The organism is Micromonospora sp. NPDC023737 (assembly GCF_040639715.1).
In the GTDB taxonomy this organism is placed as follows: domain Bacteria; phylum Actinomycetota; class Actinomycetes; order Mycobacteriales; family Micromonosporaceae; genus Micromonospora.
In genome coordinates, this window is sequence record NZ_JBFAAL010000001.1 from 1 (window position 1) to 113,442 (window position 113,442).

Below are 113,442 nucleotides of genomic sequence, written 5' to 3' on the forward strand. Positions count from 1 at the left end.
CTCGCGCAGTTCCCGGACCAGCGCCTCGTTCCACTCCTCGCCGTACTCGATGAAACCCCCGGGCATACGCCGGCCGTCGTCCTCGCGCCGCCGACCGGCGGCGGTTTCGCCGCTGATCAGCTCGGGTACCTCCGGCCCTCGATGAAACTCACCCGGCACTCGACGACGTTGCGCCGCGCGGCGCGCAGCCTGTTCGGCTGGACCGCGCTGCGGCCCAACCAGCTGGCCGCCATGCGCGCGGTGATGAAGCGACGTGACGCCCTGGTGGTGCTCCCCACCGGCGCCGGCAAGTCGGCGATCTACCAGATCCCGGCCAGCCTGATTCCCGGACCGACAGTGGTGGTCTCGCCGCTGCTCGCGCTCCAGCAGGACCAGATCGCGGCGCTCAACGAACGGCAACGACCCGAGCTGCGGGCGGTACGGATCAGCTCGCACGAGAGCCCCGCCCAGCGGGCCGAGGCGATCGAGGAGCTGCGGGCCGGCCGCGCGGAGTTCCTGTTCATCACCCCCGAGCAGCTCAGCGACCCGGACCGGATGGCCGAGGTCCGCTCGCTGCGGCCGGGTCTGGTGGCGGTCGACGAGGCGCACTGCATCTCCGCGTGGGGGCACGACTTCCGCCCCGACTACCTGGCGCTCGGCCACCTGGTCGAGGGGATCGGGCGACCGCCGGTCGTGGCGCTGACCGCCACCGCCTCGCCGCCGGTCCGCGACGACATCGTCGCCCGGCTGCGGCTGCGCGACCCGGAGATCGTGGTCTCCGGGCTGGACCGGCCGAACCTCTTCCTCGAGGTGGCACACTGCCCGACCGAGGACTACCGGTGGCGGCGCCTGCTCGCGCTGCTCGGGTCCGACGAACGGCCGGGCATCATCTACGTCCCGACCCGCCGCGCCGCCGAGCAACTGGCCGCGCGGCTCAGCGAAGCGGGCTTCCCGGCCCGGTACTACCACGGCGGGATGCCGGCCGGGGCGCGCGGCGAGCTGCACGAGGCGTTCCTGGCCGACCAGGTGCCGATCATGGTGGCCACGTCCGCCTTCGGCATGGGCATCGACAAGCCCGACATCGCCTGGGTGGCGCACATGGCCCTGCCCGACTCGCCGGACAGCTACTTCCAGGAGATCGGCCGCGCCGGCCGCGACGGCGCACCGGCCCGGGTACTGCTGCTCTGGCAGGCCGAGGACGTCGGGCTGCGCCGATTCTTCAGCGGCGGCCTGCCGGACGGCACCGAGCTGCGCGACCTGGCCGCGCTGCTGCGCGAGAAGCCCCGTACCCGGAAGGAACTCCGTGAAGCGACCGGGCTCGGCCCCCGCAAGCTCGGCCACCAGCTGTCGCTGCTGGAGCAGGTCGGCGCCGCCGAGCCACGGGCGAAGGGGCGGATCGGCGCGCCCCGCTACGCACCGAAGCCGGTGGACGCCGCCGCGGCGGCGCTGGCCGAGGCCGAGCGGCAGCAGACGGTGACGCGGTCCCGGACCGACATGATGCGGGCCTTCGCGGAGACCACCGGCTGTCGCGGGCAGGCGCTGCTGGCGTACTTCGGCGAGCAGATGACCGAAGTCTGCGGGCACTGCGACAACTGCCACGCCGGCACCAGCACCGCCGACGACGGCGCGGTCGGGCCGTTCCCGGTGCACAGCCAGGTCCGCCACCCGGAGTGGGGGCCGGGGCTCGTGCTCGGCTACGAGGAGGACCGGATGACGGTTCTCTTCGACGAGGTGGGGTACAAGACGCTGTCCGTGCGTGTGGTGTCCGAACAGGAGCTGCTGACGCTGGACTAGCCTGAGCCGGGCGTCGCGCCGCCGGCGCGACGCCCGAGGACGGGCACGAACAGACAGGCGGAAAGGGGCGTTGCCGTGATCGAACAACCGGCGTACACCGGGTTCGGGTTCTCCGACGGGGAGTGGGGGCTGCTGGTCGGGCTGCCGCAGTCGGTGCTGACCGCGGCGAGTGCCGCCGAGTCCGACGGCACGCGCCGCACCATGGCCGAGAACGCGGCCGGCCTGGAGACGATCGCCGCCGGCCGCGAGTCGGCCAGCCCGCTGGTCGCCGCCGTCGCCGGCGAGATCGTGGCGCGGGTGGGCGATCCGGAGGCCGGCGAGGAGCTGCCCGCCATCTCCCCCAGCGACCCGCAGGCGCTGATCGACGACGTGCTCGGCCGGGCCGGCGAGGCCGCGGCCCTGCTCGCCGCCCGGACGGACGAGGGCGAGGCCGGGGCGTACAAGCACTGGCTGGTGGAGATCGCCGAGCAGGTGGTCGGCGCGGCGTCCACCGGCGGTGTGCTGGGGCTCGGCGGCGAGGCGGTCAGCGCCTCCGAGCGGCGGTTCCGCGACCGGCTGGCCCGCGTACTCAACGACTGAACCTCGGCCGGCGGCGGGCGGACCCGCTCAGCGGCGCGCGGCCGGAGCCGGCTCGACCGGGGCCGGGCCGGCGTCCTGGTCGGGACCGGTCGCGTCCTGCCGCACCGGGACGGTCACGCCGCGCAACGTCACCACGGTGAGCGCCGCGGCGAGCAGCATCAGCGCTCCGGCGCCGGCGGCAGCCAGGTGCAGGCCGTCGGTGAACGCGCCCACGGCGGCGTCCCGCACAGCGACGGCCGCCTGACCGGGCAGCCCCTCGGCGACCGCCAGCCCACCGGCCAGGGTCTCCCTTGCCGAGGTCACCACGTCGGCGGGCAGTGCGTCGGGCAGCCCGTCCACCAGCTCGCGCCGGTAGACGGCGCTGCCCATGCTGCCGAGCACCGCCATGCCGAGCGCGCCGCCGAGTTCGCTGCTCGACTCGGTCAGCGCCGACGCCATCCCGGCGCGCTCCGGCGGGGCGGCACCGAGCACCAGTTCGGTGACCAGTGACATCACCACCACCAGCCCGGCCGCGTAGATGCTGGCACCGAGCAGCAGGGTGAGCAGCCCGTCGTCGGCCGGTACCCGGGTGAGCACCACGAAACCGCCGGCCGCGATGACGAATCCGCCGCCGATCAGCCAGGCCCGGTCGATCCGCCGGGCCAACGCGGCCGCGGCCGGAGCGATCCCGCCGACCACCACCGACGGCAGCAGGCTCCACAGGGCCGCACGCAGCGGGCTGAGCCCGAGCACCGACTGGAGGTGCTGGGTGGTGAAGATGGCGAAGCCGACCATGGCGAACATGGCCACCAGGTTGACCCCGATGGCGCCGCCGACCGCTCGGCGGCGCAGCAGCGCCAGGTCGACCATCGGGTACGCGAGGCGGCGCTGGCGGTGGACGAAGAGCAGGGCGACCAGCAGCCCGGCGGCGATGGCCAGCGCCGGGCCGGCCGCCCAACCTGCCCGGGCCAGTTCCTTGACGCCGTAGATCACCGGAAGCAGCGCGGCGAGGGAGAGCACCGAGCTGAGCACGTCGAAACGCCCGGCGTGCGGGTTGCGGAACTCCGGCACCAGCGCCGGGGCGAGCAGAAGCAGCAGGGCCATCGCAGGCAGGTTGATCAGGAAGATCGATCCCCACCAGAAGTGTTCGAGCATGATGCCGCTGAGGACGGGACCGATGGCGATGCCGCTGGTGAGCGCGGCGGTCCAGATGGCGATGGCGGTGCCGCGCTGCTTCTCGTCGTGGAACATGTTGCGGATCAGCGCCAGCGTCGACGGCATCAGCGTCGCGCCGCCGACGCCGAGCAGCGCTCGGGCCGCGATCAGCGTGCCGGGGCTGTCGGCGTACGCGGCCAGTGCCGACGCCGCGCCGAACGCCACCGCGCCGCAGAGCAGCAGCCGCCGCCGGCCGATCCGGTCGCCCAGCGCACCCATGGTGATGAGCAACCCGGCCAGGACGAAGCCGTAGATGTCGAAGATCCAGAGCTGCTGGGTGCTGGTCGGACTCAGCTCCGCACTGATGAAGGGAACAGCGAAGTAGAGCACCGACACGTCCATCGAGACCAGGAGCAGGGGCAGCATCAGCACGGTGAAGCCGATCCACTCGCGACGTCCGGCGCGGGGGGTGGAAGTCATGGGAGAACTCCTTCTGCGTATGTCATACGCTTAACTGCGTAGACCATACGCAGAACTAGGATGGGCCGGCAAGGAGGAATCGTGGAGCCGACAGATGACGAGACCGGCCCGGCGCTGCCGCCGGTCGTGGCGGCGGCGTGGGGGCTACGCGAACGCGCGCCCAAGGGGCCGCGCCCCGGGCTGACCCTGCCCTCGATCGTGGCCGCCGCCGTCGCCCTCGCCGACGCCGAAGGGCTGGCCGCCGTCTCGATGAGCCGAGTCGCCAAGGAGCTGGGCGCGGCGACCATGGCCCTCTACCGGTACGTCAACGCCAAGGACGAGCTGCTCACCCTGATGGTCGACGAGGCATACGCCGAGCCGCCCGGCCCGGGCGGGACCGGCCCACACTGGCGAGCCGGGCTGGCCCGGTGGGCATGGGCCGAACGTGCCGCGCTGCAACGGCACCCGTGGGTGGTCCGGGTCCCGATCAGCGGCCCGCCGCTCACCCCCGGCCAGCTCTCCTGGCTGGAGGACGGACTCCGCTGCCTCGCCGGCACCGGGCTCGGCGAGTCCGAGAAGATGTCGGTGATGCTGCTGCTCACCGGCTACGTGCGAAACGACGCGCTGCTCACCGCGCAGATTCAGGAGGCGAGCGCCGCGTCGGGCCGGAGGATGGACGAGATCATGCCGGAGTACCGGCAACTGGTCGCCCGAGTGGCCGACCCGGCCCGCTTCCCGGCGCTGCGCGAGGTGATCGACGCCGGCGTGCTGGACCAGGAGGACGGCCCGGACGACGAATTCGTCTTCGGCCTGGACCGGCTGCTGGACGGCGTCGAGGCCCTGATCCGCGGCCGGACGACCGCCTGACCGGACGACCGCCTGACCCGGACGGCGGTGAGCGCCGTCGGCGGGTCGAGGATGATCGCGGGCCTGGCGAGAAAGGGGCACGGCCGATGACGGCACTGCGGGTCGAGACGTTGGACACCACTGTGGAGGCACCCGGTGACCGCTTCGCACTCTGGGTGGAGATGGCCGGCCGGGTCTCCGCGCCGGTCGCCTTCACCAGCGACCACGCCGCCGACTTCCAGGGCCACGCCCGGATGATCGATCTCGGCGGGATCGGGCTCACCCGGTTCCGCTACCAGTCCCTCGTCGGGCGCCGGACACCGCGGTTGATCCGACAGGCGGACCCCGAGGTCTACCAGATCGCGCTGGCGATGAGCGGCAACTGCGCGATCAGCGCGAGCCGGCGGGACACCGCGATTCCGGTCGGCGACTTCACGCTCGTCGACTGGGGCCGGCCACATGACCTGGCGCACGCCGGCGGGCGTGACGGGCAGACCCCGGCGGCCTCGGTGACCGCCGTCGTTCCCCGGGCGCTGCTGCCGCTCGACGCCGACAAGGTGGACCGCCTCACCGCCGCCCGGCTCTGCGGGTCGGAGGGCCCCGGCGCGCTGCTGGCGCAGCACCTGCACCGCATCACCCGCCATCCCGAGCAGTTCCGGGCCGGCGACGTGCCGTACCTGGCCGACGTCACCCTCAGCCTGGTCTCCGCCCTGCTCGCCCGTCACCTCGACGCCGAGGACGAACTGCCGGCCGATGTACGCCAACAGGCGCTGCTCGCCCAGGTGCGGGATTTCCTCGACCGGCACCTCGACGATCCACAGCTGAGCCCGCAGGTGGTCGCGGACGCGCACCACATCTCCCTCCGGACGCTGCACCGGATCTTCGAGACCGAGGACGAGACCGTCGCGGGGGCGATCCGCCGACGGCGGCTGGAACGCTGCCGTCGCGATCTTGCCGATCCGCTGCTGCGGCACCGGCCGGTCCACCTCATCGGTAGGCGTTGGGGGCTCACCGACCCGGCGCACTTCAGCCGGTCGTTCCGGGCCGCCTACGGCATGGGCCCGCAGGCGTACCGCGCCTCGACCACCCCGTCCCACTGACCCTCCGGTCAGACCTGGCGCGGGACGTCAAGCCCGTCGGCGTCCACGGTCAACGTGGAGACGGCAGACTGACCCCGAAGCGGCCGGCGACGGGGGATCCGGTCCGCCAACGGGGGCCGTGGCGCGGCGCCCGCCGCCGACAGTGGCGGCGGGTCGCCGCCTCGGTGGCCCCACCGGAGCACGCCGGCTCCGGTGCCGGCCGGGCCGGCGAGACGACGACCTGCACTCCGGCCCCGCCGCGTCGCCCCGGGACCCGCGACGCGGCAGATCAGGCCTCTGCCAGCAGCTCCAGCACCGCCCGCTCGGCCTCTTCGCGTGGCGCGCCCGGGTCCACCGTCACCACGACCCCGTCGTGGTAGAGGTCGACCACGCGGGGATCCACGTAGGACGTGCGGGCGACGGTCGGCGTGTTGCCCAGCAGCTCCGCCACCTCCCGCATCACCGCGGCGACCGCCCGCTTCCGGGCGGTCCCGGACCGCGCCGGCTCCGCCGTGGCCAGTTCGATCGCGGCCAGCACGGTGGCGTGCCAGGTGCGGAAGTCCTTCGCGGTCATCTCCCCGCCGCTGGCGTCGCGCAGGTACTCGTTGATCTCGTCGGCGCGTACGTCCCGCCAGTCGCGCCCATCCCAGTAGCCGAAGAGACGCTCGGCGAGGCGTCGACGCCGGCGCAGATTCGTCAGCACCCGGCACAGCTCCGGGTCCTCGATGAGGCGTACCTGCTCGATCCCGCCCTTGGCGGGAAACTCGAAGAGCACGCAGCCACGCCGCGAGCGGGCGTGCTCGGGACGCAGCGTCGACACCCCGAACGTCGGGTCGTCGCCCGCCGCGTACTGGTCGTTGCCGACCCGGAACGCCCCCATGTCCAGCAGCCGTGCCACCGTGGCGAGCACCCGGTCCCGGTTCAGCCCCCGTCCACCGAGGTCCCGGTCGACCCGCGCCCGCAACGCCGGAAGCCGCTGCGCCACCTCCAGCACATGGTCGAACTTCGCCTCGTCGCGCTTCTCCCGCCAGCTCGGGTGGTAGACGTACTGCTTGCGGCCGGCCGCGTCGACGCCGATGGCCTGGATGTGCCCGTTCGGCCACGGACAGATCCACACGTCGCGCCACGCCGGCGGGACGACCAGGGAACGCAGCCGGGCCAGCTCGTCCTGGTCCCGCACCGGCTCACCGGCCGGGTCCAGGAAGAGCCAGCCCTTGCCGCACCGGCGACGCCTGTACCCCGGCCGGCCCGGATCGCTACGTCGCAACCGCACCGGACTCCCGCACCACCCGTTCCACCTCGTCCACCACGGCCGACACCTCGTCGACCCCGAGGACCGTCAATGACGGATGGCTTCCTACCCCGTCCCAGCTGGGCCAATCCCTCTCTCCGGCCCAGATCGCACGGTGCCGCGGCCGGTCCGGCGGCGGCCCCCAACGGGCAGGTGGCACGGGACCGAAGAGCACCACCGACGGGGTTCCGAACGCGGTCGCCAGGTGGGCCACCCCGGTGTCGCCGCTCACCACGACCCGGGCGTACGCCACCAGCGTGGCCAGCTCACGCAGCCCCGTACGACCGGCCAGTACGGCGCCGGCGGGCAGCCCGGCGGCGGCGGCCACCCGGGCGGCCAGGTCCCGTTCGTCCGGCGAGCCGGTCAGCACCACCCGGTGGCCCCGAGCGGCGAGCCGGCGCGCGAGGGCGGCGAACCGGTCGGACGGCCAACGCTTCGCCACAATCTTCGAGCCGGGGTGCAGCACGCTCACCCCGACCGGCACGCCGGCCGCCGAGGGCCGACGCAGCGCCAGGTCCGACCGGTCGGCGGGAATGCCGTACCAGGCCAGCAACCGGCACCACCGCTGCACCTCGTGCTCGGACTCGCTCCACGCCGGCCCGTCGGCGAACCCGGCCTCCGAGTTGGCGAAGCCGAGCAGCCGCCCGGGCCGGGCGGCGGCGAGCGTGCGGTGCGACTGCGGTCCCCGCCCGTGCAGGTTCACCGCCAGCCACGGCGGCGGCCCGGTCCAGCGGGTCCGCCCCAGCCCCGGGGTGTCGACCAGCCGGTCGACGGCACCGACCAGCTCGACCAGGGGCGCCAGCCAGGCCGGCGCGGCGAGCACCAGTTCCCGGTCGGGGTGGGCGGCCCGCAGCGCGCGCAGCGCCGGAACGGCGGTGGCCAGGTCGCCGACACCGAGCGCGCGCAGCACGAGGATCACGGGTACGACGACTCCTGCTCGGCGCAGACCACCATCTCCCGTACCGCACAGCCGGGCGGCTGGGCCAGCGCGAACATGACCGCGGCGGCGGTGTCGGCCGGATCGTTGAGCACCGCGTCCGGACCGGGGCGGTACTGGTCGTCGCGCTCGTCGAAGAAGGCGGTCCGCATGCCACCGGGAATGAGCAGGGTAACGCCGACCGTGCCGGCGAGTTCGGTGGCGAGGGCGCGGGTGAAGCCGACCACGCCGAACTTCGCCGCACAGTACGCGGTGGCGTCGCTGACCGCCTTGACGCCGAGGGTCGACGCGACGGTCACGATGGTGCCGCGGGACGCCTCCAGATAGGGCAGCGCCGCCCGGATCACCGCGACGGTGGCGAGCAGGTCCACGGCGACGATCCGCTCCCAGGTCTCGGCCGGCACGTCGGCCAGCCGCCCCGGCACGTCCATTCCGGCCGCGGTCACCACCGCGTCCAGGCCGCCGGAACGCTCGGCGAGCTGCCGGGTGGCCGCCTCGGCGGCCCGGGTGTCGGCCAGGTCGCACTCGACCCACGGCACGCCGTCACCGGGTGCCTGCCGGTCGATCACCAGCGGCCGGCCGCCGGAGCGCGCGACCGCCGCCACGACGGCCGCACCCAGGCCGCTCGATCCGCCGGTGACCAGGACGGTGGTTCCGGTTCCGGCCGGGGCGCCCGTCATCGCGCACGCTCCACGGCCGACACCGGCGCGGCGGCCCACTCGCCCTCGGACGACCGGGCGGCGGCACAACACGCGCCGGCGAGCTGGCCGCCGGCCCGGGCCGCGGCGATCATGTCGGTGGTGGAGCGACCGTCCAGGTACGGCACGACCACCGTGTGGCCGCCCCAGCGGCGCAGGATCTCCGCCTCCGGCAGGGCGGGCGCGCCCCCGGCGCCGGTGGCGTAGTCGCCGCCCTTGACCCAGATGTCGGGGCGCAGCCAGGACAGCGCCGCGTGCGGCGTCGGCTCGTCGAAGATCATGACAGCGTCCACACAGCTCAGCGCCGCCAGCAACCGGCCGCGGTCGGTCTGCGGGACGACCGGCCGGTCCGGCCCCTTCAAGCCGGCCACACTGGAGTCGGAGTTCAGGCAGACCACGAGGCAGTCGCCGAGCTTGCGGGCCGCCTGCAACGTCGCGACGTGCCCCGCGTGGAGCAGGTCGAAACAGCCCCCGGTGGCGACCACCGTGCCACCGGCCGCGCGTACCTCGGCGAGCACCGCGGCCACCTCGGCGATGCCGATCCGCTCCCCGGCCGGACCGGACACCGCGCCCGGCTCTCTCCTCGCCGGCGGCGGCAGCGCGGTCGCCACTCCCCCGGCCGCCACGTACGCGGACGCCTCCGCGACCGCCTCCTGCACGGCCTCGGACACCAGCGCGCCCCGGGCCAGGGCGAGACCGGCGGCGACCGCGAACCGGTCGCCGGCCCCGCAGGTGTCCCCCTCGGCGGTGGCCGGAGCGGGCACCACCAGCGGAGTCGAGTCGGTGTGGCAGAGCAACGCCCCGTCCCCGCCGAGAGTCACCGCGACCGCGCCGGCCCGCCACCGCCGACGCAGACCCTGCGCGGCCCGCGAGGCGGTGGCCAGCCGGGTCGCCCCGGGCAGCGCCGGAATCAGCTCACGTGCCTCGGACTCGTTCGGCGTGGCCAGTTGCACGCCGGGCACCGCCGCCGGCCCGCGCGGGTGCGGGTCCCACACCACCGGCGCCCGCGTCGCGGCGAGCGCGGCACGCAGCGCCGGCTGCCGAGCCACGCCGCGGCCGTAGTCGCTGACCACGACGGCGGAGGCGCTCGCGATGACCCGCCGCACCGCCTCGGTGGGCTCACCGGGCTCACCCGGAACACCACCGCGGTCGTGCCGCAGCAGCACCCGACCGCCGGCCCGCAGCCGGACCTTCTCCGGGGTGGCGCCGGTGAGCGGCAGCGCGTACACCTGGACGCCGGCCGCGGTCAGCAGCGAGCTCAGCCGGGCCCCGCCGGCGTCGTCGGCGAGCGCGGTCACCAGCACCACCTCGGCGCCCTGCGCGGCGGCGAAGACCGCGGCCAGGCCGGCGCCGCCGGGCCGGTCGACGTACCCGGTCTCGTCGAGCACCGGCACCGGCGAGTCCGGACAGAGCCGGCTGACCATTCCCTCGACATCCCGGTCGAGCAGGGTGTCACCGACAACCACGACGGGTCCCGTCACGCTTCCCTCCTCATCCTCGCGCCTGTACCTGTTGCCCGGCTCCGCCGTCGAGCACCACCTCCACCCCGGCGTGCACGCCGCCCGGTCGGGACGGCTCGTCGGCGGGTGCGGCGGCCACGGCGGCGAGCGCGGCGGGCAACTCCTGGTCGACGTACTCGCAGAGCACGTGACAGGAGACCAGGTGCAACTCCTGCACCACCTGGCTGTCCGGCGAGGCGACGGCGAGCGCCTCGTGACAGGCCTCGGCGAGGGGGTTCGGGGCGGGACCGGTGAACGCCCAGCAGAGCAGGCCGGCCTCGCGGCCGGCCCGGGCGGCGGTGAGCAGGTTGCGGCTGGCGCCGCTGGTGGACAGCAGCAGGAGGATGTCCCCGTCGCGGCCGTGAGCGCGTACCTGGCGGGCGAAGACCTCGTCGTAGCCGTAGTCGTTGGCGATGGCGGTGACCGCCGAGGTCTCGGCGTGCAGGGCGATCGCGGACAGGGGTTGGCGATCGTCGCGGAGCTTGCCCACGAGCTCGGCGGTGAGGTGTTGCGCCTCGGCGGCGCTGCCACCGTTGCCGGCCACCAGCAGCCGCCCACCACCGGCCAGCCGGCGGGCCAGCGTCTCACCCCACCGGGAGAGCAGCCGCTCGCACTCCCGGTACGGCAGCAGGGCCGCGGCCAGGTTCGCCAGGTGGGCGTCGAGCAGCGAGGCAGCCATCAGGCCACCACCCCGGTCGGCCGGTGCACCGCGGCCACCTCGTTGTAGACCTCCGCCAGCCGCTCGGCGGTCGCCGCCCACGAGTAGCGCAGGCGGGCTCGTTCCTGTGCGGCGGTGGCGTACGCGAACCGGCGGATCCGGTCGTCGAGCAACCGCTGGATCGCGGTGCCCAGGGCGCGGGGGTCCCGGGCCGGGACCAGGTCACCGGTGACCCCTTCGACCACGGTGTCCTTTAGCCCGCCCACCGCCGTGCCGATCACCGGTACGCCGCAGGCCATCGCCTCCAACGGGGTGAGCCCGAACGGCTCGTACCAGGGCGCGGCGACCAGGATGTCCGCCGAGCGGTACCAACGCCCCATCTCCTCCCGGGGCACCGCGCCGACCAGGCGCACCCGGTCGGCCACCCGGCAGGTACGCGCGAGGGCCCGCAGCCGCCGGGCGTACGGGTCACTCTCGAGCAGCCCGGCCGGCGGCCCGCCGACCACCACGCACTCGGCGTCGGGGACCAGCGCCATCGCCCGGACGACCGTCTGGAACCCCTTGCGTTCCACCAGCCGGCCGACGGTCAGGATCCGGGACCGCCCCGGTTGCCGCTCGGCGGCCGGACCGAGCGGGGCGAAGGTGCTCAGGTTCACCCCGGACGGGATCACCGTCATCCGGGACCGGGGCACGCCCATCCGGACCAGCTCACCGACCTCGTCCTGGCACTGGGCGATCACCCGGTCCACCGACCGGCCCAGCTCCCGCTCGTACGCCACCCGCCGGGCCGGGCTGGTGTCCTGAACCCCCTGGTAGCGGCGCTTCACGACGCCGAGCGCGTGGTACGTCTGCACCACCGGCACCCCGGTCTGCCGACCGGCGGCGAGCGCGGCGAGCCCGCTCATCCAGAAGTGCGCGTGGATCACCTCGGGCACCCAGTCGCCGCCCCGCCACCGCTCGACCAGCCAGCGGCTGAACTCCTTCATGTGCGGCAGCAGCGCGTCCTTGGCCAGTGGCTCGGCCGGTCCGGCCGGTACGTGCACGACGTCGTACCCGTCGGGGCCGCGTACCGTCACCGGCAGGTCCACGGCGTCGCGTCGGGTGTAGACCCGCACGTCGTGTCCAGCGGCCGCGAGCGCGGCGGAGAGCTCCGCGACATGCGTGTTCTGGCCGCCGGCGTCCTCCCCGCCGAGGATGGCGAGCGGGCTGGCGTGCTCCGAGATCATCGCGATGCGCATACTTCCTCCTCCAGCAGCCGGTCCCAGTCGGCGAGGAAACGGTCGAGGCCGTACCGGTCGCGGGCCGTGGCCCGGGCCACCGAGCCCGCCTGCCGCGCGAGCGCCGGCTCGGCCATGAACCGGCGGGTGGCGTCCAGCAGGGTGTCGACGCGGGTGTCGAGAGCGCCCGCTCCCGGCGGTACGGCCATCACCGCCTCGGTGGTGGCGAGCGCGACGACCGGCATGCCGATCGTCATCGCCTCGATGAGGCTCAGCCCGAGCGAGGTCCACCGGCACAGATGCAGGTACGCCCGCCGCCGGGCCAGTTCCTCGTGCATGCGGGACTGCGGCACGTCGTCGTGGCTGGTCACCCGGTCGGGAGGCAGCCCGAGGTGCTCGGCCAGCCCGGTCACCTTCATGCCGAAGACGTCCAGTGGGGCGATCTCGGCGAACCGGGGAAGCAGGTCCGTGCCGGTCACCCGCCAGCGGCGTACCGGCTCGTTGATCACGACGGCGAGTCGGTCGAGTTCGCCGGTGTACTCCACCGTCGGCGGCACGATGCCGTGGTCGATCACGGCCGTGCGGGTTCCGCCGGTGTCCCAGAAGAGCTGGTTGAACGCCGTGACGTGCGCGATGAGCAGGTCGTCGCGGTCGGCCATGGGGTGACGGCTGTGCGGGATGTCGCCGTCCTTGGGGGTGTTGTGCTCGACGTAGACGACGGGCACGTCGCGGCCGGGACGGCGGCCCAGCCACTGTTCGGCGAGATCGAACTCCTCGGGGCGTTGCAGGATGACCACGTCCACGTCGGCGTCGGGGAGGTCGTCGGGGCTGACCTCGACCGCGGTGTCCGGCCAGGGATAGGTGCGGGCACGGCCGAGACCGTAGGGGCCACGGTCGGGCGTGGCCGGGACGAGGTAGCGGTGCCGGCCGTGCACGAACGCGGTGGTCCAGGAGCCGTGCACGTGCCAGAGCAGGATGTTCATCAGCTGCTCCCGCCCCTGGCCGTCACCGCCGCGCCGGCCGTGTACGAGCCGGCCGTCACGGTCGGGCCGGCCGTCGTGGTCCGGGCGCCGTCCGCGGGTACGTCGAGCAGGCGCAACGCCGTGAGCACCTCGGTCGGTTCGACCGTGGACAGGCAGGGGTGCCCGGCGACGGGACAGGTGGCGGCGCGGGTGTCCCGGCAGGCGGCCGCCGCGTCGCCGAGCCGGACGGTCGGCACCCGGTACGGCCCCCACTGTCCGAACGGGACGGTAGGGGCGAAGAGACTGACCACCGGCACCCCGCACGCCGCCGCCACGTGCGCCGGACCGGTGTTGCCGACGACCACCGCCGCCGCGTTCGCGATCACCCCGGCCAGCTCCGCGAGGCCGGTACGACCGCCGAGGTCGAGGCCGCCCGGACCGGCCACCGCCGCGGTCAGCTCCCGTTCCTGCGGAGTGCCGGTCACCACCAGCCGGTACCCGGCGTCGGTCAGCGCCCGTCCGATCCGGACGGCCACGTCCGGCGGGCAGGCCCGGCTGGGCACCGACGAGCCGGGGTGCAGCACGACGTAGCCCGGCGGGCCGAGCCACGCCGGGGGCGGCGGCACCGCCCCGGTACGCAACCGGAGCACCGGTTGATCGCCCTCCGACAGGCCGTAGCCGGCCACAGCGGCGAGGGAGAGGGCACGTTCGGCCTCGGGTACGCCGGCCGGAACGCGATGCCGCAGGTCGAGCAGGCTTCCGGGATAGTCCTCGCTGATCGCGGCGACTCGCGGCACACCGGCCATGCGCAGCAGCAGCGCCAGCGGCAGCGGCGACTGGTGGAACGAGGTGAAGATGACCGCCTCGTCCGCGTCCACGGCCGCCAGACGTGCGGTCAGGGTGTGCATGTCGTACGGGTCGATGGCCCCGGGGGCGGGGTCGATCCAGGGCAGCCGGTGCTCCACGACCTCGTCGACGCCGGGCAGCAGGTCGGCGGCCGCCCGCCCGCGCGGGCCGCACAGCATCACCACCCGGTCGGCGCCGGCCGCGACGGCTCGGATCGCCGGCCCGGTGACCAGAACGTCGCCGGCCGAGTCGGCCCGCACCACCAGGACGGTCCCCCGCCGGCCCGGCGGCGCGGTACGCGCGACGGCAGCCGCCCGCCCAACCACCTCCGGCCGCTCCGGTCGGACACCGTTCGCGCCGCCGGATGCGCGCTCCGGCCGGCTGCCGCTCCCGCTGACGGGTGTGGGCCAGGGCGCGGTGCCCGGCGTCACGGCGGCCTGCCGGCGCAAGATCTCGTCGACGGCCGCGGGCAGGTCGGTCGCCACCCACGGTGCGGCGGCGATCTCCTCCGGTCGGGTCACCGGCGTCGGCACCAGCACCCCGGCGGCACCCGCCGCCAGCGCCGCTGTCACGTCGCGGCCGATGTCCCCCACCATGACGCACCGGCCCGGCACCGTCCCGAGGTCCCGAGCCGCGGCCCGCACCAACCCCGGCGCGGGCTTACGGCATCCGCACGCGTCCTCGTCGTCGTGCGGGCACACCCGCCAGGTGTCGAAGGGTCCCAGCAGCATCTCGACCCGGGCGTGCACCGCCGCCATCTGCGCAGGGGTGAACAGACCCCGCGCGAGGCCCGACTGGTTGGTCACCACCCCCAGCCGCAGGCCGGCGGCGCGTAGTCGGTCCAACGCCGCCCGGGCCCCGGCGACCGGCCGCACCTTCTCCGGATCACCGTTGTACGGCACGTCCTCCACCAGCGTGCCGTCCCGGTCGAGCAGCACGGCGTCGAACAGGACCGGCCCGGACGCGCCCCGGTCAGCACCGGCAAAAACCTCGGCTGACCTGCGCTGATCCGGCTCCACCTGGTCCTGTCGCACGGGCGGCGGGTTCCCTGCGCCCCGGGGAGTAAACGTCAGCCTCGACGCGGCGGCAACACACGCGTCCCACGAGCCACCCTGCGGCGCCCGCGCTCGCCTTACCCGTCGCCCCGGAGAAGCTAACCCGTGGCGACCGTTAGCCGCGGCCGGAGCGGGGGTATGAGGGACCAGTGGCGATTGTGGAGAAAGTGATCGACGCACCCCCGGAGCGGGTCTTCGACGTGCTCGCCGACGGGTGGACGTACAGCGACTGGGTCGTCGGCACCACGCACGTGCGTGACGTGGACGACGACTGGCCGCAGGTGGGCAGCAACCTGCACCACCGGGCCGGGCCGTGGCCCTTCTCCCTGGAGGACTCCTCCACCGTGCTGCTCAGCGAACCGCCGCGCAAACTGGTCCTGCGGGCCGGGCTCTGGCCGGCCGGCGAGGCCATCGTCACCTTCACTCTCGATCCCGTCGGTGCCGGCGCCACCCGGGTGCGGATCGGGGAGGACTTCGCGGCCGGCCCGCTGCGCTGGGTCCGGAACAAGCTCAACGACCTGGTGCTGCACCTGCGCAACCAGGAGACGCTGAAGCGGCTCTCCGACATCGCCACCCGGCACATGGAGCATCGATGACCCAGGTGGTGGTCGTCACCGGGGCGAGCGCGGGGGTGGGCCAGGCGCCGGAGTTCCGGCGGGTCACCGAGGTCAACTACCTGGGCACCGTGCACGGCACCCTCGCGGCGCTGCGTCACATGCGGGCGCACGGCCGGGGCGCGATCACGCAGGTCGGCTCGGCGCTGGCCTACCGGGGCATCTCCCTGCAGTCGGCGTACTGCGCATCGAAACACGCCATCCAGGGCTTCAACGACTCACTCCGGGCGGAACTGCTGCACGACTGCCCCGCGGTGTCACTGTCGATGGTTCAACTACCCGCGGTGAGCACACCCCAGTTCTCCTGGGTACGCACCCGTCTCCCCCGCCATCCGCAGCCGGACCATCGACCGGACCGCCTGGCGGGACAACCTCGACCGGCCCGGGCGACGACGAGCGGGACCACGGCGCCGACGGGGTCTTCGCCGACCAGGCCCGGCACCGCTCCCCGGCGCTCTGGGCGAGCACCCACAAGCGGACCCTGTCCGGGCTCGCTCTGGCCGGCCTGAGCCTCACCGTCGCCGGACTGGCCCGGAACCGGCGCTGAGCGGCCCCGGACGATCACCGTGGTGGATCGCTCATGAGAGCGGAACACCCGGCGCGCGCAACCCCCGATCGGGGAGCCTTTACGACACCGATACGGCAAGTAGCTACCCTCTCAAGGAATCCCTGTCGGCAAACCGAGGATGTCCGTCATGATCGAACCCGTGCAGCTGCCCGCTCCGTGGCGCGACGCACGATTGACCGTCGTGGTACCCACCTACAACGAGGCGGGGAACCTCCCGGTGCTGGTCGAGCGGCTCCTCGCGCTGCCACTGCCGGGCCTGCGCATCCTCATCGCGGACGACAACTCCCCGGACGGCACCGGCGAGGTGGCGGACAAGCTCGCCATCGAGCACCCCGACCGCATCGAGGTGGTGCACCGGCCGGGCAAGGAGGGCCTCGGCCGGGCGTACGTGGACGGGATCGGTCGCGCCCTCGACGGGGGCGCGGAGTACGTGGCCCAGATGGACGCGGACCTGTCGCATCCGCCGGAGGCGCTGCCCGGCATGCTCGGCGCGCTCCTGTCTACGCAGGCCGGCGTGGTGATCGGCTCCCGGTACGTGCCCGGCGGCGAGTTGGACGAGAACTGGCCGCTGTACCGCCGCGCGCTCAGCGGCTGGGCGAACCTGTACGTACACACCCTGCTGCGGGTGCGGATCCGTGACCTCACGGCCGGCTTCAAGATCTGGCGCGCCGACGCGCTGCACGACATCGGTCTCGAGCGGGTGCAGTCCAACGGCTACAGCTTCCAGGTGGAGATGCACTATCTCGCCACCAAGCTCGGCCACACGATCCTCGAGGTGCCGATCCGCTTCGAGGAGCGCCGGGAGGGCGCCTCGAAGATGACCACCGCCACCAAGATCGAAAGTGCGCTGATGCCCTTCAAGCTGCGCAGCAAGCACCGCAACGTCGTGCGCTGACGCCGCTTCGCGGCATCGACCGTGGCCGGCGTGGCTCTCCCCCACGCCGGCAACGAGGGCCGTCGTGACTCTCCCCCGATGTCGACGACGCGGGCTGTCCTGACTGCCGGGCGGAGGCGTCGGCGAGCAACCACCTGTCGGCAGCATCGTCACCGAGCGTGACATAACTCTCCGTGACGGTCGCTCCGACCCGGACCGCGCACCGTCTCTCCCTTTGCTCTGCACCCACCGACGCACCACGTCACTGACCTGCGGCTCTTTCGCCCGGCAATGTCAACGGCCGAGCCTGGCCGGTGACCAACGGTGACTGGCGCGTATCGGGGTGCAGAGCAAAGGCAGCAAGGTGGTGTGCCATCGGGCATCGATGCGGTCACGTTCCGTGAGTGTTGGGCAAGCACGGTCTCCACGCTGGCCGGCGCGCCGCATCCTCGTCCCGATCGGCGCCGCCGCACCCACCCACCGCACGCACCGCCGCCCCGCCATCGCCCCGGGCCATCGTCGGGGGCGGGCGGTCAGCTGTAGATCACGCGTTGGGCCGTGCCGATGGCGGACGCGTACAGGGCGCCGGTGAGCGCGCGGTCGCGGGCCAGGGCGGCCCGGGCGGCGTTCGCCCCGGGAGCACCGTGCACCCCACCGCCGGGGTGCGCCGAGGCGCTGGCCAGGAACAACCGGTCGACCGGGGTGTCCGCGCGGCCGAGGCCGGGGATCGGGCGCAGGAACAGCTGCTGGTACGCGGCCGACGTGCCGCCGCCCACCGCCCCGCCGACCAGGTTCGCGTCGCCCTTCTCCAGCTCGACCGGGCCGGCCACGTGCCGGCCGACGATCAAGCTCCGGAAACCGGGCGCGGCCTCCTCCAGCACCTGCTCCATCCGCTCGACGTGCCCGCTGATCTCCTCCGCCCGCCAGTTCCGGCGGAACGGCAGATGGGTGTACGACCACACCGACTCGGTGCCCGGCGGCGAGTGACTGGGATCAGCCACGCTCATCTGACCGACCAGCAGGAACGGCCGCCGCGGCAACTCCCTGCGGGCCAGCTCCGCCGAGTAGCTGGTCAAGCCGTCCAGGTCCGCTCCCAGGTGCACGGTGCCGGCGGTGGCCACCGCCGGGTTGCTCCACGGCAACGGCGCGGAGAGCGCCCAGTCCACCTTCAGGGTGGAGCCGTCCCAGCGGAAGTGCGACAGGTCCTCCACCAGCCGGGGCGGCAGCGCCGCCGCGCCGACCAGGTCGAGGTAGAGCGCCGGGGCGGGCACGTCGGCGAGCACCGCACGCCGGGCCCGCCACAGCGCACCGCCGGCCGTACGCACCCCCATCGCCCGGCCACGCGCGGTCAGCACCCGGTCCACCCGTGCGCCGTAGAGGATCCGCCCGCCACGTTCGGTCAACCGGGCCACCAGCGCATCGGTGATCTTCTGCGAGCCCCCCTCGGGCACCGGCCAGCCGACCTGCTGGCCGAGCATGGCGAGCAGCCAGCCGTAGACCCCCGAGCCGGCCTCCTCCGGTGACAGGTCGGTGTGCAGGGAACAGCCCGCCAGCAGCGCCCGCCCACCCGATCCGTCGAACAACTCGTCGGTGAGCTTGCGGATCGGCACGACCAGACGTCGAGCGAGCCGCAGCGCGCCGGAGACCCGCATCTGGCGGAGCAGAGCGAGCCCCCCGCGCACCGGAGGGAACGGGGTCGTGATCGTCTCCATCATCGGCTCGGCGACGTCGATCCAGTCGCCGTACGCGGTCAACCACCTCGCGCCGTCGCCGGACGCGAACGCGTCCAGCGAGGCGGCGGTGACGTCGGGGTCCCGGTTGAGCACCGCGGCCCGGCCGTCGGGCAGCAGATGCGCCAGCACGTCCGGGGCGTGCCGCCAGGTGAGGCCGTACCGGTCCAGGTCCAGGCGGCGCATCACCGGCGACGCGTAACCGAGGGGATAGAACGAGCTGTAGAGGTCGCTGAGGTAGCCGGGCGCCGTCACCTCGCCCGAACGAACCGCCCCACCGGGCGTGCCGTTCGCCTCCAGCACCACCACTTCCCAGCCGGCGTCCGCCAGCATGTTGGCGGCCACGAGGCCGTTGTGGCCGGCCCCGACGACGACGGCGTCCGCGCTCTCGGCCCCGGTGGGAGTCATCGGACCCGCCTACCCCGCCCGCAACCGGGCGAAACGCGTTTGCCTCGGCGGGGCCGGGGCATCCAGCGCCGCATGTACACGGTTGCGCAGCTGATAGGTGGGGTCTGGGGCGCCGGCGGCGAGGAGGGCGAACTGGTCGTGAACGACCCGGCCGACGGCTCGCCGGTCAGCTCGGCGCCGGTCGCGACGGCGGACGTGGTCGGCAAGGCGGTGGACGCGGCCCGTGAGATCGAGTCGGAGTGGGCGTCGACCCCACCGGCGGAACGGGCGGCGGCGCTGCACCGGGCCGCGGACGCGGTCGAGGCGATCACCGACGATCTCGCGGCGGCGGTCACCGCCGAGATGGGCAAGCCGTTGGCGGACGCGCGCGGCGGCGTCGAGGCGGGAATCGGCACGCTGCGACAGTACGCGGAGCTCGCCCCGGTACGTGGCGGACGTACCCTCCACGGCGGCCACCACGCGATCGACTTCATGATGCCGCAGCCGCACGGTGTGGTCGCCGCGATCACCCCGTGGAACGATCCGGTGGCGGTCTCCTGCGGCCTGCTCGGCGCGGCGCTGGTCACCGGCAACGTGGTGCTCTACAAGCCGAGCGAGCGTACGCCGGCCACCGGCTGGTTGCTGGCGAAGGCCCTGGACGAAGCCCTGCCGGCGGGGGTCCTCTCACTGCTCACCGGCGGCGCGGAGACCGGGGCGGCGCTCGCCGCGCAGCCGGTGGACGTGGTGGCGCACGTCGGCTCCACCGCGACCGGTCGGGCGATCGCCGCGGCCGCCGCCCGCACCGGCGCCAAGGTGCTGCTGGAGAACGGCGGCAGTGATCCGTTGATCGTGGACGCCGGGGTCGATCCGGTGTGGGCGGCCCGGGAGGCCGCTCTCGGCTCGTTCGCCAACGCCGGCCAGATCTGCGTCGCGGTAGAGCGGATCTACGCCCATCGGGACGTGGCCGAGGACTTCGTGGCCGCGCTCGTCGACCGCGCCGCCGGGTTGCGGATGGGACCGGGGCGGGATCCGGCCACCGAACTCGGCCCACTGGTGGACCGGCGGCACCGCGACCACGTGCACGGGCAGGTCACCGCGGCGGTGGCCCAGGGCGCGCGGGTCCTCACCGGCGGCACGCTGCCCGACGGGCCGGGAGCGTTCTACCCGGCCACCGTGGTGACCGACTGCCGCCACGACATGCCGCTGGTGCGGGACGAGACGTTCGGGCCGGTCGCCCCGGTCGTGGTGGTCGATTCGTTCACCGAGGCGCTGCGTTGCGCGGCCGACTCGCCGTACGGGCTGGCCGCGACGGTGCTCACCGGATCGATGAGTCACGCCCACCGGGCCTGGCGCGAGCTGCCCGTCGGGACCGTGAAGGTCAACTCGGTCTTCGGCGGCGCACCCGGCGGCGCCGCGCATCCGCGCCGGGCCAGCGGCCAGGGGTTCGGGTACGGGCCGGAACTCCTCGACGAGCTCAGCGTCATGAAGGCCGTACACATCGAGGCGCCGGGCGGCGGCCACTGGTGACGTACGCGGGGGTGGCCGTCCCGATCGGACGGCCACCCCGCACACCTGCCTATCAGCGGCCTCGAGCCCTGGTCGTCTTCTGGTTGTTGGCCTTCTGGATCGCCTTGACCAGCTCCGGCTTGTTCATCCGCGACCGGCCCGGCACGTCCAGCTTGCGGGCGACCGTCATCAGGTGGTCCTTGGTCGCGTTCGCGTCCACGCCGCCCGCGGTGGGCGCGCGGCGCTCGGGGCCGCCGCCGGCCGCCTGCCGGTCGCTCGGACCCTTGCGGCCCTTGGACTCCCAGTGATCGCCTACCTTCTCGTACTCGTTCTTCACCGCGGCGAAGGCGGTGCGGTGCGCCCGCTCCCCTTCGCCGTACGTCTCCACCGCCGAGTCGTGCGTCTTCTCCCAGGTGCGCTGGGCCTTCGCCGGGGAGCGTCGCAGTGTGCTGGGCAGTACCTCGCGCCCGGGCATCTCGTCCTCCTCCGCGTCGATGGGTCGACTTGTTCTGCATTTGACCGTTCCCCCCGAGCCGGTCGCGCAAACCGCCGCCCACCACCGGGAGCCGTGCCGTTTGCCGACATTCGGACCCGGGTACCGGAGCGCGTGTGGAAAGGCGGAATGGCCCCACTCCGTACCGGATACATCGACAAGGGGTCGTCCCTGACGCCGCGGGCAGGGAGCGGGACATGACGACGACGGAGCACGGCTCCCCGACCACGGCGGGATCCGGCCTGCGCCTACCCCGGCGGGTACGGCAGCTGAGCTGGCGGACCTGGTACGGCGTGCTGGTCCGCAGCGGGCGGAACTTCGTACGGGACAACTGCTCCGACTGGGCCGCCGCCCTCACCTACTACGGCGTGCTGGCGCTGTTCCCGTCCGCCATCGTGGTGGTCGCCCTCGTCGGTCTGGTGTCCGACGGCGAACGGACCGTGGACACCGTGCTGGAGTTGGCCCGCCAGGTGGGTGCCGGCTCGGTGGTGGCGAACGAGGGCTTCGTCGGTGTGGTCCGGAAGGTGGTCGAGCAGGAGAGTTCGGCGAAGGCGCTGCTGAGCTTCGGTCTGCTCGGCGCGCTGTGGTCCGCGTCCGGGTTCATCGGCGCCTTCACCCGCGCCTCGAACGCGATCTACGGGGTGCCGGAGGGACGGCCGTTCTGGAAGCTGCGCCCGTTGCAGATCGGGCTGGCGGGGATCTCGCTGGTGCTGCTCGCGACCGTGGCCACGGGTCTCATCGTCAGCGGCCCGGTCGCCGACGGCGTCGGTGACCTGATCGGCGCGGGCGGACTGGCCCGGACGGTGTGGAGCGTGGGCCGGTGGCCCGTGCTCGCCCTCATCATGATGGCGCTGCTGTCGCTGCTGTTCTGGATCGCCCCGAACGTGCGCCAGCCCCGGTTCCGCTGGCTCACTCCCGGCGGTGCGGTGGCGTTGGCGGCGTGGGCCGTGGCCTCCTTCGGCTTCGGCCTGTACGTGGCGAACTTCGGCTCGTACGACGCCACGTACGGCAGTCTGGGCGCCGTCATCGCCTTCCTGGTCTGGCTCTACCTGTCGAACTCGGCGCTGATGCTCGGTGTGCAGATCAACGCCGAGTTGCAGCGTGGCCGGCGGATGCAGGCGGGCGAGGAGACACCCGAGGAACCGGTGCTGCCGCCGAAGGCACCGGTCGCTTCGTGACCGCTTGCCGGTTTGACGCCGGTGCCGTCGGGTAGCGCAGAAGGCATGGAGCGTGGCAACAGCAAGCACGGACCGAGGGTCGACGAACAGATGAGCCAGGAGGTCAGCGGCCTCGTACAGGGGCCGGGGACCGGCGGCTCCCGGGTCGACGAGTCCCGGGTGCCGGAGCCCGCGGGCGAGGACCAGCCGGAGGCGACGACGGCGCCCGCCGGCGAGCTGCGGACCGGAGCCCCGAAGGGGATGAGTTCGCAGGACGTCGAGCGGCGCAGCCGGCTCGGACGGTTCATCACGATGAGCGCGCTGCCCGGCGACCGGGAGGCGCTGGTCGCGAACGCCCGCGACAACGGGGCGCCGGACGACATCGTCGCCGCGTTGCAGACGCTGCCCGACGGCACCCGGTACCAGACGATCTCCGAGGTCTGGGCCGCGCTCGGCAACAAGAACGAGACGACGCGCTGGTGACCGGTGCGGGACACCATCCCGACCGGCTCCGGCGACCTGAGGAGGATGCCTGATGAGTGGCGTTACCGAGCATGTGGACGTTTCCGTCCCGGTGCGAACCGCGTACGACCAGTGGACCCAGTTCGAGGAGTTCCCGCACTTCATGGAGGGGGTGGAGGAGGTTCGGCAACTGTCGGACACGATGACCCACTGGACCGTCGAGATCGCCGGAGTGAAGCGCGAGTTCGACGCCGAGATCACCGAGCAGCTCCCCGACGAGCGGGTCGCCTGGCGTTCCACGAACGGCGCGCAGCAGGCCGGTGTGGTGACCTTCCACCGGCTGGACGCGGACAACACGCGAGTGACCCTCCAGCTCGAGTTCGAGCCGCACGGCATGGTGGAGCAGGCCGGCGACAAGATGGGGGTCGTCGATCGGCGCGCGAAGGGCGATCTGGAGCGGTTCAAGCAGTACATCGAGCGGCGTGGCCAGCAGACCGGCGCCTGGCGCGGCAAGGTGGACCGCCCCCAGCCGTGACCCCCACCCCCGGATGACGAACGCCCGACGGCCGCCGGTCTCACCGGCGGCCGTCGCTCGTCCGCGCGGCCTGCGCCGTTTGCGACCACCGCGCCGGGGTACCGCGAGAACATGGCGAACAAGAACAAGGTGTGGCGGGACGAGGAACGGACTCCCCTGGAGGAACTGGAGCGGGCCGTCGCGAGTTCCACGATCGATGGGCAGGCCGACGACGTCACCGGCAACGACGCAGGCGAGGAGGCGGCGTTCGGTCACGGGCCGGAGGCGGCGGACCGGGACGGCCAGGCCGCCGGGGCCGGTCGGGAACCGACCGACCCGGAGCGGGCTTACCGCCCGTCGGCGACCGGACGTACCGGCCCGGACACTCTCTGACCTTCCGACGGGCCGGGCCGCGGTGGTGCTGGCCGGGCCCGGGGTCGGGTGCCCGGCGGGGAGGGCGCGGCCCGGTCGGCTGACCCGGTCACCCTCCGGCGGCCGGCTCAGCCGGTGAGGCGGGCGGGCCGGCGGGACGCGGCCGCGTGCAGGACGATCAGCGCCACGGCGAGCGCGAGCAGCGCCGACCCGAGCGCCTGGATCGAGGTGTGCGACATGAGCACACCGATCCCGGCCGGGACCAGGGAGGCGCCCAGCGCGGACGTGCCGATCTGCAATCCGATGGTGCGGTCCGCGTGGGCCGCGCCGACCCGCTCGGCGGTGGTGAGGGTGAGCAGCGGGAAGACCGGAGCGGCGGAGAAGCCGACCACCACCAGCCCGGCCACCGCCAGCCAGGCAGGCGCGGGCACGGCGATCAGCACGGCGCCGCCGGCCATGCCGACCAGGCTGGTACGCAGCACCCGGCCCGCGCCGAGCCGCTCGGCCACCACGCCCTGCACCACCCGGCCCACGAAGAGGCTCCCCCAGTAGGCCGACACGCAGAGCCCCGCGGCCGCGTCGGTCAGTCCCCGCCCCTCGGTGAGCAGCAGGAACGCCCAGAGTCCGGTAGCCACCTCGATCGCCACGTACACGGCGAAGGCGAGCGCGCCGAGCCAGACCGCGGGCAGGCGCAGCGTCTCCCGTACCGGGACGGGCCGGACGGCGGTCGGCGCGGCCGCCTCCGCCACCACCCCGACCGATCCGACCGGCCCGGACACCGCGTCGCCCACCGCCGCGACCGGCTCGGCCGGCGGGTCCGGTACGGGCGCGGGGGTCCGCTGCCGCCAGGCCCGGACGCTCAACGCGAACGCGGTGGCCAGGGCGAGCTGCGCGGCGGCCACGATCCCGTACCCCCAGCGCCAGCTGAGCCCGGCGCCGAGCGCGCCCGTCATGATCAGCGGACCGATGGCCACGCCGAGTCCGAAGAACGCGTGCATCCAGTTCATGTGCCGGGGTCCGAACGCGCCGGCGGCGTACGCGTTGAGTCCGGAGTCGATCGCGCCGGAGCCGAGCCCGAGCACCACCGCGGCCCCGATCACCACGGCCAGGACGGGGCTCACCGTGTAGCCCGTCAACGCCAGGGCCGCCAGCATCGTGCTGCCCGCCAGCAACCAGCCCACGCCGAGCCGGGCCAGGGTGAATCCGGCCAGCACGCTGGAGATCAGGTAGCCGGCCGTGCTGGCGGTGAGCACCAGGCCGACCGCTTCGGTGGGCACGCCGAAGTCGTTCGAGATCGACGGCCACCCGACGCCGATCAGGCCGTCCGGTAGGCCGAGGCTGACGAAGGCGAGGTACGCCAACAGGAGCAGGGCGGCTCGGGGGCGCGCGTTGGGGGCGGACACGGAGGCACATCCTCCGCCCCGGCCGGCCGGCGGTTCGGCCCGGGTCCCCCGTACGACAGGACGGGACGCCCGGACGGTCCGAAAAACGGACAGCTCATACAGAATCGGCCGAACGGGGGACGGCGATCCCGACTTACCGCGTAAGACTTTCGGGATGCGACAAGGCTCCGGCATCCTCACCACGCGTCAACGCCGCCTGGCCTGGCTCGGCTTCCTGCTGGCCGCGCTCCAGGCACCCGTCTCCGCTTGGCTCGTCTCCGACGATTCGTGGCTGTTCAGCCTCTGCGTCGCACTGATGGTGGCCACGGTGCTCATCGCCGACGACGCCCGCCGGCGCCCGGCCGACGCCAGCACGGGCGACTAGCCGCCGTCGCTCGGGCGCGCCTCGTGCCCGGGTAGGCCACGGGTACGCCGCCGCTCCTTCATCTCCGCCTCGTAGAGGTGGCGCCGACCGCCGACCAGCTGCTCGCGGGCGTACCGGTCCAGCTCGCGGAAGAGCGCGTAGTAGCCGTCGTCGAAGTCCTCGACGATCTGGAACGTCCAGCGTCCGGCTATCACGTTGCGCCCCAGCAGCCGGGTGCGGATCCGTTCGGCGATCTCCGGGTGCCCGGCGTCGCGGAACATCTCCACCGCGTCGTCGAGCATCAGGTCGGCGTGCCCGATCAGCTGGTGCAGCGAGTAGAGGTGACCGCGGGCCCGTTCCACGCACTCCAACGCCTCGCTCAGCTTGCCCAGTGCCGCCACGGTGTCGTCGCTGACGTCCGCCGGCCGTCGGTGCCGCTCGTCGGGCCCGTCCTGCTGCGCCATCGCGCCTCCGTACTCCTGCCGTGCCCGCCGGGGCGGTTCCGCTCGCTCGCCGACGGGGTGCTCGGGCGCCGACCGGTGGCTGACCACACACCGTGCGGGAGGTGGAGGCCGACCGGGAAGCGAGTTCGGTTAACGTCGTTCCCCATGCGTGTGCCGTTCAACCGGGTCGCTGCCAGTGAGGTCGACTCGGCACGGTCCACCCTCGCCGCTCTCGCCGTCTCGGTCGGCGACGGGCTCGCCGCCGGGGCCCAGCGCCCCGGCCTGCAGGCTCTGCTCGATCAGCACGCCGCCGCCGTACGCGACAGTCTCGACACCGCACTCCGTCCGCTGACCCTGGCCGCGCTCGCCGGGTACGCGGAGGGCGTCCTCGCGGCCGCGTCGCAGCACGGCGGGCAGCCGACGGGCGGCCCGATCGACTGGTCCGATCCGGACTGGCTGCCGATCCGGCTGCTCGCGGTCCACGCGCTGGCCCGCGCCCTCGACGTGGCCTGAGCCGACCCCGACGTCCTCCCGGGATGGCCCCGGACCCGCCCGGGCGCGACTGCTGGTCCCGGCGCGCGTCGGGCGCCGATCGGCGCTGAGCAGCCCGAACTGTCGTTCCACGGCGCGTCGCGGCCGACGCCGGCCGTCGTCGGCGCGAGGACTGCCGGTGGCACGCGCCGCGACGCACCGAACATGATCGGAAACAGCGAGCCGCTCCTCGGGCTAGGCTGCGGGCATGCCAGGAACGGTCGGGCGAATCCCCACGCCGCCGGCGCCGCTCTCCGGGTCATCCGCCCGGACCGAGGCGGCGGCCGCCGTCTTGGGCCACGACTGGGCCGGCACGTCACTGGGCCCACGCCACTCCTGGGACCCGGCGGTACGGGCGGTCGTCGACCTCATCCTCGCTTCGCCGGTGCCGATGGCTCTCGCCTGCGGCGAGGACCTCCTCCTGATCTACAACGACGGCTACGCCGAGCTCATCGGTGCGAACCACCCGACGGCTGTGGGGCGCCCCGCCGGCGAGGTGTTCAACGAGCTGTGGCATCTGCCGGGTGTCGGGAACGTGCTGGAGCGCATCTACCGCGACGGCGGGACGTTCCTGGAGCAGGAGAGCACTCTCCCGCTGGTCCGCAACGGCGGCGGCGTGGTCGAGCAGGCGGTCTTCACCTGTGGCTACTCCCCGGTGCGGGACAACAGCGGACGCATCGTCGGAGTGCTCGCCGTGGCGGCCGAGACCACTCACGTCACCCGACAGTTGCAGAGCCTCGGTGAGGTCGCCGCCGCGCTGGCCGGCACCCTCACCCTGGACGACGTCGCCCGGGTCAGCCTGCGCTACGCGCTCACGACGTTCGACGCCGATCGCGTCGCCTTCGCCGTTGACGAGGGGGGCGGCGGCTGGCGGATGGTCCGCCGGATCCGGGGCGAGCTGATCGACGAGGCCGACGAACGGCTCCCGCCGCTGTGGCGCCGCACCGCCGCCGACTGGCCGGATCCGCTGGTGCAGGCGGCCCGGTCGGGTAACCCGCTCATCATCGGCACGGGCCAGCCGCTGCGGGAGTCCGCGGCCGACCGTCACGACCAGAAGATCGTCTCACTCGCCGCGATGCCGCTGCGCGCGTCGGTCGTACGCGGTGGGCTCTCCGTGGGCCACCAGGCCGCGCGCGTCTGGTCCGCCGCGGAACGCGCGCTGCTGGCCGCGTCGGCGGAGCTCATCGGGCAGGCGGCCGAACGGGCCCGGCGGTTCGAGACCCAACACGGCACCGCCCAGCTGCTGCAACGCAGCATGCTGCCGGAGCACCTGCCGGACCTCCCCCGGCTGCGCATCGCTGCCCGCTACGACCCCGGGGTGGACGGCAACGCCGCCGGTGGGGACTTCTACGACGCCTTCCTGCTGCCCACCGGCCGGCTCGGGGTCGTTCTCGGCGACGTGGCCGGACACGACGTGCGGGCCGCCGCCCGGATGGGGCAGGTACGCGCGGCGCTGCGCGCGTTGGCGCTGAGCGATCCGCGTCCGGACGCCGTCCTCGCCGGGCTGGACCGGCTCGTAGCCAGCCTGGCCGCCGAGGCCGGCACGCCCGAACTCTTCGTCACCGTGGTCTTCGGGGTGATCGACGCCGACCGGCAGGAGTTGGCCCTGGCCAGCGCCGGGCACCCGGCCCCGCTGATCCGGCGGTGCGCCCCGGACGACCAGCCGCAGGCCGAGTACGTCGACCTGCCCGCCGGCGCGCCGCTCGGGCTCGGCGCCCGGCCGGCCGTGGCCACCGTCCGGTTCGCCCCCGGCGACACGCTGCTGCTGTTCAGCGACGGTGTGGTGGAGCGGCGGCGGCAGAGTCTGAGCGCCGGTCTTTCCGCGCTCGCCGAGGCGGTGGCCGGGGCGGGCAGCGGCGACCCGCGGGCGCTCTGCGCGGTCGCCAGCGCGGCGGTTGCCGGGGCCACCGAGGACGACGTCGCCGTCCTCGCGGTGGAGCACGCGTTGAAGCCCAGCCGGTCGGCGAGCATCGAGGTGCCCGCGGAGCCGACCGCCCCGGGCCGGGTCCGGCGCTGGCTCACCGCGCAGCTGGGCGAGTGGCGGGTGCCGGAGTCGGTGATCGGCGCGGCGGTGCTCTGCACCAGCGAGCTGACCACGAACGCGCTGCTGCACGCCGGCACAGCCGCCCGGGTGGAGATCGACCTCAGCGCTGAGCGGCTGCTGGTCTCGGTCGCCGACTCGGGCACCCGCGGGGCGGTCACCCGAACGCGGACCGACACGTTGAGCAGTCGGGGGCGGGGGCTCGGGCTGATCGAGGAGCTGAGTGACGCCTGGGGCACCGACCCGACGGTGCGCGGCTCGACGGTCTGGTTCGAGCTCCTGCTTCCCGCCGAGTGAACCGCACGCGCCCGCGCGTCAGCCCCGCCCGTGGCGGGTAGGAGGACGGCCATGCCTACCGACAACCCCGCCGGCGTCCTCTTCGACGTCGACGGCACCCTGGTCGACACCACCTACCTGCACACGGTGAGCTGGTGGGAGGCGCTACGCCAGCACGACCAGCCGGTGCCGATGGCCACCGTGCACCGCGCGATCGGAATGGGCTCGGACAAGCTGCTCGACCACCTGCTCGGCCCCGAGCGGGACCGCGACGCCGACGGGCGGCTGCGCGACGCGCACGACACCCTCTACGCCGAGTACTGGGAGCGGCTCACGCCGCTGCCGAAGGCGGCGGACCTGCTGCGGGCGTGCGCCGAACGAGGGTTGCGGGTGGTGCTCGCCACGTCGGCCGCCGAGCACGAGGTCGCCGCGTTGCGCCGGGCGCTGGACGCGGACGACGTCGTCGCGGCGGTCACCTCGTCGGCGGACGCGAAGCAGAGCAAGCCGGCCCCGGACATCCTGGTCGCCGCGCTGGACCAGTCCGGCCTGCCCGCCGAGCGGGTGGTCTTCGTCGGCGACTCGGTGTGGGACGTCGCCGCCGCCGGCAAGCTGGACATCCCGTGCGTCGGTCTAACCTGCGGTGGGACCAGCCGGGGCGAGCTGGCCGGCGCCGGCGCGGTGGCGGTCTACGACGATCCGGCCGCCCTGTTGGCAACGCTCGACGACTCACCGCTGACCCGGTGGAAGTGAACCGCGCCCGGTTCTGCGCCGGCACGGAGGCATAGCCGGAGCGCCGTCGGGGCAAGGTCTGTCACCACCTGCCCGCGCCTCGCGGGCGCGGTCGGAGGTGGTGCGGTGGAACCGGTGGACGTGGCCTTCGCCGTCGTGGGGCTCGGCGCCCTGCTCGCCGGCATCCTCCCTCGGTTGCTGGAGCGCCGCCCACTGTCCATGCCGATCGCCTTCCTCGGCCTCGGCATGGCGGTGTTCCTGCTGCCCACCGGGCTGCCGGTGCCGGACCCGCTGGCGCATCCCGAGGTCGCCACGCACCTCACCGAGATCGGGGTGATCGTCGCCCTGATGGGCGCCGGGCTCAAGATCGACAGGCCGTTGAGCTGGTCGGGGTGGTCGTCCACCTGGCGGCTGCTGGCGGTCGCGATGCCGTTCTGCATCGCGGCGGTGGCCCTGCTCGGCTGGTGGTGGGCCGGCCTGGTGCCGGCGACCGCACTGCTGCTGGGCAGCGCGCTCGCGCCCACCGACCCGGTTCTCGCCTCGGACGTCCAGGTCGGCGAGCCCACCGACGCGGAGGACTCGGAGGACGAGGTCCGGTTCGCCCTCACCTCGGAGGCCGGGCTGAACGACGGGTTGGCCTTCCCGTTCGTGTACGCGGCGATAGCCGTCGCGGGCACCGGCCTCGCCCCCGGGGACTGGCTGGCCCGGTGGTTCACGGTCGACGTGCTGTGGAAGGTCGGCATCGGTGTCGGCGGTGGACTGCTCGTCGGCTGGCTGCTGGGCAAGCTCTTCTTCCACGCCCCGCGGCAGTTGCGGCTGGCCCGGCACGCCGAGGGCTTCCTCGCCCTGGCCGCCACGTTCCTCGCGTACGGGCTCGTGGAGGTGGTCGGGGGGTACGGCTTCCTGGCCGTCTTCGTGGCCGCCCGGGCGATCCGGGCCGCCGAACGGACCCACGAGTACCACGCCGTGCTGCACGACTTCGCCGAGCAGGTCGAACGGCTGCTGACCGTGCTGTTGCTGCTGCTCTTCGGCGGCGCGGTCGTGGGTGGACTGCTCGCCCCGCTCACCGTCCCGGCCGCCGTGGTCGGCTTGGCGCTGGTCTTCGTACTCCGGCCGCTGGCCGGCTGGCTGTCGTTGCGCGGAGCACCGGGACGGCCCGCCGAGCACTGGGTGATCGCGTCCTTCGGCATCCGCGGGGTCGGCTCGTTCTACTACGTCGCGTACGCGACCACGAAGGCCGACTTCGCGGGCGCCGACCTGGTCTGGGCCACCGTCGGGCTGGTGGTGGTCGTCTCGGTGCTGGTGCACGGCATCGCCGCCACCCCGGTCATGCGACTGCTGGACCGGGCCGGTGAGCGTACCGACGGGTCGGCGCCGGACCGCGCCGCCGAGCCCTCGGTCAGTGGCGCGACCGGCTGAGCGCGGCCGAGCGGTGCTGCCGGCGCATGAACGGGCGGCAGCCGGGGTATTGGTACACCTGTTCGACGAAAGGTGGGGATCATGACAGACCGCAGGGGTGACGAGGCCAACCCGCAGGGTGCGATCAAGGACCCGGACGAGTGGGTGACCGGAGCGGAGCCGCCCACCGCGGCCCAGGAGTCCTACCTGGCCACGCTCGCCCGTGAGGCGGACGCCGAGGTGCCCGACGGGCTGACCAAGGCGGAGGCGTCCAAGCGGATCGACGAACTCCAGGAGGAGACCGGCCGCGGCCAGTGAGCCCGGCGAGCCCGCCGGCGGCGTTGGACCCGAGGCGAGCCGGCGCCGTGGCCCACCGGGCCGGGTCGACTCAGCGCGGCGGGAGGCGGTGCAGTTCGACCCGGTCCAGCCGCCCCGCCGCCACCCGGGCGGACAGGTAGGTGGCGTAGGGCTGGGCCCGCCGGTCGGTCGGCGAACCGGGGTTGAGCAGCCGCAGCCCGCCCGGGGCGACGGTGTCCCACGGAATGTGGGAATGCCCGAAGACCAGCAGGTCCGTGTCGGGGAAGCGGGCAGCGCAGCGCTCCTCGCGGCGGGTACGCGGCCCGGTCTCGTGCACGACGGCGACCCGCAATCCGTCGAGTTCCACCCGGGCGATCTCGGGCAGCCGGGCCCGAAGTGCCGGCCCGTCGTTGTTGCCGTGGACGCCGATCAGCCGGCGGGACCGGGCCTGCACCGCGTCCAGCAGCGATTCGTCGACCCAGTCACCCGCGTGCAGCACCACGTCGGCCGCCTCGATGGCGGTCCAGAGCGGCTCGGGCAGGTCCCGGGCCCGCTTCGGCACGTGGGTGTCCGCGGTGATGACCAGACGCATCCGCCCATTCTCATCGAGTGGAGCCGGCAGCGCGCCGCCGTCGCCCGCCGGGCGCGCCGTCACCGCTCGGCGACGCTTGCCGGATGTTGCCGCTCCGTGCTCCCGGACGGGGCCGGCGCGACCGGACGGACTGCGGCTCGGCGCTCCCGGGACGGGGCCGATGCGACCGGACGGGCCGCGGCTCGGCGCTCCCGGACGGGTGCGGCGTTACCGGGCGACCGGGGCGGGAAATGGGGAGTCCTACGAGGGAGGAACTCATGACCAGTGCTTCGGGACCGACCTCCGGCTGGCGGTCCGCCCTGCCCGGCGGTGGCCTGCTTCCGTCCGGGCCGGCGGGCCGGACGACGACGCCCGGCGACGGGCAGGGTCCGGAGACCGGACCGCCGACCGTGACGGTCGGTTCGTATCCGGACTACCCGTCCGCACAGCGGGTGGTGGACTACCTGGCGGACAACCGGTTCCCGGTGGAGCACACGGCCATCGTCGGTACGAATCTCACCCTGGTGGAGACGGTTCTCGGCCGGATGGACACCGGACGCGCCGCCCTGATCGGCGCCGGTACCGGCGCCTGGTTCGGGCTCTTCATCGGTCTGCTCTTCGGCATCTTCACGGTCGGCAACTGGCTCGGCGTGATCGTGGTCGGGCTCGTGGTCGGCGCGATCTGGGGCGCCATCTTCGGCGCGGTGGCGCACGCGATGACCGGCGGGCAGCGCGATTTCACCTCGGCCAGCTCCCTACGGGCAGGCCAGTACGCCGTCATCGTCGACGCGAACCTGGCCGACCAGGCACGGCAGTTGCTCGGCCGGCTCGATCTCTCCGCGGCGGAGCCGAAGCCGAAGTTGCGCTGACAAGGCGGGAAAAACGCCGGACCCTGGTACGAAAGCGCACACTCGCTCTCGTACCAGGGTCCGCGCGGTTCGGTCAGAGCCGCCAGGGTCCGCAGCGGGCACCCTGACTATCGGTCCGCCAGGTCCGGCCGGTGCTCGCGTATCCACGCCTCGACGTCGGACTTCCGCCACACCTTGCCCATGGCTAGCACGGCTACCGGCTCGGGGAAGTTCCGTTGATTGGCGATCACGGAGGCACGCTGCCGGGAGACGTTCCCCAACATCTCCCGAATCTCCGCCACGCCAACCAGGTCCATAGGTTGACGATGACAGCGGGCAGCGGTCACGACAGCGACAACTACGCAGGCCGTTGACACTGACAATAGTCAACGGCACCATGGAGAGATGGAACTCACCGACGGAAGCTCCCTGTACGCCGGGCCCTACGTGATGCCACCCCGGCCGGAATCACAACGCCACCCGGCGCAACTCGACCCCCACCGGCCGCACCTGCCGCGGCGGCCGCTGTGGGTGTGCCGCGTGTGCCCGGCCATGGATTGGCCGTGCCCTCCCGCCCGGCTGCTCCTGGCCGTCGAGTACCGGCGCAACCTCGCCGGGTTGGCGGTCTACATGGGGCAACAGCTGGCGGCAGCCATGGAGGATCTCGGGCGGCTGGACACCGGCGGCCCGCCGGACGGGAACGCGCTGTACGAGCGGTTCATCACGTGGATCGAACGCAAGCGGGAGGTACCCGTCAGCCGGCCACGAGGGGCCGGGCAAACCGGCCCTGAACCGCCCGAACCCTAGCCACCGTGTGAACCGTCGTGACCGGAGTAGGCAAGCTCTCCGGCCCGGATGGGCACGTCGACGCGGTTCTCCGGCGGGGCGAGTGGACAGGCCCAGCGGTCGTCGTAGGCACAAGACGGGTTGTAGAGATAGTTGGCGTCCAGCCGGACCCGGTCGCCGGGCAGCATGGTCAGTCCCCGACCGAAGGTGCCCTTCACCGTGTCGGTCAGGTAACGACCGCCGCCGTAGCTCTCCCGGCCGCAGGTGGCGTCGCGTACCGGCACGAAGAGGCCCCCGCCGTACGCCATGATCCACCAGAGCGTGAGCGGGCCCCACGGCGTCTCCGCGACCGCGACCCGCCGGTAACGGATCACTCCGTCCGGACCGCCGGTGTCGATTTCGATCTCACCCTCGGCTGGCCGCAGCGGCGCCTCCACGATGGCCGAGGGGTTCGGCGGGTGGTAGCGCACTCCGGTGAAGCTGGGCCGGTCCTGTGGCGGAATGGGGCTCTGCGGATGGTCGGCGAAAAGACGGTCACGTTCCGCGCGGAAGCCGGCCAGGTCGAGATCGGAGAGGTAGAGCCGGGCGATCCGTTCCCGCCAGTCGGCCAGGTCGAGGTCGTTCACCCGATGAGCCTAGTCCGCGCGAGCGGCCCACGGGCCGACCGGCGCCGGTCGCCCCGGTCACTCCCCCGACGATCCGGCCGGCCACGGGTCGGTGGCCAGGCGGGCGTGCAGGTGCTCGTCGTGGCGACGGCCGTCGCCGTACCGGAAGGACTCCCGCAGCGTGCCCTCGAGGCGGTAACCGGCCCGCTCGGCGACCCGGCAGGAGGCCGCGTTGGCAGTGGCGTGGCAGAGCTCGATCCGGTGCAGCCCGAGTTGTTCGAAACCCCAGCGGGTGAGCAGGGTGACGGCCCGCGACGCGACACCGCGACCGCGCGCCGACGGGACGACCCAGTACCCGATCTCGGCTTCGTCGTCGTGGATGTCGTACAGCGACACCGAGCCGAGCAGCGTGCCGTCGGTGGCGTCGGCCACCGCGAGCGACGCGTGGTCTCCGGCCGACCAGTCCGCGCGGCGGCGCAGCCAGTTCAGCGTCCGTTCCTCGTCCACCGGCCAGCCCTGCGGATTCCACCGGGCGATGTCCGGATCGCTCAGCGCCGCCTGAACCGCCGGTGCGTCGGCCTCGACCCAGGGGCGAAGCACCAGGCCGGGGACGGTCAGCTGCATGTGGGCCACGCCGGAAGTCTGCCATGCCACGACGACGCCCGGCGTGGACAGTTCCTTCAAACCTGCAAGACCTAGCCGAGGGCCGCCTTCCTCCACCGAGTGGTACAGCCAACTGCAAGATTGTTTAATTTTTAAATAGTGCTACTGTGGTGACGTGACCGAGAGCCTGGACAGCAGCCGACTCGCCGCCTGGCGCGCCTACATCGAGTCCAGCCAGCGCCTGTTCACGCAGCTGGAGGAGGACCTGCGCACCGACAGCGACCTGAGCTTCGCCGACTACCACGTGCTGGTGCTGCTCTCCGAGGCGCCCGGCCAGCGACTGCGGATGGGCGAACTGGCCAGCAGGCTCGTCTTCTCACCCAGCCGGCTGACGTACCAGATCTCCTCCATGCAGCGACGGGGGCTGGTCAGCCGGGAGCCGTGCCCGGGGGACCGCCGGGGCAGCCAGGCGGTGCTCACCGCCACCGGGCTGCTCACCGTGCGCGAGGCCGCCCCCCATCACCTGGTCTCGGTGCGCACCCACCTGATGGACGACCTCGACGACGACGAGGTCGCCTGCCTCACCCGGATCTTCGAGCGCCTCGGTGACCGCCTGCGGGCGGCCCGGGACGCCTCGACCACCCACGCCAAGAACTAGGAGAGCCCGATGCCCGCGATCACCGTTGACGACGTCCTCGTCCTGCCCCGCCTGCCCCGGCTGGACGAGTCCACCACCTTCCGGCCGGTACGCCGGCTGACCACCGCCCCCAGCGGCTTCGAGGGGGAGGGCTTCCCGGTGCGACGGGCCTTCGCCGGTGTGCCGCTGAGCGAGCTCGACCCGTTCATCCACCTCGACCAGATGGGTGAGGTCGACTACGCCCCGGGTGAGCCGAAGGGCACTCCCTGGCACCCGCACCGGGGCTTCGAGACCGTGACGTACATGATCGACGGGATCATGGACCACCAGGACTCGAACGGTGGCGGCGGCACCATCACCAACGGCGACACCCAGTGGATGACCGCCGGCAGTGGCCTGCTGCACATCGAGGCTCCGCCGGAGCACCTCGTGGTCAGCGGCGGCCTGTTCCACGGCACCCAGCTCTGGGTCAACCTGCCTCGCGCGGCCAAGATGAACCCGCCCCGCTACCAGGACATCCGGGGCAAGGAGGCGGCGCTGCTCACCACCCCGGACGGCGGGGCGCTGATCCGGGTGATCGCCGGCGAGGTGGCCGGTCACCGCGGGCCGGGCTCCACCTACACCCCGATCACCATCGCCCACGTCACCATCCAGCCCGGGGCGCAGGTGGACATCCCCTGGCGGCCGGAGTTCAACGCCCTCGCCTACGTGCTGAGCGGACGCGGCACGGTCGGCACGGACCGGCGGCCGCTGCAGATCGGGCAGCTCGCGGTGCACGGCCCCGGCGACGCGCTGCGGTTCACCGCGGACGAGCAGCAGGACTCGCACACCCCGGCGCTGGACCTGTACCTGATGGGTGGCCAGCCAATCCAGGAGCCCGTCGCGCACTACGGGCCGTTCGTCATGAACACCCGCGACGAACTGATCCAGGCGTTCGAGGACTTCCAGGCCGGTCGGCTCGGCGTCGTTCCCGCTCAGCGGCTGCCGCACACCGACGGCCAGGGCGAGCGTCCCTGAATTCTGTCGCGCATGGCGGGGCTCGCGGCCCCGCCATGCGCGAACTCACGGGTCACGCGGGTGCTACTTGTCACGCGGGTGGTACGGGTCAGGAGACGGCGAAGATGCCGGCCAGGCCGAGGAGCACCATGACCAACACCGCCACCAGCGCGCCCCGCTCGCTCTCCACCGCCTGCTCGCGGTGCTCGGTCAGGGGGCTCGTCGTCTCGCTGGGCATGCTCTGGCCTCCAGGAAGTCTCGCGCCGATCAGGTCGGCCGGCCACGGCACCGGGTACCGGCCGGCGTGGGAAGCCCACGGCGGGGTCCTGCCGTGAGATCGGGGTCGACATCCTCAGGTGTGGTGCCCGGCCGCAGCCGAACTCGCCGACCCAGAATCACGGTTACCCGTCTGGGCCAGCGGAAACCTGGTCGGCCAGGCGAATCACGACACGTCCGGCGACCGGCCGCGGAGGACGCGGAACTCGGTCGACCGACCGGGCCGACGCGACCCGGTCGGGACACGGCGGACCGGCACAGGAGGCCGACCCGGCGGCTGACCGCCGCACCGGGTCTGTCGAGCGGTACGCGGTGAACGAGGCCGGCCCGAGGTGGCCCAAGGATCAGGGGCCGGATTAGGGACCGCTCGGTGTTACCGGCGCACCGGGCGGCTCACAACCCGGCTGGCCGGCCGCCGGGCAGTGTCGGCGGCGAGCGCACCCCCGACCTGCTCGTCCGGCAACCCCGCCTTTCCCGGATGATCGGTCGCGCCACCGGGGTAGGCGAAGGCGACCCGGGGCGAGTAGAAGCCGAAGACGATGGTGAACGGGTTGGCCGGGCGCAGCGCGTAGGTCGGGTGCTCCGGCTCCAGGAACTCGACCGATTCGACCTCGAAATGCGACACCGGCTCGACGAGGTACGGGTAGATCGAGCTGAGCAACTGGCCGTCTCGCCGGGTGAAGTAGCGACTCTGCCCACTGTTGATCACGTGCCCGGTCTCCCCCACCCGGCACTGGGTCCGGATCACCGGCACGCCGTCCATCTCGGTCTCGGTGACCAGGGTGTCGGCGCGCACGTGGAGGGTGGTGCGCCCGGGGTACGCGGGGAAGCCGCGCGTGCGGACGTAGCCGAGCACCCGTTCGGCCGAGGTGATGTAGTGCGTCCACCAGCCTCCCGGGGTGGCGCCCCCGGGAGCGTCCACACCCTCCAGTGACGCGCCCAGGTAGGTCAGGTCGTACGCGCCGAGGCCGGAGGTCTGGCTCTCGTCGTCGACGACGCACTGGCCGAGGAAGACGCGGCGGTCCGGGTGCGGTCGCAGCCCGGGCGGCACCAGCGCGGAGACCGCGTCCGGATCCGCAGGCAGCCAGCTCACGTGGAGGAAGCGACTGTTCACGACTAGCTGAGGAGCAGCAGGGTCGAGCACGGGCGCCTCCATCCGACGACTACCAGCCGACGCTACGGCGGTCCCGTGCGTGGGACAAGGGCGGAATGCCGACAGTAACGGCCGGATGTCGGCTTTCAAGTTGACCGCTCGGCCGAGGGGTTCCTGTCTTCCGGCCCACACCGGCCGGACGTCCAGCTGCCGTCGGCGGCCCGCTTCGTGCCGATAATCGCCCTCACACCCGACGCCTGATTCATCCGGATCATCCCGCTCTCTTGACATTGGTCGCTTAAGTACATCAGCCGTTCGGCTAGATTTTCGCTGGACCATCGGGTTAGTGTGACTACCGAACGGCCCATTCGAAGCCAAGACGAAGCGTCACGTCTCCATCCGCGGACGAGGTGCAGGGAGGACCACCCATGACCGCGCCAGCGACCATTGAGCACACGACGAGCACGTCCACCACGGCGGCGAAGCTCGACCCGCGGGCACTCTCCGACAGCGCCACCGACCTGCTCAACACGATGGCTGCGCTGCCCGCCGACCATCCGTCGCGTCCCGCGCTGCGGGACCGGGCGATCGAGGCCTGGTTGCCGCTCGCCAACCACCTCGCCCACCGCTACAGCGGCCGGGGCGAGCCGACGGACGACCTGGCGCAGACCGCCGCCGTCGGCCTGATCAAGGCGATCGACAAGTTCGACCCGTCCCGTGGTGTCGACTTCGCCGGTTACGCGATTCCCACCATCATCGGCGAGCTCAAGCGACACTTCCGGGACCGCACCTGGGACATCCGGGTCCCCCGGCGCCTGCAGGAGCTGCGACTGGCCATCTCCGACGCCAACAGCACCCTGCTACAGACCTTGGGCCGCTCCCCGACGGTCGCCGACATCGCCGCCCACCTCAAGATCACCGAGGAGGAGGTTCTGGAGGGCCTGGAGGGCGCCCGCGCCTACAACGCGGTCTCGCTCTCCACCCCGACCGGCGACGGCGATCGCGCCACCGAGCTGGGCGACATGCTCGGCGGCGAGGACGCCGAGTTCGAGCTGGCCGAGCTGCGGGTCGCCCTCGGCCCCGCCCTCGCCACGCTCGACGAGCGTGAGCAGAAGATCCTCACCCTGCGGTTCTACGGCAACCTGACCCAGTCGCAGATCGCCGAGCAGATCGGAGTCTCGCAGATGCACGTCTCCCGTCTGCTGGCCCGGGCGCTGACCAAGCTGCGCGGACAGCTCGACGGCACCTACTAACTGGCATCCACCAGGGGGTGATGGCACCGATGGCCGGGTCCGGGTGACCCGGCCATCGGTGTGCCCGCCGGGCGGCGGATGCCTGGCTGCGCCACCGTCGGCCGGTACCGCGCCGGGCCGCCGCCGCCACCGGTGCGAGACTGGGCCGTGCTCTCCGACGTACGCCTGGACCTGCCGGTGCGTGCCACGCTGCCGGCGGTCGTCGCGGCGCTGCGCACGAGCGGCGCCGGGGTCCTGGTGGCCCCGCCGGGCACCGGCAAGACCACGCTCGCGCCGTTGGCCGTCGCCGACCAGGTGGACGGCCGCGTGGTGATCGCCCAGCCCCGCCGGGTGGCCGCCCGAGCCGCGGCCCGCCGAATGGCGGACCTGCTCGGCGAACGGGTCGGCGACCGGATCGGGTACGCGGTACGCGGGGACCGGCGCGTCGGTGCCCGCACCCGCGTCGAGGTGGTCACCACCGGACTGCTGGTACGTCGCCTGCTGCGCGATCCGGACCTGCCCGGCGTCGGGGCGGTGCTGCTCGACGAGTGTCACGAACGCCATCTCGACGCCGACCTCGCGCTCGCGTTCGCCGTGGAGGCGCGCGGCGCCCTCCGCCCCGACCTGTGGCTGCTGGCCATGTCCGCCACCCCGGAGGCGGACCGCTTCGCCGCGCTGCTCGGCGGCTCCGACGAACCCGCCCCGATCGTGCGGGCCGACGCGGCGCTGCACCCGGTGACCCGGATCTGGGCGCCTCCGCCCCGACCGGTGCCCGCGCCGGGGGCCGGCCCGGTCGACCGGGCTCTGCTCGACCACGTTGCGGCGACCGTACGGCGGGCGTTACGCGAGCACGACGGCGACGTGCTGGTCTTCCTGCCCGGCGCGGGCGAGATCGCGGCCGTCGCCGGTCGGCTCACCGACCTGCGGGACACCGTCGACCTGCTTCCCCTGCACGGTCGTCAGCGCTCCGCGGAGCAGGATGCCGCGCTGCGTCCACGATCGGGCCCGCCCGACGCCGTCGCGGCGACCCGGCGTCGCGTGGTGCTGGCCACTTCGGTCGCCGAGAGCAGTCTCACCGTGCCCGGCGTGCGGATGGTGGTGGACGCGGGGCTCGCCCGGGTGCCCCGGCTGGACCTGGCCCGTGGCCTGGGCGCGCTGGTCACCGTGCCGGTGTCCCGGGCCGCCGCGACCCAGCGAGCCGGTCGGGCCGGCCGCGAGGCACCCGGGTACGTGTACCGCTGCTGGTCCGAGGCGACCCACGAGCGGCTGCCCGCCCAGCCGGGGCCGGAGATAGAGACGGCGGATCTCACCGGCTTCGCGCTGGACCTGGCGGCCTGGGGGCAGCCGGACGGCACCGGACTGGCGCTGCCCGATCCGCCACCGGTGGCCGCGATGGCGGTCGCCCGGGACACCCTCGCCACTCTCGGCGCGATCGACTCCACCGGCCGGATCACCGGACGCGGCCGGGCCATCGCCGCGGTCGGCGCCCATCCACGGCTGGCCCGAGCCCTGCTCGACGGCGCCGGCCGGGTCGGCGCCGACCGGGCGGCCGAGGTGGTCGCCATGCTCGCCGAGGACACCGTCACCGGCCCGGCCGACGACCTCGCCGCCGTCTGGCGCCGGCTGCGCGCCGGCGCCGACGCGGCCACCACCGCCCGCTGGCGCGCCGAGGTGCGCCGTTTGCGCGGCCTCCTGGACACCGACCGCACCGCCGCCGGTACGAGCACCGGGGGACACCGGCTGCCCGACGACCTCGCCGCCGGGCTGCTGGTCGGGCTGGCCCACCCGGAGCGGCTGGCCCGGGTCCGGCGGCCGGGCGGTTCCTCGTACCTGATGACCGGGGGCACCGCCGGGGAGCTGGCACCCGGGTCGGGCCTGGCCGGCGCCGAGTGGCTCGCGGTGGCGGTCGCCGACCGCTCCCCCGGCGCGCCGGCCGCAAGGATCCGGCTCGCCGCCGCGCTCGACGAGGCCACCGCCCGGGAGGCGGCCGGGCCGCTGCTGCGCACGGATCGGGAAGTCGGCTGGTCGGGCACCGACGTGGTGGCCCGGGAGGTGGTGCGACTCGGTGCGATCGAGCTGGTCGAGCGGCCGCTCGGTCGCCCCGACCCGGCAGAGGTCGGCGCGGCCCTGCTGACCGGGCTGCGCCGCACCGGCCTCGGATTGCTGGAGTGGACCCCGGCCGCCCGCGCGCTACGGGAACGGTTGGCGTTCTGCCGGCACGCGCTCGGCGACGACTGGCCCGACGTCGGTGACGACGCGCTGCTCTCCGCCGCCCCCGTCTGGCTCGCCCCGGAGCTGGCCACCGCCCGACGCCGCGCCGACCTGGCCCGCACGGACGTCGCCGCCGCGCTACGCCGGCTCCTGCCCTGGGCACAGGCGGCGCGACTGGACGAGGTGGCGCCGGAACGGCTCACCGTGCCCAGCGGCTCGCGGATCCGGATCGACTACACCGATCCGGCGGCACCCGTGCTGCCGGTGAAGCTCCAGGAGACGTTCGGGTGGCAGGAGGCGCCCCGCATCGCCGGCGGGCGGGTACCGGTGCTGCTGCACCTGCTCTCGCCGGCCGGCCGGCCGGTCGCGGTCACCGCCGACCTGGCCTCCTTCTGGCGGGTGGGCTACCCGCAGGTCCGGGCCGAACTGCGCGGCCGCTACCCACGACACCCGTGGCCGGACGACCCGACGACGGCCGTACCGACCCGGCGCGCCAGCCCCCGCCGGCGCTGACGCTCACTCCTCGACGACGTCGGCGATGACCACGGTGACGTTGTCCGGGCCGCCGGCCCGCAGCGCCAGGTCGATGAGCTTGTGCGCGCACTCCGCCCGGTCCGGGTAACCGGCCAGCACCTCGGCCAGAGTGTCCGGCCGGACCACGTTGGAGAGGCCGTCGCTGCACAGCAGCCAGCGGTCACCGGCCGCGGGCACCATCGTCGCGTACGTCGGAGAGACGTCCTCGCCCTGCAGAGCCTGGGTGACGACGGCCCGCCGTGGGTGACTGCTCGCCTGGTCGGGGGTGATCACACCCTGTTCGACAAGCATCTGCACGAAGGTGTCGTCCCGGGTGATCTGCTTGAGCACGCCCTCCCGGAACAGGTAGGCGCGGGAGTCGCCGATGTGGGCGAGCGCCAGGCAGCTACCGGTACGGGCGAAGAGCAGGGCGGTCAACGTGGTACCCATGCCCTGCCGCTCCGGATCCTCGCCGACCGCCCGCCGGATCCGCTGGGTGGCCTGCTCGATCCCGCCCTGCAACGCGGCGACCAGGGCGTCTTCCGGTGTCTCCACGTCCAGCGGTGCCATCGATCCGATGGTGAGAGAGCTGGCCAGGTCACCGGCCGCCATGCCACCCATGCCGTCGGCGACGGCGACCAGCCACGTGCCGGCGTGCAGGGCGTCCTGGTTCCCGCTACGGATCAGCCCACGGTCGCTCGTTCCCACGGAACGCAGCTTCAGGGTCATGGGTGGCAGCCTGCCAGGCGAAGGGCGCTGTTGTCTCTAGGAGATCCACCGGGACGCCGCGTGGCGCGGCGAATCTCACTGTCCGGCGCGGCTCCGGCGCGCCGCGCGGCGACGGTCGCCGGCGCCGGCGTGTCGCCCCGGCCCGCACCACCCCGCACCGACCACGGCCTGCCCGGCGCGCACCCGGTCGGGCCGCCACCAGAGGTGTCGACCCCGTGAACGGCGGGCCTACCGTGAGGGCCATGGACGCATATCTGTGGCTCGCGGGCGCCGCGATGGCGCTCACTCTCACGACGCTGGTAGTGGTGGTGGTGCTGGTCCGGCGACGGCGCCGGCGGCCGGTCGGCCGGGAGGCCGCCCTGCTGGTCGCCCGGCAGGCGATCCGACGGAGCCGACGCGACCAGCGGTTCCGGGCCCGGGGCACCATCCGGGGCAAGGGGCAAGGCGGCCTCGACAGTCAGGCGATCAGCGCGGGCGTCAACAGCGAATCCAGCGGCATGCCCTGACCCGGCGGTGGCGTACGGAGTTCCAGGCGGGCGGGGACCGGCTCCTGCCCGTCGGGCGCTGAACCGTGCCGTCGCGCCGGTGGACACGTCAGGCATGGCCACGACGGATCGGCTCGTCCACCCGGCCTGCCGGCCACGCCTCAGCCGATCTCCTCGTCGACGTAGCACCAGCGCCAGGACTCCCCCGGCTGGACCGAGCGCATGACCGGGTGACCGGTCTCCTCGAAGTGCACGCTCGCGTGCCGGTACGGCGACGAGTCGCAGCAGCTGACCTCCCCGCAGGCGAGGCAGGAACGCAGGTGCACCCAGTCGGTGTTGCCGATCGCCACGCAGGCCGCGCACTCGTCCACGTTCCGAGGTCGGACCGCGCCGGCCTCGGTCAGGTGTTCGCAGCTCACCGGTCACCCTCCCGCCGCAGCAACGATTCCTCCAGGTCCAGGTCACGATAGGCCTGCACCAGCACCTCCTCCGGGATACGGCCGGTGTCCCGCGCGTTCCGGAACACCGCACGTTCAGCGTCGATCATCTCTTGCCGCAGCCGCCCGTACGCCTGTGAGGGTGTCTCCCGCTGGGTGCCGCCCAGACGTTCCCAGGCCAGGTTGGTGCGTTCCTCCACCCCGCGGCGCAGCCGGTCCACGACCGGAGCCGGGGCGGTGCCGGCCAGTTCGTCCAGGCGTTCGCGGGCCGCCCGGCTGGCCTGCTGCTGGACGCCGGCCGCGGAGAGCGCGTCCTGCACCGGGTCGTCCGGCGGCAGCTTGAGCCGCCGGGCCACGACCGGCAGGGTGGCGCCCTGGCCGACCAGCGTGGCCACGATCACCGCGAAGGCCAACCAGATGAACAGCTCCCGCGGATACTCCCGCCCGCCGGCGACGGTGAGCGGGAGGGCGAGCGCGGCGGCCAGGGTCACCACGCCCCGCATCCCGGCCCAGCCGATGACGAGGGGATACTTCACCGGTTTCCGCACCGTGCCCCGCCGCACGCTCGGCACCAGCCGGGTCAGGTACGTGACCGGGAACAGCCACACGAACCGGGCCAGGAAGAGCGTTCCGAGTACCGCCGCCGTGACACCCACGACGCGCCCGAGCGGCTCGTCCAGGTCCTGCAACACGTCCGGAAGCTGGAGGCCGACCAGCAGGAAGACCAGCCCCTCCAGGAGGAACCGGACCAGCCGCCAGACCGCGCCCACCTGGAGCCGGGACGCGGCCGACATCAGCACCGGCAGCTTGTGTCCCAGCGCCAGCCCGGTGACCACGACGGCCATCACACCGGACGCGTGAATCTCCTCGGCGACGAAGACCACCGCGAACGGGATGATCAGCGAGAGCGCGTTGTCGAGCAGCGGGTCGGTGATCCGCTTGTGCACGAACCCGAAGAGCAACGCGCCGAGCACGCCGACCAGCACACCGCCACCGGCCGAGCGCAGCACCTCGATGCTCACCTCGGCCACGCCGACGGCCGAACCGACGGCGGCCAGCGCGGCGACCCGGAACAGCACCAGCGCGGTGGCGTCGTTGAGCAGACTCTCCCCCTCCAGGATCGTGACCACCCGCCGGGGCAGCCCGATGCGCCGGGCCACCGCCGTCGCGGCCACGGCGTCCGGCGGGGCGAGCACCGCACCGAGGGCCAGGCAGACGGCGAAAGGCACCATCGGCAACAGCAGGTGCAGGACGAAACCGATCGCGACCGCCGTGAACAGCACGAGCCCGACGGCCAGCCACAGGATCGGGCGCAGGTTGTGCCGGAAGGCCGGCACGGACGTCTCCAACGCGGCGACGTAGAGCAGCGGGGGGAGGATCCCCACGAGCACCAGGTCCGGGTCGAGCCGGACGTGCGGGAAGCCGGGCACGAACGACAGCACGAGCCCCGCCACCACCAGCACGATCGGCGCCAACAGGCCGAGCTTGCGGGCCAGCGCGGCGCCGAGCGTCGCGGTCGCCAGGAAAACGACGACCTCGAAGAGTCCCTCCATGGGACATCAGCCTAGGCAACCACCGAGTATCGCCTGATCATCGGGCACGCAGCTTCGGCAGCACCTCCGCGCCGAACGTGTCCAGGAAGGCACTCTGTTCCTTTCCGACGTGATGCAGGGCGATCTGGTCGAACCCGAGCGTCAGGTACTCCTCCAGCCAGCCGACGTGCCGGCCGAGGTCCGCCGAGACGTTGACCACCTGGTTGACCCGCCGCATCGGCACGTCGGCCGAGACCGCGTCGAAGTGTTCGGCCGTCTCCAGGTCCCAGCACACCGGCGGGACGAAGACGTTGCTGCGCCACTGGTCGTACGCGACGGCCTCCGCCTCAGCCTGGTCGGGCGCCCAGCTCAGGTGCACCTGCAGGTGCAGCGGTCCCCGACCGCCCGCGTCCCGGTAGGCGCGGATCATCCGGCGCAGGTGCTCCACCGGCGCGTTCACGGTGATCAGCCCGTCGGCCCAGCCGGCGCACCAGCGGGCGGTAGGTACGCTCACCGCCGCGCCGAACAGGGCGGGCGGCTGCTCCGGGCGGGTCCACAGCCGCGCCCGGTCCACCCGGACCAGCCCGTCGTGGCTGACCTCCTCCCCCGCGAGCAGCGCCCGGATCACGTCCACGCACTCGCGCAGCCGGGCGGCACGCACGGACTTGCGCGGCCAGCCGTCCCCGGTGATGTGTTCGTTGCTGGCTTCCCCGGTGCCGAGCGCGGCCCAGAACCGGCCCGGATACATGGCGGCGAGCGTGCCGATCGCCTGGGCGACGATCGCCGGGTGGTAGCGCTGGCCCGGCGCGTTCACCACGCCGAACGGCAGCCCCGTGGCCTGGAGCGCGGCGCCGAGCCAGGACCAGGCGAAACCGGAGTGCCCCTGCCGGGCGCTCCACGGCGAGAAGTGGTCCGAGCACATGGCGGCGTCGAAGCCGACCCGTTCGGCGTGGACCACCGCATCCAGCAGAGCTCGGGGGTGGATCTGTTCGTGGGACGCGTGGAAGCCGAACACCGTCATGGCTACGTTCCGTACCCAGGACGGTGCCCGGCTAAAGCTGACGTTCGTCGGCCGCCGGGTCGCCTCCGCTACTCGGAGTGCGCGCCGGCCGGCCCGACCGAGCCGGCGCCCTCGCCGCCCACCCAGACCGTCTTCGTGTTGCAGAACTCCCGCATGCCCAGCGCGGAGAGCTCCCGGCCGTAGCCGGAGTTCTTGACCCCGCCGAAGGGCAGCTCCGGGTAGGAGGTGGTCATGCCGTTGATGAAGACGTTGCCGGCGTCCAGGTCGGTGACGAAGCGCGCCTGCTCGTCCGGGTCCCGCGTCCACGCGTTCGAGCCGAGTCCGAAGGCGGTGCCGTTGGCGACCTCGATCGCCTCGTCGTACGACGACACCCGGAACAGACCCGCTACCGGCCCGAACACCTCCTCCCGCCACATCCGCATCTGCGGGGTCAGGTCGGTGACCACCGTCGGCGGGTACCACCAGCCGTCCTGGTCCGGTACCTCGCCGCCGACCAGCACCGTGCCGCCGTTGTCGATCGCGTCGCGGACCTGGGCGTGCACCTCGTCGCGGCCACGCTCGCTGGCCAGCGGCCCCACGTCGGTCCGGTCGTCCATCGGGTCGCCGACCCGCAGTGCGGCCATGTGGGTGGCGAACTTCTCCGCGAAGGCGTCGAAGACGTCGGTGTGCACGATGAACCGTTTCGCGGCGATGCAGGACTGGCCGTTGTTCTGGCAGCGGGCGGTGGTGGCCACCTCGGCGGCCTTATCCAGGTCGGCCGAGGGCATCACCACGAACGGGTCACTGCCGCCGAGTTCCAGCACCGTCTTCTTCAGCTCCCGGCCGGCGATCTGCGCGATAGACCGGCCGGCGCCCTCGCTGCCGGTCAGCGTGGCCGCGCGTACCCGGGGGTCGCTGAGGATCTGTTCGACGGCGTCCGAGCCCACCAGCAGGGTGGTGAACGCGCCGTCGGGGAATCCGGCGCGGCGGAAGACGTCCTCCAGCAGCAGCGCGGTCTGCGGCACGTTCGAGGCGTGCTTGAGCAGTCCCGTGTTGCCCGCCATCAGCGCGGGCGCGGCGAACCGCATCACCTGCCAGAGCGGAAAGTTCCAGGGCATCACGGCGAGCACCGGGCCGATCGGCTGGTAGCGGATGAAGGCCCGGGTGGCGCTCACCGCGGCGGCGTCGGCGGGCTCGTCGGCCAGGTATCCGGCGGCGTGGGCCGCGTAGAACCGGGCGGCCTTGGCGCACTTGGTCACCTCGGCCTTCGCCGACGCGTACGTCTTGCCCATCTCGGTGGTCATGACGCGCGCGATCTCGTCGCGCTCCGCGTCGAGCAGGTCGGCGGCGGCGTTCATCCACCCGGCCCGCTGGTCGACGGTGGTGCCGTGCAGTCGGCGGAACGCCTGGTCGGCCCGCCCGATCGCGGCGTCGATCTGCTCGGTCGACATCGGGTCGTACGTCTTGAGCACCTGTCCGGTGGCGGGGTTGGTGGTGGCGATGGACATCTCGGCCTCCTGTCACTCGAACAGTGAGTGCTTTGCGCCCGGCTCCTCGCGGCGACGCGCGGCGCGGCGACGCTGGATGATGACCAGGTCGACCACGGCGACCACGGCGAGGAGCGCGCAGACCACACCCAGCCACACGATGTTGGCCAGGAACGCCAGCACGGCGAAGATGGCCATGATCACCAGGCCGAAGCCGGCGAGCGCGAGCCGGAGGTTCAGCGCGCTGTACGCGTGCCCGACCGTGCCACGGGCGCGCCGGGGCTGCGATCTCGTCATTCCCCCGACCTACCCCGGGACGGACCGGGCTAACCGGTTTGACCGGCACGGCCCGCTTCGCACCGCCGCCGGGCACACGGGCCGCCTCGCACCGCCGCCGGGCACACGGGCGGCCTCGCGGCGCGGCCGGGCACACGGGCGGCCTCGCGGGGCGGCCGGGCGACCGGGCGCCGAACGCGGGTGGCCTGGCCGGCCGTCAGCCGATCTCGGCGAGGCGCGGTGCGATCCGCTCGGCGACCTGCTCGGCGAACTCGACCGGGTGCCGGTCCGGCGTCACCTGGACCTCGCTCACGCCGAGCGCGGCGTACTCCTGCGCGGCGGCAAGGAAGGCATCCGGGTCGTCCAGGGGATGAACCTGCATCGTGAGGGTCTTCTCGATGCTGTCGTAGTCACGCCCCTCGGCCTCGCAGTGCGACCGGAGCACGTCGAACTTGTGGCGTGCCTCGTCCACGCTCACACCGTAGAAGTTGCACGCGTCGGCGTACCGGGCGACCAGCCGGAGGGTCTTCTTCTCACCGTTGCCGCCGATCATGATCGGCGGGCGGGGCCGGCGCAGCGGAGCCGGTGAGTTGAGGGTCTCGGCCAGTTGGTAGTACCGCCCCTCGAAGGGCCCGTTGTCCTCGCTCCACATCTGCAGGCAGATCTGCACCGTCTCCTCGAGTCGCTCGAAGCGCTCGGCCATCGGCACCACCGGCACGCCGAGGCCACGCTGCTCCCGCTCGTACCAGGAGGCGCCGATGCCCAGCCGGGCGCGACCGCCGGAGAGCACGTCCAGGGTGGTGACGGTCTTCGCGAGCAGTCCCGGGTACCGGTACATCACGCCGGTCACCAGCACACCGAGCGTCATCCGCTGGGTCTTGCCGGCGACGAAGCCGAGCGTGGTGTACGCCTCCAGCATCGGCTCGTCGACCCCGGCCGCGGCCTCCATCTGGAAGAAGTGGTCCATGACGGTGAAGGAGGCGAAACCGCCCGCCTCCGCGACCCCGGCGGCGCGGGCCAGGGTGGATCCGATGAGCTCCGGTTCCGGCGGGGTGGTGTAGGTCCAGTAGTGCAGGCCGAGTTTCACAACACACCCTCTTTCATGGCGGGACGGACCGGGTACGGCGCCGGGTCGCCGTAGGACTCGACACCCGGCCACGGCGCGGAACCCGCCGCCCGGCGCCGGGTTCACCGCGTGTCCGGCCAAGCGTTCCACCTCGTGCGCTCGCGAGGTCACGGCTTCCCGCAGGCTCACCCGGATTGCCGACCGGGAGTGCGTCGGACACGCGGGACCGGGGCTACCACATCGATCCGGGCAGCGGCCGGGATGTGCCACATAGCCGACAGCGTCAGTCCGGCCCCACCGGCGATGCGCATAGAGTTACCGCGCCGTCGCTCTGAGCTGCACACCCGGGGGGATCATGCCTCGCCGCTGGATCACCACCGTCGCCTGCCTCCTGGCCCTGGTCGCGCTCGCCTGCGAGGGTGGCGGCGAGGCGGGGCCACGCCCGACCCGTGGCACCCCGCAGCCCGGCGGTTCCGGCGGCATCGCCGCGCTCGGCGACTCGATCAGCACCGGGTTCGGTTCGTGTCTGGTGCTCACCTCCTGCGAACGCAACTCCTGGTCGACGGGGGACGGGCTACGGGTGCGCAGCCTCTACCGGCGCCTGCTCGACCGCGACCCGGACGTCCGGGAACGCGCGTACAACCACGCCCGGCCCGGGGCGCGGGCCGCCGCCCTGGAGGACCAGGCCCGGGCGGCGGTACGCGACCGGGCCGACCAGGTCACGGTGCTGATCGGTGCCAACGACGCCTGCCGGTCCAGCATCGACGACATGACCCCGGTGCGGCAGTTCCGGGCCGACGTGGACCGGGGGCTGCGGACGCTGCGCACGGGCCGCCCGAAGGCGCGGGTACTGGTGGTGAGCATTCCCGACCTGTACCGGCTGTGGGAGGTCGGGCACACCGACGAGCGGGCGGTCCGGGCCTGGCGGCACGGCGTCTGCCCCGCACTGCTCGCCGACGCGACGTCGAACGCCCCGGCCGACCGTGCCCGCCGGACCGCCTTCCGCGCCCGGATCGACGCCTACAACAGTCAGCTGGCAGCGGCGTGCAAGGCGTACGGGTCGCGCTGCCGGTACGACGGCGGCGCGGTGCACCGGGTGCGTTTCACGCTCGACCTGGTCAACCCGCTGGACTGGTTCCACCCGAACGCGGCCGGTCAGGGCCGGCTCGCCGAGGTGGCCTGGGACGCCTCCGGGCTCGCCGGCTGACCCGCGGCGCTCCCGCGCCGGGCCCGACGAGCGCCCTCAGGAGCGGCGCGGACCCGGAACGCCGCTGACGTGCTGCCGGTAGAGCGCCCGGGATCGTTCGGCGAGATCCTTGGTGGCGGACGAGTTCGCCCAGGTGCCGAGGATGATCGCCGCGCCGGGCACGAGCTTCGCGAAGACCCGCTTGGCCGCCCGTATCCCGGCCATCTGCGCCAGGCGTACGCCCAACCGCAGCATGACCTTGCCCAACTGGCCCTGCCCACGCATGCCGAACAGGGCGCCCGCGCGCTCCCGGCCGGCGGCCACCCCCAACGCCAGCCGGGCGCTCTCGGCGACCTTGTGCACCCGCTGGAGGACGAGCAGGTCGGTGGCGCGGTCGGTGTGCAGCGGGTCGACGCCGTACGCCGCCGCGACGTGCAGCACCATGCGGGCCTGGGTCCAGGCCAGTACGCCGATGTCGAGCACCGCGCCGGGCAGTCCGGCGGCACCGGAGACCGCACCGGACAGCCGGGCTCGGTTCACGAATCGGCGTACCGCCTGCTCGGCCAGCGCGTCGGTGGTGATGCCGGGCTGTTCCTCGCGGGCCCGCGCGGCCCATTGCGCCGCCTCCGGCCCGAGCCGGCGCACCGCCTCCAACGCCAGGTGCTCCGGGGCGTACTGCGGGTCGTCACGCATCCGGTCCCAGAGCGTGGCGGGCGGCGACTCGGGAACCTCCTGGCCGGCGGTCACCGCCGGGGCGGGTGGCTGCGGTGCGGGAGTGGGCTGGCCGTCGGCGGGCACGGGTTCGGACACGGGTACTCCCGAGAGGTCGACGCGGGCGATGCGGAGGGCCGGTAGGGGTCAGCGGCGGTTGGAGAGCCTCGCCGCCAACCCCTTCAGCTTCCGCTGGTTCTCCGGCTTGGCGATTCCCGGCGGCCGCGCGCGACGAGTTGCTGCCCTTTGGGCGAGCGTAGGAAGGTGCTGATCCGCTGAAACAGTGACATCTCGGTCCTCCTGTCGGTTAGCCCCCACTCATGTCTACCCGGAACCGACAACGGATGTACCCGGGATGGCCCGGCGGTCAACCGTCCACTGTGGCCTTAGACTACCGCTCCGTCGGCAGGATGGCGTCGACGACCTCGTTCGCCCGCCACTCGTGCTTCGCGTAGTGGTCGGGGTACGCCGACACCTGCACCGCCTGGGCGGCGTCGGTGAGCCGCATCTGCTGCCAGCCCGGGACCTGCTCCAGCGCGCCGAGGAACTGCCGGGTGGCGAACTCGGGATCCATCAACCGGTCCACCGACCCCCAACCGCTGCTCGACCGCTGCTGGAACAGGCCGACCGAGTCGTGGTCCCAGCCGAGCCCCTGGTGCGGGTGCCGCTGCGACTCGGGGATCACGCCGCTCGCGAGGTTGTACAGGTTGCTCTCCTGCATCGCGGTGGCCACCGCGATCACCAGTCCCCGGCGCGGCACCCCCATGCCGCGGCCGGTACGCACGATGATCTCGGCGTTCTTCATCTGCGTCCGGGTCAGCCCCGCCACCGGCTCCGGCTCCGCCGGCTTCTTCATCGCCCGCACGTCCGGGTCGGCGTCCGGGCTGCCGGACGCGCCCGGCTGGGTCGGGGCCGGCGGCGCGGGCTGGCCGCTCGCCGACCGGTCGAGGGACCGGGAGGCGTGCTCCTGCTCGGCGCGCCGGACCAGCTCGGAGTGGGCGGCCAGCGGATCCACCCGCGCCACCACGCCCGCGGTGTCGTCATTGACCTGCGCGTACGTCGCCAGGCCGAGGCAGCACACGACACCTGTGGCGAGCACGATTCGGGCCCGTCCGGGCGTCGTCGCGAACTGCCGGGCCCGGTCGCGGGCGGACCGGAGGCGTGGTGCCGCGTAGTCGGCGGCGCGGTCGCGGGCGGCCCGCAGGGCCGGGGTGGCGGCTCGGAGGCGCCGCAGCATCATCGTCCGTTCGGCCGATGCCCGATCATCCGTACGAACATTCGGATCGAGGGGGGCGTTCGGTTCGTCGAGGGTGCCGTCGTCACGCATCAGCCGAGGCTAGGCAGACGTACCCGATGATTACCGTCGGTGATCTCGTGGCCCTCGCCACAGATTCGGGCCGGGTCGGTGGACAGCCGGGGAGCCACCGGTCGGTCGATGGACGGACCTCGCGGCCGGGACGAACCGGTCGGCCGACTCAGCCGCAACCGGCCCGGCCGGAAGCGGGCAATCGCCCGCCCCTCGGCCCACGATCACTAAACTAGGCCGTTCGGCCCATGTCGGAGTCATCCGAACAGGCAGAGCACCCCCCGACGCCCGGCGGAATAGGGGTATTCGCCCGATCCTGATCACTCCCTGAGAACGGACCGCCCGGCGAAGGAATGCACCAGGATGGCGGGTACGTTGCCGGAACCGGGTGCCGCGCACGCGACGGCGCCCCGTACGCACCATCTCAGGGAGGTCCGCACCGGTGCTCGACCCACACGAGCTCTACGAGCTCACCGACGATCTGCCCGACCTCGGTCAGCCGGTCCTCATCCAGGCCCTGACCGGGTTCGTCGACGCCGGAAACGCGAGCCGGCTCGCCCGCGAGCAGCTGCTCACCTCGCTGGAGGCTCGCCCCATCGCGACCTTCGACCTGGACCAGCTCTTCGACTACCGCTCCCGTCGGCCGATCATGACCTTCGTCGAGGACCACTGGGAGTCGTACGACGCGCCGAAACTCGAGCTGCACCTGCTGCGCGACGACGACGGCACCCCCTTCCTGCTGCTCACCGGCCCCGAGCCGGACGTGCAGTGGGAGCGCTTCGTGGCCGCCGTCGCCGGGCTCGGCGCCCGGCTGGGCGTCCGGCTCACCGTCGGGCTGAACTCGATCCCGATGGCCGTGCCGCACACCCGCCCGACCGGGGTGACCGTCCACGCCACGCGCCGCGAGCTGATCGCCGGACACGAGCCGTGGCTGCAGCGGGTGCAGGTGCCCGCCGGCGTCGGCCACCTGCTCGAGTTCCGTCTCGGTGAACTGGGTCGTGACGCGATCGGCTTCGCCGCCCACGTGCCGCACTACGTGGCGCAGACCGAGTACCCGGCCGCCGCGGAGGTGCTGCTCGCCTCGGTGTCCCGCGCCACCGGGCTGCTGCTGCCCAGCGACGAGCTGCGCTCGGCCGCCGAGGTGATCCGGGTCGAGATCGACCGCCAGGTCGCGCAGACCGAGGACGCCGCGGCGCTCGTGCAGGCGCTCGAGGAGCAGTACGACGCGTTCGCCCGGGGCCGGGGCGGGAAGAACCTGCTCGCGCCGGAGTTGGGTTCGCTGCCGTCGGCCGAGGAACTCGCCGCCGAACTGGAGCGCTTCCTGGCCGAGCAGAGCCGCCCGAACGACACCGGGAACTGACGGCGACGGCGCACCGCCCCTCGAGGGCGGCGCCATCCCCGCGAAGCGCGACACCCGGGGTGCCGGACCGGCGTAGCGGCCGTTGATGCGGCAGGCTGGACGCATGCGCCTGGCGACCTGGAACGTGAACTCGGTGAAAGCCCGGCTCCCCCGGCTGCTCGACTGGCTCGGCACCACCGAGCCGGACGTGGTCTGCCTCCAGGAGACCAAGTGCCCGGACGGCGCCTTTCCGGTGGCGGAGGTGGGCGAGCTGGGTTACACGGTGGCCAGCCACAGCGACGGCCGGTGGAACGGGGTGGCCCTGCTGTCCCGGGTCGGCCTGGTCGACGTGACCGTCGGGTTCCCCGGCGAGCCGGGGTTCCCCGCTCCCGAGGCCCGCGCCATCGCCGCCACCTGCGACGGGCTGCGGGTCTGGTCGGTGTACGTGCCCAACGGCCGGACGCCGGACGACCCGCACTACGCGTACAAGCTGGCCTGGTTCGCCGCGCTGCGCGACGCACTGGAGCAGGAACTCACCGGTGGACTGCCGCTGGCCGTCTGCGGTGACTTCAACGTGGCCCCGACCGACGCCGACGTCTGGGACCCGGCCGTGTTCACCCACTCCACCCACGTCACCCCGGCCGAACGCGCGGCGCTGGCCGCGCTGCGCGACCTGGGTCTCACCGACGTGGTGCCGACGCCGATGAAGGGGCCGCACCCGTTCACCTACTGGGACTACCGGGCCGGCATGTTCCACCAGAACAAGGGCATGCGGATCGACCTGGTGTACGCCTCGGCGCCGTTCGCCCGGACGGTCCGCTCCGCGTACGTCGACCGGGAGGCGCGCAAGGGCAAGGGGCCCTCCGATCACGCACCGATCGTGGTCGACGCCGACCTGGTGCCGACGATCGAGACATTCTGAGCTGGTTAGGGTGGGGACATGGCAGTTGTGAAGATCAACGCGATCGACGTCCCGCCGGGTGCCGGCGAGGAGTTGGAGAAGCGCTTCGCGGCCCGCGCCGGCGCCGTCGAGAACTCCCCCGGCTTCCTCGGGTTCGAGCTGCTCCGTCCGGTCGCCGGGGAGAGCCGCTACTTCGTCTACACGAAGTGGGAGTCGGAGGAGGCGTACCAGGCCTGGGCCGCCGGTCCCTCCCGCGCCGCTCACGGCGGGCAGCAACGCCCCGTCGCCACCGGCGCCAACCTGCTCGAGTTCGAAGTGGTCCAGCAGGTCCCCTAACCCCACCCTCCACCCCCACCCCCTTGCCTCGGTTGATCATGAAGTTATTGCCGGATGGAAGCGCTCCCGAAGGCAATAACTTCATGATCAACGGGGTCGATTGGGGGGCGGGAACGGGAGGGGGCGGGGGTCAGTCAGCTGGGGGTGGGGTGGGCGGTGAGTAGCGAGGCGAAGGCGATGACGTTGTCGGCGTAGCCGTCGCGGCCGCCGACGAACTCACCGCCACACGTGATCAGCCGAAGACCCGGCGGACCCTCGTGGCCGTAGACCCGGTCGGCCGGGAACCGGTCCTTCGGGAAACGCTCCACCGAGTCCACCCGGAACACCACCACCGACCCGTCCGCCCGGGTCACCTCGACGGCGTCGCCCGGCTTCAGCTTGCCCAGGTCGTAGAAGACCGAGGGCCCCTCCTTCGTGTCCACGTGCCCGACGATCACCGCCGGCCCGGGCTCTCCGGGAGTCGGCCCCCGGTCGTACCAGCCGGTCTCGTTGTGCCGCTCCAACGGCGGCACCGCGATCGAACCGTCCCGGGCCTGCCCGACCGGAGCCACCGGCGCGGACACCTTGATCGTCGGCATCGAGAGACTCACCGGACGGCTCGCCCGCATCGCGCCGCTGTCGGCCCCCGCCGGCCGATCCCTACCGCCCGCGGTCCACTCCCCGGGCTCGACCGAGCGGCCCAGCCCCATCCCGGTGGCGAAGACCCCGGCCAGCACCAGCACCACGGCCAGCGGCAGGGTCCACGGCGAGCGGCGAGGCCGTGCGGCCCGGACGCCGGTGCCCCGGCCGGGAGCGGGGCGTACCGGCGGCGGCGCCTGCGCGGTGATCGCGTGCGTGATGGAGACCCGCTGGGCGAGCGCCGAACGGTCGGCCGGCGATCCGACCGGCGGACGGGTGGGGCGCGGGGCGGCCGGCATCGGGCTCAGCCTCTCGTGGAGCCACGCCCGGTACGCGGCCGGCGCAGCGTGACGAGGGCGACGACCAGCCCGGCAACGGCCAGCGCCACGCCGAAGGGCACCAGCAGGCCACCGCGGAAGCCGCCCGCGGTGCCGCCGAACCCGGTGGCCGGGCCGCGGCTGGGCTTCACCGACTTCACCACCTGGAGCATCGTCGAGGCGGTCTGGCCGTCGCGGCACTCGAGCTTGACGCGGTAGTTGCCGGGGAAGGTCCGCTCGCGCACCATCGGCGCGGCGGTCAGCAACCCATGCTGCGGCTGCGCCTGGACCCGACCGAACGCGTCCGACACCACGGTCGCCGGGATCGAGTTGTCCCGGCAGCTGGCCTTGATGCCGACCAGGTAGCCCGGCTGCACGGTGCTCGGGCTGACCTCGACGAAGACGTCCACGATCGGGTTCGGTTGGGGCGCGGTGGCCGCCTCCGGCTGCGGGCCGGGTTCTTCCGAGCTGCCGGGATCGGGGGCGGCGAAGGCGGCGGGCGAGGCGGCGACCGGCGCCGGCGGGCCCTCGACGGCCGCCTCCCGACCGGCCGCCACCACCAGCAGCAGGCCGGCGATCATGGCCGACAGGACGAATTCACCGCGGGTCATGCGCGATGCCTCCTCCCGACGCCGGATGGCCGGATGGGCAGCGGGCTGCCCGGACTGCCGTACGAGATGGATCCTCTCATTCTTGGGCGAACATCACATCCGATCCGGCGGGATGGTCGCGTACGCTCGGACGGCTGTGACCTCCATCGACCCTGACCCCACGCGCGCCGCGCCGCGGCCACCCGTCCGGACGATCCGCACCTTCCATCCACGGCGGGGCCGGATGACCGGGCGGCAGACCGATGCGTTGGACCGACTCTTCGACGCGTACGGCTTCGACGTGCCGGACGGGCCGGGTGCCCCGATCGAGCTGACCGGCCTCTTCGGTCGGACGGCGCCGACCGTGCTGGAGATCGGATCGGGCATGGGCGACACCACCGCGGCGATGGCCGGCGCCGATCCGGATCGGGACTATCTGGCGGTCGAGGTGCACACCCCTGGCATCGCCAACCTCCTCGACCTGGTGGAACGGCATGGCCTGCGCAACGTCCGGGTGGCGAAGGGCGACGCCCTGGAGTTGGTACGCCGGCTGCCGCCCGGCTCGCTCGACGCGGTGCACGTCTTCTTCCCCGACCCGTGGCCGAAGGCCCGGCATCACAAGCGCCGGCTGATCCAGCCGACACACGTGGCCCTGCTGCGCAGCCGGCTGACGCCGGGCGGCGTGCTGCACTGCGCCACCGACTGGACCGAGTACGCCGAGGCGATGCGGGAGACCCTCGACGCCGACCCGGAACTGGTCAATCCGCACACCGGCTTCGCCCCGCGCCCCGCGCACCGGCCGGTGACCAAGTTCGAACGGCGCGCCCTGCTGGCCGGCCGCCCGATCGCCGACCTGATCTACCGCCGCCGCCGAGGAGCGGCCCCATAGATCTACCGCCGCCGCTGAGGAGCGGCCCGTAGCTAGGGTCGCTTTCCTACGATCCGTCACCCCGGTTGGCGCGAAGCCCCATGATCCAGGCACCATTGACGGGTTATGACGCTCACCGCCGCGCTGCCCGCGACCGCCGACCCCGACACCCTCTACGACGCGTTCGCCGGCTGGGCGAAGGAGCGCGGCCTCGATCTCTACCCGCACCAGGAAGAGGCGGTCATCGAGATCGTCTCCGGAGCTAACGTGATCATGAACACGCCGACCGGCTCCGGCAAGAGCCTGGTCGCGATCGCGGCGCACTTCGCGGCCCTCGCCGACGACCGGACGACCTTCTACACCGCCCCGATCAAGGCGCTGGTCTCGGAGAAGTTCTTCGCCCTGTGCGAGGTCTTCGGCGCCGAGAACGTCGGGATGCTCACCGGCGACGCCAGCGTCAACGCCGACGCGCCGATCATCTGCTGCACGGCCGAGATCCTGGCCAACCTCGCGCTGCGCGAGGGCGCCCGGGCCGACGTCGGCCAGGTGGTCATGGACGAGTTCCACTTCTACGCCGAGCCGGACCGCGGCTGGGCCTGGCAGGTGCCGCTCATCGAGCTGCCCCAGGCCCAGTTCATCCTGATGTCGGCCACCCTCGGCGACACCACCCGTTTCGTCGACGACCTGACCCGGCGCACCGGGCGGCCGACCGCCGTCGTCCGCTCGGCCGAGCGACCCGTCCCGCTGCTCTTCTCGTACGCGATGACGCCGCTGCACGAGACGCTGGAGGAGCTGCTGGAGACGAAGCAGGCGCCGGTGTACGTCGTGCACTTCACCCAGGCCGCCGCCCTGGAGCGGGCCCAGGCGCTGATGAGCGTCAACGTCTCCACCCGCGCCGAGAAGGACATGATCGCCCAGGCCATCGGGAACTTCCGGTTCACCTCCGGCTTCGGCAAGACCCTGTCCCGGCTGGTGCGGCACGGCATCGGCGTGCACCACGCGGGCATGCTGCCCAAGTACCGCCGGCTGGTCGAGACCCTCGCCCAGGCCGGGCTGCTCAAGGTCATCTGCGGCACGGACACCCTCGGCGTCGGCATCAACGTGCCGATCCGGACCGTGCTCTTCACCGGCCTGTCCAAGTACGACGGGACGCGTACCCGGCTGCTCAAGGCCCGGGAGTTCCATCAGATCGCCGGGCGCGCCGGCCGGGCCGGGTTCGACACCATCGGCCGGGTGGTGGTGCAGGCGCCGGAGCACGTGATCGAGAACGAGAAGGCCCTGGCCAAGGCGGGTGACGACCCGAAGAAGCGGCGCAAGGTGGTCAAGAAGAAGCCGCCGGAGGGTTCGGTCGGCTGGGGTGAGGCGACGTTCCAGCGGCTCGTCGAGGCCGAGCCGGAGCCGCTCACCTCCAGCTTCCAGGTCAGCCATTCGATGCTGCTCAACGTCATCGGCCGGCCCGGTGACGCGTTCGCCGCCATGCGGCACCTGCTCACCGACAACCACGAGGACCGGGCCGCCCAGCGCCGGCACATCCGCCGGGCGATCGCGATCTACCGCGCCTTGCGGGCCGGCGGGGTGGTGGAGGAGCTGGCCGAGCCGGACGAGACCGGCCGGCGGGTACGCCTCACCGTCGACCTCCAACTCGACTTCGCGCTCAACCAGCCGCTCTCCCCGCTGGCGCTCGCCACCGTGGAGCTGCTGGACCGGGAGTCCCCGTCGTACGCCCTCGACGTGCTCTCGGTGATCGAGTCGATCCTCGACGACCCGCGGCAGGTGCTCTCCGCCCAGCAGTTCAAGGCCCGCGGTGAGGCGGTCGCCGCGATGAAGGCCGAGGGCATCGAGTACGAGGCGCGCCTCGAACTGCTCGACGAGGTCACCTGGCCCAAGCCCCTCGCGGAGCTGCTGGACTCGGCGTACGAGATGTACCGGCAGGGGCACCCGTGGGTGGCCGACCACCAGCTCTCCCCCAAGTCCGTGGTACGGGACATGTACGAGCGGGCCATGACCTTCGCCGAGTACGTCCAGTTCTACGGACTGTCCCGCTCCGAGGGGCTCGTCCTGCGCTACCTCGCCGACGCGTACAAGACGCTGCGGCAGACCGTGCCCGAGGACGCCAAGACCGAGGAGCTGATCGACCTCATCGAGTGGCTCGGCGAACTCGTCCGGCAGGTGGACTCCAGCCTCATCGACGAGTGGGAGCGGCTGCGCAACCCGTCCGACGTCGAGGAGGTCGCGGCCTCGCTCGACGACCGCCCCGCGGCGGTCACCCGGAACGCCCGGGCATTCCGGGTGCTGGTGCGCAACGCGCTGTTCCGCCGGGTCGAGCTGGCCGCCCTGCGCCGCTGGGACCTGCTCGGCGAACTCGACGCGGGTACCGGCTGGAACGCCGACGCCTGGGCGGACGCGCTGGAGCCGTACTTCGACAGGTACGACGCCATCGGCACCGGGCCGGACGCCCGCGGCCCGGCGCTGCTCATGATCGAACAGGGCCGGGAGCGGTGGACGGTCCGGCAGATCCTGGACGACCCGGACGGCGACCACGACTGGGGCGTCAGCGCCGAGGTCGACCTGGCCGCGTCGGACGAGGCAGGCGAGGCGGTCGTCCGGATCACCTCGGTCGGGCAACTCTGATCCGGTAGCCCCGACGCCCGGCGCGACCGTGGGAGACGCCCGCGCCGCCGGCACGACTGATCCCGGTCACCGCCGGGCGCAAGGCACGACCGTGGGAGACGCCGCGCTGCCGGCACGGCTGATCCCGGTCACCGTCGGCACAAGGCACGACCGTGGGGCCACCCGTAAGGCCACACGGCGGCTCCCTGGTCGCCGCCGGGGCGACCGGCGCGACCCTGAACGCGCCGGTACGGACGACACGGCCTCGCACCGTCCCCGGCCCGCCGGAGTTGGCCCGCCTGCCGGTCGCGGCTCCACGAACCGCTTGGGCGCGTCGCCCGCCGACCGGCCGCCGGGCGACGCGCCTGCGGGTCAGCGTCCGGCGCCGATCGGCTTCTTGGGACCGGCCGGGCACCTGCTCAGGTCGACCGCCTTCGTCTCGCCGCGGCCGATCGTGACCGTGACCGCGCGGTGGATCTTGCCCGCCGGGTTCCGGCAGGACACCACCCAACTCTCCGGCAGCAGCACGGAGCTGTCCTGGCTCTGCCGCAGCGACGGCAGGACGTGCCACTCGAACCGGCCGCTGTCCGGCACCCGGATCGTGCTCTCGATCCGCAGGTCGGACGGCAACGCCACGGTCTCGCCGTCCCGGGTGACCGGCGAGGAGTTCACGGAGACGTCCTTGCTGATGGTGAGCTCGATGCCGCGGGGAGCCGACCCGGTGAGGACGGAGTGCGTACGCCGATCGGCCGCAGCGGACCAGGCGATGAGGAGCGCCTCGCGGATACTCGATCCCGGGTACGCTCCGACACCCCAGTACTGGTCCACGACGTACTGGTACTGCGGGTGGAACCGTTCGAGGCCGCTGTGCCCCGGGGTCAGCTCCGGAGTGAAACCGAGGGTGCCGTTGGCGTACAGGCCCTGCTGCTCGGCGACGCCGCTCGCGACGTAGTAGACCTCCGGCCAGGGACCCGTCGGCCAGTCACCGAGGGCCGTACCGAGTTGCTGTGCCAGGCCGTCGTAGAGCGCCACCTCCGCCGGTACGGGCTCCAGCGGTGACGACGGGGCACGAAGCAGCCGGGCGTCTGGCGTGTGGTTGTTCACGGCGACCACGACCTGGTGACTGTTCAGCAGGTCGGTCATGGCTGCGATCTCCGGCTCGGAGTACGGCGCCGCACCGTGGTGGTTCTCGGCGGTGGGAGACGCACTGGACCCTGGGCCGCCCCAGAACGCCCCGTAGTTGCGGTTCAGGTCCACTCCGAGCGGAGCGGCATCCGGGGACGCGCACTGCTCCCAGGTCGGCACCGCACCGGCCGCGACCCGGCAGTTCTTCCGCTTCATCTCGTGGATGCGTTCTCGGGACATCTGGTAGCCGTCCGGATTCACCGCCGGCACGATGATCAGTCGAGTGGAGTCGACGAGGTTGCGGATCTGCCGGTCCGTGCCGTAGTTCTCCAGGACGTCCCACGCGAACTCCATGGTGAATTCGAGCGTGGGCCACTCGCGGGCGTGGTGCAGGCCGCTGGTCAGGAAGGCCGGCTTTCCGGAGTAGGTGTCGACGTCGCTGGTGATCTCCATGCCCAGGATCGGATGCCCCAGCAGGGACCTCCGGGAAAGCTCGAACACCTTGACCTTGTCCGGGTAGCGGCGCTCGAGCTCCCGCATCTCGCTCTCGGTCTCTTCCAGCGTGCGGTACGAGACTCGACCGGTCGGCAGACTGGAGGCGAGCGTCGGGTCCGTCCGCCGGGCATCCTCCCGCCGGTCTTCGGCCGCGCGGGCGGCCGTCATGGTGGTGAGCTGGGCCGATACGTCGGAGAGCGCCACCGGCCAGTTCCCCGACGCGAGCCGCGCGCGGTCGGTCTCCCCGTGCAGCAGCACCTCGGCGTGGGTGCTGGTGAGGTCGATGACGTCCAGGCCGAGGTCCATCAGCTTCTGCCGTTCGGCGGTGCCGCCGACCTGGACTCGTGCGATCGCCAACCCGGTCGCCGCCTCCGGGGCCGGTTGTTCGGAGCCGGGGGCGGCGGTGGCGGCCGTCGCCAGAGTGGTCGACAGGACGGCGGCCAGGCTGAACGCGCCTGCCCTTCTCGGCCATCGGGCGTTCTGCGGGGAGACGCCGGCCCGTCTTGAGTGGCGGGTGGAGGACAACTTCAACTGACACTCCTCTGGCTCGTGATCCTGGGTGACAGGTCCGATCCGGACAGTGTGCCACCGAAGTGGACGGAGAGCGGGCCTCCCGCACGGCGCAAGCGATCCCACCGGGCGAGGTGGGAGGCGTGGGGCGCCGCGCCGCTCCCCCGGCGGCACGGCGGCGCGGCCCGTGACAGCACATGGCCAACGACGCTTTCCGGCGACGGGCACCCTGACCGCCGCCCGCCTACGCGGCCTCTCCCGGACCAACGCCGACCAGCCCAGGGCACCGCTTCGCCGGGACGAGAACCTGGCCCCTCACGCACTGGGCGATGTCAGCCCCGTCGATTAGAATGTATGTACTAATCACGGCTGCTGAGCTGGGAGGACGCCCGTGACCGCGCCCACCTCCACCCCCCTCACCCCGTACGCCACGCTGCTCGGCTTCACCCGCTACGTCGATCGCACCGGCCCGACGAAGGCCACCTTCGTCGGGGGGCTGCGCAAGCAGCGGGCGAGCCGGCACGGCTTCAACCCGCACGGCCAGTTCGTCAAGGCGCTCAAGGCCGACATCGCCTTCCACACCGGCGGCACGCACCTCGATCAGGTGGTCGACCAGGTAAAGCCCCGCTGGCGCCCGCTCTACCAGGCGCTGGTGCCGGGCGCGACCGCCTGGCTGCACTCCCTGGGCGAGCCCGGCTCGATCGATCTGGCCCAGACCCGCGCCGCCCTCGCCATGCTCGGCGACCTGCCTGTCAAGATCAACCCCCACTTCGGCGTACGGCACTCCGACGGGCGCGTCGAGGCGGTCCGTCTGCACTTCGACGAGGCCCCGCCGAGCGAGGAGGCGGTGCTGGCCACGCTGCACCTGATGGCCCGCCACATGGATGCGGTGCTCCCGCACGCCGAGCCGGTCCTGGTCGACGTCCGACGCGGCCAGGCGCACCGGATGCCCGACAGCGCCAAGGCCGACCAGATCGAGCGCTGGCTCGCCGGCGAGGCCGCCGCCTTCCGCGCCCTCTGGACCACCGCCGCCTGACCCACCCTGTCCACCGGCGGACACTCCATCGCCCGAAGCGCGCCTTCGCGACCTCGCGGCGGGCGCCCTGGGCGTGCCGGGCATCCGCAAGATCACGCTCGATCGTGGAAGTAGTGGTCTCCCCCATCTCGGAGGCCACTACTTCCATGTTGCAGCGATCTTCCCGCGCCACGGGTGTTTTGCAGGGTCACGACCGAATCCGGTGGCGGCCGCAGGGTTGTCCACAGGGTCAGCACCGCGACCTCGTCGTCCGCCAGCCTGTACGCATGCCGAAGTCTCCCCGCCGCCCGCCCCAGCTACGCGGTCGGATCTTCCGCGGCTCCGCCGCCATCTCCCGCGGCCTGCTGACCCGCAACGACCTGCGCAGCTCGGCGTGGCGACCGCTCTTCCGTGACGTCTACGCCGACGCACAACTCACCATCACGCATCGGACCAGGTGCCTCGCGGTCAGGCGTTGGCTGACCCCACCTGGCACGGCGATCGCCGGCCGGTCCGCGGCGGCCCTCTACGGGGTGGGGACGGTGCCGCCGGACCAGCCGATCGATGCGCTCGTGCCGGTCGGTTCGGCCGCGGGCACCTCCGGTGGGCGACAGTCCCGACGGCCGTCCGGGCGGCCGGAGAGCACCCGCGCGAGCCCACGGCGCGGTCCCATCGCGGGGCTGCGCGTGCACCACGGCGAACTTGTGCCGGCGGACGTGGTCGACCATGCCGGGATCCTCGTGACCTCGCCAGTCCGGACCTGCTGGGACGTCGCCCGCTGGCTCGACGTAGTGGAAGCGGTCGTCGTCATCGACGGTCTACTGGCCCGCCGGCTCACCGACGTGGCGGCGCTCCGGGAGTTCGCACTGGCCCGAGCCGGACGTCGGGGCTGGCGGTCGCTGCTCCGCGTCGCCGACCTGGCCGACGCCGGGGCGGAGTCGCCGCAGGAGTCACGCGCACGCGTCCGGCTGGTGCTGGCCGGTCTCCCCCGCCCGCAGACCCAGTACATCGTGGCCGAGTCGGGGCGGTTCATCGCCCGGCTGGACCTCGCCTGGCCGGAGTTCAAGGTCGCGGTCGAGTACGACGGGCTCTGGCACGACGACCCCGAGCAGTTCCACCGGGACCGGCGACGGTTGAACCGCCTCCTCGGCAACGATTGGATCGTCCTGCACCTGACCGCCCGACGACTCCGGGACGACTTCGCCGGGTTCGTGGCGGAGGTGCGGGCTGCGCTCCGTTCCCGTGGCCTCCGTGGCCGTGCCTGATCACCAGGTAGCCCCGCCACCCTGCCGAGCAACCGCGCCACCATGCCGAGCAACCGCGCCACCATGCCAAGATCGCGCTGGCACAAGGAAGTAGTGGCCTCCCAATCGCAGGGAGGCCACTACTTCCTGGATGCAGCGCGATCTTGCAGCGCACCACCGACGCAGCGCACCGGTGGGGCGCGCGGAGGCGGGGGGCGGCGGGGACGCGGGGACGCGGGGACGCCGGGCAGGGTCAGGCGGTGAGGTATTTCTGCAGGTCGTCGAGGATCTTGTTGGCGGCGCCGACGCCGATGCCGGTCATCCAGACCTCGTCGGGCACCACGTAGACCTTGTTGGCCTTGACCGCCGACAGGTTCTTCCAGAGGCTGCCGCCGGTGACCTGGGCCTGCTCGGCGGCGGCCTTCTCGCCGAACGCGGTCACGAAGATGACGTCGCCGTCGACCTCGCTGATGCGCTCGGGGCTGACCTCGTCGAAGCGCTTGTCGTCCTTGTTCGCGAGCAGCTGCCGCTCGGGGCGGGCCAGCCCGGCGTCACCGAGCACGATGCCGGAGAAGGAATCCGGACCGTAGACGCGGATGCTGCCGGGGCGGAAGCGGACGATGGAGATCTTCTGCTTGGCGGCGTCGCCCAGCTTGGCGCCGAACTCCTTCGCCCGCGTCTCGTACTGGCCGAGCAGGTCCTTGGCCTCCTGCTCCTTGCCGAGCGCCTTGCCGTCGAGGAGGAAGTTCTCCTTCCAGGTGATGCCGACCTTCTCCGTGAAGACGGTCGGCGCGACGGCGGAAAGCTCGTCGTAGAACTTCTCCTGGCGGAACTTGCTGCCCAGGATCAGGTCCGGCTTCAGCGCGTTGATCGCCTCGATGTCGGGCTCGCTGATCTGCCCGACGTCCTTGATGCTGGCGAGCTTGTCCGCGCCGAAGTAGGTCGGCCAGCCCTTGGCCTCACCGGTGTTGGTGGCCCCGACCGGGGTCATCCCGAGCGAGAGCATCGTGTCGATCTTGTCGCTGTCGAGCACGACGACGCGCTGCGGGTGAGCCGGCACCTTGGTGGTGCCCATGGCGTGGGTGATCTCCCGGGTCTCCCCGCCGGCGGTGGTGCCGGCGACCGGGTCGCTCTCACTGCACGCGGTGAGTCCGACGCCGAGGGCGACGGCCGTGGCGAGGGCGGCGACGAGACGACGACGCATCAGTGTCCTTCCGAAGGATATGAACCGGCGAGAGCGTTTTCGCTGCCGGCTGGGGTGACACCGGTGGATCCGGTGGGTGCGGTGGCATCGAGGGGCGACGGGACGGCGCCGGACGAACCGGCACCGGACGAACCGGCACCGGACGAACCGGCACCGGACAGGGTGGCACCGGACGGTGGGACCGTCGCGGGGGCCAGGGTGGGGCTGGTGAGCGCGGGCACCACCAGCGGGGCCCCGGTCACCGGGCAGGGCACGACCACGCAGTCGAGCCCGAACACCTCGCGGACCAGGTCCGCGTCGAGGATCTCCCGTGGCGGCCCGGCGGCCACCACGGCGCCGGCTCGCATCGCGACCAGGTGATCGGCGTACCGGGCGGCCTGGTTGAGGTCGTGCAGCACGGCGACCACGGTGCGGCCCCGCTCGACGCGCAACCGGTGCAGCAGGTCCAGCACCTCCACCTGGTGGGCCAGGTCGAGGAAGGTGGTCGGTTCGTCCAGCAGCAGCGCCTCGGTGTCCTGGGCGAGGGTCATGGCGATCCACACCCGCTGACGCTGGCCGCCGGAGAGCGTGTCCACCGGCCGGTCGGCGAGGCCGGCCACGTCGGCGAGGACCATCGCGCGGTCCACCGCGGCGCTGTCCTCCTCCGACCACTGCCGCCACCAGCGCTGGTACGGCTGCCGCCCGCGACCGACCAGGTCGGCGACGGTGACCCCCTCGGGCACCAGCGGACTCTGCGGCAGGACGGCGAGCCGCCGGGCGACCTCCCGGGTGGGCAGGTCCTGGATGGCCTTGCCGTCCAGCAGCACGCTGCCGCTGCGCGGGGCGATCAGCCGGGCCAACGTCCGCAGCAGGGTGGACTTGCCGCAGGCGTTCGGCCCGACGATCACGGTGAACGCGTCGGCGGGCAGTTCCAGGTCCAGCCCGTCCAGCACGGTCCGCTCGTCGTAGCCGGCGACCAGGTCGCGGGTGGAGAGCATCACGCCTCCCGAAGGGTGGTCGACGAATAGGGATGGGGTCGGTCGGTCGGTCACGACGACCTCTTGCGGCCGCGGAGCAGCAGGTACATCAGGTACGGGCCACCGATGGCGGCGGTCAGCACGCCGGCCGGCAGTTGCGTCGGGGCGAAGAGTCGCCGCCCGGCGAGATCGGCCAGCACCAGCAGCAGCGCGCCGAGCAGCGCGGCGCAGACCAGCGGTGGACGTTCGGAGCGGACGAGCCGGCGGGCCACCTGCGGCGCCACCAGCGCCACGAAGTCGACCGCGCCGACCTGGGCGGTGACCATCGCGGCGACGAGCACACCGGCGCCGGCGAGCCCGATCCGGCGGGCCACGGGGCGCAATCCGATGCCCCGGGCGGTGTCGTCGTCGAGGGCGCTGCTGTTCAACGCCCAGCCGGCCCAGGCCAACACCGGCAGCAGCACGAGCAGGGCGCCGCCGATCCAGGCGGCCTCGGCCCAGCCCTTGCCGGCCAGGGTGCCGACCAGCCAGATCTGGGCACGCTGCCCGTCGATGGCCTCGGCGGTGATCATGACGATCTCGGTGAGCGCCCGCAGGGCGAACGCGACCGCCACACCGGCCAGCACGAACCGCTGCGCGGCCAGCCCGTGCCGCGCGCCGAGGGCGAGCACCACGACGGCGGCGACCAGGCCACCGGCCAGCGCCGCCGGCGCGACCACCACCGCCGCCGCACCACTGGTCAACGCGACGGTCGCGGCGAGGCCGGCGCCCTGGGTGATGCCGATGACGTCCGGGCTGGCGAGCGGGTTGCGCGCCACGCTCTGGATCAGCGTTCCGGCCACCCCGAACGCGGCGCCGGCCACCGCGGCGAGCACCACCCGGGGCAGCCGCAGGTCGAGGACGACCAGGTCGTACGGGGTGCCGGCGCCGGAGAGCGCATGCAGCACGTCGGCCGGGGCGACGTACGGGGTGCCGAGGGAGAGGCTCAGCACGAAGGCCACGGCGAGCAGCACCACGAGGACGGCGGCGACCAGCACCGAACGGCGGCGGATCTGCAGGCTGAGCGGGCCGAGCCGCAGCAGCGAGCGGCCGGGCAGGCGAGCGGCGACGGACGGGGTCACGACGGGTTCGCCGGCCGTCGCGGCGACGGTCCGATCACGGCTGGGGGCGGTCACGCGGTCACCACCTTCGCGCGGCGGACCAGGATGGCGAGCAGCGGCGCGCCGATCAACGCGGTGATGATGCCGGCCGGCACCTCGCTGGGTGGGTCGACGAGCCGGCCCACGATGTCGGCACCGAGCAGCAGGGCCGGCCCGAGCAGCGCGGACACGGCGAGGGTCCAGCGGTGGTCGGCGCCGACCAGGGCGCGGGCCAGGTGCGGCACGGCCAGGCCGACGAACGCGATCGGCCCGGCGGCGGCGACGGCGGCACCGGTGAGCAGGACGGCGGCGACGCCCCCGCCGAGACGGACGAGGCCGATGCGGTTGCCGAGGCCGCGCGCCACGTCGTCGCCGAGGGCCAGCGCGTCCAGGCCGCGGGCGACCAGCGCGGCCAGCACGAGCCCGGCGAGCAGGAACGGCAGCACCTGCACGGCGACGGACAGGTCCCGCCCGGTGAGCCCACCGACCACCCAGAACCGGTACGACTCGAAGGTGTGCACGTCGGTGCTGAGCAGCGCGTACACCACGGAGCCGAGGCTGGCATCGAGGGCGGCTCCGACCAACGCGAGGGTGACCGGGCTGGCGCCCTCGCGGGTGCGGGCGGCCACGGCGAAGACCAGCAGCCCGGCGAGGAACGCGCCTCCGATGCCGAACCAGACGTAACCGGCGAGCGTGCTCACGCCGAAGACGGAGATGGCCAGCACCACGCCGAACGACGCGCCGGCGCTGATGCCGAGGATCCGTGGCTCGGCCAGCGGGTTGCGGGTGAGGGCCTGGAGGAGCACGCCGGCGACGGCGAGCGCCACGCCGACGACGAGACCGAGGGCGGTCCGCGGTAGGCGCAGCTCGCGGACGATGGTGCTCGCCTCGCCGCCGTCCGGCGACACGAGGGCGTGCCACACCTGGTCGACGGGGAGCTGCCGGCTGCCGAGCGCGAAGCTGGCCAGCACGGTGAGCAGCAGCACGAGCGCGGCCGCGACGGTGACCGCGATCCGGCGCCCGCTGCGGGCGCCGGTGCGGTGGCCGGCCTCGACCGGCCGGCTGAGAAGGGTGGTCACGAAACTCCTGCGGTTACGCGCTTAGGTTCGCCTTACCTTAGCCGACTGAGGTTAGGCGCACCTAACGGTGGCCCTTTATCGAACCTCGTTGACCTGCGCGTACGTCGCGAACCCGGTACCAGCGGGAACGCACGCCCCTAGGGTGGGGAAATGCGATACGACCAGCACACGGTCGTCCTGCTGGCGCAACCCTCCGACGCCCCGCAACTGCCGCCCGAGGCGTTCGACCGGTTGCACGCCGCGCATCTGGCCCACCAGTCGGGGCTGGTGGAGCAGGACCTCGTCCTCGCGGCCGGACCCTTCGTGGACGCGGACGACGAACGGCTCCGCGGCTTCGTCGTGCTCTCCGTGCACCCGGACATGGCACGCGAGCTCTTCCACAACGATCCCGCCGTGCGTGCCGGGCTGCTGGAGGTAAGGGTGATGCGCTGGATGGTCCCGGAGGGCATCATCCGGTTCGAGGGCGTGCCGGTGCCGCGTTCGATGCTCGAGGCGGCGGCCGGCGACTGAGCGCGCGGCCGACCGTCCCTTCCCGGGTCGGGTCAGTCGCCGGGCCGCGGCGCGGGCACCGGGTCGATCTGATGGTCAGCCCAGACGTACGTCTCCGGAAGCAGGTCGCCGATCGACACGACACGCAGCCCGTCCGCCGGGCCGACGATCACCCGGATCGACGGGAAGTAGTCCAGGAGCACCTGCCGGCATCGCCCGCACGGCGGGATCACCCCACGCCCCCGGTCCCCCACCGCGACGATGGTCTCCAGCCCGGTGACGCCCTGGGTCGCGGCGGCGCCGATCGCGACCACCTCCGCGCACGGTCCGCCCGTGAAGTGGTAGACGTTCACCCCGGTGAAGACCCGTCCGTCGGCGGCACGGGCCGCGGCCGCGACCGTGTGGTTCTCGCTGCGGCAACGCAGCTTGGCGACGGCGGTCGCCGCCTGCACCAGCGCCCGGTCGGTGTCCCGCAGCTCCATAACGCCCCCCGTCGTCGTCCGGCGGCCACTCTAACCGGGCCGGCTGCCGAGACCCGGCCGGTGGTCGGCCGCCCGGTCGCGGCGGATTCCACGGAAGGATCTTGGCAGCGCAGACGGGGGCGGGGATGCCTCGACGAGCGCGATACCCCGGAGTCATCAATATGCCTGTGCGGTGTCGACGCAGCGGGTCAGCCCCCGCCGGGTGGGCGTTCCTGAGGCGTCAGCCCGCAACGACACGGGGCTCGGCCCGGTTGGAGCGGGCCGGACGGTAAACCAGGAGGCGGCTTCCGGGCGGCGGCCTATTCTTGGCGACGACATGCAGAATCCAGCCGTACCCGCCGCTCCCGACACCGTCCGGGAGCTGCACCGCCGCCTTTCCCCCCTGATGTTTCGCGACCAGCGCCGGCTCCAGCGGCGGCTGGACGGCATCCGCAAGCTCCGCGACCCGCAGCGGCGGGCGGCGGCGCTGACCGAGATCACCACCGAGGTCGAGCGGGCCGAGCAGCGACTCGCCGACCGGCGGGCCGCCGTGCCGACGATCACGTATCCGGCCGGCCTGCCGGTGAGCGAGCGCAAGGACGACCTCGCCGCCGCGATCCGGGACCACCAGGTGGTGATCGTGGCCGGCGAGACCGGCTCCGGAAAGACCACCCAGCTACCCAAGATCTGCCTGGAGCTGGGGCGCGGGATCAACGGGCTGATCGGGCACACCCAGCCGCGGCGGCTGGCCGCGCGTACGGTCGCCGACCGGATCGCCGACGAGCTCGGCACCGAACTGGGTGACGTGATCGGTTACAAGGTCCGCTTCACCGACCAGGTCGGCGACCGCAGCCTGGTGAAGCTGATGACCGACGGCATCCTGCTCGCTGAACTGCAGACCGACCGGATGCTCCGCCAGTACGACACGCTGATCATCGACGAGGCGCACGAGCGCAGCCTCAACATCGACTTCATCCTCGGCTACCTGAAGCAGCTGCTGCCCCGTCGCCCCGACCTCAAGGTGGTCATCACCTCGGCGACCATCGAGACCGACCGCTTCGCCCGGCACTTCGCCGACGCCGAGGGCAATCCCGCGCCGGTCATCGAGGTCTCCGGACGGACGTACCCGGTGGAGGTGCGGTACCGGCCGCTGGTCGAGGTCAGCGAGTCGGACGAGGAGGACGGGGACGAGGAGAACGTCCGCGACCAGATCCAGGCGATCGGCGACGCCGTCGAGGAACTGGCCGCCGAAGGCCCGGGCGACATCCTGGTCTTCCTCAGCGGCGAGCGGGAGATCCGCGACACCGCCGACGCGCTGAGCAGGCTGGTGGAGAAGAAGCCGCTGCTGCGCGGCACCGAGATCCTGCCGTTGTACGCCCGGCTCTCCGCCGCCGAACAGCACCGCGTGTTCGCCCCGCACGGCGGGCGGCGGGTGGTGCTGGCGACCAACGTGGCGGAGACCTCGCTGACCGTCCCCGGCATCAAGTACGTGGTCGATCCCGGCACCGCCCGCATCTCCCGGTACAGCAACCGGCTCAAGGTGCAGCGGCTGCCGATCGAACCGGTCTCCCAGGCGTCGGCGAACCAGCGCAAGGGGCGCTGCGGCCGCACCTCGGACGGCATCTGCATCCGCCTCTACGACGAGCAGGACTTCCTCTCCCGACCGGAGTTCACCGACCCGGAGATCCTGCGGACGAACCTGGCCTCCGTCATCCTCCAGATGACCGCTATCGGGCTCGGCGACATCGCCGCGTTTCCGTTCATCGAGCCGCCGGACCGGCGCAACATCACCGACGGCGTCAACCTGCTGCACGAGCTGGGCGGATTGGACCCGACCGAGCCCGACCCGGCGAAGCGGCTCACCCCGCTCGGGCGGCGGTTGGCGCAGCTGCCCGTCGACCCGAGGCTGGCCCGCATGGTGGTCGAGGGTGAGCGCAACGGCTGCGCCACCGAGGTCATGGTGATCGCGGCGGCGCTGTCGATCCAGGACCCGCGAGAGCGGCCGGCCGACAAGCAGGCCCAGGCCGACCAGGCGCACGCCCGGTTCACCGACCGGGAGTCGGACTTCGTGGCGCTGCTCAACCTCTGGCGCTATCTGCGGGAGCAGCAGCGGACCCTGTCCTCCAGCGCCTTCCGCCGGATGTGCAGGGCCGAGTACCTCAACTACCTGCGGGTACGCGAGTGGCAGGACATCGTCAGCCAGCTGCGCCAGGTGCTGCGTACGCCCGAACAGGGTGGGGGGCGCGGCGGCCGACCGGCGCGGGAGGCCGGCGCTAACGACGGCGGCCGGCGTGGCGGCGGCGCGGACCTGCCGGAGGAGATCGACACCCCGAAGGTTCACCAGTCGCTGCTGGCCGGGTTGCTCTCGCACGTGGGCCTGAAGGACGCGCAGAAGAACGAGTACCTCGGCGCCCGGGGCGCGAAGTTCGCTCTCTTCCCCGGCTCGGCGCTGTTCCGCAAACCACCGCGCTGGGTGATGGCCGCCGAGCTGGTGGAGACGTCCCGGCTCTGGGGCCGGATCGCCGGCCGGGTCGAGCCGGAGTGGGTGGAGCCCCTCGCCCAGCACCTGGTGAAGCGCAGCTACAGCGAGCCGCACTGGGAGAAGAAGCAGGCGGCCGTGATGGCCTACGAGAAGGTGACCCTCTACGGTGTCCCGCTGGTCACCTCGCGGAAGGTCAACTTCGGCCGGATCGATCCGGCGCTCAGCCGGGAGCTGTTCATCTGGCACGCGCTCGTCGAGGGCGACTGGCAGACCCACCACCAGTTCTGGCGCGACAACCAGCGGCTGCTGACCGAGATCGAAGAGTTGGAGAACCGGGCCCGGCGGCGGGACATCCTCGTCGACGACCAGACGATCTTCGACTTCTACGACGCGCGCATCCCCGCCGACGTGGTCTCCGGGCGGCACTTCGACTCCTGGTGGAAGCAGGTCCGGCGGGAGCGGCCCGACCTGCTCACCTTCACCCGCGAGCTGCTGGTCAACGAGGGCCGGGGCGGGGTGGACGAGGCCGACTACCCGGACGAGTGGCGCGCCGACGGGGTGACGTTGCCGCTGACCTACACCTTCGACCCGGGTACGGCCAGCGACGGCGTCACGGTGGACATCCCGCTGCCACTGCTCAACCAGGTGCCGGCGGAGACCTTCGACTGGCAGGTGCCGGGGCTGCGTGAGGAGCTGGTCATCGCGCTGATCCGCTCACTGCCCAAGGCGCTGCGCCGCAACTTCGTCCCGGTGCCCGACTACGCCCGGGCGGCGCTCGCCGCCATGCCCGCCGGCGAGGAGCCGCTGCTGGACGCCCTGACCCGGCAGCTGCGCCGGATGACCGGGGTCACCGTGCCCCGCGACGCCTGGGAACCGGCGAAACTGCCGGCGCACCTGCGCGTCACCTTCCGGGTGCTCGGCGAGGACGACAAGCCGGTCGCCGAGGGCAAGGACCTGCCGGCGCTGCAACGGCAGCTGAAGACCGAGGTACGGCAGGTGGTGGCGGCCGCCGCGCCGGACGTGGCGCGCACCGGGTTGCGCGAGTGGAGCATCGGCACCCTGCCCCGCACCATCGAACAGGTCCGGGCGGGGTACGCGGTGACGGCGTACCCGGCGCTGGTCGACGAGGGCGCCACCGTCGGCGTACGGGTCTTCGACTCGGCGCCCGAGGCGGAGGCGGCACACTGGGCGGGCACGCGGCGGCTGCTGCGGCTGACCGTGCCGTCACCGGCGAAGTTCCTTCAGGGGCGGTTGTCGAACGAGGCGAAGCTGGCGCTCAGCCGTAACCCGCACGGCGGGGTGCAGGCGCTCATCGAGGACGCGGCCGGCGCGGCGATCGACAAGCTGGTCACCGACGCGGGCGGCCCGGCCTGGGACGCCGACGGCTTCGCCGCGCTGCGCGAACGGGTCCGCGCCGACCTGATCGACACGGTGGTCGAGGTGATGGAGCGGGCTCGCCGGGTGCTCGCCGCCGCGTACACGGTGGAGCAACGGCTCGGTGCGACGAAGAACCTGGCGGTGGTGGCCGCGTTGGCCGACATCCGCAACCAGCTCACCGGGCTCGTGCACAACGGGTTCATCACCGAGGCCGGGTACGCGCGCCTGCCCGATCTGCTGCGCTACCTCACCGCGATCGAGCGGCGGCTGGACCGGCTGCCGGGCAGCCCGCAGCGGGACAAGCAGCAGCAGGACCGGATCGCCGTGGTGCAGAAGGAGTACCAGGACATGCTGGCGGCGCTGCCACCGGCGCGGCGGCAGTCGGCGGCGGCCCGGCAGATCCGCTGGATGATCGAGGAGCTTCGGGTGAACGTGTTCGCCCAGGCGCTCGGTACCCCGTACCCGGTGTCGGAGCAGCGCATCTACCGAGCCATGGACGAGGCCGAGGGTCGCTGAAACGGGCCCTGATCGGGTGGTGTGGTGCGGGGCGCACCGGGAACACGCTCGCCCTCGCGTGCCCGTCCGGGCGCGCCCCCGGGTGAGGAGAACGGCTCGTGCCCACAGCCCCCGCGTCCTCCGGGTCGGCCACCGGAACCAGTTTCCGGCCGGCCCGCACGCCGGCCGTCGCCCGAATCGTCGGGCTGTTCGGGGCCGGGGTGGCGATGCTCCTGTTCGGCGTGCTGCATCTGCCCGGGCATCCCGTCGACCCGGTGCGGGACACGGTCAGCGACTACGCGCTGTCGCGTCACGGATGGATGTTCAACGTGGCCGTCCTGACGCTGGCCGCGGGTTCGGCGCTGCTGCTGGCTCCGGCGTTCCGCCGATCCGGACGGTCGACCGCCCGGTGGGGAGGGCCGCTGGCGGTCGTGGGGCCGGCCGGGCTGGTCGCCTGGTGCGTGGGACTGGTGGTCCTGGTGGTCTTTCCGCGCGACCCGGTCGGCGTGCCGGTGACGACCACCGGGGACATCCACCGTTGGGCCGCCGTCGCGGCGCTGTCCGGGCTGCCGGTGGGCGCGCTGCTCGCCGCCGTACGGCATCCGGGCCGCGTCGCCCGCGCGGTGGTCGCGGGCGCGGGTGTCTGCGTGGTCGCCCTGATCCCCTTCGTGGCCGCCTATCTGGTGGGTTCGCCGCTGCGCCCGTACGTCGGTCTGCTCGAACGCCTCGTCTGCCTCGGTGAGGTCTGCCTGCTGATCCTCGTCGCCCATCTGCGGCGCGGCGACGGGGTCGCGGGGGTCTACAGCGGTTCGACGCCCGGTGGGAGTTCGCTGTCGGCGGTGGCGTCGCGGACGTACTCCAGCAGGATGCGGCGTAGCTCCCGACCGGCGTTGGTGGGGACCACGTCGCGGCGCCGGGCCACCGCGATGGTCCGGGTCACGCCCGGCGGGGCGAGCCGCGTGATGCGTACGCCCGGGCGGCGGGCGACGACGATGCCCGGCACCAGCGCGATGCCGAGCCCGGCCTCGACGAAGCTCAGCACGGCGTCCATCTCCCCGCCGTCGACGGCGAACGTCGGTTCGAAGCCGGCCGCCCGGCACGCCTGAATGGTGGCGTCGCGCAGGTCGTAGCCCTCGCGGAACATCACCATCGGCTGGTCGCGCAGGTCGGTGATGCGCAGCTCGTCGGCGTCGTCGGGGGTCCCCGGTTCCGCCGCGGAGGCGACCACGAGGCTCTCCCGCAGGATCGGGTCGACGCGCAGTCCCGGGTCGGCGCCCTGACCCGGCATGATGATCAGCGCGAGATCCAGGTCGCCGCGGAGCAGGTCACGGACCAGGTCCTGGGAGCCGCCCTCCTCCACCCGCAGGTCCACCGCGGGATGCGCGTCGCGGAACCGGCGCAGCACCGGCGGGGCGAGTGACGTGGCCAGGCTGGGGGTGGCGCCGAGGCGGACCCGGCCGCGCCGGAGCCCGACCAGTTCCTGCACCTCGCGGGTGGCGGTGTCGACGTCGGCGAGGATCCGTCTGGCCAACGGCAGGAGCACCTCGCCGGCCGCGGTGAGGGCGATGTTGCCTCTTACTCGTTCGAAGAGCGGGGCTCCCAGGTCGCCCTCCAGAGCGTGAATTTGCTTACTCAGCGACGGCTGGGTTATGCCGACGATGTCGGCAGCCTGGGTGAAATGTCGTACTTCGGCCACCGCTACGAAGTACCTCAGCTGGTGCAGCTGCATGCTCATAGCCTACGGCTATCAAGACTGCGCTGTCGATGCATTGGACGACTGATCGAACTACTCCTAGCGTCGGCCCTGTGGTAGTCACGACGACGAGAACCCGGTCGCCGATCCGCTCCAACGTCGGCCTCAAGGCCGTCATGGCGGTGTCAGGCATATTCTTTGTGCTGTACCTGGTCGCGCACATGGTCGGAAACCTGAAGGCCTTCGCGGGCGAGACGGCGTTCGACCACTACGCGCACTGGCTGCGCGACATCGGCAAGCCGCTGCTGCCGGGTGTGTGGTTCCTCTGGATCCTGCGCGCAGCGCTGACGGTGTCCATCGTCGCTCACATCTGGTCCGCGACCGTGCTCGCCCTGCGGGCGCGCGCCGCTCGCCCGGTCCGGTACGCGCACCGCCCGAAGGTCCAGGGCAGCTACGCGGCCCGCACGATGCGCTGGGGTGGCGTGATCATCCTGCTCTTCGTGATCTACCACCTGCTGGACCTGAGCGCCGGCACGTTGAACCCGGTCGGCAGCAGCAGCAAGCCGTACAGCAACGTGGTGGCCGACTTCGCGCCGGAGCGCTGGTACGTCACGCTCTTCTACACCCTGGCGATCGTCACGCTGGGCTTCCACCTCCGGCACGGTGTGTTCAGCGCGCTTCGCAGCCTGGGGCAGCAGACGCCCAAGGGTGAGCGATGGGCGCGGGCCTCCGCGCTGGTCGTCGCCGTCGTCATCTGCGGCGGCTTCCTGGTGATCCCGTTCGCCGTACTGACCGGATTGGTGTCCTGACCATGGATCTTTTCACCGAGGGCGACCCGATCGCCGACACCAAGGCTCCCGACGGCCCGATCGAGACCCGCTGGGAACGCCACCGCTTCGAGTCCAAGCTGGTCAACCCGGCCAACCGCCGGAAGATGACAGTGATCGTGGTCGGCACCGGCCTGGCCGGCGGCTCGGCCGCCGCCACGCTGGCCGAGCAGGGCTACCGGGTCAAGTCCTACTGCTACCAGGACAGCCCGCGCCGGGCCCACTCGATCGCCGCGCAGGGCGGCATCAACGCCGCCAAGAACTACCGCAACGACGGCGACTCGGTGTACCGGCTCTTCTACGACACCGTCAAGGGCGGCGACTTCCGCTCCCGCGAGTCGAACGTGCACCGGCTGGCCGAGGTCTCCGTCAACATCATCGACCAGTGCGTCGCCCAGGGTGTGCCGTTCGCTCGCGAGTACGGCGGCCTGCTGGACACGCGGTCCTTCGGCGGCGCGCAGGTACAGCGCACCTTCTACGCCCGGGGCCAGACGGGCCAGCAGCTGCTGCTCGGCGCGTACCAGGCGCTCGAGCGGCAGATCGGCCTCGGCAACGTGGAGATGAACGCCCGGCACGAGATGCTGGAGCTGATCATCGTCGACGGCAAGGCCCGGGGCATCGTGGTCCGGGACCTGGTCACCGGCGAGATCACCACCGAGTTCGCCGACGCCGTCGTGCTCGCCTCCGGCGGCTACGGCAACGTCTTCTACCTCTCCACCAACGCCAAGGGCTGCAACGTCACCGCCACCTGGCGGGCGCACCGCAAGGGCGCGTACTTCGCCAACCCCTGCTACACGCAGATCCACCCGACCTGCATCCCGGTCTCCGGCGACCACCAGTCGAAGCTGACCCTGATGAGCGAGTCGCTGCGCAACGACGGCCGGGTGTGGGTGCCCAAGGCCAAGGGTGACGACCGCAACCCGAAGGACATCCCCGAGGACGAGCGGGACTACTACCTGGAGCGGATCTACCCCTCCTTCGGCAACCTGGTGCCCCGCGACATCGCCTCCCGGGCCGCGAAGGCCGTCTGCGACCAGGGTCGCGGTGTCGGCCCCGGCGGCCTCGGCGTCTACCTCGACTTCGCCGACGCGATCGGCCGGCTCGGCCGCAAGGCCGTTGAGGCCAAGTACGGCAACCTCTTCGAGATGTACGAACGCATCACCGGCGAGGACCCGTACGAGGTGCCGATGCGGATCTACCCCGCGGTGCACTACACGATGGGCGGGCTGTGGGTCGACTACGACCTCCAGTCGACCATCCCCGGCCTGTTCGTGATCGGTGAGGCGAACTTCTCCGACCACGGCGCCAACCGGCTGGGCGCGTCCGCACTTATGCAGGGCCTGGCCGACGGCTACTTCGTGCTGCCGAACACCATCGCCAACTACCTGGCGGCCGGCCCGTTCGACAAGGTCGACGAGAGCCACCCGGCGGCGGTCGAGGCCCGGCGGGACGTGGAGGACCGCCTCCAGCGGCTGCTGGCGGTCAACGGCGACCGGACCGTCGACTCGTTCCACCGCGAGCTGGGCCAGATCATGTGGGACCACTGCGGCATGGAGCGCACCGAGGCCGGGCTGCGCAAGGCGATCGACGAGATCCGTGCCCTGCGCGACCAGTTCTGGCAGCGGGTCCGGGTGCTCGGCGACGGCGAGGGGCTCAACCAGTCACTGGAGAAGGCCGGCCGGGTGGCCGACTTCTTCGAGCTGGCCGAGCTCATGTGCATCGACGCCCTGCACCGCGAGGAGTCCTGCGGCGGCCACTTCCGGGCCGAGCACCAGACCGAGGACGGCGAGGCCCAGCGCGACGACGAGCACTTCTCGTACGTCGCGGCCTGGGAGTTCACCGCCACCGGCCAGCCGTCGGTGCTGCACAAGGAAGACCTGCAGTTCGAATACGTCCACCCCACGCAGCGGAGCTACAAGTGAACCTGACCCTGCGCATCTGGCGCCAGACCGGCCCTGAGGACAAGGGTCGGATGGTGACCTACCAGGTCGACGACGTCTCCCCGGACATGTCGTTCCTGGAGATGCTCGACGTGCTCAACGAACGCCTGATCCTCGCCGGCGAGGACCCGGTGGCCTTCGACCACGACTGCCGCGAGGGCATCTGCGGCATGTGCGGCATGATGATCAACGGAATCGCGCACGGGCCGCAGCGCGGCACCACCGCCTGCCAGCTGCACATGCGGCAGTTCAAGGACGGCGACACCATCGACATCGAGCCGTGGCGGGCCCAGGCCTTCCCGGTGGTCAAGGACCTAGTGGTCAACCGCGGCGCGTTCGACAAGATCATCGCGGCCGGCGGATACATCACCGCGCCGACCGGCAGCGCCCCCGAGGCCCACTCGGTGCCGGTCCCCAAGTCCGACGCGGACGCGGCCTTCGAGGCGGCGGCCTGCATCGGCTGCGGCGCCTGCGTGGCGGCCTGCCCGAACAGCTCCGGCATGCTCTTCACCGCCGCCAAGGTCACCCAGCTCTCGCTGATGCCGCAGGGCCAGCCGGAGCGGTACACCCGGGTGATCGGCATGGTCGACGCGCACGACGAGGCCGGCTTCGGTGGCTGCACCAACACCGGTGAGTGCACCGTGGCCTGCCCGAAGGGCATCCCGCTGAACACCATCGGCCGGCTGAACCGGGACTTCCTCACCGCCACCAAGAAGGCGGCCGGCAAGCCCGGCTCCTGACCGGTCGGTCCGTACGACGGGCCGCCGCACCCTCCCGGGTGCGGCGGCCCGATCCGTTTCCCGGCGCGGATTCGACCGGCCGGGCGGACGCCTCACTGTCCGGGCAGCTGGCCCGGCCGGTCGACGATCGCGACGCGCAGCAGCGCGTCCGCCGACTGCAGCGACTCCTTGCCCTTGCGGATGACCGACCCTCGGGTGCCGAGGTAGACGTGGGTGTCCCGGTCGAAGATGAAATCCTCGTTGCCACCGATCACCCCGGGCATCCGGATCGCCACCCCGTGCCGGCCCGCGGCGTCCACCACGTCCCCCGACATGACGACCGCACCCGGCTGCCGCGCCAGCAGTTCGAAGAGCGCCGCCAGCGCTCGGGGCGGCACGTAGCCGCGGAGCATCCACCGCGCCGTGGTGTACGCCATGCTCTCGTCCCCGTACACGGCCTGCTCGTCGGCGCCCTCGGGCAGGTGCAGGTCGACCGGGTGCTCCCGAAGGTACCGGAGCAGCTCGTCCGGCTCGGTGGGCAGGTCGCCGTGGTACGCGGGCGACGGGAGTTCGTCGAGCTCCCTGCGGGGATCCCCGGGATCGATCGGGCGGAGCACCCGTAGCTCGCTCCACCCGTCCGGCTCCGTCTCCGGCCGGTACCGGCCCTGCGTGTGCGCGATACCCCCGGCCGACTGCCACAGCTGCGCCCGCACGGTGCGGTACGGGCCGCGGTCCGGCAACTCCCGGGTCGTCGTCAGGACCTCCGTGAAGACGTACTGGTCGGGTCGGGCGACCAGCTCGGGCTGTTGCCGGGCGGCGTCGGCCGCCAGCCGGAAGATCTCCGCAGCGCTGGCCGTGGGCGGTGGCTGGTCGCCCACCCCCATGGTCTGGACCGCCAGACCACCGGCGGTCAACGCGACCGCCAGCCCGAACGCGCCGACGAGACGCCGACCGCGCAGGAACCGCACGGGGTTGCCGGCCCGGCGGGCCACCGGAACCGTCTCGGCCCGCTGGGCCACATGTGCCTTCAGATCCGTGAGGAGCCGCTCCTCGAAACCGTGCGGCGAACGGTCTTCCCTAATCATCGCGTCATCTCCGTTCTCATCAGGCGAGGGTGGCGGCCGGTCGGGCGAGCTCGGCCCGAACACTGCGACGGGCACGGTGCAGGCGGACCCGGGCGGCGACCGGGGACAACCCGAGCGCGGCAGCCGCCTCCCCGACGGTGAGCCCGTCCACGGCGACGAGTTCGACCAGCGCACGGGTCTGCTCGGGCAGCTCGCTCAGCGCCCGATGGGTACGGCGGGCGGCCGACTCGGCGTCGATCCGCTCCTCGATGCGGGCGACGTCGTCGGCGTCCAGGTCCCGCCGTCCGGCCATCCGGCCGGTCACCCGCAGCCGTCGGGCCGCCCGCCGCCGCTCGTCGGCGATCACGTTGCGGGCCACCCCGAACAGCCAGCCGATCTCGCTGCCCCGGTCCGGCCGGTAGCCGGCCGCCGACTCGATCACCGCGAGGAACACGTCGGCGGTCAGGTCCGCGGCGAGGTGCGGGTCGTCCACCCGCCGAGCCACGAATCGGCCGACCGCCGCCACGTGGCGGCGGTAGAAGGCCTCGAAGGCCACTGGATCGACTCCGATGCGGGAGACGTCACCCTCCGCTGGGTCAAGGTCATGCACAGGCCGTCCTCTCTGATAGCCGTTACTCCTCTTCTTCGTACGGCGGAGCACGGCTGTTACCGGATCCGGCGCGACAACGCGATGAAAGACGGATGGTGGCATGCGTCCGTCGCCGGTCGCCCGCGCAGACCCGGCAGGCCAGCGACCAGGTCGAGGCCCCGTCGGATTCTTTCCGGTTCAACTCCCCGCACCCGGGTAGCAGTGCGGGGAGACCTCCCGGAGGGAACCGGACATGAAGGCACTGACCTGGCACGGCAAGCGGGATGTACGGGTGGAGGAGGTACCCGACCCGCGGATCGAGGAGCCGACCGACGCGATCGTCCGGATCACGTCGACCGCGATCTGCGGCTCGGACCTGCACCTCTACGAGGTGCTCGGACCGTACCTGCAACCGGGCGACGTGCTCGGGCACGAACCGATGGGCATCGTCGAGGAGGTCGGCGCCGACGTGACCCGGCTCAAGCCGGGCGACCGGGTGGTGGTGCCGTTCAACATCGCCTGCGGCGCGTGCTGGATGTGCCGACGCCAGCTGTACGCGCAGTGCGAGACCACCCAGGTCCGCGCCGAGGGCAAGGGCGCCGCCCTGTTCGGCTACACCTGTCTCTACGGCTCGGTGCCCGGCGGCCAGGCCGAGTACCTGCGGGTGCCGCACGCCGAGTTCGGCCCGATCACCGTCCCCGAGACCGGCCCGGACGAACGCTGGCTCTACCTCTCCGACATCCTGCCGACCGCCTGGCAGGCGGTGAAGTACGCCGACACCCCGCCCGGTGGCACCCTCGCCGTCTTCGGGCTCGGCCCGGTCGGGCAGTTCTGCGCCCGGGTCGGCCGGCACCTCGGCGCCGGCCGGGTGATCGGCCTCGACCTGGTGCCGGAACGGCTGGAACTGGCCCGCCGGCACGGCGTGGAGGTGCTCGACGTACGCGAGATCGACGACGTGCCGGGCACGTTGATCGACCTGGTGGACGGGCGCGGCCCGGACGCGGTGATCGACGCGGTCGGCATGGAGGCACACGGCTCCCCCACCGGCAAGCTCGCCCAGGCCGCCGCCGGTCTGCTCCCCGACCGGCTGGCCCAGGCGATGACCGACCGGGTGGGCGTGGACCGGCTCAGTGTGCTGCACGCCGCGTTGAAGTCCGTCCGCCGTGGCGGCACCGTCTCGGTCTCCGGCGTCTACGGCGGCGCGCTGGACCCGATGCCGCTGATGGAGATGTTCGACCGGGGCGTGCAGCTGCGGATGGGCCAGTGTCACGTACGCCGCTGGGTCGACGAGATCATGCCGCTGCTGAGCCGTGACGACGACCCACTCGGCGTGACGGACCTGCGTACCCACCGGGTGCCGTTGCAGCAGGCGCCGGAGGCGTACGAGCTGTTCCAGTCCAAGCGGGACGGCTGCGTGAAGGTCGTGCTCGAACCGTGAGCCGGGTGGTGGTCGCCGTCGGCGCGAGCAGCGGGATCGGTCGGGTGGTCGCCCGGGAGCTCGCCCGGCGCGGCGACCGCCTGGTGCTCGCGGCCCGCGCCCCACAGGCCCTCGAAGAGGTACGCGCGGAGTGCGCCGCCGAGGGCGCGGAGGTGCTCGTGGTGCCGACCGACATCACCGCGCCCGGGGCGCTGGAGGCGCTCGCGGCCGCGGCCGTGGACCGGTTCGGCCGCATCGACGTCTGGGCGCACACCGCGGCGGTCACCGCGTACGGGCGCTTCGACCTGCTGCCGGGACGGATCTTCGACCAGGTGGTCCGGACCGACCTGCTGGCGGCCGCGGAGGCGGCCCGGGTGGCGCTGCGACACTTCCGGTCCACCGGTTCGGGCACGTTGATCCTCACCGGGTCGGTGCTGGGGCACATCACCGCGCCGTACATGAGCTGCTACGTGGCCGCGAAGTGGGGGCTGACCGGCCTGGCCCGCTCGCTCCAGCAGGAGGTGCGCGACGCCCCCGACATCCACGTCTGCCTGGTCAGCCCCGGCAGTGTGGACACCCCCATCTATCAGCGGGCGGCGAACCACCTCGGCCGGGTCGGCCGGCCACCGCCGCCGATCGCCACGCCGGAGAGAGCCGCCCGGGCCATCGTCGACTGCGTCGAACGGCCCCGCCGGGAGGTGTCGGTGGGCCGGCTCAACCCGTTGATGCGGGTCGGCTTCACCTGCCTGCCCGGCCTGTACGACGTACTGGTGGGGCCGCTGATGCGGCGGCTCGGCCTGGCCGACGAACCGGTGGCCGCGCACGACGGCGTGGTCTTCACCCCGGATCCGGGCAGCGAGTCGGTACGCGGCGGCTGGCTGCCCGACCTCGGTCACGTCCTGCGCACCGCCACCGCGCTGCCGGCCACGTTAGGTACGCGCGTCCTGCGACGGGTGCGGTGAGCGGTAGCCGGGATCACGTTCGTCGATCGATTCGCCTAGTGTGGTGGGCCGGAGATCACTCCGGTGCGCCACGACGGGAGAGACGATTGACTATCAGGGTTAACCGCAGGACCGCGCTCGGACTCGGCACGGTGGCCACCGCCGGCACAGTGCTGGGCACGGCCGGGCCGGCGTCCGCCACGAGCGGCGACACGGAGCCCGACCGCACCACCGAGGCCGCCGGCTCCCCGGAGCGGGTCGCCGCCCGGGTGGCGGAGGCGTACGAGCGGGAGACGGCCCGCGCCGGCGGGAACTGGCAGGCGTACATCAGCGTGGCGGGCGCCGCCGGCGGCGCCCCGGTGGTGGCCGTGGCGGACGCCCCCGACCAGCGGCTCGAGGCGTACAGCGTCAACAAGATCGCGGTGGCCACAGCGGTGCTCGACAAGGTGGACCGGGGCCTGCTCGCACTCGACCAGCGGCTGGAGGTGACCGCCGAGATCGTGGTGCCGGGCGGTGACGGCATCTTCAGCCTCGACAACGCCTACCCCAGCTCGGTCACCCTCGGGCACGCCCTCACCGCCCTGCTGACCGTCTCCGACGACACCGCCGTCCGGCTCTGCGGTCTGGTCTGCCCCGCCGCCGAGTTGAACAGCATCCTGGTCGCCAAGGGCTTCCCGAACACCCAGGTCGAACCGGTGGCCAACCCGAACCGGTTCTTCCTCGGCACCAGCACCCCGCGGGAGACCCACGACCTGCTGCGGGCGCACGTGGCCGGCACCGTGATCTCGCCGTCGTCCACGGCGTTCCTGCTCAACGTGTTGCGCTCCCCCATCGCCTTCACCGACGGGATCCGGCGCGTCATGTCGTCGCAGGAGCGGGCCCGCGTCGCCACCAAGGCGGGCTGGTTCGGCACGGCGCGGCACGAGGCGGGTGTCATCTTCGACCCGGCCGGCGCCGCGGTGCTGACGTACGCGCTGTTCGCCGACGGTCAGGCCGACGCCGACGACTTCGGCGCCACCCACCCCGCCGTGCAGGCCCGCGCCCGGCTCGGCCGTATTTTGATGAACGCGACCGCTCGCCTCAGCGGCTCGGGCCTGCGACACAGCCCGAGCGCCCGGCGGCCGAGCAACGGCGGTTGAGCGCAGCCGCCCGGCGTCGCGCCACCGGACGTTCCCCGGTTCCGGTGGCGTGGCGCGCCAGGTGACTGTTTCAGGTGAGCGCGGACACACCCGATGACTACCGTGTAGGGCGGGAGCGCCGGAAGGAGCGAGCATGCGCGACAGAGCGCAACGGAGGGAACTCGATCGCTTCCTCGGCCGGCGGCTGGGCCGGCTCGCCGGCGTGGCGGCGCTGGCCGGGCTCGCCTGGACGGCCCGGGACGTGCCGCTGGCACTGGGCGGCCGGCTGACCGGCGCGCGGGCCGAACGGGCGGCGCGGTCCCCGCAGTTCCGCGACGGCGCCTTCCGCAACCCGTCGGAGGCCCGCTCGACGCCCGCCGAGCCGGCGCGCAACCTGGTCTGGGAGCTCCTCTTCGGCAAGCAGAAGCGCCGGCCGAGCGCCGCCGTGCCGCTGCTGCGACCGGCCGCGCCGCCCGACCCGCAGGCGGGGCCGGAACTCAACGTGATCTGGTACGGCCACGCCTCGGCGCTGATCGAGATCGAGGGACGGCGGGTGCTGCTCGATCCGGTCTGGGGCGAGCGCTGCTCCCCGTCGACGGTGATCGGTCCGCGCCGACTGCACGAGCCGCCGGTACGTCTCGACGAACTTCCCGCGCTGGACGCGATCCTGATCTCCCACGACCACTACGACCACCTCGACCTGCCCACCGTACGGGCGCTGCTGGCCGGCCAGGACGCGCCGTTCGTGGTGCCGCTCGGGGTCGGCGCGCACCTCGACCGGTGGGGGGTGCCAGCGGAGCGGATCGTCGAACTGGACTGGTCGGAGAGCCACCGGGTGGGCGATCTGACGCTCACCGCCACCGCCGCCCAACACTTCTCCGGGCGGGGGCTGCGCCGCGACGGCACGCTCTGGAGCTCGTGGGTGATCGCCGGTGCGCAGCGCAGGGCCTTCTACACGGGCGACTCCGGCTACTTCGCCGGCTACGCCGCCATCGGCGCCGAGCACGGCCCCTTCGACGTCACGCTGATGCAGATCGGCGCGTACGACCGGGGTTGGCCGAACATCCACATGTACCCGGAGGAGGCGGTGGAGGCCCATCTCGACCTGCGCGGCGGCCTTTTCATCCCGGTGCACTGGGCGACGTTCAACCTCGCCCTGCACGACTGGGCCGAGCCGGTGGACCGGCTCTGGGCGGAGGCGAAGGCCCGCGACATCCGGCTGGCGGTGCCCCGCCCGGGTGAGCGGGTGGTGGTCGACGACCCGCCACCGGTCGACGGCTGGTGGCAGGCGGTCGCCTGATCAGAGCACGAACGAGTCGGTCCAGAGCGCTCCGGACCGGCCGGAGAGCGCGTCCAGCATCGCCACCGCCTGACCGTCGGTGAGTTGCGCGACGAAGTCGATGATCGCCCGGCCGCGGGCCCGGCCGATCCGGTCGTGGGTCCGCGGGTGCAGCTCCGCCTCGGCCAGTTCCACGAGATCGTGCAGGCGCCGCGGCAGGCGGGACTCCTCCTCCGGGTCGAGCAACCACTCCCACAGCGCCTCCACGAGGGTGCCCAGCAGCCGGGCCTGCCCGCGCTGGTGCAGGGCCAGGTCGGGGCGGGCCAGCACGAACCGGTGGTGCACGAACTTGAGCACCTGCACCTCGTGCCACTGCGCGCAGCTGAGCAGCACGTGACCGCTGCGCACCGACGGCCGGTCGGTCACGGTGACCGCCTCGACGAACCGGGTGGACCAGCGGGCGGAGAAGCGGGCCACGTACTGCTCGGCCTCGATCGAGCCGTCGAACGGCATGGCCAGCAGTCCGTCCACCAGCTCCTCCCGGACGTGCTCGACCGCCGCGGCGAAGGCGTCGTCGTCGGTCACCCAGGCGTCCTTGCGGTGCAGCTGCCGGCGGAGCCGCTCGATCGCCGCACCGGGGCGGCGGGCCGCCGCGGCCAACGCCGCGTCGGTGATCGCCCGGAGGTGCCCGGCCTCCCGCTGCCACGCCATCAGCTCGGCGGAGACCGCGCCCTGCTGGAGCACACCGACCCGGTAGAAGTCCTCGACGTCGTGGATGGCGTACGCGATGTCGTCGGCGGTGTCCATCACGGATGCCTCGACGGTCTGCTGCCAGTCCGGGATCCGGCCCACGAACGGTTCCCGGGCCTGCCGCAGGTCGTCGATCTCGGTCCGGTAAGCGCCGAACTTCGCCGAGCCGCTGTCCGGATCGTCCGGCGGCGGGGTGGCCCCGCGGGGCGGCGGGTCCATCAGCCGTGGGTGCGGGTCCGGGTGGTCGAGCCGGGTCCACGGGTACTTCAGCATCGCGGCCCGCACGGCCGCGGTGAGGTCGAGGCCGGTGGTGGCCGCGCCGCGGATCTCGGTGCTGGTGACGATCCGGTACGACTGGGCGTTGCCCTCGAATCCGTCGGTCAGGCCGAGGCGGTGCCGCGCCAGCCGGTCCAGCACCCGCTCCCCCAGGTGCCCGAACGGCGGGTGGCCGAGGTCGTGGGCGAGGGCGGCGGCCTCCACCACGTCCGGGTCGCAGCCGCCGAGCTTGTCGAGCAGGTCCCGCCGGCGCTCGTCGGCGGTGAGCCGCTCGGCGATGGCCCGGGCGACCTGCGCGACCTTGAGGCTGTGGGTGAGCCGGTTGTGCACCAGCAACCCGGAGCCGACCGGGCTGATCACCTGGGTGACGCCGCCGAGCCGGGCGAAGAACGGCGAGCCCACGATCCGGTCCCGGTCGGCCCGGAACGGGCTGCCGGCGAGGTCCCCGAGGGCCCGGGCGCTGCCGCCGAAGAGCCGCCGGACACGCGGCTCCACAGGTGGTTCCATGATCGCCACGCTATCCCGGCAGAATGCTGGGCGGAAACCACTCCCGAAGGCGGATCGAGATCGTGACCCTCTCTGTTCATCAGCGGATCGCCGAGGAGCTCGGCGTGGCCGAGCGCCAGGTCCGGGCAGCCGTGGAGCTGCTCGACGGCGGCGCCACCGTGCCGTTCATCGCCCGCTACCGCAAGGAGGCCACCGGCCTGCTCGACGACACCCAGCTGCGCACGCTCGAGGAGCGGCTGCGCTACCTGCGCGAGTTGGACGAGCGACGGGCGGCGGTGCTGGAGTCGATCCGCGGCCAGGGCAAGCTGGACGAGGCCCTCGAAGCCCAGATCATGGCGGCGGACTCGAAGTCCCGGCTGGAGGACATCTACCTGCCGTACAAGCCGAAGCGGCGCACCCGGGCGCAGATCGCCCGCGAGGCCGGCCTGGAGCCGCTCGCCGACGCGCTGCTGACCGACCCGACGCAGGACCCGAAGGCCACGGCGACCGGCTACGTCGACGCGGACCGGGGGGTCGCCGACGCCGCCGCCGCGCTGGACGGCGCACGGGCCATCCTCATCGAGCGTTTCGCCGAGGACGCCGACCTCATCGGCACGCTGCGGGAGCAGATGTGGTCGCGGGGCCGGCTGGTGTCCCGGGTACGCGACGGGCAGGAGTCGGCGGGGGCGAAGTTCGCCGACTACTTCGACTTCGCCGAGGCGTACCCGACGTTGCCCTCGCACCGGATCCTCGCGATGTTCCGGGGCGAGAAGGAGGGCGTGCTCGACCTGACCATGGACCCGGAGCCGGAGGGCGACTCCGACGCCGTGGTCAGCGGCCCGACCCGCTACGAGGCCGCGATCGCCGGCCGGTTCGGCATCAGCGACGCCGGCCGCGCGGCCGACAAGTGGCTGGCCGACACGGTGCGTTGGGCGTGGCGTACCCGGATCCTCATCCATCTCGGCGCGGATCTGCGGATGCGGCTGTGGCAGGCCGCCGAGGAGGAGGCCGTGCGTGTCTTCGCCACCAACCTGCGTGACCTGCTGCTCGCCGCTCCCGCCGGGGCACGCCCGACCATGGGCCTCGACCCCGGTCTGCGTACGGGTGTGAAGGTCGCCGTCCTGGACGCGACCGGCAAGGTGGTCGCCACCGACACCATCTACCCGCACGAGCCGCGTCGGCAGTGGGACGCCTCGATCGAGACCCTGGCCCGGCTCGCCGGGGCACACGGGGTGGAGCTGATCGCGATCGGCAACGGCACCGCCTCGCGGGAGACGGACAAGCTGGCGGGCGACCTCATCAAGCGGCACCCGCAGCTCAAGCTCACCAAGGTGGTGGTCTCCGAGGCCGGCGCGTCGGTGTACTCCGCGTCCGCGTACGCGGCCCAGGAGTTGCCCGGGATGGACGTCTCGCTGCGCGGCGCGGTCTCCATCGCCCGGCGTCTCCAGGACCCGCTCGCCGAACTCGTGAAGATCGACCCACGCTCGATCGGCGTCGGCCAGTACCAGCACGACCTCTCCGAGGTGAAGCTCTCCCGGTCGTTGGACGCGGTCGTGGAGGACTGCGTGAACGCGGTCGGGGTGGACGTCAACACGGCGTCGGCGCCGCTGCTGACCCGGGTGTCGGGCATCGGCGCGGGGCTGGCCGAGAACATCGTCCTGCACCGGGACGCCAACGGCCCGTTCCGCACCCGGGCCGACCTGAAGAAGGTGCCGCGGCTCGGCCCGAAGGCGTTCGAACAGTGCGCGGGCTTCCTGCGTATCCCCGACGGGGACGACCCGCTGGACGCCTCCAGCGTGCACCCGGAGGCGTACCCGGTGGTGCGCCGGATCCTGGCCCGGACGGAGACGGACGTGCGGTCGTTGATCGGGAAGTCGACGATCCTGCGCGGGCTGAGGGCCACCGACTTCGTCGACGACAAGTTCGGTCTTCCGACCGTCACCGACATCCTCGCCGAGCTGGAGAAGCCGGGACGGGACCCGCGGCCCGAGTTCCGCACGGCCGCCTTCGCCGAGGGCGTGGAGAAGATCGGCGACCTGCAGCCCGGCATGATCCTCGAAGGCGTGGTCACCAACGTCGCCGCCTTCGGGGCCTTCGTCGACGTCGGCGTGCACCAGGACGGTCTCGTACACGTGTCGGCGATGTCCCGCACCTTCGTGAAGGACCCCCGAGAGGTGGTCAAGTCCGGCGACGTGGTCAAGGTGAAGGTGCTCGACGTCGACGTACCGCGCAAGCGGATCTCGCTGACCCTGCGTCTCGACGACGAGCCCGGCGCCGACGCGGACCGGCGAGGCCCGGCGCGCGGCGACCGTGGTGGCGGTGCGGGCCGCGGCGAGGCCGCCGGTCGCGGTGGCGGCGGCTCCCGTGGCGGCCGGCAGGGCAGTGGTGCCCGTGGCGGCCAGGGCGATCGGGGTGGTGCGCGGCAGGGTCGCGGCGGCGCGATGCCGGCCAACGACGCGATGGCCGACGCGCTGCGCCGCGCCGGACTGGCCTGAGCGGCGCGATCCGGGCCCGGTCAGGCGGCCCGCCTGACCGGGCCCGACGCCGCGCGGCGCGGCCCACGGGGCTGAGGTACGGGCCCTGTCGAGCTGCCCCAGATCTGGGGCAGCCGCGAACTGCGCAACGCTGTCCGCCCCCGGATCTCCCGAACCGGGTCCAGCGGGGGTAGACCCCGGGCACCCGGCCACACCCGGCGCTCGACCGCTGACCGCTGCGCGGCGCTGATCGCTCTGGACGCCAGCAGGAGCACGCACGCGTCCCGGCCGGCGACGGGTCGCCGCACACCCAGATACGCCGGCGATGCCACCCCGATCGCGCCCGCGTCATGAAAACAACGGCGTCGCCGCCATCCTCGGTTCCCGAGCGCGCGTACGACGTGGACGGCGGTCCGGTCACGCCTCGACCGGCGAACTCAGTTCGCCGGTATCCACGGCGGCACCTCCCCCGCAGCGCACGCGGGCTCGGCTGTCTCGAATCTGGGGCAGCTCGACAGGACCCGTACGAGGCACACGACCGGGTGTGCGACGACGCGAGGCGCCGCCACGACGGCTCGTGCCCCAGGGTCGAGCGCGGGCCGTGGGGCGTACCGTCGCGGTGTGAGCGATGACGGCCTGGACTGGGCGGAGCGGCAGCGGCGCGCGGCCCGGGTCCACGCGGAGGCCGACGCCCGGCGGCGCGCGGCGGAGCACGCGCAGGCCGCGGAGATCGTGGCCTGGTTCGTGGCCGAGGCGAAGCGGCGAGGTCTGCGCCCCACCCCGCTCACCGCCCGCTCCTACGACGGCCGGAGTAGGTACCGGACGCGGCTGACCGGCTGGTACGTGGACCGGGCACGCACCCGGGCGGTCGACGTCGACGGGCGGTGGCACCTGCTGACCGTGCCGGGCGGCCTGCGGACCCGGCTGCTCGGCGCCGAGCCCGAACCCGGCCCGGCGCCGCTGATCGTCGGTGAGGGCGGGCGCGACGGGGAGTCGATCCCGCTGCGGACCCTGCTCACCCGACGCCTCGCCGACGGCGACGAATCCCGCGCCTGAACTACGGCTCGTCCTCGACCCGCGGGCGAACATGCTCCGCCCGTTCGGGCGGCCGATGGCGGCCGCCCGGCCACCGAACATGGGCGACCGCGACGCCGGTACCGGGCGGCCGTGTCCATCAGGAGACTTTCAAGGTTGATGGGGCGTAACAGCCTTACTCTCACGATTCGGCCTCGTTACGAAATCTCGTCCTGTTAGAACTGTTTAGGCGTTTTTTTCCAAAATGTCCCTTGGAGGTCGCGCGGTGCCCGTGCCTCAGACCGTGATCACTCCCCCTCGTCCCGCGCCCAGCACTCCGTACGACCCCGCCAAGCGGCTACTCGACATCGTCGGCGCGATGGTCCTACTGGTCCTCACCGCACCGCTGATGGCGATGGTGGCGCTGCTGGTCGCCACCTCGCTCGGCCGGCCGGTGCTGTTCCGACAGGCCCGGGCGGGCAGGGACGGTGCTCCCTTCGTACTGGTGAAGTTCCGGACCATGCGTCCGCCGGCACCGGAGCAGGGCCGGGTGGCGGACGGCGACCGGCTGACCCCGCTGGGTCGCTGGCTGCGCGCGACCAGCCTGGACGAGCTACCCACCCTCTGGAACGTGCTCCGCGGGGAGATGAGCCTCGTCGGCCCCCGGCCGCTGCTCCCCGAGTACCTGGAGCGCTACTCGCCTCACCAGGCCCGCCGGCACGAGGTGCGGCCGGGCGTCACCGGGCTCGCGCAGGTGCGCGGTCGCAACCGCCTCGACTGGGACGAGAAGCTCGACCTCGACGTGCAGTACGTGGACAGCCGAAGCCTGCGGGTCGACCTGTCGATCCTCACCGCGACGGTGCGGACCGTGCTCCGCCGGGACGGGATCAGCGCCGAGGGAAGCGCGACCGCCCACGAGTTCCTCGGCACGCACGGCCGGAACACGCCGGCGCCGCGTGATCGGACAGCGGTATGACGAGCCAGACGGTCCACCTGTCGCCGCCCGACGTCGGGCCGCTCGAGGAGTCGTACCTGATCGAGGCACTGCGCTCGGGCTGGGTGGCGCCCGCGGGACCGGCGTTGCAGGCGTTCGAGGCAGAGGTCGCCACACGGGTCGGCACGGCCGGCGCCGTCGCGGTCAGCTCGGGCACGGCGGCCCTGCATCTGGCCCTGCTCGGCGTCGGGGTCGGCCCCGGTGACGTGGTCGTCGTGCCCACCCTGACCTTCATCGCCACCGCCAACGCGGTGCGGTACGTCGGCGCCCGCCCGGTCTTCGTGGACTGCGACGCGCAGACCGGCAACGTGGACGTGGGCCTCGTCGCCGACCTGCTGCGCCAACTGCACGGGCGGGGTGAGCGGGTGGGTGCGGTCGTCCCGGTGGACATGTTCGGTGGCTGCGCCGACTACACCGCGCTGGAACCGCTCTGCGCCGAGGCCGGCGTCCCGCTGGTCGAGGACGCCGCGGAAGCGCTCGGCGCCGCCCACCGGGGCAAGTCCGCCGGCTCGTTTGGACAGGTCGGCGCGATCTCCTTCAACGGCAACAAGATCATGACCACCTCCGGTGGCGGGATGCTCGTCTCCGACGACACCACGCTGCTCGCGCGGGCACGGCACCTCTCCACCCAGGCCCGAGAGGCGACGCCCTACTACGAACACCGGGAGACCGGCTACAACTACCGGCTCAGCAACCTCCTCGCCGCGCTCGGCCGGGCCCAACTGGTCCGGCTGGAAGCGATGATCGGGCGGCGCCGGCAACTGCGCGACCGGTACGCCAAGCTGTTCGCCCCGGTGCCCGGGGTACGACTGCTCGGTGCGGAGGACGCCGAATCGAACTGCTGGCTCACCGTCATCACAGTCGACCCGGAGCGCTCCGGATGGCGCGCGGCGGATCTGGCTACCCACCTGGCCCAGCGGGACATCGAAACCCGGCCGGTGTGGAAGCCGATGCACCTGCAACCGGTCCATGCCGGTGCGGAGAGCCTGCTGAGCGGCGCGTCGGAGCGGCTGTTCGCCGACGGACTCACCCTGCCCAGCGGCAGCGCCCTGAGCGAACCGCAGGTCGCCCGGGTGTTCGCCGCGATCGACGAGTTCCTCGCCGCCAGTGCGGGACGGTCGTCGGCGTGACGTTCGAGCTGGTGGTGGTGGGCTGCGGTGGGCACGGCCGGGAGGTCGCCACCATTGTCCAGGCGGTCAACGAAACAGCCGGGCGCCCACTCTGGCAGTTGGTGGGCGTCGTCGACGACCGGCCCAGTGAGGTGAACCTGAAGCGCCTGCAACGACTCGACGTGCCATATCTCGGCCCGATCGACCGGCTGCGCGACGCACCTGGCGAGCTGCACCACGTCATCGGTATCGGCGACCCACGGGTCCGACGCACGGTCGGCAGGCGGATCGACAGCTACGGCATACCGGCCGCGAGCCTCGTCCACCCGGACGCCACGATCGGCTCCGACACCCGATGGGGACCCGGTTTCGTGGCTTTCCCGGGTGCCCGGGTGACCACCAACGTCACCGTCGGGAGGCACGTCCATCTCAACCAGAACGTCACCGTGGGTCACGACTGCACCTTCGCCGACTACGTGTCGGTGAACCCGCTCGCCGCCGTATCCGGTGATTGTCACCTGGCGGAGGGCGTACTGATCGGCACCACGGCAGCGGTGTTGCAGGGGCTGCGCATCGGCCGGGACAGCACCGTCGGGGCGGGTGCGTGCGTGGTGCGGGACGTGCCCGACCAGGTGGTCGTGAAGGGCGTGCCGGCCCGCTGACCTATAGCCGAATCGGCTCGACGATGGGTCCGGCAATCACGAAAACGCCCAAACAATCACTGAAGGCATGTAACAAGGACAAAGGGTAAGAAATTCCTCCTGCCGTGCAGTGGGAGAAGCCGGGAAGTTGGACAGGAGCCACTACATGCCGCAACAAGCAGCGAGCATCGAACGCACGGACCAGCGGTCGCGCCGAAGCATGGCTCGGTGGCGCACCGCGGGTTTCCTCGCCACTGACACCACAGCCTGGGTGGGGGGCTTCATCGCGGCCGTCTGGACGCGGTACGAATTCCAACTCCCACCCGGCCAGCTCAGCCGCGCCACCGTGATCGGCGTGGGAGCCGCCGTCATGTACGTGGCGGTGGCGGCCCTGCGCCGGCTCTACTCCGGACGGCACCCACTCGGCAGCCTCCAGGAGGTGCAGGGCGTAGCCGGCACCACCATCACGACCGCCGGGATCGTGCTGCTCGGCCTCCTGCCGTCCGCGGACCGGCCCGTGCCGGCGAGCACCCCGCTGGTCGGCGGCGCGCTGGCCCTGCTGTTCATGCTGGGCGCGCGGTTCGTCTACCGGCACCGCCGTGACCTCGCCATGCGACCGGACGTCCGTTCCTCGACCCCGGTGCTGCTGTTCGGCATGGGCGACGCCGGGCAGGGGCTGTTGCGCGCCATGCTGAGCGACCCGCGCGGTCGCTACCTACCGGTCGGCGCGCTCGACGACGACCCGGACAAGCGTGACCTGCGCGTCGGCGGGGTACGCGTGCTCGGCGGCCGGCGGGACATCGCGACCGTGGTCCGGCGTACCGGGGCCAGCTCCGTCATCTTCTCGGTGGCCAACGCCGACGCCGCGCTGATCCGCGAGATCCGCGAGGCCACCCTCCAGACCGGCGCGTCGTTCAAGGTGCTCCCCCCGGTACGGGACCTCGTCGATCACCGGATCACCGTCACCGACGTACGCGACGTGCAGATCAGCGACCTGCTCGGCCGCCGCCAGGTGGTCGGCGACCTTCCGCTGAGCACGAACAGCCTGACCGGACGACGGATCCTGGTCACGGGCGCCGGCGGATCGATCGGCTCGGAGCTCTGCCGTCAGGTGATGAAGGCCGACCCGGGCGAACTGATGATGCTGGACCGCGACGAGTCCGCCCTGCACAGTCTCCAGATGTCGCTGTCCGGGAAGGCCATGCTGGACGGGCCGGAGCTGATCCTCGCGGACCTGCGCGACGACGAGGGCATCCGCCGGATCATCCGGGAGCGCCGACCCGAGATCATCTTCCACGCGGCTGCGCTCAAGCACCTCACGTTGCTCCAGCGCCACCCCGGCGAGGCGGTCATGACGAACGTCTGGGGCACCCTCTCCGTGTTGGACGCCTGCCAGGACGTGGCGAAGTTCGTCAACATCTCCACGGACAAGGCGGCCGACCCGATCAGCGTGCTCGGCTACTCGAAGCGGATCACCGAACGACTGACCGCGCACGCGGCGTCCCGGTTCCCGGGGACGTTCCTCAGCGTCCGGTTCGGCAACGTGCTGAGCAGCCGCGGCTCCGTGGTGACCGCGTTCCAGCGGCAGATCGAGGCCGGAAAGCCGCTGACCGTCACCCATCCGGAGGTGACCCGCTACCTGATGACCGTGCAGGAGGCCGTTCACCTGGTGCTCCAGGCCGCCGAGATCGGGCGGGACGGGGAGGCTCTGGTGCTCGACATGGGTGAGCCGGTCTGCATCGCCGACCTGGCCCGCCAGATGGCCGAACAGGCGGCCAGCTCGGTGCCGATCGTCTACACCGGGCTGCGCCCCGGCGAGAAGCTGCACGAGGACCTGCTCGGCACCGGCGAGTTCGACACCCGGCCGTTCCACCCGCTGGTGTCGCACGTGACCGTGCCGGCGCTGGACCCGATCGAGGTGAGCGGCCTCGACCCGTACGCCGAGCCGGCGAAGGTCGTCGAGCAGCTCGCGCTCCTCTCCGCCCAGCCGATCGGCGCAGCGGTGGACGGTCCCCTCGGCATACGGCTGTCGTCGCACTGAGAACGGGTTCTGCCCGGTGGCCCCGGGGGCCGGCGTAACCGCGCCGTCCCCCGGGGCCGGACCGTTTTTCGGCCCCTGCCGGAGACTCACCCGGCTCCGGGGCGTCCGGGCCCGGCCAGGCTCGGGGCGGCAGCGGATGGCTCGCCCCGCACCGGTCGCGCCACCGACGTGTTCGAAAAGAGATCTTGGACAGTTGCCGTCCGAGAACGACAACTGTCCAAGATTTCACGTGGGTCAGGCCGGCGGGCACCGGTTGCTCAGCGGCGAATGCCCGCCCAGTCGTGGTGCCGGCGAACTGTGGAGAGGATGAAGTCGACCACGCGGCGGGACGTGTCGGGGATCCGGTAGTCGGCCGGGCAGGGGACCCCCTGCGCGGCGACCTGGTCCACGGTGACCTGCACCGCCTCCACCACGCCTTCCGGGTCCAGCCCGGTCATGATGATGCCGCCGGCGTCGAGCGCCTCGGGTCGTTCGATCGACTCCCGGAGCGTGACCGCGGGGAAGCCGAGGATCGCGGCCTCCTCGCTGATCGTTCCGCTGTCCGACAGGGTGCAGAACGCCCGGGTCTGTAGGTGCACGTAGTCGATCAGGCCGAAGGGTTCGTGGAAGGCGATGCCCTCCAGCGCGCCGGCGTCGGGCGCCAGCGCCTCCAACCGCTTGCGTGTACGGGGATGCGTCGAGACCAGCACCGGGTGGCCCCAGCGATCGTGGACCGCCCGGAGGCAGTCCAGCAGCCGTTGCAGCCGAGCCGGTGAGTCGACGTTCTCCTCGCGGTGCGCGCTGACCACGAAGTAGCGACCGGGTTCCAGTTCGAGCTGGCGCAGGATCGTCGAGGCGGTGATGTCCGCCCGGTAGTGCTCCAGCACCTCGCGCATGGGCGAGCCGGTGAGCAGGATCCGCCGAGGGTGCAACCCCTCGGCGAGCAGGTTGCGGCGGGCGTGCTCCGTGTAGACCAGGTTGAAGTCGGCGACGTGGTCGACCAGCCTACGGTTGGTCTCCTCGGGCACGTTCAGGTCGAAACAGCGGTTGCCGGCCTCCATGTGGTAGACGGGCACCCGCATCCGGCGCGCCATCAGCGCGGCGATGCAGCTGTTGGTGTCCCCGAGCACCAGCAGCGCATCCGGCCGATACTCGGCGATTGCCGCCTCCACCCCGATGAGCACGCCACCGAGCACCCGGCCGAGCGAGGACGTGTCGACCCGCAGGAACCGATCCGGCTCACGCAGCCGCAGTTCGGTGAAGAAGACGTCGGAGAGGCTGCTGTCCCAGTTCTGTCCGGTGTGCACCAGGACGTGATCGACCGTGTCGTCGAGCCGGGCGATCACCCGGGACAGTCTGATGATCTCCGGGCGGGTACCGACCACCGTCATGATCCGGGTCATGCCCGTCCTCCCTGTGCTGCCGCCTTGGTCAGAATGTCCTCGAACTGGTCGACGCCCGCCCGCAGCGACATCCGCTCCCGGTAGACCTGCCGGGCCCGGCGGCTCAGCTCCTGGCGTACGGCGGTAGGCGTCTCGGCCGCCTGGCTGAACCGTTCGGCGAGCGCCTGCCAGTCCTCGGGCGGGCAGACGAGACCGACGTCGGTCGACCGGATCAGCGCGGCGGTGTCGCCACCCACCGAGCCGATCACCGGCACCCCGCAGGCCAGCGCCGCCTGCAACTTCGACGGGACCGCGGCTCGCAGGGCGGGCACGTCGCGCAGGCAGATCAGCTGCCAGTCCGCGGCCGCGTACAGACCAGCCATCTCCGCAGCGGGGCGACGGCCGACGAAGCGTACGTTGTCGGCGCCGAGGCCGGCCGCGAGCCGGCGGGCGCGCTCCTCGTCGGCGCCCGAGCCGACCAGCACCAGGTCCACCCGGTCCCGCACGGCGGCGGCCGCACGGATCGCTGTCTCGAGGCCCTGTAGCAGGCCGAGGTTGCCGGCGAACATCACGGTGCAGCGCCCGCGGTGGCCGAGCACCGCGCGGGCCTCGTCGGTGACCGGGACCGGACGGAAGAGCGCGTCGTCGGTCCAGTTCCAGACCACCCGCACCTTCTCCGGGTCGGCGCCACGCGCCACCACCTGCTCCGCCATCGTCGGCGAGATCGCCACGACGGTGTCGGCCAGCCGGTACGTCCGGCGCATCAACCCGCCGACCCCCCTCTCCAGCGCGCGTCCACCCGGGCCGGTGGGTGCCATGCCGGACTGCATCACCGACTCGGGCCACAGGTCCTGCACGTGCAGCACGACCGGGGTCCGTCGCGTGACCCGCAGCAGGGCCGCCGCGGCGATCGAGGTCGGCGGCGGGTGGTAGACGTACGTGACGTCGACGCCGGAGAGCCACCGCAGCCCGGCGGCCGCGCTGCTGGCGCCGAAGGAGAGGCCACTCATGGCCCTACGTACGGCCGACGTGTCGTGGCTCGGGTAGGCGGGCACCCGGCGAATCTCCACCGCGCCGTCGGTTTCGCGGTGTCGCCAGCGTTGTCGCCAGCCGGGGAAGACCCGCCCGTACGGGTAGCTGGGAAAGGTCGTGAGCACCCGCACCTGGTGGCCGCGCTCGGCCAGCCGCTGGGCGAGGTTGCCGGGGATGAACACCCCCTCCGGCGGGTACCACTGGCTGATCAGGCCAACCTTCACGCACCCACCGCCACGGGCGCGGCCAGTGGCTGCTCGACCGGTTCGGGCCAGGTGTCCGGCCGGTCCGGGTCGAACAGCTCGTTGGTCCAGAACTGGGTGAGCAGTTCGCCGGAACCGGTGTTCACCAGCTTGTGCACCCACATCGTCGGCATGTCGACGAGCACCGGGTCGGCACCGCTGACCGGGAACCGCAGCACCTCGGTGTCGCCCACGCGCCGCAGGCTGATCTCGGCCGAGCCGTGCAGCACCACGAACCGCTCCACCTTGGCCAGGTGGAAGTGCTCGCCCCGGGTCACCCCGGGGCGGGTGGTGGAACAGAAGGTCTGCCCCGGCCCGCCGTGCACCTTGACGGTCTCCACGAGATTGCCGCGCGCGTCGGACCGTCGGGGCAGCGGGATCGGGTAGTGGGCCGGGAAGCAGTGCGACCGGTACGTGTTGAACAACCGCACGTCGTGCCGGTCCGACAGGCACGGGATCTCCCCGGAGCGGTAGGTCCCGGCCATCGCCGCGAGCCGGTCGGCCAGGTCGCGTACGCCGATCCGCAGCGGCGGCATCTCCGGGTCCCACGACCCGCCGGCCGGCACCCCGGCGAGCCGGGCGGCCGCGTCGGTGACGTGCACGAGACTCAACTCACGATCGGCGTGCACCTCCGGCTGCCCGCCCTCGGCGAGCAGCCGGCAGAACGTCGCCACGGCCGAGTGGTAGAAGGGCACGCCGTGCTCGCCGTAGAGGTTCGGCAGGAGAACGTCGTCGAAGGGCAGGCCGGTGTCGGCGAGGATGCCGGCGGCGGTGGCCTTCGAGTCGCCGTACGGAGTGCCGTTGCCGGCCTGCACCGAGTTGGCGAAGACCACCGATCCCGGCGGAACGGCCGCGTGGCGCAGACCCTCGGCGAGCTGAGCGGCGAGCTGCACGTTGCCGGCCGCCACGTCGGCGGGCTCCCCCCGGTTCACCCCGGCCACGTGCAGCACCCGGTCGACACCGGCGACCTTGGTCGCGACGCTCGCCGGGTCGGTGAGGTCGGCCCGGGTGAGCACTGTCGGTTCCGGCCAGCCCAACGCGTGCGCCAGCACCCGTACGTGCCAGCCCAGGAAACCGCCGGCCCCGGTGACCGCGAGCCTCAGCACGCCAGCACCGGATCCCGCAGCGCCAACTCCGCGCGTACCTCGGGGAGCGTCTTCAGCAACTCGACGATCTCCGGTACGCCGAGCCGGGGCGCGTTCGCCGAGTTGAAATCCTCGATCGGTCGGCCGCCGAGATCGCCCTCGGAGACGTAGAGCGCGTAGTTCAGGTCCCGGGCGTCCAGCGGTACCCGGAAGTACTCGCCGAAGTCCTCGGCGCGGATCAGCTCCTCCCGGCTGGCCAGGGTCTCATCCAGCTTCTCGCCGTGCCGTACGCCGATCGTGTCGAACTTGGCGGGCACGTCGAAGAGCTGGCAGAGCGCCTCGGCCAGGTCGCCGACGGTGCAGGCGACCGCCTTGCGAATGAAGACGTCGCCCGGCCGGGCGTGCGCGAAGGCGTGCTCGACCAGTTCCACCGAGTCGGCCAGCGACATCAGGAAGCGCGTCATCCCGGGATCGGTGACCGTGGGCGCCCGGCCCGCCTTGATCTGCTCGATGAAGAGCGGGATCACCGAGCCGCGCGAGTACATGACGTTGCCGTACCGGACGCAGGAGACGGTGGTGGCGCTGTTCGGGTTGTTCCGCGCGTGCGCCTGGGCGACCTTCTCCATCATCGCCTTGCTCATGCCCATCGCGTTGACCGGATGTACGGCCTTGTCGGTGCTGAGCACCACGACCGAGCCGACGCCGTTGCGTTCGGCCGCCTCGATGACGTTGGCGCTGCCCAGCACGTTGGTCCGGACCGCCTCAAGTGGGAAGAACTCACACGACGGCACCTGTTTGAGCGCGGCCGCGTGGAAGACGTAGTCGATGCCCCGGCTCGCCCGCAGCACCGAGTCGTAGTCACGCACGTCGCCGACGTAGTAGCGGACCCGCTCGTCGCCGATGCCCCGGCGCATGGCGTCCTGCTTGGCCTCGTCCCGGCTGAACACTCGGACCTCGCCCACGTCCCGGCCGAGGAGGCGACGCACCATCGTCTGGCCGAAGGAACCCGTGCCGCCGGTGATGAGCACTCGGCGTTTGGTCGTCGTGGAAGTCACTCGAGCTCCGTTCGTCGTGGACGGTGGCAGCGGCCGGGCCCACTGGGCCCAGGCAGCAATCACAATCCCGGCAACGAGCCACCCGGCCCTGGAGAAACGGATAATCGGGGACGATTCGCTAGGCGTGTCACTCCCGGGCGATCCTCGTTGAGCCTCTGGCAGCCGCCGTCCAAAGACTGCGCGCCCGCTTCGAGCTTCGAGTCGGCCACTTCTCTCGACGCGACCAGAAGGACATGGATGAAGACGATCAGCCGTAGCGTGTTGCTCTGCGATCTGGCGCCGTTCCGCCACTCGACCCGGACCCGCAAGATCGCGAGCACGGTCGCGCCCGGACGACCGGGCGAGGTCAGCGCGATCACCCTCTCCCGGGTCGGCCGGCTCGGGATGAGTGACCACCCCGGGCGGTCGGTGATCGACGGTGTCGAGGTCGAGCAACTGCCGGTGCGTGAGATCGAGGATCGGCGTACCCTCACCGCCTCGGTTCGCAACCTGCTGGTGGGGTATCTACCGGCGCTCTGGCGGCTTCGTCGACGGGTCCTCGCCACGCCGGCCCGGACGATCCTCGTGGGCCACAGCGCACTCTTCTGGCTCGGCCTCGCCCATCGTCGACGCTGGGCCAGCCAGGTGATCATCAGCAGCCGCGAACGACCCGGGGGCGTCCGCACCAAGGGTTCACTGGCCACGTGGTTCTCCCGCGTCGAACCGTGGATGGTCCGACGGGCCGCGCGCCGGCACGCTTTCACCGTCGTGGCGGTCTGTGAGAGTCACGCCGCCCGGTTCCGCGAGCTCGGCGTCAGGGACGTGCTGGTGGTGCGGAACGTACCGATGGCCTCGTTCGCACCGGATTTCACGCCCTCGCCCGGCGGCCACGAGCTGCGGGTCGCCTGCGTCGGCAGCCTCTACCCCGGACGGGGGATCGAGGTGTTGATCGACGCCGTGGTCGCCGCACGGGCAGTCGGCGTGCCCGTGCGACTGACCATCACGGGTCCGGCCGGCACCGAGTACCGGCAGTCGCTGCGCGACCGGATCGACGCGGCCGAGGCCGGGACGTACGTCCACCTGGAAGGTGCCTGCGCGCCCGACGAGGTGGTCCGCTGCTACCAGCGGGCGCACGTCGGCACCGCACTCTACGAGGCCGTCGACGCGGCCAACGACTCGCTCTCCAACAAGATCTTCGAATGTGTCGTGGCCGGCCGCCCGGTGATCGCCGGGAACCTCCCCGAGAACGCGGCACTGGTCGAGCGCCACCAGCTGGGCTGGACCTGTCCGGTCGAGGTCGGCCCGCTGCGGGACCTGCTGATCGACCTGGCTGCCGACGTAGCAGCCGTGCGGGCGCGCGCCGAGCACTGCCACCACGTCGGCCGCACGGAGTTCATCTGGGAGATCGAGACCCTGCCACTGCAGAAGCGCCTGATCGGCGCCGAGACCTTCACCCACAACTAGGAGAGCGATGTCGGTCCAGGTTCTACACGTCACCGGCGCTCGACCGAACTTCCCGAAGGCCGCGCCCGTCGTTCGTGCGCTCGACCGGCGGGGCGTCGAGCAGCGGCTGGTGCACACCGGCCAGCACTACGACGAGCGGATGTCCGACGTCTTCTTCCGGCAGCTCAACCTTCCCGAACCGGACGTCAATCTCGGAGTGGGGTCGGGTAGTCAGGCCGTGCAGACGGCCGCCATCATGACCGGTCTCGAAGCCCTCCTGCAGCGCGAGCGTCCCCGCCTCCTGGTGGTCTACGGCGACGTCAACTCGACCCTGGCCGGCGCGCTCGTCGCCGCGAAGCTGGAGATCCCCTTCGCTCATGTCGAGGCCGGGCTGCGCAGCTTCAACCGCGCCATGCCCGAGGAGATCAATCGGCTGGTGACAGATCGTCTCGCGGACCTGCTCTTCGCGACCAGCCCGGACGCGGTTGCCCATCTCGCCGCCGAAGGCGTCAGCGCCAGCCGGATCCACTTCGTCGGCAATCCGATGATCGACACCCTGCTGGCCAACCTCGAACGGCTCGACGCGGCACACGTCCGCGCCACCGTCCAGCTGCCCGAGCGCTATCTGGTCGCGACCCTGCACCGCCCCGCCAACGTGGACGATGCGGGCGACGCCGCCGAACTGACCAAGGCGGTCCACGCCGCGGCCGACCAGTTGCCGATCGTCATGCCGGTGCACCCGCGCGGACGCGCCACCCTCGCGGCGGCTGGGATGTTCGACCACCCGCAGGTGCGGGTCGTGAACCCTCTGGGTTATCTCGAATTCCTCAGCCTGGTCCGTGCGGCGGCAGCCGTCATCACCGACTCCGGCGGGGTGCAGGAGGAGACCACCGTGCTGGGTGTCCCGTGTCTCACCCTGCGGCCGGACACCGAACGACCGGTGACCATCTCGCACGGCACGAACCGGCTGGTCGGCCGGGCCGACCTTGCCGCGGAGGTACGCGTCGCGCTGGATTCGCCGCGGCCGCCCGAGCCGGTCACACCACCGCTGTGGGACGGACGGGCCGGCGGTCGAATCGCCGACGTGATCGTCGACTTTCTGTGAGGCGCCCCGTTCGCTGCGGTTCCGGTGAACGAAGGCACCGCCGAACGGCACCGCCTGAACGCGGCGCCGAACGGCATCGTCCTGACGTCAGGTGGCCGTTCCCGCGCGGGAGCGCTGGAGGTCCGGCGCCTGGGTTCCGGACGACTCCGACAACGCCGAGGGCCGTCCCCTGGTGACTACCCAGAGCGACAGGAGCCAGCCGGCCACGTAGGAAATCGCCGCCGACACACCGAAGGCCCACACCGCCGCCAGGGCCGAGGCACCCGACCAGGCTGCCGCGCCGGCTGCGCCCGTCACCAACACCACACGCCCCGCGTCCCAGGCGAGTTGCAGACCCTGCCTCCCGAAGACGACGAGTGTCTGCGACAGGGGGGAGGCGACGAGCTGCGTCGCGACGAAGAGCGCCAATGCCTGCGCGTAACGACCGCTGTTCACCCATTCCTCGCCGAACAGCGCCGAGAAGGCCGCCGGTGCGCCGAAGATCAGAGCCAGCAGCCCCACCGCGGCGGCCACCGAGAGCTGTCGGCTCGCCTTGACGAACAGCAACCTCGGACGTTCCCCGTCACCGCCTCGCGCGGCGCGGGACAACTCCGCCAAATAGACCTGAGCCACCGCCATCCCGAGCAACGCCGCTGGCATCGCCAGAATTCGCTGAGTCAGGCCGAGCCAGCCCGCCACCTCAGCGCCGTAGTGGTAGGCGATGAGCAGGACGGGCAGTTGCAGTCCGACGACGTTCAGCAGCCCGGACGGCGCCAGCAGGAGTGGGAAACGACGGTGGCGAACGGCCGTCTCCCACAGGGTGAGCCGCGGCGTCCCGACCGGCTCGTCCACCGCTCGTCGACGCGCTCCGCGCGCCAGGCTGAGTGCGCCGACACACTGGCCGACCGCCAGTCCCAGCGCCATCCCGCCGGACCGCACTCCGGCCGCACCGAAGCTGACCTGTGTGACCAGCATCGTGCTGTACTGGAGCAGATTGCGTCGGCCGATCGCGCCGTACCGTCGGTACCGGATCGCCAGCTGATTCAGCACGAGGACAGCGCCCATGGCGGCCGCGGTCCACGGCGTCAACCAGAGCCAGGAGCGGAGCGAGGGCTGACTGAACAGTTCTGCGATCTCATCCCTCGCCGCCGCCACGACGACCGTTCCCAACAACCCGGTAGCGAGCGCCATGACGAGCCCAAGGGCCACGAGGGCGTGCGCGTCGCGGTCCCGCTCCGGGAGCGGAACCGCCAGCTCGAACCGGCCGGCGGCCACTGTCCCGAGTATCGCCGCGAGCGTGGACAGCACCGCGAAGACGCCGAAGTCCGAGGGACTGTACAGGCGCGCGAGCAGCGGTGCGGCAAGTAACAGGAGCAGTTGACCAACGGCGCTGCCGGTGACGATGCTCAGCACTCCCCGGCGGCTGCCGCCGAGCCGACCGCGAACCGCCGCGAAGAGGGCGGAGACAGCACGCGCCCTGCCGGTGGGCATTGGGGCGTGACCAGGCGCGGAAGTCTCCTCCTGCCGGAGCGAGCCGGTCAAGAGTGCCAGGCCCCGTACCGTGGTCGCGACGAGTGACGGGGTGCGTAGGAGAGCCCCATTGCCGCTCCGGCGAATGCCGGCCTCGGCATCGGTCGCCTCGTCGGCGCGTGCGAACGACGGCTGAGCTGCCGCTGACCCAAGCTGGTTCTACTGCCCCAGTACCACAGGCCCAAATAGGCGACCAACCCGACATTCAACGGCGTCTCGAGGCCTCCGGCCATCCAGGTGCCGAGAACGACCGTGACCCCGGAGAACCCCACGAGTTCCAGGGAGTTGTAGCTGGCAGCACGCATGGTCCGTTGAGTCAGAAGTTGAAGGAGCACCCCGAGCAGCGCGGCGATGAGGATCAAGCCCATCGTGTCGACGTTGTAGTGGATCGAGCCCCACAACGAGGGTGGTGACGTCCCTCGGGTCGACCCGTACATCGTGTAGAAGACCTCCGCGCTCAGGGTGCTGCCACGGTTGCCTGGCAGGACGCCGGCAAGCCCTTCGAGCCACTCTGCCCCGTGACGGACGGGGCTGCCGGCGGTGTAGTTGAAGGCAGCGATCCCGGACATCTGATTGTCGTTCACGAACCGAGCGACCAGGCCGTTCAGGGCTGCCCGTATCGGGCTCTCGGCGCTGTCGGCGCTTCGCCCCAGCACATAGGTGGACAGCAGCATGAGTGGCAGACCGATGCCCAGCGGCACCAACATGGCCTTTCGCGGCAGCCGCCGACGGTTGTGCAGGAACGTGTAGACCATCGCGGTCAGCAGGAAGAGCACCAACGCGCCGCGCTGACCGGTGGCCATGAGCCCGAGGAGAGCGGCGACGGCGAGCGCGATCGAAGCCGCCCGGGCGAGGAGCCCACCCCGGTTGAACGACCAGACGACCAGAACGAGAGCCAGCGACGGCAGGATCACGTTCTTGAACTGGTTGACGTAGCCGGGAAAGAAGTAGGCGTTGCCCGCGTACGACTCGAGGCGAAGGGTGGCGATATCTGCCGGAACGCCGTTGAGTTGGCCCCGCAAGCCTTCGATGAAGGCGCTGTATCCGACCGCGGTGAAGTAGGCGGCCGTCACGACGATCGAAATCACGACCACGGTCATGATCGCCGCTGTCGGCGGCACCAGCGATACCCGGTAGGCCGAGTAGCTCACCCGCGGCTTCGCCGACACCGTCTCGCTGTGCCGCAAGCAGAGGTGGGTGACCAGACTGGCGCCGATATAGAGCGCGATCGCAGCGGCCATGAGCTGGCCGTAGAAGACCTCGGTGTCAGACGCCGGGTTGATCAGTCGAATCGTGCCGTAGAGCATCAGCAACTGACACACCACGAACAGCCCGTCCGGCGAGAGGATGCCGTACCGCCGAATTGCGACAAAGTAATGAACAACAGCCAATCCAAGGACCGGCAAAAAAAGCAGGATCATTCTCGGCCCCCGTTCGCCACCGACGTTGACTCAACGAGAGGCCTCCGTTCAGGTCACGGTGCTCGCGTCCCGCCGACGTCCGCCAGCAAAGTGCCGCCGGTCCGGATGATCCGCCTGCCTCGACGACCCGATCTGTGATGGGGTGTACCCATGGACCGCCACGTGCTCGGGCTGGTGCTGCACCCGACGCGGGACGCCTCCGACATCATCGCGATCGTCGTCGACTGGGCGGCCCGGCACGGCAAGGACCTCGCCGTACGCCAGGAGGACCGGCACCGCGTGCCCGCGAGCGTGGAGGCGCTCCCCCAGGAGGAACTGGTCAACCGGGTCACCGCGCTCATCAGCATCGGCGGGGACGGCACCATGCTCGGCGCGCTCCGGTCCACGGTCGGTAACCCGAAACCGGTGCTCGGCGTGCATCTGGGGCGGCTGGGCTTCCTGGTGGAGGTGGAGCCACCGGAGCTGCCCGAGGCGCTGGACCGGCTGACGAACAAGAATTTCACCGTCGAGGCGCACAGCTGCCTCGCCTGCGACGTCTGTGGCGACGACGTGGTGGCGTTCAACGACATCGCGCTGATCCGCCGGCCCGGCACCGGGCTCGTCATCGCCACCCTCGCCGTGGACGGCCAGCGCTACGGCTACTACCGCTGCGACGCGCTCGTGGTCAGTACGCCCACCGGCTCGACCGCGTACAGCTACGCGGCCGGCGGCCCGCTGGTCTCCCCGGCCACCCAGGCGGTGGTGGTCACCCCGTCGGCGCCGATGGCCGGTATCAGCCGTTCCGTGGTGCTCTCCCCGGAGGAGAACGTGCGGCTGGAACTCACCCCCGACTCCGGGCCGGTGGCCGTGGAGGTGGACGGCCGGGTCTTCCGCGAGGCCACCTCCGAGGGAACGATCGACATCGTCTACCGCCGGGAGGCCGGGATGGTGGTCCGCCTCGACCCGCGCCGCTACCAGGAACGCAACCAGCTCAAGCTCAGCCTGATGGATCTGCCGCTGCTGCCCGAGCAGCTCCGCGAACTGCTTCCGCAGACCTTCCGCGAGCAGCTCGACCGCCGGGAGATACCCCGCTGACCAGCAAGGACGACCTTGGCCGTCGGGGACGCGGTGCCGGCACGAGAGCCCTTCCGGGGGGCCTCGCGCCGGCAACCACCCACTCAGGCCTGCTTGAGCACCTCGGTGACCAGGTCCTTCGCCTCCCGCTGGATCCGGGTCAGGTGCTCCGCACCCTGGAACGACTCCGCGTAGATCTTGTAGACGTCCTCGGTGCCGGACGGACGGGCCGCGAACCAGCCGGACTCGGTGGTGACCTTCAGCCCGCCGATCGGGGCGCCGTTGCCGGGTGCCGTGGTGAGGGTGGCGGTGATCGGCTCGCCGGCCAGCTCGGTGGCGGTCACCTGCTCCGGGGAGAGCTTGCCGAGCACGGACTTCTCCTCCCGGGTGGCGGGGGCGTCGATGCGGGCGTACGCCGGGGCGCCGAAACGCTCGGCCAGCTCGGTCCAGTGTTCGCTGGGGGTCCGGCCGGTCGTCGCGATGATCTCCGAGGCGAGCAGGCAGAGCAGGATGCCGTCCTTGTCGGTGGTCCAGGTGCCGCCGTCGCGACGTAGGAACGACGCTCCGGCGCTCTCCTCGCCACCGAAGCCGACCGCGCCGTCGAGCAGGCCGGGCACGAACCACTTGAACCCGACCGGCACCTCGAGCAGCGGGCGGCCGAGGTCGGCCGCGACCCGGTCGATCATCGACGAGGAGACCAGCGTCTTGCCGACCGCGGCGGCCGGACCCCACTGCTCCCGGGTTCGGAACAGGTGGCCGATCGCCACGGCCAGGTAGTGGTTGGGGTTCATCAGGCCGCCGTCGGGGGTGACGATGCCGTGCCGGTCGGCGTCCGCGTCGTTGCCGGTGGAGACCTGGTAGTCGGCGCGGGCGGCGATCAGCGACGCCATCGCGTTCGGCGAGGAGCAGTCCATGCGGATCTTGCCGTCGCCGTCGAGGGTCATGAACCGCCAGGTCGGGTCGACCGTCGGGTTGATGACGGTGAGGTCGAGGCGGTGCCGCTGCGCGATCTCACCCCAGTAGTCGACGCTCGCCCCGCCCAGCGGGTCCGCGCCGATCCGCACCCCGGCCGCGCGGATCGCGTCCAGGTCGATCGCCGCCGGCAGGTCGTCGACGTAACGGCCGAGGAAGTCGTACGTCCCGGTGGTGTCGGCGGCGCGGGCCCGGGCGTACGGGATCCGCCGGACCTCGGCGAGCCCGCCCGCGAGGATGGCGTTGGCCCGGTCCTGGATCCACTTCGTGGCATCGGTGTCGGCCGGCCCGCCGTGGGTCGGGTTGTACTTGAACCCACCGTCGTCGGGCGGGTTGTGCGACGGGGTGATCACGATCCCGTCGGCGAGCCCGCTGGTACGTCCCCGGTTGTGGGTGAGGATGGCGTGCGACACGGCGGGGGTGGGCGTGTAGCCGTCCCGGCTGTCGAGCAGCACGGTGACGTCGTTGGCGGCGAGCACCTCCAGCGCGTCCACCGCAGCCGGGGTGGACAGGGCGTGGGTGTCCCGGCCGAGGAAGAGCGGCCCGTCGACGCCGTGTGCCTGCCGGTATTCGCAGAGCGCCTGGGTGACCGCGACGATGTGGTCGGAGTTGAACGCGCGGCGCAGGCTCGACCCCCGGTGGCCGGAGGTGCCGAAGGAGACCTGCTGCGCCGGGTCTCCCGGGTCGGGGTGCTCGGCGTAGTAGGCGGTGATCAGCCGGGGCACGTCGACCAGGTCGGCGGGCTGGGCCGGCTGGCCGGCACGGGGGTGGGCCACTGCGGCAACCTCCTCGGACGGGGTGGACGCCGCCTTGTTCCCGGCGGCGGCCGATTCCATGCGTACGGTGAGCGACGTCAGGGCTCTACCCGCTGCCCCTTGCCGATCACCACGACCCCATTGTCGGAGACAACATAGCGTTGCCGGTCCTTCTCCAGGTCAACGCCGATCTCGGCGCCCTCGGGCACGAAGACGTTCTTGTCGAGGATCGCGCGGCGGACCACGGCGTGCCGGCCGATCTCCACGCCCTCCATGAGCACGGCGCCGTCGACGTGGGCCCACGAGTGCACCCGGACCTTCGGGGAGACGACCGAGTTCTCGACGAGGGAGCCGGAGATCACCGCACCGGGCGAGACCAGCGAACCGACCGCCCGGCCGACCCGCTCCCCCCACTGGTGGACGAACTTGGCCGGCGGGTACGGGGGCTGCTCGGTGTAGATGGGCCAGTCGAAGTTGTAGAGGTTGAAGACCGGGTGCACGTTGATCAGATCCATGTGCGCGTCGTAGAAGGAGTCGAGCGTCCCCACGTCCCGCCAGTAGCCGCGGTCGCGGTCGGTGCTGCCGGGCACGTCGTTGTCCTTGAAGTCGTAGACGTTCGCCTCGCCGCGCTCGACCAGCATCGGGATGATGCTGCCGCCCATGTCGTGCTTGCTGGTGTTGTCCTCCGCGTCGCGTTCCACCGCTTCGCAGAGCGCCTTGGTGGTGAAGACGTAGTTGCCCATGGAGGCGTAGATCTGGTCGGGGGCGTCGGGCAGGCCGACCGCGTCGGTTGGCTTCTCGCGGAAGGCCCGGATGCGCCGGCCGTCCTCGCCGACCTCGATGACGCCGAACTGGTCGGCCATCGACAACGGTTGCCGGATCCCGGCGACCGTGACGCCGGCGCCGGAGGCGATGTGGTCCTCCACCATCTGCCGGGGGTCCATCCGGTAGATGTGGTCGGCGCCGAAGACGATCACGTAGTCGGGCTGCTCGTCGTTGATCAGGTTAAAGCTCTGGTAGATGGCGTCGGCCGAGCCGGCGAACCACCACGGGCCGCGGCGCTGCTGCGCGGGCACGGGGGTGACGTAGTTGCCGAGCAGCGTCGACATGCGCCAGGTCTTGGTGATGTGCCGGTCGAGGGAGTGGGACTTGTACTGGGTCAGCACGACGATCTTGAGATAGCCGGCGTTGGCCAGGTTGGAGAGGACGAAATCGACCATGCGGTACATCCCGCCGAACGGGACGGCCGGCTTGGCCCGGTCCGCGGTCAGCGGCATCAGGCGCTTGCCTTCTCCGCCGGCCAGGACGATCGCGAGCACCTTGGCAGCCATGGTGAGACGCTAACCAGCCCCGTGGAACTTCACCACTCGTACGGTCGGACTTCTGCACTAGGGTGCGGTAATGACCGACTCCGCCCCCGCGGCCGGACAGCTCCGCGTCGACCTGCTCACCCGCGAATACCCGCCGGAGGTGTACGGCGGAGCCGGCGTCCACGTCGAGTACCTGGCCCGGGAGCTGCGCCACCTCGCCGACGTACGGGTGCACTGCTTCGGCCTGCCGCGCACCGAGCCGGGTGTCACCGCGTACGCCGAGCCACCGGGGTTGACCGGGGCGAACGCCGCGCTGCGCACGATGGGCGTGGACCTGGAGATGGCCGCGGGCTGCGCCGGTACCGACGTGGTGCACAGCCACACCTGGTACGCGAACCTGGCGGGGCACACCGCGAAGCTGCTGCACGGGGTGCCGCACGTGGTCACCGCGCACAGCCTGGAGCCGCTGCGGCCGTGGAAGGCCGAGCAGCTCGGCGGCGGTTACGCCCTCTCGTCGTGGTGCGAGCGCACGGCGGTGCTGTCCGCCGACGCGGTCATCGCGGTGAGCGAGGGGATGCGGCGGGACGTGCTCACCGCGTACCCCGAGGTCGATCCGGACCGGGTGCGGGTGGTCTACAACGGCATCGACACGGTGCAGTACGCACCGGATCCGGGCACGGACGTGCTCGACCGGCTCGGCATCGACCCGGCTCTGCCCAGCGTGGTCTACGTCGGGCGGATCACCCGGCAGAAGGGGCTGCCGTACCTGCTGCGCGCCGCCCGGGAACTGCCGGCCGACACCCAGTTGGTGCTGCTCGCCGGCGCACCGGACACTGCGGAGATCGCGGCCGAGGTGGAGGGGCTGGTCGCGGAGCTGCGGGCGAACCGGTCCGGGGTGATCTGGGTGGCCGAGATGCTGCCGAAGCACGAGGTGATCCAGGTCCTCACCCACGCCACGCTCTTCGCCTGCCCGTCGATCTACGAGCCGATGGGCATCGTGAACCTGGAGGCGATGGCGTGCGAGACGGCGGTGGTGGCCACCGCGACCGGCGGTATTCCGGAGGTGGTGGCCGCCGGGGAGACGGGCCTGCTGGTCCCCATCGAGCAGGCCGACGACGGCTCCGGGCGACCGCTGGATCCGCAGCGTTTCGTCGCCGACTTCGCCGCGCGGATCAACGAACTGCTGGGTGACCCGCAACGCGTGGCGGCCTTCGGGCAGGCGGGCCGGCGTCGGGCGGTGGAGCACTTCTCCTGGGACGCGATCGCGTCCCGGACGTTGGAGATCTACCGGTCGGTGGGTGCGGCGGGCTGATCCGCTCAGACCGCCGATCCGGGGCCCGGCCGCTCAGACGGCCGTGCCGGGTGGGGACTTGAACAGCGCTGTCGCCTCGGCCGAATACCCGCCGTGCCCGTTTCGGAGCGCGCCGGCCGCGATCCGAACGAGGTCGATGTTGACGCCGGCGGCGCCGCTCGGATCGTGCACCGTGAGTTTCAGGTCGAGGCTGACCGCTGTTTCACCCCAACCCTGTGCCTCAACGTTGAGGTGCGCCACCTTCTGCGATCTCAGCTGCGGCAGGTATCCCAGCGGGGCCAGCTCGACCTTGTCGGACGCCGACAACGCGTTGAGCTTGGACTGCTTCTTGGAACTGGGGTTCTCGACCAGATTACGAAAGTCCTCGGTACCGCCGAGGTTGACCTGATACGAACTGACCAGGGTGAGGCCCCGCTCCGCCAGCAGACGCAGCAACGCGTCGTGCACCACAGACGTGCCGAACTGGCTGGCCAGGTCGTCACCGAGCAGCGGCAGACCGGCAGCGGTGAACCTGTTCATCAACTCTGCGTCACGGGCGATCGGGTCGGACGTGGTGTTGACGAAGGCGACACCTGCGCGGTACGCGGCTTCGGCGTACGCCCGGGCCGTCTCCGGCCGACCGCTCGGTGCCGAGTAGAGCAGCACCTCTGCCCCGGCGAGCTTCGCCGCCACCCGATCCACCTCGCTCATGTCGACGAGACCCCTGGTGACTGGGACGGCCGCGCTGGGGAGATCACAGTCGAGCGCAGGGAAGTTGTTGGGCGGCATGAAGATCGCCTCGGTCAAGCCCCTGCCGATCTTCTCTTCGGAGATGGCGAAGGCCGCGACGAAGTCGATGTCGGCCACGCCGAGCCCGTCGATCACCGGCCGGCGAATACCCACCAGGCTGCCGGTCTGGCGGTAGAGGGCGATCCCCTGCACCAGCGCCGACGTGTTGTTACCGACACCCACCACCGCGAGCCTCACCCGTTCGATCATGAAGGGGAGGCTACTGATCTCGACCGGGATGATCCACGGTTGAGGATGGGCGAGACGAGAGCCAGGACGATCTGTTCTCGTCAGCATTGCTGATCGGTGCGCCGGGGCAGGTGGAGGCCGCGGTGCTGGCCGGACCGACGTGCTTGCCGCGCGCGAGCGGAACTCGCACAGTAGGTTGGCGGGGTGAGTGGACGGTTCCCGATCGAAGACGTCTCCCCCGTCGTCTCGTGCGGTCGCTACCCGGCGAAGGCCGTCGTCGGCGAGCTGGTGCCGGTGGCGGCGCGGGCCTACCGGGAGGGGCACGACGCGCTCGGCTGCAACGTGGTGTGGTCCGGCCCGGACGGCGCGACCCGGCCGTTCACCCGGATGCACCCGGGCGAGCCGGGACAGGACCGCTGGCACGCCGTCATCCGGCCGGACGTGGTGGGTGACTGGTCGTTCCACGTCGAGGCGTTCCACGACCCGTACCTCACCTGGCAGAACGCGGTGACGAAGAAGCTCGCGGCCGGGCAGGGGCCGGCGGAGCTCGCCAACGACCTGGCCGAGGGCGCGCAGCTGCTGGACGCGGCCACGCCGGGGGTACCGGCGGCGCAGCGGCAGCGGGTGACCCGGGCGGCTGCCGCGCTGCGCGACACCGACCGGGAGCTGTCGCAGCGGGTCGAGCCGGCGTTGGAGCTGGCCGACCTGCTCTGGGCGTACCCGGTGCGGGAGCTGGTGACGGCCGGCGACGAGTACCGGCTCTGGGTGGACCGGGAGCGGGCGCTCTTCTCCGCCTGGTACGAGTTCTTCCCCCGTTCCGAGGGCGCGGTGCCGGCCACGGTCGACGCGCCGGCCCGCTCCGGCACCTTCGCCACGGCGACCCACCGGCTGGCGGGCGTGGCCGCGATGGGCTTCGACGTGCTCTACCTACCGCCGATCCACCCGATCGGACGGGTCAACCGCAAGGGCCGAAACAACGCGCTCACCGCCGGGCCGGACGACGTCGGCTCGCCGTGGGCGATCGGCGCGGCGGAGGGCGGCCACGACGCCATCCACCCCGACCTGGGTACGGCGGAGGACTTCCGGGACTTCGTCGCGGCCGCGGCCGAGCAGGGCCTGGAGGTGGCGATGGACCTGGCGTTGCAGTGCGCCCCCGACCACCCGTGGGTCACCGAGCACCCGGAGTGGTTCACCACACGGGCCGACGGCACGATCGCGTACGCGGAGAACCCGCCGAAGAAGTACCAGGACATCTACCCGCTGAACTTCGACAACGACCCGGAGGGCATCCGGGCGGAGATCCTGCGGGTGGTGCTGCACTGGGTCGGCGAGGGCATCCGGATCTTCCGGGTGGACAATCCGCACACCAAGCCGTTCGACTTCTGGCACTGGTTGATCTGGGAGGTCAAGCGGGTCGAGCCGGACGTGCTCTTCCTCGCCGAGGCGTTCACCCGGCCGGCGATCATGCACGGCCTCGGCAGGATCGGCTTCACCCAGTCGTACACGTACTTCACCTGGCGGACCACGGCTGCGGAGATGCGGGCGTACTGCGAGGAGCTGGTAGCGGCGGCCGACTACATGCGCCCGAACTTCTGGCCGAACACCCCCGACATCCTGCACGAGACGTTGCAGCACGGCGGTCCGCCGATGTTCAAGATCCGGGCGGTGCTGGCCGCGCTGCTCTCCTCCTCCTGGGGCATGTACGCGGGCTACGAGCTGTTCGAACACGTGGCCCGCCCGGGCGCCGAGGAGTACCTGGACAACGAGAAGTACGAGCTGCGTCCCCGCGACTGGGCCGACGCGCAGGAGCAGGGCCGCTCCCTCGCCCCGTTCGTCGCCGTCCTCAACCGGGTACGCCGGGAGCATCCGGCCCTGCACCGGCTGCGTAACCTGCGCTTCCACGACATCGACAATCCGGCGCTGCTCTGCTGGTCCAAACGGGACGCCGACACCGGTGACACGGTCATCGTGGTCTGCTCGTTCGACCCGGGCGAGGTGCAGTGGGGCAACACCACGCTGGACATGCCGGCGCTCGGCCTCGACTGGCACGAGCGGTTCACCGTGCACGACGA

General features: G+C 72.4%; 100 protein-coding genes and 3 pseudogenes (1 of these 103 only partly in view). 54 read left to right on the forward strand and 49 right to left on the reverse strand.

Going from position 1 to position 113,442, the window contains the following annotated elements:
• Window positions 1-141 precede the first annotated feature (141 nt).
• Both AB0F98_RS00005 and AB0F98_RS00010 read left to right on the forward strand, forming a co-directional pair.
• Window positions 142-1,773: an ATP-dependent DNA helicase RecQ gene (locus AB0F98_RS00005; RefSeq protein WP_357726121.1), complete on the forward strand. Its 1,632-nt coding sequence runs from the start codon at window positions 142-144 to the stop codon at window positions 1,771-1,773.
• A gap of 75 nt (window positions 1,774-1,848) precedes the next feature.
• On the forward strand, window positions 1,849-2,352 hold the full coding sequence (locus tag AB0F98_RS00010; RefSeq protein ID WP_357726124.1) for a hypothetical protein: 504 nt from the start codon (window positions 1,849-1,851) through the stop codon (window positions 2,350-2,352).
• A 27-nt stretch (window positions 2,353-2,379) separates the two neighbouring features.
• Here the strand turns inward: AB0F98_RS00010 and AB0F98_RS00015 are convergent, their stop codons facing one another.
• A complete protein-coding gene (locus tag AB0F98_RS00015; protein WP_357726127.1) occupies window positions 2,380-3,966 on the reverse strand; it encodes an MFS transporter in 1,587 nt (528 codons plus the stop codon).
• Between the two features lie 81 nt (window positions 3,967-4,047).
• On the opposite strand from AB0F98_RS00015, the gene AB0F98_RS00020 reads away from it, so the two are divergent.
• Entirely contained in the window at window positions 4,048-4,812 is a 765-nt protein-coding gene (locus AB0F98_RS00020; protein ID WP_357726130.1) for a TetR/AcrR family transcriptional regulator C-terminal domain-containing protein, read from the forward strand.
• An 86-nt stretch (window positions 4,813-4,898) separates the two neighbouring features.
• Window positions 4,899-5,891 carry a helix-turn-helix domain-containing protein gene (locus tag AB0F98_RS00025; protein WP_357726133.1) on the forward strand — a complete coding sequence of 331 codons (993 nt, stop codon included), beginning with the start codon at window positions 4,899-4,901 and terminating at the stop codon, window positions 5,889-5,891.
• A gap of 268 nt (window positions 5,892-6,159) precedes the next feature.
• On the opposite strand, the gene AB0F98_RS00030 is transcribed toward AB0F98_RS00025, so the two are convergent.
• From AB0F98_RS00030 to AB0F98_RS00065, 8 genes are read right to left on the reverse strand one after another with little or no spacing between them, the layout of a single operon-like run.
• Window positions 6,160-7,143, reverse strand: coding sequence for a DNA topoisomerase IB (locus AB0F98_RS00030; protein WP_357726136.1), 984 nt, complete (start codon window positions 7,141-7,143; stop codon window positions 6,160-6,162).
• Window positions 7,127-8,080, reverse strand: a complete 954-nt coding sequence (locus AB0F98_RS00035; RefSeq protein WP_357726139.1) for a glycosyltransferase family 9 protein — start codon at window positions 8,078-8,080, stop codon at window positions 7,127-7,129. The genes AB0F98_RS00030 and AB0F98_RS00035 overlap by 17 nt, the downstream gene beginning before the upstream one ends.
• Window positions 8,077-8,778, reverse strand: coding sequence for an SDR family oxidoreductase (locus AB0F98_RS00040; RefSeq protein ID WP_357726143.1), 702 nt, complete (start codon window positions 8,776-8,778; stop codon window positions 8,077-8,079). Before AB0F98_RS00040 ends, AB0F98_RS00035 begins: the two co-directional genes overlap by 4 nt.
• Entirely contained in the window at window positions 8,775-10,262 is a 1,488-nt protein-coding gene (locus AB0F98_RS00045; protein ID WP_357728935.1) for a PfkB family carbohydrate kinase, read from the reverse strand. Before AB0F98_RS00045 ends, AB0F98_RS00040 begins: the two co-directional genes overlap by 4 nt.
• Window positions 10,263-10,287: 25 nt before the next feature.
• Window positions 10,288-10,974: an SIS domain-containing protein gene (locus AB0F98_RS00050; protein ID WP_357726146.1), complete on the reverse strand. Its 687-nt coding sequence runs from the start codon at window positions 10,972-10,974 to the stop codon at window positions 10,288-10,290.
• A complete protein-coding gene (locus AB0F98_RS00055; RefSeq protein WP_357726148.1) occupies window positions 10,974-12,191 on the reverse strand; it encodes a glycosyltransferase in 1,218 nt (405 codons plus the stop codon). The genes AB0F98_RS00050 and AB0F98_RS00055 overlap by 1 nt, the downstream gene beginning before the upstream one ends.
• Window positions 12,176-13,153, reverse strand: coding sequence for a glycosyltransferase (locus tag AB0F98_RS00060; RefSeq protein WP_357726151.1), 978 nt, complete (start codon window positions 13,151-13,153; stop codon window positions 12,176-12,178). Before AB0F98_RS00060 ends, AB0F98_RS00055 begins: the two co-directional genes overlap by 16 nt.
• Complete coding sequence (locus AB0F98_RS00065; protein ID WP_357728938.1) at window positions 13,153-14,916, reverse strand: HAD-IIIA family hydrolase; 1,764 nt, start codon at window positions 14,914-14,916, stop codon at window positions 13,153-13,155. The genes AB0F98_RS00060 and AB0F98_RS00065 overlap by 1 nt, the downstream gene beginning before the upstream one ends.
• Before the next feature lie 284 nt (window positions 14,917-15,200).
• On the opposite strand from AB0F98_RS00065, the gene AB0F98_RS00070 reads away from it, so the two are divergent.
• The 3 genes and pseudogenes from AB0F98_RS00070 (at window position 15,201) to AB0F98_RS00080 (ending at window position 17,110) form a co-directional block, all read left to right on the forward strand.
• A complete protein-coding gene (locus tag AB0F98_RS00070; protein WP_357726154.1) occupies window positions 15,201-15,629 on the forward strand; it encodes an SRPBCC family protein in 429 nt (142 codons plus the stop codon).
• 50 nt (window positions 15,630-15,679) lie between these two features.
• A pseudogene (locus AB0F98_RS00075) lies at window positions 15,680-16,194 on the forward strand (SDR family NAD(P)-dependent oxidoreductase); the annotation flags it as partial.
• A gap of 148 nt (window positions 16,195-16,342) precedes the next feature.
• Entirely contained in the window at window positions 16,343-17,110 is a 768-nt protein-coding gene (locus AB0F98_RS00080; protein ID WP_355146177.1) for a polyprenol monophosphomannose synthase, read from the forward strand.
• A gap of 512 nt (window positions 17,111-17,622) precedes the next feature.
• Here the strand turns inward: AB0F98_RS00080 and AB0F98_RS00085 are convergent.
• Window positions 17,623-19,227 carry an NAD(P)/FAD-dependent oxidoreductase gene (locus tag AB0F98_RS00085; RefSeq protein WP_357726158.1) on the reverse strand — a complete coding sequence of 535 codons (1,605 nt, stop codon included), beginning with the start codon at window positions 19,225-19,227 and terminating at the stop codon, window positions 17,623-17,625.
• Between the two features lie 72 nt (window positions 19,228-19,299).
• Between AB0F98_RS00085 and AB0F98_RS00090 the strand changes: the two genes are divergently transcribed.
• Window positions 19,300-20,733 carry an aldehyde dehydrogenase family protein gene (locus tag AB0F98_RS00090; RefSeq protein WP_357726161.1) on the forward strand — a complete coding sequence of 478 codons (1,434 nt, stop codon included), beginning with the start codon at window positions 19,300-19,302 and terminating at the stop codon, window positions 20,731-20,733.
• A 52-nt stretch (window positions 20,734-20,785) separates the two neighbouring features.
• Here AB0F98_RS00090 and AB0F98_RS00095 read toward each other — a convergent pair whose 3' ends face one another.
• Window positions 20,786-21,187 (reverse strand): ChaB family protein, encoded by a 402-nt coding sequence (locus tag AB0F98_RS00095; RefSeq protein WP_357726164.1) that lies wholly within the window; start codon window positions 21,185-21,187, stop codon window positions 20,786-20,788.
• A 215-nt stretch (window positions 21,188-21,402) separates the two neighbouring features.
• Here AB0F98_RS00095 and AB0F98_RS00100 point away from each other — a divergent pair, with 215 nt between their 5' ends.
• The 4 genes from AB0F98_RS00100 (at window position 21,403) to AB0F98_RS00115 (ending at window position 23,731) form a co-directional block, all read left to right on the forward strand.
• Window positions 21,403-22,383 carry a YihY/virulence factor BrkB family protein gene (locus AB0F98_RS00100; RefSeq protein ID WP_357726167.1) on the forward strand — a complete coding sequence of 327 codons (981 nt, stop codon included), beginning with the start codon at window positions 21,403-21,405 and terminating at the stop codon, window positions 22,381-22,383.
• A gap of 45 nt (window positions 22,384-22,428) precedes the next feature.
• Entirely contained in the window at window positions 22,429-22,845 is a 417-nt protein-coding gene (locus tag AB0F98_RS00105; RefSeq protein WP_357726170.1) for a DUF2795 domain-containing protein, read from the forward strand.
• 52 nt (window positions 22,846-22,897) lie between these two features.
• Window positions 22,898-23,359: an SRPBCC family protein gene (locus AB0F98_RS00110; protein ID WP_357726173.1), complete on the forward strand. Its 462-nt coding sequence runs from the start codon at window positions 22,898-22,900 to the stop codon at window positions 23,357-23,359.
• Window positions 23,360-23,470: 111 nt separating this feature from the next.
• Window positions 23,471-23,731 carry a hypothetical protein gene (locus AB0F98_RS00115; protein ID WP_357726176.1) on the forward strand — a complete coding sequence of 87 codons (261 nt, stop codon included), beginning with the start codon at window positions 23,471-23,473 and terminating at the stop codon, window positions 23,729-23,731.
• 107 nt (window positions 23,732-23,838) lie between these two features.
• Here the strand turns inward: AB0F98_RS00115 and AB0F98_RS00120 are convergent, their stop codons facing one another.
• Window positions 23,839-25,113 (reverse strand): MFS transporter, encoded by a 1,275-nt coding sequence (locus AB0F98_RS00120; protein WP_357726179.1) that lies wholly within the window; start codon window positions 25,111-25,113, stop codon window positions 23,839-23,841.
• A gap of 154 nt (window positions 25,114-25,267) precedes the next feature.
• On the opposite strand from AB0F98_RS00120, the gene AB0F98_RS00125 reads away from it, so the two are divergent.
• The gene (locus tag AB0F98_RS00125) at window positions 25,268-25,477 is read left to right on the forward strand and encodes a hypothetical protein (RefSeq protein ID WP_357726182.1); all 210 of its coding nucleotides are present in this window, start codon (window positions 25,268-25,270) and stop codon (window positions 25,475-25,477) included.
• Here the strand turns inward: AB0F98_RS00125 and AB0F98_RS00130 are convergent.
• Window positions 25,474-25,920: a hypothetical protein gene (locus tag AB0F98_RS00130; RefSeq protein WP_357726185.1), complete on the reverse strand. Its 447-nt coding sequence runs from the start codon at window positions 25,918-25,920 to the stop codon at window positions 25,474-25,476. The two genes, AB0F98_RS00125 and AB0F98_RS00130, sit on opposite strands and share 4 nt — an antisense overlap.
• Before the next feature lie 144 nt (window positions 25,921-26,064).
• On the opposite strand from AB0F98_RS00130, the gene AB0F98_RS00135 reads away from it, so the two are divergent.
• From AB0F98_RS00135 to AB0F98_RS00155, 5 genes are all read left to right on the forward strand, one after another.
• Window positions 26,065-26,412: a DUF6401 family natural product biosynthesis protein gene (locus AB0F98_RS00135; RefSeq protein ID WP_357726188.1), complete on the forward strand. Its 348-nt coding sequence runs from the start codon at window positions 26,065-26,067 to the stop codon at window positions 26,410-26,412.
• 226 nt (window positions 26,413-26,638) lie between these two features.
• Window positions 26,639-28,768 carry a SpoIIE family protein phosphatase gene (locus tag AB0F98_RS00140; protein ID WP_357726191.1) on the forward strand — a complete coding sequence of 710 codons (2,130 nt, stop codon included), beginning with the start codon at window positions 26,639-26,641 and terminating at the stop codon, window positions 28,766-28,768.
• Between the two features lie 51 nt (window positions 28,769-28,819).
• Window positions 28,820-29,497: an HAD family hydrolase gene (locus tag AB0F98_RS00145; RefSeq protein ID WP_357726195.1), complete on the forward strand. Its 678-nt coding sequence runs from the start codon at window positions 28,820-28,822 to the stop codon at window positions 29,495-29,497.
• Between the two features lie 105 nt (window positions 29,498-29,602).
• A complete protein-coding gene (locus AB0F98_RS00150) occupies window positions 29,603-30,895 on the forward strand; it encodes a cation:proton antiporter (protein WP_357726198.1) in 1,293 nt (430 codons plus the stop codon).
• An 81-nt stretch (window positions 30,896-30,976) separates the two neighbouring features.
• Window positions 30,977-31,192 (forward strand): DUF3072 domain-containing protein, encoded by a 216-nt coding sequence (locus AB0F98_RS00155; RefSeq protein WP_357726201.1) that lies wholly within the window; start codon window positions 30,977-30,979, stop codon window positions 31,190-31,192.
• Between the two features lie 70 nt (window positions 31,193-31,262).
• Here AB0F98_RS00155 and AB0F98_RS00160 read toward each other — a convergent pair whose 3' ends face one another.
• Entirely contained in the window at window positions 31,263-31,763 is a 501-nt protein-coding gene (locus AB0F98_RS00160; protein WP_357726204.1) for a metallophosphoesterase, read from the reverse strand.
• Between the two features lie 257 nt (window positions 31,764-32,020).
• Between AB0F98_RS00160 and AB0F98_RS00165 the strand changes: the two genes are divergently transcribed.
• Window positions 32,021-32,611, forward strand: coding sequence for a general stress protein (locus AB0F98_RS00165; protein ID WP_357726207.1), 591 nt, complete (start codon window positions 32,021-32,023; stop codon window positions 32,609-32,611).
• 107 nt (window positions 32,612-32,718) lie between these two features.
• Here AB0F98_RS00165 and AB0F98_RS00170 read toward each other — a convergent pair whose 3' ends face one another.
• The gene (locus AB0F98_RS00170; RefSeq protein ID WP_355146146.1) at window positions 32,719-32,907 is read right to left on the reverse strand and encodes a hypothetical protein; all 189 of its coding nucleotides are present in this window, start codon (window positions 32,905-32,907) and stop codon (window positions 32,719-32,721) included.
• A 133-nt stretch (window positions 32,908-33,040) separates the two neighbouring features.
• On the opposite strand from AB0F98_RS00170, the gene AB0F98_RS00175 reads away from it, so the two are divergent.
• Entirely contained in the window at window positions 33,041-33,397 is a 357-nt protein-coding gene (locus AB0F98_RS00175) for a hypothetical protein (RefSeq protein ID WP_357728941.1), read from the forward strand.
• On the opposite strand, the gene AB0F98_RS00180 is transcribed toward AB0F98_RS00175, so the two are convergent.
• Window positions 33,394-34,002, reverse strand: coding sequence for a DUF1684 domain-containing protein (locus AB0F98_RS00180; RefSeq protein WP_357726210.1), 609 nt, complete (start codon window positions 34,000-34,002; stop codon window positions 33,394-33,396). The two genes, AB0F98_RS00175 and AB0F98_RS00180, sit on opposite strands and share 4 nt — an antisense overlap.
• Before the next feature lie 57 nt (window positions 34,003-34,059).
• Window positions 34,060-34,605 (reverse strand): GNAT family N-acetyltransferase, encoded by a 546-nt coding sequence (locus AB0F98_RS00185; RefSeq protein WP_357728944.1) that lies wholly within the window; start codon window positions 34,603-34,605, stop codon window positions 34,060-34,062.
• A 154-nt stretch (window positions 34,606-34,759) separates the two neighbouring features.
• Here AB0F98_RS00185 and AB0F98_RS00190 point away from each other — a divergent pair, with 154 nt between their 5' ends.
• The gene (locus AB0F98_RS00190; protein ID WP_357726213.1) at window positions 34,760-35,242 is read left to right on the forward strand and encodes a MarR family transcriptional regulator; all 483 of its coding nucleotides are present in this window, start codon (window positions 34,760-34,762) and stop codon (window positions 35,240-35,242) included.
• Window positions 35,243-35,251: 9 nt separating this feature from the next.
• A complete protein-coding gene (locus AB0F98_RS00195) occupies window positions 35,252-36,238 on the forward strand; it encodes a pirin family protein (protein ID WP_357726216.1) in 987 nt (328 codons plus the stop codon).
• Between the two features lie 88 nt (window positions 36,239-36,326).
• Here AB0F98_RS00195 and AB0F98_RS00200 read toward each other — a convergent pair whose 3' ends face one another.
• A complete protein-coding gene (locus AB0F98_RS00200) occupies window positions 36,327-36,455 on the reverse strand; it encodes a hypothetical protein (protein WP_281251426.1) in 129 nt (42 codons plus the stop codon).
• A 411-nt stretch (window positions 36,456-36,866) separates the two neighbouring features.
• A complete protein-coding gene (locus tag AB0F98_RS00205) occupies window positions 36,867-37,586 on the reverse strand; it encodes a hypothetical protein (protein WP_357726221.1) in 720 nt (239 codons plus the stop codon).
• A 428-nt stretch (window positions 37,587-38,014) separates the two neighbouring features.
• Here AB0F98_RS00205 and AB0F98_RS00210 point away from each other — a divergent pair, with 428 nt between their 5' ends.
• Together AB0F98_RS00210 and hrpB are read left to right on the forward strand one after the other, a co-directional pair.
• Window positions 38,015-38,839, forward strand: coding sequence for a SigB/SigF/SigG family RNA polymerase sigma factor (locus tag AB0F98_RS00210; RefSeq protein ID WP_357726224.1), 825 nt, complete (start codon window positions 38,015-38,017; stop codon window positions 38,837-38,839).
• Between the two features lie 147 nt (window positions 38,840-38,986).
• Window positions 38,987-41,542 (forward strand): ATP-dependent helicase HrpB, encoded by a 2,556-nt coding sequence (gene hrpB, locus AB0F98_RS00215; RefSeq protein ID WP_357728947.1) that lies wholly within the window; start codon window positions 38,987-38,989, stop codon window positions 41,540-41,542.
• A 3-nt stretch (window positions 41,543-41,545) separates the two neighbouring features.
• Here hrpB and AB0F98_RS00220 read toward each other — a convergent pair whose 3' ends face one another.
• Complete coding sequence (locus tag AB0F98_RS00220) at window positions 41,546-42,271, reverse strand: protein phosphatase 2C domain-containing protein (protein WP_357726226.1); 726 nt, start codon at window positions 42,269-42,271, stop codon at window positions 41,546-41,548.
• 242 nt (window positions 42,272-42,513) lie between these two features.
• On the opposite strand from AB0F98_RS00220, the gene AB0F98_RS00225 reads away from it, so the two are divergent.
• The gene (locus tag AB0F98_RS00225; RefSeq protein WP_357726229.1) at window positions 42,514-42,777 is read left to right on the forward strand and encodes a hypothetical protein; all 264 of its coding nucleotides are present in this window, start codon (window positions 42,514-42,516) and stop codon (window positions 42,775-42,777) included.
• A 140-nt stretch (window positions 42,778-42,917) separates the two neighbouring features.
• On the opposite strand, the gene AB0F98_RS00230 is transcribed toward AB0F98_RS00225, so the two are convergent.
• From AB0F98_RS00230 to AB0F98_RS00255, 6 genes are all read right to left on the reverse strand, one after another.
• Window positions 42,918-43,175 carry a UBP-type zinc finger domain-containing protein gene (locus AB0F98_RS00230; RefSeq protein ID WP_357726232.1) on the reverse strand — a complete coding sequence of 86 codons (258 nt, stop codon included), beginning with the start codon at window positions 43,173-43,175 and terminating at the stop codon, window positions 42,918-42,920.
• Window positions 43,172-44,746, reverse strand: coding sequence for a Na+/H+ antiporter (locus tag AB0F98_RS00235; protein ID WP_357726235.1), 1,575 nt, complete (start codon window positions 44,744-44,746; stop codon window positions 43,172-43,174). Before AB0F98_RS00235 ends, AB0F98_RS00230 begins: the two co-directional genes overlap by 4 nt.
• 37 nt (window positions 44,747-44,783) lie before the next feature.
• Complete coding sequence (locus AB0F98_RS00240; RefSeq protein ID WP_357726238.1) at window positions 44,784-45,746, reverse strand: TIGR03885 family FMN-dependent LLM class oxidoreductase; 963 nt, start codon at window positions 45,744-45,746, stop codon at window positions 44,784-44,786.
• A gap of 68 nt (window positions 45,747-45,814) precedes the next feature.
• Window positions 45,815-47,233: an NADP-dependent succinic semialdehyde dehydrogenase gene (locus AB0F98_RS00245; protein ID WP_357726241.1), complete on the reverse strand. Its 1,419-nt coding sequence runs from the start codon at window positions 47,231-47,233 to the stop codon at window positions 45,815-45,817.
• Between the two features lie 12 nt (window positions 47,234-47,245).
• Window positions 47,246-47,509, reverse strand: a complete 264-nt coding sequence (locus AB0F98_RS00250) for a DUF6343 family protein (protein ID WP_357726245.1) — start codon at window positions 47,507-47,509, stop codon at window positions 47,246-47,248.
• A 196-nt stretch (window positions 47,510-47,705) separates the two neighbouring features.
• Window positions 47,706-48,575 (reverse strand): LLM class F420-dependent oxidoreductase, encoded by an 870-nt coding sequence (locus AB0F98_RS00255; protein WP_357726248.1) that lies wholly within the window; start codon window positions 48,573-48,575, stop codon window positions 47,706-47,708.
• Window positions 48,576-48,909: 334 nt separating this feature from the next.
• On the opposite strand from AB0F98_RS00255, the gene AB0F98_RS00260 reads away from it, so the two are divergent.
• Window positions 48,910-49,761, forward strand: a complete 852-nt coding sequence (locus AB0F98_RS00260) for a GDSL-type esterase/lipase family protein (protein WP_357726251.1) — start codon at window positions 48,910-48,912, stop codon at window positions 49,759-49,761.
• Between the two features lie 36 nt (window positions 49,762-49,797).
• Here AB0F98_RS00260 and AB0F98_RS00265 read toward each other — a convergent pair whose 3' ends face one another.
• Window positions 49,798-50,550, reverse strand: a complete 753-nt coding sequence (locus AB0F98_RS00265) for an EcsC family protein (protein ID WP_357726254.1) — start codon at window positions 50,548-50,550, stop codon at window positions 49,798-49,800.
• A 292-nt stretch (window positions 50,551-50,842) separates the two neighbouring features.
• Window positions 50,843-51,778, reverse strand: coding sequence for a peptidase M23 (locus tag AB0F98_RS00270; protein WP_357726257.1), 936 nt, complete (start codon window positions 51,776-51,778; stop codon window positions 50,843-50,845).
• A gap of 421 nt (window positions 51,779-52,199) precedes the next feature.
• Between AB0F98_RS00270 and AB0F98_RS00275 the strand changes: the two genes are divergently transcribed.
• From AB0F98_RS00275 to AB0F98_RS00285, 3 genes are all read left to right on the forward strand, one after another.
• The gene (locus tag AB0F98_RS00275) at window positions 52,200-53,117 is read left to right on the forward strand and encodes a PAC2 family protein (protein WP_357726260.1); all 918 of its coding nucleotides are present in this window, start codon (window positions 52,200-52,202) and stop codon (window positions 53,115-53,117) included.
• A 103-nt stretch (window positions 53,118-53,220) separates the two neighbouring features.
• On the forward strand, window positions 53,221-54,018 hold the full coding sequence (locus AB0F98_RS00280; RefSeq protein WP_357726263.1) for an exodeoxyribonuclease III: 798 nt from the start codon (window positions 53,221-53,223) through the stop codon (window positions 54,016-54,018).
• 18 nt (window positions 54,019-54,036) lie between these two features.
• Window positions 54,037-54,333: an antibiotic biosynthesis monooxygenase gene (locus AB0F98_RS00285; RefSeq protein ID WP_355146102.1), complete on the forward strand. Its 297-nt coding sequence runs from the start codon at window positions 54,037-54,039 to the stop codon at window positions 54,331-54,333.
• Window positions 54,334-54,467: 134 nt separating this feature from the next.
• Here the strand turns inward: AB0F98_RS00285 and AB0F98_RS00290 are convergent, their stop codons facing one another.
• A complete protein-coding gene (locus AB0F98_RS00290; RefSeq protein WP_357726268.1) occupies window positions 54,468-55,250 on the reverse strand; it encodes a class F sortase in 783 nt (260 codons plus the stop codon).
• A gap of 5 nt (window positions 55,251-55,255) precedes the next feature.
• Window positions 55,256-55,879 carry a hypothetical protein gene (locus AB0F98_RS00295; RefSeq protein WP_357726271.1) on the reverse strand — a complete coding sequence of 208 codons (624 nt, stop codon included), beginning with the start codon at window positions 55,877-55,879 and terminating at the stop codon, window positions 55,256-55,258.
• A gap of 223 nt (window positions 55,880-56,102) precedes the next feature.
• Between AB0F98_RS00295 and trmB the strand changes: the two genes are divergently transcribed.
• A complete protein-coding gene (gene trmB / locus AB0F98_RS00300) occupies window positions 56,103-56,747 on the forward strand; it encodes a tRNA (guanosine(46)-N7)-methyltransferase TrmB (RefSeq protein ID WP_357726274.1) in 645 nt (214 codons plus the stop codon).
• A gap of 105 nt (window positions 56,748-56,852) precedes the next feature.
• Entirely contained in the window at window positions 56,853-59,357 is a 2,505-nt protein-coding gene (locus tag AB0F98_RS00305) for a DUF3516 domain-containing protein (RefSeq protein ID WP_357726277.1), read from the forward strand.
• A gap of 351 nt (window positions 59,358-59,708) precedes the next feature.
• Here the strand turns inward: AB0F98_RS00305 and AB0F98_RS00310 are convergent, their stop codons facing one another.
• Complete coding sequence (locus AB0F98_RS00310; RefSeq protein WP_357726280.1) at window positions 59,709-61,487, reverse strand: M14 family zinc carboxypeptidase; 1,779 nt, start codon at window positions 61,485-61,487, stop codon at window positions 59,709-59,711.
• A 370-nt stretch (window positions 61,488-61,857) separates the two neighbouring features.
• Between AB0F98_RS00310 and AB0F98_RS00315 the strand changes: the two genes are divergently transcribed.
• Window positions 61,858-62,502 (forward strand): hypothetical protein, encoded by a 645-nt coding sequence (locus AB0F98_RS00315; protein ID WP_357726283.1) that lies wholly within the window; start codon window positions 61,858-61,860, stop codon window positions 62,500-62,502.
• Window positions 62,503-62,768: 266 nt separating this feature from the next.
• A complete protein-coding gene (locus AB0F98_RS00320; RefSeq protein WP_357726286.1) occupies window positions 62,769-63,746 on the forward strand; it encodes a hypothetical protein in 978 nt (325 codons plus the stop codon).
• A gap of 232 nt (window positions 63,747-63,978) precedes the next feature.
• Here AB0F98_RS00320 and AB0F98_RS00325 read toward each other — a convergent pair whose 3' ends face one another.
• The 4 genes and pseudogenes from AB0F98_RS00325 to AB0F98_RS00340 form a co-directional block, all read right to left on the reverse strand.
• Window positions 63,979-64,929, reverse strand: coding sequence for an iron-siderophore ABC transporter substrate-binding protein (locus AB0F98_RS00325; protein WP_357726289.1), 951 nt, complete (start codon window positions 64,927-64,929; stop codon window positions 63,979-63,981).
• A 212-nt stretch (window positions 64,930-65,141) separates the two neighbouring features.
• Window positions 65,142-65,906, reverse strand: a pseudogene (locus AB0F98_RS00330) (ABC transporter ATP-binding protein); the annotation flags it as partial.
• A gap of 50 nt (window positions 65,907-65,956) precedes the next feature.
• Window positions 65,957-67,060 carry an iron ABC transporter permease gene (locus AB0F98_RS00335; RefSeq protein ID WP_357726292.1) on the reverse strand — a complete coding sequence of 368 codons (1,104 nt, stop codon included), beginning with the start codon at window positions 67,058-67,060 and terminating at the stop codon, window positions 65,957-65,959.
• Window positions 67,057-68,103 carry an iron ABC transporter permease gene (locus tag AB0F98_RS00340; protein WP_357726295.1) on the reverse strand — a complete coding sequence of 349 codons (1,047 nt, stop codon included), beginning with the start codon at window positions 68,101-68,103 and terminating at the stop codon, window positions 67,057-67,059. The genes AB0F98_RS00335 and AB0F98_RS00340 overlap by 4 nt, the downstream gene beginning before the upstream one ends.
• Window positions 68,104-68,253: 150 nt before the next feature.
• Between AB0F98_RS00340 and AB0F98_RS00345 the strand changes: the two genes are divergently transcribed.
• Complete coding sequence (locus tag AB0F98_RS00345) at window positions 68,254-68,613, forward strand: YciI family protein (protein WP_357726297.1); 360 nt, start codon at window positions 68,254-68,256, stop codon at window positions 68,611-68,613.
• A 32-nt stretch (window positions 68,614-68,645) separates the two neighbouring features.
• Here the strand turns inward: AB0F98_RS00345 and AB0F98_RS00350 are convergent, their stop codons facing one another.
• A complete protein-coding gene (locus tag AB0F98_RS00350; RefSeq protein ID WP_357726300.1) occupies window positions 68,646-69,074 on the reverse strand; it encodes a cytidine deaminase in 429 nt (142 codons plus the stop codon).
• Between the two features lie 316 nt (window positions 69,075-69,390).
• Here AB0F98_RS00350 and hrpA point away from each other — a divergent pair, with 316 nt between their 5' ends.
• Both hrpA and AB0F98_RS00360 read left to right on the forward strand, forming a co-directional pair.
• Complete coding sequence (gene hrpA / locus AB0F98_RS00355; protein WP_357726303.1) at window positions 69,391-73,428, forward strand: ATP-dependent RNA helicase HrpA; 4,038 nt, start codon at window positions 69,391-69,393, stop codon at window positions 73,426-73,428.
• Window positions 73,429-73,628: 200 nt separating this feature from the next.
• Window positions 73,629-74,162: pseudogene (locus AB0F98_RS00360) on the forward strand (DUF998 domain-containing protein); the annotation flags it as partial.
• 44 nt (window positions 74,163-74,206) lie between these two features.
• Here AB0F98_RS00360 and AB0F98_RS00365 read toward each other — a convergent pair.
• Window positions 74,207-75,142: a LysR family transcriptional regulator gene (locus AB0F98_RS00365; RefSeq protein WP_357726306.1), complete on the reverse strand. Its 936-nt coding sequence runs from the start codon at window positions 75,140-75,142 to the stop codon at window positions 74,207-74,209.
• A gap of 104 nt (window positions 75,143-75,246) precedes the next feature.
• Between AB0F98_RS00365 and AB0F98_RS00370 the strand changes: the two genes are divergently transcribed.
• From AB0F98_RS00370 to AB0F98_RS00380, 3 genes are read left to right on the forward strand one after another with little or no spacing between them, the layout of a single operon-like run.
• On the forward strand, window positions 75,247-75,909 hold the full coding sequence (locus tag AB0F98_RS00370; RefSeq protein WP_357728950.1) for a succinate dehydrogenase cytochrome b subunit: 663 nt from the start codon (window positions 75,247-75,249) through the stop codon (window positions 75,907-75,909).
• A 2-nt stretch (window positions 75,910-75,911) separates the two neighbouring features.
• Window positions 75,912-77,849: a fumarate reductase/succinate dehydrogenase flavoprotein subunit gene (locus AB0F98_RS00375; RefSeq protein ID WP_357726309.1), complete on the forward strand. Its 1,938-nt coding sequence runs from the start codon at window positions 75,912-75,914 to the stop codon at window positions 77,847-77,849.
• On the forward strand, window positions 77,846-78,607 hold the full coding sequence (locus AB0F98_RS00380) for a succinate dehydrogenase/fumarate reductase iron-sulfur subunit (protein WP_357726312.1): 762 nt from the start codon (window positions 77,846-77,848) through the stop codon (window positions 78,605-78,607). The genes AB0F98_RS00375 and AB0F98_RS00380 overlap by 4 nt, the downstream gene beginning before the upstream one ends.
• A 92-nt stretch (window positions 78,608-78,699) precedes the next feature.
• Here AB0F98_RS00380 and AB0F98_RS00385 read toward each other — a convergent pair whose 3' ends face one another.
• Complete coding sequence (locus AB0F98_RS00385) at window positions 78,700-79,671, reverse strand: CU044_5270 family protein (RefSeq protein ID WP_357726315.1); 972 nt, start codon at window positions 79,669-79,671, stop codon at window positions 78,700-78,702.
• Window positions 79,672-79,690: 19 nt separating this feature from the next.
• On the reverse strand, window positions 79,691-80,260 hold the full coding sequence (locus AB0F98_RS00390) for a sigma-70 family RNA polymerase sigma factor (protein ID WP_357726318.1): 570 nt from the start codon (window positions 80,258-80,260) through the stop codon (window positions 79,691-79,693).
• Window positions 80,261-80,492: 232 nt separating this feature from the next.
• On the opposite strand from AB0F98_RS00390, the gene AB0F98_RS00395 reads away from it, so the two are divergent.
• The 4 genes from AB0F98_RS00395 (at window position 80,493) to AB0F98_RS00410 (ending at window position 85,015) form a co-directional block, all read left to right on the forward strand.
• Entirely contained in the window at window positions 80,493-81,677 is a 1,185-nt protein-coding gene (locus AB0F98_RS00395) for a zinc-dependent alcohol dehydrogenase (protein WP_357726321.1), read from the forward strand.
• On the forward strand, window positions 81,674-82,618 hold the full coding sequence (locus AB0F98_RS00400) for an SDR family NAD(P)-dependent oxidoreductase (RefSeq protein ID WP_357726324.1): 945 nt from the start codon (window positions 81,674-81,676) through the stop codon (window positions 82,616-82,618). The genes AB0F98_RS00395 and AB0F98_RS00400 overlap by 4 nt, the downstream gene beginning before the upstream one ends.
• A gap of 86 nt (window positions 82,619-82,704) precedes the next feature.
• A complete protein-coding gene (locus AB0F98_RS00405; RefSeq protein WP_357726327.1) occupies window positions 82,705-83,736 on the forward strand; it encodes a serine hydrolase in 1,032 nt (343 codons plus the stop codon).
• Window positions 83,737-83,869: 133 nt separating this feature from the next.
• Entirely contained in the window at window positions 83,870-85,015 is a 1,146-nt protein-coding gene (locus AB0F98_RS00410; RefSeq protein WP_357726330.1) for an MBL fold metallo-hydrolase, read from the forward strand.
• Here AB0F98_RS00410 and dgt read toward each other — a convergent pair whose 3' ends face one another.
• The gene (gene dgt, locus AB0F98_RS00415; RefSeq protein WP_357726333.1) at window positions 85,016-86,527 is read right to left on the reverse strand and encodes a dGTP triphosphohydrolase; all 1,512 of its coding nucleotides are present in this window, start codon (window positions 86,525-86,527) and stop codon (window positions 85,016-85,018) included.
• Between the two features lie 62 nt (window positions 86,528-86,589).
• Here dgt and AB0F98_RS00420 point away from each other — a divergent pair, with 62 nt between their 5' ends.
• The 6 genes from AB0F98_RS00420 (at window position 86,590) to AB0F98_RS00445 (ending at window position 94,779) form a co-directional block, all read left to right on the forward strand.
• Window positions 86,590-89,001: a Tex family protein gene (locus AB0F98_RS00420; RefSeq protein ID WP_357726336.1), complete on the forward strand. Its 2,412-nt coding sequence runs from the start codon at window positions 86,590-86,592 to the stop codon at window positions 88,999-89,001.
• Window positions 89,002-89,601: 600 nt separating this feature from the next.
• Window positions 89,602-90,036, forward strand: coding sequence for a hypothetical protein (locus AB0F98_RS00425; RefSeq protein WP_357726339.1), 435 nt, complete (start codon window positions 89,602-89,604; stop codon window positions 90,034-90,036).
• A 244-nt stretch (window positions 90,037-90,280) separates the two neighbouring features.
• Entirely contained in the window at window positions 90,281-90,970 is a 690-nt protein-coding gene (locus AB0F98_RS00430) for a sugar transferase (protein WP_357726342.1), read from the forward strand.
• Window positions 90,967-92,118, forward strand: a complete 1,152-nt coding sequence (locus AB0F98_RS00435; RefSeq protein WP_357726345.1) for an aminotransferase class I/II-fold pyridoxal phosphate-dependent enzyme — start codon at window positions 90,967-90,969, stop codon at window positions 92,116-92,118. Before AB0F98_RS00430 ends, AB0F98_RS00435 begins: the two co-directional genes overlap by 4 nt.
• The gene (locus AB0F98_RS00440) at window positions 92,115-92,759 is read left to right on the forward strand and encodes an acetyltransferase (protein WP_357726348.1); all 645 of its coding nucleotides are present in this window, start codon (window positions 92,115-92,117) and stop codon (window positions 92,757-92,759) included. Before AB0F98_RS00435 ends, AB0F98_RS00440 begins: the two co-directional genes overlap by 4 nt.
• Window positions 92,760-92,904: 145 nt before the next feature.
• Window positions 92,905-94,779: a nucleoside-diphosphate sugar epimerase/dehydratase gene (locus tag AB0F98_RS00445; RefSeq protein ID WP_357726351.1), complete on the forward strand. Its 1,875-nt coding sequence runs from the start codon at window positions 92,905-92,907 to the stop codon at window positions 94,777-94,779.
• Window positions 94,780-95,036: 257 nt separating this feature from the next.
• On the opposite strand, the gene wecB (AB0F98_RS00450) is transcribed toward AB0F98_RS00445, so the two are convergent.
• Genes wecB (AB0F98_RS00450) through AB0F98_RS00465 form a run of 4 tightly spaced genes read right to left on the reverse strand, consistent with a single transcriptional unit; the run spans window position 95,037 to window position 99,554 of the window.
• The gene (gene wecB / locus AB0F98_RS00450; protein ID WP_357726354.1) at window positions 95,037-96,161 is read right to left on the reverse strand and encodes a UDP-N-acetylglucosamine 2-epimerase (non-hydrolyzing); all 1,125 of its coding nucleotides are present in this window, start codon (window positions 96,159-96,161) and stop codon (window positions 95,037-95,039) included.
• Window positions 96,158-97,396 carry a glycosyltransferase family 4 protein gene (locus AB0F98_RS00455; RefSeq protein WP_357726357.1) on the reverse strand — a complete coding sequence of 413 codons (1,239 nt, stop codon included), beginning with the start codon at window positions 97,394-97,396 and terminating at the stop codon, window positions 96,158-96,160. Before AB0F98_RS00455 ends, wecB (AB0F98_RS00450) begins: the two co-directional genes overlap by 4 nt.
• Entirely contained in the window at window positions 97,393-98,520 is a 1,128-nt protein-coding gene (locus AB0F98_RS00460) for an NAD-dependent epimerase/dehydratase family protein (protein WP_357726360.1), read from the reverse strand. Before AB0F98_RS00460 ends, AB0F98_RS00455 begins: the two co-directional genes overlap by 4 nt.
• On the reverse strand, window positions 98,514-99,554 hold the full coding sequence (locus AB0F98_RS00465; protein WP_357726363.1) for a polysaccharide biosynthesis protein: 1,041 nt from the start codon (window positions 99,552-99,554) through the stop codon (window positions 98,514-98,516). Before AB0F98_RS00465 ends, AB0F98_RS00460 begins: the two co-directional genes overlap by 7 nt.
• Window positions 99,555-99,791: 237 nt before the next feature.
• On the opposite strand from AB0F98_RS00465, the gene AB0F98_RS00470 reads away from it, so the two are divergent.
• Together AB0F98_RS00470 and wecB (AB0F98_RS00475) are read left to right on the forward strand one after the other, a co-directional pair.
• The gene (locus AB0F98_RS00470; protein WP_357726366.1) at window positions 99,792-100,997 is read left to right on the forward strand and encodes a glycosyltransferase; all 1,206 of its coding nucleotides are present in this window, start codon (window positions 99,792-99,794) and stop codon (window positions 100,995-100,997) included.
• A gap of 7 nt (window positions 100,998-101,004) precedes the next feature.
• The gene (wecB, locus tag AB0F98_RS00475) at window positions 101,005-102,081 is read left to right on the forward strand and encodes a UDP-N-acetylglucosamine 2-epimerase (non-hydrolyzing) (protein WP_357726369.1); all 1,077 of its coding nucleotides are present in this window, start codon (window positions 101,005-101,007) and stop codon (window positions 102,079-102,081) included.
• 87 nt (window positions 102,082-102,168) lie between these two features.
• Here the strand turns inward: wecB (AB0F98_RS00475) and AB0F98_RS00480 are convergent, their stop codons facing one another.
• Both AB0F98_RS00480 and AB0F98_RS00485 read right to left on the reverse strand, forming a co-directional pair.
• On the reverse strand, window positions 102,169-103,551 hold the full coding sequence (locus AB0F98_RS00480; protein ID WP_357726372.1) for an oligosaccharide flippase family protein: 1,383 nt from the start codon (window positions 103,549-103,551) through the stop codon (window positions 102,169-102,171).
• A gap of 47 nt (window positions 103,552-103,598) precedes the next feature.
• Window positions 103,599-105,011, reverse strand: a complete 1,413-nt coding sequence (locus AB0F98_RS00485) for a hypothetical protein (protein WP_357726375.1) — start codon at window positions 105,009-105,011, stop codon at window positions 103,599-103,601.
• A 150-nt stretch (window positions 105,012-105,161) separates the two neighbouring features.
• Here AB0F98_RS00485 and AB0F98_RS00490 point away from each other — a divergent pair, with 150 nt between their 5' ends.
• Window positions 105,162-106,085 carry an NAD(+)/NADH kinase gene (locus tag AB0F98_RS00490; RefSeq protein ID WP_357726378.1) on the forward strand — a complete coding sequence of 308 codons (924 nt, stop codon included), beginning with the start codon at window positions 105,162-105,164 and terminating at the stop codon, window positions 106,083-106,085.
• Between the two features lie 83 nt (window positions 106,086-106,168).
• On the opposite strand, the gene pgm is transcribed toward AB0F98_RS00490, so the two are convergent.
• Together pgm and glgC are read right to left on the reverse strand one after the other, a co-directional pair.
• Window positions 106,169-107,812 (reverse strand): phosphoglucomutase (alpha-D-glucose-1,6-bisphosphate-dependent), encoded by a 1,644-nt coding sequence (pgm, locus tag AB0F98_RS00495; protein ID WP_357728953.1) that lies wholly within the window; start codon window positions 107,810-107,812, stop codon window positions 106,169-106,171.
• Between the two features lie 77 nt (window positions 107,813-107,889).
• On the reverse strand, window positions 107,890-109,122 hold the full coding sequence (gene glgC, locus AB0F98_RS00500) for a glucose-1-phosphate adenylyltransferase (protein ID WP_357726381.1): 1,233 nt from the start codon (window positions 109,120-109,122) through the stop codon (window positions 107,890-107,892).
• Between the two features lie 70 nt (window positions 109,123-109,192).
• Between glgC and glgA the strand changes: the two genes are divergently transcribed.
• A complete protein-coding gene (gene glgA, locus AB0F98_RS00505) occupies window positions 109,193-110,413 on the forward strand; it encodes a glycogen synthase (RefSeq protein ID WP_357726384.1) in 1,221 nt (406 codons plus the stop codon).
• A gap of 33 nt (window positions 110,414-110,446) precedes the next feature.
• Here glgA and AB0F98_RS00510 read toward each other — a convergent pair whose 3' ends face one another.
• Complete coding sequence (locus tag AB0F98_RS00510) at window positions 110,447-111,391, reverse strand: inositol-3-phosphate synthase (RefSeq protein WP_357726387.1); 945 nt, start codon at window positions 111,389-111,391, stop codon at window positions 110,447-110,449.
• A gap of 183 nt (window positions 111,392-111,574) precedes the next feature.
• On the opposite strand from AB0F98_RS00510, the gene AB0F98_RS00515 reads away from it, so the two are divergent.
• Window positions 111,575-113,442 carry the 5' portion of a maltotransferase domain-containing protein gene (locus AB0F98_RS00515; RefSeq protein ID WP_357726390.1) on the forward strand. The gene runs 229 nt beyond the window's last position, so 1,868 of the gene's 2,097 nt are visible here — the first part of the coding sequence; its start codon is at window positions 111,575-111,577; its stop codon lies off the right edge, out of view.

What these genes read in the sequence shown, in the direction of transcription:
- AB0F98_RS00005 (WP_357726121.1), top strand. Translation starts at nt 142, where the DNA reads ATGAAACTCACCCGGCACTCGACGACGTTGCGCCGCGCGGCGCGCAGC.
- AB0F98_RS00015 (WP_357726127.1), bottom strand. Translation starts at nt 3,966, where the DNA reads ATGACTTCCACCCCCCGCGCCGGACGTCGCGAGTGGATCGGCTTCACC.
- AB0F98_RS00025 (WP_357726133.1), top strand. Translation starts at nt 4,899, where the DNA reads ATGACGGCACTGCGGGTCGAGACGTTGGACACCACTGTGGAGGCACCC.
- AB0F98_RS00040 (WP_357726143.1), bottom strand. Translation starts at nt 8,778, where the DNA reads ATGACGGGCGCCCCGGCCGGAACCGGAACCACCGTCCTGGTCACCGGC.
- AB0F98_RS00050 (WP_357726146.1), bottom strand. Translation starts at nt 10,974, where the DNA reads ATGGCTGCCTCGCTGCTCGACGCCCACCTGGCGAACCTGGCCGCGGCC.
- AB0F98_RS00055 (WP_357726148.1), bottom strand. Translation starts at nt 12,191, where the DNA reads ATGCGCATCGCGATGATCTCGGAGCACGCCAGCCCGCTCGCCATCCTC.
- AB0F98_RS00060 (WP_357726151.1), bottom strand. Translation starts at nt 13,153, where the DNA reads ATGAACATCCTGCTCTGGCACGTGCACGGCTCCTGGACCACCGCGTTC.
- AB0F98_RS00080 (WP_355146177.1), top strand. Translation starts at nt 16,343, where the DNA reads ATGATCGAACCCGTGCAGCTGCCCGCTCCGTGGCGCGACGCACGATTG.
- AB0F98_RS00085 (WP_357726158.1), bottom strand. Translation starts at nt 19,227, where the DNA reads ATGACTCCCACCGGGGCCGAGAGCGCGGACGCCGTCGTCGTCGGGGCC.
- AB0F98_RS00090 (WP_357726161.1), top strand. Translation starts at nt 19,300, where the DNA reads ATGTACACGGTTGCGCAGCTGATAGGTGGGGTCTGGGGCGCCGGCGGC.
- AB0F98_RS00095 (WP_357726164.1), bottom strand. Translation starts at nt 21,187, where the DNA reads ATGCCCGGGCGCGAGGTACTGCCCAGCACACTGCGACGCTCCCCGGCG.
- AB0F98_RS00100 (WP_357726167.1), top strand. Translation starts at nt 21,403, where the DNA reads ATGACGACGACGGAGCACGGCTCCCCGACCACGGCGGGATCCGGCCTG.
- AB0F98_RS00105 (WP_357726170.1), top strand. Translation starts at nt 22,429, where the DNA reads ATGGAGCGTGGCAACAGCAAGCACGGACCGAGGGTCGACGAACAGATG.
- AB0F98_RS00110 (WP_357726173.1), top strand. Translation starts at nt 22,898, where the DNA reads ATGAGTGGCGTTACCGAGCATGTGGACGTTTCCGTCCCGGTGCGAACC.
- AB0F98_RS00115 (WP_357726176.1), top strand. Translation starts at nt 23,471, where the DNA reads ATGGCGAACAAGAACAAGGTGTGGCGGGACGAGGAACGGACTCCCCTG.
- AB0F98_RS00125 (WP_357726182.1), top strand. Translation starts at nt 25,268, where the DNA reads ATGCGACAAGGCTCCGGCATCCTCACCACGCGTCAACGCCGCCTGGCC.
- AB0F98_RS00130 (WP_357726185.1), bottom strand. Translation starts at nt 25,920, where the DNA reads ATGGCGCAGCAGGACGGGCCCGACGAGCGGCACCGACGGCCGGCGGAC.
- AB0F98_RS00135 (WP_357726188.1), top strand. Translation starts at nt 26,065, where the DNA reads ATGCGTGTGCCGTTCAACCGGGTCGCTGCCAGTGAGGTCGACTCGGCA.
- AB0F98_RS00140 (WP_357726191.1), top strand. Translation starts at nt 26,639, where the DNA reads ATGCCAGGAACGGTCGGGCGAATCCCCACGCCGCCGGCGCCGCTCTCC.
- AB0F98_RS00145 (WP_357726195.1), top strand. Translation starts at nt 28,820, where the DNA reads ATGCCTACCGACAACCCCGCCGGCGTCCTCTTCGACGTCGACGGCACC.
- AB0F98_RS00155 (WP_357726201.1), top strand. Translation starts at nt 30,977, where the DNA reads ATGACAGACCGCAGGGGTGACGAGGCCAACCCGCAGGGTGCGATCAAG.
- AB0F98_RS00160 (WP_357726204.1), bottom strand. Translation starts at nt 31,763, where the DNA reads ATGCGTCTGGTCATCACCGCGGACACCCACGTGCCGAAGCGGGCCCGG.
- AB0F98_RS00165 (WP_357726207.1), top strand. Translation starts at nt 32,021, where the DNA reads ATGACCAGTGCTTCGGGACCGACCTCCGGCTGGCGGTCCGCCCTGCCC.
- AB0F98_RS00170 (WP_355146146.1), bottom strand. Translation starts at nt 32,907, where the DNA reads ATGGACCTGGTTGGCGTGGCGGAGATTCGGGAGATGTTGGGGAACGTC.
- AB0F98_RS00175 (WP_357728941.1), top strand. Translation starts at nt 33,041, where the DNA reads ATGCCACCCCGGCCGGAATCACAACGCCACCCGGCGCAACTCGACCCC.
- AB0F98_RS00185 (WP_357728944.1), bottom strand. Translation starts at nt 34,605, where the DNA reads ATGCAGCTGACCGTCCCCGGCCTGGTGCTTCGCCCCTGGGTCGAGGCC.
- AB0F98_RS00195 (WP_357726216.1), top strand. Translation starts at nt 35,252, where the DNA reads ATGCCCGCGATCACCGTTGACGACGTCCTCGTCCTGCCCCGCCTGCCC.
- AB0F98_RS00200 (WP_281251426.1), bottom strand. Translation starts at nt 36,455, where the DNA reads ATGCCCAGCGAGACGACGAGCCCCCTGACCGAGCACCGCGAGCAGGCG.
- AB0F98_RS00210 (WP_357726224.1), top strand. Translation starts at nt 38,015, where the DNA reads ATGACCGCGCCAGCGACCATTGAGCACACGACGAGCACGTCCACCACG.
- AB0F98_RS00220 (WP_357726226.1), bottom strand. Translation starts at nt 42,271, where the DNA reads ATGACCCTGAAGCTGCGTTCCGTGGGAACGAGCGACCGTGGGCTGATC.
- AB0F98_RS00225 (WP_357726229.1), top strand. Translation starts at nt 42,514, where the DNA reads ATGGACGCATATCTGTGGCTCGCGGGCGCCGCGATGGCGCTCACTCTC.
- AB0F98_RS00235 (WP_357726235.1), bottom strand. Translation starts at nt 44,746, where the DNA reads ATGGAGGGACTCTTCGAGGTCGTCGTTTTCCTGGCGACCGCGACGCTC.
- AB0F98_RS00240 (WP_357726238.1), bottom strand. Translation starts at nt 45,746, where the DNA reads ATGACGGTGTTCGGCTTCCACGCGTCCCACGAACAGATCCACCCCCGA.
- AB0F98_RS00245 (WP_357726241.1), bottom strand. Translation starts at nt 47,233, where the DNA reads ATGTCCATCGCCACCACCAACCCCGCCACCGGACAGGTGCTCAAGACG.
- AB0F98_RS00250 (WP_357726245.1), bottom strand. Translation starts at nt 47,509, where the DNA reads ATGACGAGATCGCAGCCCCGGCGCGCCCGTGGCACGGTCGGGCACGCG.
- AB0F98_RS00260 (WP_357726251.1), top strand. Translation starts at nt 48,910, where the DNA reads ATGCCTCGCCGCTGGATCACCACCGTCGCCTGCCTCCTGGCCCTGGTC.
- AB0F98_RS00270 (WP_357726257.1), bottom strand. Translation starts at nt 51,778, where the DNA reads ATGCGTGACGACGGCACCCTCGACGAACCGAACGCCCCCCTCGATCCG.
- AB0F98_RS00280 (WP_357726263.1), top strand. Translation starts at nt 53,221, where the DNA reads ATGCGCCTGGCGACCTGGAACGTGAACTCGGTGAAAGCCCGGCTCCCC.
- AB0F98_RS00285 (WP_355146102.1), top strand. Translation starts at nt 54,037, where the DNA reads ATGGCAGTTGTGAAGATCAACGCGATCGACGTCCCGCCGGGTGCCGGC.
- AB0F98_RS00290 (WP_357726268.1), bottom strand. Translation starts at nt 55,250, where the DNA reads ATGCCGGCCGCCCCGCGCCCCACCCGTCCGCCGGTCGGATCGCCGGCC.
- AB0F98_RS00295 (WP_357726271.1), bottom strand. Translation starts at nt 55,879, where the DNA reads ATGACCCGCGGTGAATTCGTCCTGTCGGCCATGATCGCCGGCCTGCTG.
- trmB (WP_357726274.1), top strand. Translation starts at nt 56,103, where the DNA reads ATGACCGGGCGGCAGACCGATGCGTTGGACCGACTCTTCGACGCGTAC.
- AB0F98_RS00305 (WP_357726277.1), top strand. Translation starts at nt 56,853, where the DNA reads ATGACGCTCACCGCCGCGCTGCCCGCGACCGCCGACCCCGACACCCTC.
- AB0F98_RS00320 (WP_357726286.1), top strand. Translation starts at nt 62,769, where the DNA reads ATGCCGAAGTCTCCCCGCCGCCCGCCCCAGCTACGCGGTCGGATCTTC.
- AB0F98_RS00325 (WP_357726289.1), bottom strand. Translation starts at nt 64,929, where the DNA reads ATGCGTCGTCGTCTCGTCGCCGCCCTCGCCACGGCCGTCGCCCTCGGC.
- AB0F98_RS00345 (WP_357726297.1), top strand. Translation starts at nt 68,254, where the DNA reads ATGCGATACGACCAGCACACGGTCGTCCTGCTGGCGCAACCCTCCGAC.
- AB0F98_RS00350 (WP_357726300.1), bottom strand. Translation starts at nt 69,074, where the DNA reads ATGGAGCTGCGGGACACCGACCGGGCGCTGGTGCAGGCGGCGACCGCC.
- hrpA (WP_357726303.1), top strand. Translation starts at nt 69,391, where the DNA reads ATGCAGAATCCAGCCGTACCCGCCGCTCCCGACACCGTCCGGGAGCTG.
- AB0F98_RS00365 (WP_357726306.1), bottom strand. Translation starts at nt 75,142, where the DNA reads ATGAGCATGCAGCTGCACCAGCTGAGGTACTTCGTAGCGGTGGCCGAA.
- AB0F98_RS00375 (WP_357726309.1), top strand. Translation starts at nt 75,912, where the DNA reads ATGGATCTTTTCACCGAGGGCGACCCGATCGCCGACACCAAGGCTCCC.
- AB0F98_RS00385 (WP_357726315.1), bottom strand. Translation starts at nt 79,671, where the DNA reads ATGATTAGGGAAGACCGTTCGCCGCACGGTTTCGAGGAGCGGCTCCTC.
- AB0F98_RS00395 (WP_357726321.1), top strand. Translation starts at nt 80,493, where the DNA reads ATGAAGGCACTGACCTGGCACGGCAAGCGGGATGTACGGGTGGAGGAG.
- AB0F98_RS00410 (WP_357726330.1), top strand. Translation starts at nt 83,870, where the DNA reads ATGCGCGACAGAGCGCAACGGAGGGAACTCGATCGCTTCCTCGGCCGG.
- dgt (WP_357726333.1), bottom strand. Translation starts at nt 86,527, where the DNA reads ATGGAACCACCTGTGGAGCCGCGTGTCCGGCGGCTCTTCGGCGGCAGC.
- AB0F98_RS00435 (WP_357726345.1), top strand. Translation starts at nt 90,967, where the DNA reads ATGACGAGCCAGACGGTCCACCTGTCGCCGCCCGACGTCGGGCCGCTC.
- AB0F98_RS00445 (WP_357726351.1), top strand. Translation starts at nt 92,905, where the DNA reads ATGCCGCAACAAGCAGCGAGCATCGAACGCACGGACCAGCGGTCGCGC.
- wecB (WP_357726354.1), bottom strand. Translation starts at nt 96,161, where the DNA reads ATGACCCGGATCATGACGGTGGTCGGTACCCGCCCGGAGATCATCAGA.
- AB0F98_RS00470 (WP_357726366.1), top strand. Translation starts at nt 99,792, where the DNA reads ATGAAGACGATCAGCCGTAGCGTGTTGCTCTGCGATCTGGCGCCGTTC.
- wecB (WP_357726369.1), top strand. Translation starts at nt 101,005, where the DNA reads ATGTCGGTCCAGGTTCTACACGTCACCGGCGCTCGACCGAACTTCCCG.
- AB0F98_RS00480 (WP_357726372.1), bottom strand. Translation starts at nt 103,551, where the DNA reads ATGCCCACCGGCAGGGCGCGTGCTGTCTCCGCCCTCTTCGCGGCGGTT.
- AB0F98_RS00485 (WP_357726375.1), bottom strand. Translation starts at nt 105,011, where the DNA reads ATGATCCTGCTTTTTTTGCCGGTCCTTGGATTGGCTGTTGTTCATTAC.
- AB0F98_RS00490 (WP_357726378.1), top strand. Translation starts at nt 105,162, where the DNA reads ATGGACCGCCACGTGCTCGGGCTGGTGCTGCACCCGACGCGGGACGCC.
- glgC (WP_357726381.1), bottom strand. Translation starts at nt 109,122, where the DNA reads ATGGCTGCCAAGGTGCTCGCGATCGTCCTGGCCGGCGGAGAAGGCAAG.
- glgA (WP_357726384.1), top strand. Translation starts at nt 109,193, where the DNA reads ATGACCGACTCCGCCCCCGCGGCCGGACAGCTCCGCGTCGACCTGCTC.
- AB0F98_RS00510 (WP_357726387.1), bottom strand. Translation starts at nt 111,391, where the DNA reads ATGATCGAACGGGTGAGGCTCGCGGTGGTGGGTGTCGGTAACAACACG.